Raw genomic sequence first — 115,343 nt, 5'->3', positions numbered from 1 at the left:
TTTATGATTGTTGCGGCGATTTTATTATTAGGCCCACTGATCGCGATTCATGAGTTTGGTCATTATTGGGTCGCACGTAAATTAGGTGTTAAAGTTTTAGTCTATTCTATTGGCTTTGGACCCACTTTGCTTAAATGGCAATCGAAAAAATCAGGTATACAATACCAGCTTTCTGCATTGCCGCTTGGTGGTTATGTCAAAATGTTAGATGAGCGTGAAGGTAATGTTGCTGAGCAAGATTTACCTTATGCGTTTAATCGTCAGTCACCTTGGAAACGTATTGCAATTGTTGCTGCTGGACCGCTGATTAATCTTATTTTTGCTGTTTTATTGTTTTGGATTTTGTTTTTACCAGCTCAGGAACAATTAAATACACGTATTGGTAAGATTGTACCAAATACACCTGCTGCTCAAGTCAATTTACATGTTGGCGATAAAGTAGTCATGGTTGATGGTCAAACGACAACAACATGGGAAAAATTAAACTATGCTTTAGTCAATCGTGTTGGAGAGACAGGTCAGGTTTCAATTGTTGTTGAGCGTACTGGAACTGAAAAACAGTTTAGCTTACCGATTAAAGATTTTCTAAAAGATCAGAGCCAATCGCCTTTGGATGAGTTAGGGTTTTTACCTTATCGTCCTGTGATTCCAGCAATCGTAAAAGAACTGAGTACTGATGGCGCTGCAATACGTCAAGGTATGAAAGTCGGAGATAAAATTGTTGCGATTAATAACGTTGCAATGAAAGATTGGTTTGATGTCGTTGATGTTGTACAAAATTCACCTGAAAAACTCTTAAATATTGATGTGCTACGTCAAGGCAAACTGGTTCATTTACAAGTGATGCCTCAAGGCCAACGTGACAATATGGGTAATATGAGTGGTGTTCTTGGAGTAAAAAGTGATGCAGGTAAAATCACAATTCCGAATGAATATAAACAAACCATTCAGTATTCACCTGTAGAAGCTTTCGGGGTTGCTGTTGAAAAAACAACACAATTGTCAGGTATGATTTTTAGTTCGATTACTAAAATGGTACGTGGACTGATTGGATTGGATAACTTATCAGGTCCTATTACGATTGCTAAAGTTGCAGGACAGAGTGCTGAAATGGGGTGGCAAACCTTTATTTCTTTTATGGCATTGATGAGTGTTAGTTTAGGAATTTAGGACTTACGCACTATTATTTATAGATTCTCTGTGGTAGCAGATGATTTTTATCGAGAATAAAGTCATCAATGAAGTTTTTGATCATTGGTCTAAATAATTTCTTCTGCCAACGATATATATTTTCAAAGATCCGCTCAAAATGGTTCTTTTGTATCTCAACGTAGGCCATCAAGGCTGAAAAAATATGATTCAAAATCAGTTTAGATCGTCTTACTTGAAACTTTTCAATATGACAAACCTGTTTAATCACCCGGTGATATTGCTCTATTTTCCAATGACTTGAATGTAATTCATGAAATCCCTCAAAGGACAATAAATCATCTTCATCTTGATGCACAATATAAAACCTCTGCTGTTCTTTTAACTGAGTCTTAAATAATTGTACAAAGCCAAAATCTTTGAGCCAGACTACTTGACCCTGATGGAAATCTGGCAATAAACGCAGTTGAAACCATTGTCCTTTTTCTGGGGAAACCTTACGGTTACAGTCGATACCAAACATAAATCGAATACCATATTTTCTTATGGTTTTTAGATTTCCAGTCGATGAATACCAACTATCACCTGTAATAAATTGAATCTTTGCACCCCAACTGAGTACTTCACTTAACATATCCATAAAGTAATCATTCTTGGTTTTACTTTCAGATTTGTCATAAATTCGGAAATTAATTGGAATATTTTGACCATTTTGATCTGTCGCATACAAGGTAATCAGATTAATACCCTTGACGGATCGGTGGTGTTTGCCTGACCAAAAATAGCTAACTAAGTCCATATGTTGACTATATGGTTTATCTAAAACAGTATCATCAATACTGACTATAAGTTTGTTATTATCAATATGTTGAATTGATTCTTGATATAGGTCGTGAGGTGTGTAATCTTCACGCTCTAGAAAGCGATTTACACTATCATGCGAGATATTATAAGTCTCGGCAAGTTGTGTGCAGCTAATAGAGTTCGGTTCTGTCATGAGAAAGCCCATATAAATGGGTAGAGTACAAGTTGCTGTAGAAGCATGTTTAATTCGTCTGATCACAGATACTTTATAAAGTATTTTAGTACTTTTTTGAATCCGTCAATGCGTAAGTCCTAGAATTTTAAATTTATTACCAATTCCGATGCTTGATGGCGGTCATTTAGTTTATTACTTTATTGAAGCAATACGTGGTAAACCTGTTTCTGAACAAATACAGATGTTTGGTCTAAAAGTTGGTATGGTACTGCTCGGTAGCATGATGCTTTTGGCTTTATTTAACGACTTCATGCGTTTATAAAAAACGCAAACGGAATTTAACTTACTGGAAAATATATGGGCATGCGTCACACACATTTATTAATGCCTTTGGCACTGGTTAGTGCGATGGCAGTGGTACAACAAGCATACGCAGCAGATGAGTTTCTTGCACAAGATATACGAATTGATGGCCTCGTGCGTTTAACACCTGCAAGTATCTATTCTATGTTACCAATAAATAGTGGCGATAGAGTAAGTGATCCAATGATTGCTGAGGCGATCCGTAGTTTATATGCTTCAGGTTTATTTGATGACATTAAAGCTTATAAAGAAAAAGACGTATTAGTGTTTAAAGTTGTAGAGCGTCCAATCATTTCAAAATTGGAATTCAAAGGCAATAAACTTATCCCTAAAGAAGCCTTAGAACAGGGCTTAAAAAAGATGGGTATTGCTGAAGGCGAAGTGTTCAAGAAATCTGCATTACAGATTATTGAGACTGAGCTTGAACAACAATATACTCAGCAAGGTCGTTATGATGCAGATGTAACGATTGATACTGTTGCTAGACCAAATAACCGTGTTGAGCTCAAGCTTAATTTTAATGAAGGTACTGCTGCAAAAGTATTTGATATTAATATCATTGGTAATACTGTATTTAGTGATAGTGATATTAAGCAAGCTTTTGCAGTTAAAGAAAGCGGTTGGGCTTCTATTGTTACACGTAATGATCGCTATGCACGTGAAAAAATGGCAGCAAGTTTAGAAGCGTTACGAGCTCTATATCTGAATAAAGGTTATATCAACTTTAATATTATCAATTCACAACTCAACATTAGCGAAGATAAAAAGCACATCTTTATTGAGGTTTCAGTTGATGAAGGTAGTCAATTTAAGTTTGGTGAAACCAAATTCTTAGGCGATGCACTCTATAAACCTGAAGAATTAAAAGCACTAAAATTATATAAAGATGGTGAAACTTATTCACAAGAAAAAGTAAATGCCGTTAAGCAGTTGCTACTTCGCAAATATGGTAATGCAGGTTATTACTATGCAGAAGTGAATGTTGTACCTGAAATTAATAATCAAACAGGGATTGTGAATCTCAATTATTATATTAACCCTGGTCAGCAAGTCACTGTTCGTCGTATTAACTTTACTGGAAATAGTAAAACAGCTGATGAAGTATTACGTCGTGAAATGCGCCAAATGGAAGGTGCTTTAGCAAGTAATGAAAAAATTGACTTATCCAAAGTGCGTCTGGAACGTACAGGTTTCTTTAAAACTGTTGATGTAAAACCTGTTCGTGTACCTAATTCACCAGACCAAGTTGATTTAAATATTAATGTCGAAGAGCAACACTCTGGTACAACGACACTTGCGGTTGGTTATTCTCAAAATGGTGGTATTACTTTCCAAGCAGGTTTAAGCCAAACCAACTTTATGGGTACTGGAAACCGTGTTGCGATTGATTTATCTCGTTCTGAAACACAAGACTATTATAACTTAAGTGTGACGGACCCATATTTTACTATTGATGGCGTGAGTCGTGGTTATAACGTTTATTATCGAAAAACGAAGTTAAGTGAGAACTATAATGTTAATAACTATGTTACTGATAGTGTCGGTGGTAGTTTAAGTTTCGGATACCCAATTGATGAAAATCAGAGTATTAGTGCGTCTTTAGGTATCGATCAAACTAAAGTAAGAACAGGTCCAAGTGTATCTACTTATATTCGTGATTATTTATTGGCGAATGGTGGTAAAGCAACTGCACAGAGCACTTATTGTCCTGAAGACCAATTAGATAAAGATTTAGATGGTAACTATACAGGTAAATGTAAACCAGGTGGTGAGATTACTTATAATAGTGCTTTCGAGGGTAGTTTCCTAACTTATACTTTGAATTTAGGTTGGTCTTATAACACCTTGAACAGACCACTTTTCCCGACGTCAGGTATGTCGCACCGTGTTGGTCTAGAAGTAGGCCTTCCAGGTAGTGATGTTGACTATCAAAAAATGACTTATGATGCTCAGGCATTCAAATCATTACCTATGGGTTTTGTGCTTAGAGGTTATGGTAAATTAGGTTATGGTAATGACCTACCATTCTATAAAAACTTCTATGCGGGTGGTTATGGATCAGTCCGTGGCTATGATAACAGTTCATTAGGTCCTAAATATCCAAGTGTTATTTTCCAGGAAATGGGTAAAGATGACTTATCAAAAGAGGAAGTGGGTGGTAACGCACTAGTTCAATTTGGAACAGAATTGGCGCTTCCTTTACCATTCAAAGGAGATTGGACACGTCAAGTTCGACCTGTACTTTTTGCCGAGGGTGCTCAGGTATTCGATACGCAATGTAATGTACCAAAAGGTAATATATTAGTAGGTGCTAGTACTGTTGATATCAAACAATATTGTAATGATAACTACAAGTTCGATTTTGGCAATATGCGTTATAGTGTTGGTGCAGGTTTCACATGGATTACGATGATTGGTCCATTATCATTAAGTTATGCTTATCCACTTAATGATAAGAGTGGTGATAATACCAAATCTATTCAATTCGAAATTGGTCGTACTTTCTAAGTACGGCCTTTAAGCTCTTAAAATATAAAAGGACGAAATAATGAAAAAATTAACGATGTTGATGTTAGGCTTAGGTTTAACGGTTTCTGCTATGACGAATGCTGCTGGTATAGGTGTTGTTGATCTAGCTCGCGTAGTTGAAAGTAGCACATATCTTAAACAACAAAATGCTGCTCTTGGCCAATCAGTTAAACCAACATCGACACGATTAGAGCAATTAGGTAAAGAATTGGAAACTATGCAGCAAAAAGCGCAAACTGATGGTCCTAAGATGAATCAAGCAGATATTCAAAAAATGACTGCGCAGTATCAAGCTAAGTTAAATGAGTTCAATACAACTCAACAGGGTTTACAGACTAAAGTACAGTCTACATTACAGTCAATGAACACTGCATTTGAAGGAAAAGTGAAGCAAGTCGCTGAGCAATTAAGAAAAGAAAATAATTTAGATCTTATTTTGAATAAAAATTCAACAATTGCCTCTGACGCTCAGTATGATTTAACTGATAAAATGATCCAAAAGGTTAACGCACTGAAATAATCAATGAATAGACGTATTTATCGTTTAGAAGAAATAGCTCATCTTGTAAAAGGTGAGCTTTTTGGTGATAAAGATTTTAAAATTTCTAATTTGTCTAGTTTGGAACAGGCACAAAATCATCACATTTGTTTTGTAAATGGTGAAAAATATTTAGCACAAGCTGAAGCAAGCGAAGCAGGTGTTTATATTGTGACAACTGCATTAAAACAACAATTATCATCGAAGCAAAATTTTATCGTTGTAGAAAATCCTTATCTCGCTTTTGCAACTCTTACACATTTATTTGAGAAGAAAGTTTCTCAAAGAGGTATCGAAAGTACTGCTCAAATTCATCCTTCTGCGATCGTGGCTGATAATGCTTATATAGGACACTATGCTGTCATTGGTGAGCATTGTGTTATTGGACATAATACAATTATCCAAGCACATGCTTTTATTGATGATGATGTTGAAATTGGTAACGACTGTTTCATTGATGCGCATGTCACGATTACTGGCGGTGCAAAGTTAAAAGATCGGGTTCGTATTCATGCGAATACGGTGATTGGATCAGAAGGTTTTGGTTTTGCACCTTATCAAGGAAAATGGCACCGTATTGCTCAACTCGGTTCGGTAAGAATCGGAAATGATGTCCGTATTGGTTCAAATTGTAGTATTGATCGTGGCGCATTAGATGACACAATTTTAGCAGATGGCGTCATTATTGATAACCTTGTGCAAATTGCTCACAATGTTCAAATTGATCAACATACAGCCATCGCTGCAAATACGGCAATCGCTGGAAGTGTCCGAATTGGCAAAAACTGTATTATTGGTGGTGGCAGTGCAGTTGCAGGGCATTTAAATATTGCGAATAATGTGACGCTTACTGGAATGTCAATGGTCACAAAAAGTATTTCTGAAGCGGGAACCTTTTCTTCGGGAATTGGACTATTTGAAAATAGTCACTGGAAAAGAACTGTTGTACGCCTTAGACAATTAGCAGATGTGCCATTGACCCAAATCACTAAAAGGCTTGATCATATGCAAGCTCAATTAGAGTCCCTTGAATCAACCTTTAAGTTACGTAAATAATTTATTATGACTGAGTCTACATCTCCAGCATTTACAATGCCTGAATTACCCATGGATATTCTTACGATTCGTGAATATTTACCGCATCGTTATCCTTTTTTACTTGTTGATAGAGTTACAGAAATAACTGAGAATAGTATTGTCGGCTATAAAAATGTCTCTATTAATGAAGAGTTTTTGCAAGGGCATTTCCCGACATACCCGATTATGCCAGGTGTGTTGATTATTGAAGCTCTTGCACAGGTCTCAGGAATATTAGGCTTTGTTTTGACAAATCAAAAGCCAAAAGAAGGATCTTTGTTCTTATTTGCTGGCGCAGAAAAAGTAAGATTTAAGAAACAAGTTGTTGCTGGTGACCAGCTTGTCTTAAAATCAGAACTAGTGATGCAAAAGCGTGGCATTTACAAGTACAATTGTAAGGCTAGTGTCGACGGTATTGTCGCTGCAACAGCAGAAATCATGATTTCCCACCAAAAAATTGAGCAGACATGAGTAGTCAAAAACTAATTCACCCAACCGCAATTATTGACCCATCTGCAGAAATTGCATCTGATGTACAAATTGGACCTTATTGTATTGTTGGTCCGAATGTAACAATTGATGCTGGGACTAAATTACGTTCACATGTGGTAATTGGCGGTTTTACGAAAATTGGAAAAAATAATGATATTTTTCAGTTTTCGAGTGTCGGTGAAATTTGCCAAGATTTAAAGTACCAAGGTGAAGAGACATGGCTAGAGATTGGGGATAATAACTTTATTCGTGAACATTGTACTTTGCATAGAGGTACGGTTCAGGATAACGCAATAACAAAAATTGGCAGTCATAACTTATTCATGGTGAATACCCATATTGCGCATGACTGTGTAATTGGTGATCACAATATTTTTGCCAATAATGTAGGCGTTGCAGGTCATGTCCATGTCGGCAATCATGTTATTGTAGGCGGTAATGCGGGTATTCATCAGTTCTGTCGTATTGATTCATATAGCATGATTGGTGGAGCAGCTTTAATTCTTAAGGACGTTCCTGCTTACGTGATGGCATCTGGTAATCCTGCACATGCATATGGTATGAATATTGAAGGCATGCGACGCAAAGGTTGGACTCGAGACACGATTCAGGGTTTAAGAGAAGCATATAAGCTGATTTATAAGGCTGGTTTAACCACTGAGCAAGCGATTGAGCAGATTCGTAGCGACATACTGACGAAGACGCCTGAAGCACAATTGTTTATTGATTCACTCGAAAAGTCTACACGCGGTATTGTCCGTTAAAATTTACAGAAATAAAAAAGACACCTCGGTGTCTTTTTTTATATTCTAATTTTCTGCTTCGATGAATTGCTGTCGATACTGCTTAGGTGATACTTCAAAAGTTCGTTTGAATGCTTGGCTAAAGGCTGTTTCAGAAGAATAGCCCACTTTATTTGCAATCAGATGAATGGAGTAATTACTTTTACGTAAATATTGGCTTGCTAAGCGCATACGATGTTGTTGTAGATAAGCCAAGGGAGATTCTCCGATCACCTCATGAAATAAACTTGCAAATTTTGAACGCGACATGCAGCATTGTTCTGCAAGGGTTTCAACTGTCCATGCATCTTCAGGATGGTTATGAATTGCAGCAAGGCTATTGCTGAGCTCAGGATGATTTAAAGCGCTTAGCCATCCATGTTGATTTGAGATCTGTTGAATATGATCTCTGATACATTTGATCAATAAAATATTTACAAGATGATCAATAATAATATCTCTGCCAGCCTGAATATTTTGTGTCTCTAATGCTAAAAAGTGTAAACCAATTTGTAACCATTCAGGTGCTGTATTTTCTCCGTGTTGAATATGAATGATTGAAGGTAACGCTTGAATAAAAGGGCGCGCCATGATGGTGTCAATCTGACAACGAACACTTAAAATAAGATTTTTCTCTGACGAATCTGTACCGAATTCAATAGCATCTTCTTTATGTCCATCAAACAATTTTGAAATATCGACTGCATTCACAAGCTTTGTGATGGAGTTATCGGCACCCGTATGTGCTGTTCCAGAAGGAATTAGGACAATTTCACCAGCATGAGCAGTTAAACTATTTTGTGAATCAATTTGAATGAAAACTGAACCAACTAAAACAATGTATACGATAAGTGCTGTTTGATCCTGACAGATAAAACTCCATTCTCCCTGAGTTTTCAAGTAGATATATTCGGTGTGATTTAAATGTATATCAGCAAATATTTTACTTAAAGCATCCATATGATTTTTAAATTATGTATTGATTGTAAATTATAGAGAGCTACTGTAATAACTCAATATGTGTTTTTAGGACAAAAACAGGGGTGATGATGCCAAAGACTTTGACATAGGTTTTTTGGACGCTTGCAACTGTCATGAAATTCATAATTCATCAAAATATACATATATACAAAGACATGGATAAGATGATGAATGCACCAGTAAATGTTGAGCAAGAACTTACGCCAGTAAGCATTTCAAAATCGAAAACTGAATTGGATCGTAAACGTTATTTATGGGCAATTAGCCCAGCTTTACCTGCAATTGGAATTGGCATTTTAGCAGGTTATCAATTTGCACCTCGTCCACTGAAAAAAATCTTTGCATTAGGCGGGCCAATTGTTTTGCACATCGTTATTCCAGCAATTGACACATTGATTGGAAAAGATGCAAATAATCCAACTGATGAAGATATTAAACTACTTGAAAAAGATCCGTATTATTCACGCTTAGTGAAAAGCTTTCTTCCATTACAATATGCAGCTAATTTTTACGCATGTTATTTATCTAGCCGTAAAGAAACTTCATTTATCGATAAAATCCTATTGGGTATTTCAATGGGGGCAGTGAATGGTATTGCAATCAATACTGCACATGAGCTTAGCCATAAACATAATCGTATAGATCATATTCTTTCTCATCTTGCTCTTGTACCAACAGGATATAACCATTTCCGTGTAGAACATCCGTATGGACACCATAAACGCGCTGCGACACCTGAAGATCCAGCATCTTCCCAGATGGGTGAAACATTCTATGAGTTTTGGCCACGTACAGTCATTGGTTCTTTCAAATCTGCTATTGAAATTGAAACCAATCGTTTAAAACGTAAAGGTAAAAAATTCTGGTCAACTGAAAATGAATTATTGCAAGGCTGGGGAATGAGTGCTGCTTTTCATGGTTCAATGATCGGATTATTCGGTAAAGGTGTCATTCCTTATTTAGCCACTCAGGCATTCTATGGGATTAGTCTGTTCGAGATTATTAACTATATTGAACACTATGGTTTGAAACGCCAGAAAGATAAGAATGGTAAATATGAACGTACGATGCCAGAGCATAGCTGGAACAATAACAATATTGTGACCAACTTATTCTTGTATCAATTACAGCGTCATTCAGATCATCATGCTTATCCAACACGTCCATTCCAAGCACTGCGCCATTTTGATGAAGCACCAGAATTACCTAGTGGTTATGCAAGTATGCTGTTGCCTGCATTAATTCCACCACTATGGTCAAAAATGATGGATAAGCGTGTATTTGATCATTACAAGGGTGACCTGAATAAGGCCAATATCTATCCAAAACGCCGAGCAAAAATCTTTAAGAAATTTGGTGTCGTGGATCAATCTTTAGTTGAAACTTCAGTTGAAGCCGTGGCAGCCGAATAACTTAAAACTTTCCCAAAGCAGAAGCATTGATGATTCATGGTCAGTGCTTTTTTCTTGTATTAAAAATTTAAAAAACAAAAGTTTTTGCATCATGTTGCTGTATATCTATAAAGAGTACTTAAAAATAATTGTGTAATTACAGCATGAGGCGATGATGACAAAACATTATGATTATATTGCGATTGGTGGTGGTAGTGGTGGAATTGCATCAGTTAACCGTGCTGCGATGTATGGGAAGAAATGCGCCTTGATTGAAAAGGCTGAAATTGGTGGAACCTGCGTCAATGTCGGCTGTGTGCCTAAAAAAGTTATGTGGTATGCGGCACATATTGCTGAATCAATTCAAAAATATGGTCCTGATTATGGCTTTAACAGTAAAGTTGAATCTTTCGATTGGCAGACACTGGTCAAAAATCGTCAAGCTTATATAGAACGTATTCATCAGTCCTATCAAAATAGCCTAAGCAAAAATAAAGTTGATTTAATCCATGGTGCAGCTCATTTTATTGATAAAAATACTATCGAAGTCAACGGTGAGAAATTCACAGCAGATCATATCCTGATTGCAACGGGGACACAGCCATCATTGCCTGATATTGATGGTGTTGAATATGGCATTGATTCGAATGGTTTCTTTGAACTAACGGCTTTACCTAAAACAGTTGCAGTGATTGGTTCGGGTTATATTGCAGTTGAATTGGCTGGGGTACTTAATTCTTTAGGTTCACAAGTTGGATTATTTATCCGTAAAGATCTACCTGTTCGACGTTTTGACTCTTTCTTAAGTGAAACTTTGGTTGAAGTGATGCAAACAGATGGAATTACTATACATACACAAGCTGTTCCTAAAAAAATCACCAAGAATGCCGATGGCTCTGTCGTATTACATTTAGAAAGTGGCGAAAGTCATACGGTCGATTGCTTGATTTGGGCAACAGGCCGTGAGCCAAATACGGCGAGCTTGAATTTAGAAAAAGCCAATATACAGCTCGATGATCGAGGATATATTCAAGTCGATAAATTGCAGAATACATCCCAAACAGGCATTTATGCGGTGGGAGATATCACAGGGAAAATGGAGCTTACACCTGTCGCAGTTGCAGCAGGTCGTAAATTGTCTGAGCGATTATTCAATCATAAGCCAGATGAGCATTTAGATTACGATAATATTCCAACGGTTGTTTTCAGTCATCCTCCGATTGGAACAGTAGGGATAACTGAGCAAGAAGCGATTGATAAATATGGTCAGCAAGTTGTGAAAGTTTATAATTCATCATTTACTGCGATGTATAGCGCCATTACGCAACATCGTCAACCGACCAAAATGAGGCTAGTCTGTGTGGGTGAAAATGAAAAAATTGTCGGTATTCACGGTATCGGTTTTGGCATGGATGAGATTCTGCAAGGTTTTGCGGTTGCTTTAAAAATGGGAGCGACGAAAAAAGATTTTGATAATACCGTTGCGATTCATCCAACATCTGCGGAAGAGTTTGTGACGATGCGATAGCGCGCGCTATATGGAAATAAAAAGGACGTAAATAACGTCCTTTTTAAATTTTTTGTTTAAAATGGGTATTTATTTCAATTCACTCGAAGATTTACCCAATTCACGACGAGCAATAATGAGCTGTTGAATCTGTTGTGTACCTTCAAAAATATCAAGGATTTTTGAGTCACGTGCCCATTTTTCTAATAACTCATCTTCACCATAGCCCACGCTTGCAGCTAATTCGACGCATTTGAGCGTAATTTCATTACCAACACGTCCAGCTTTGGCTTTGGCAATCGAAGCTTCTTTAGAGTTGGGCTTTTTATTGTCAGCCATCCATGTGGCTTTAATCATAAGTAGGCGAGCAGCTTCCCACTCAGCTTCCATACGGTAAATCTGTGCGGCTAAATTTGAGGTTTGTAAATATGGTGTTTTGTAGTCAGGATCAAGCTGGTCTTTGAAAATTTCCTTGATACGCTCCAATGAAGCTTTGGCACAACCAACCGCCATAGCTGCAACAAGTGGACGAGTGTTATCAAAAGTTTCCATAACACCAGCAAAACCTTTAGCAACATCAATTTCTGGATTACCCAATAAATTTGCAGCAGGTACACGGCAGTCCGTAAAGCTAATCACCGCCGTATCTGAGGCTTTAATCCCGAGCTTGTGTTCCAGACGTTCAACTTTCATACCTACTGTACCTTTAGGTACAACGAAAGATTTAATCGCAGCACGACCCAGCTTTTTATCTAGGGTTGCCCAAACTACAACTGAGTCAGCACGTTCACCAGAAGTGACAAAGATTTTTTCTCCATTTAAGATGTAATCATCACCATCTTTGGTTGCTGTTGTACGAATAGCCGCTGAGTCTGAACCACAACCAGGTTCAGTAATCGCCATAGCAGCCCAAGTCCCTTTGAAACGTTCAAGTTGTTCATCATTGGCAACTGCTGCAATGGCAGAGTTGCCTAAGCCTTGACGTGGCATACTGAGCAGTAAGCCTGTATCACCATAACACATTTCAATAATACCAAGTGCCGCAGACATGTTACCGCCATTCACAATGGCATCTGGGTTCGCTGTCCCTCGTTTACTCGCATTGGCAGCACCCACACCTTCGCCACTTTCATTCATACCATCCAATAGGGCAGCGAGCATATCGAGTTCTTTTGGATAGGCATGTTCAGCTTTATCATATTTGCGTGAGATTGGACGCAAAACATTGATTGCAGTTTCATGCGCCTGATCAACCAACATTTTAAATTTTTTCGGATTTTGTAAGTTCATTATTATTCTCCAAAATTACGCATGTAAGCCAGAATGTAAGATAGCGGTTGCGCGTAGATCACGATACCAACGTTCAACAGGATGCTCTTTAGTAAAACCATGACCACCTAAGATTTGAACACCATCTGTACCGATTTTCATTGATTTTTCGGCACAAAGTAATCGTGCCAGATAGGCTTCACGATGGAAGGGTTTACCCGTTTCAGCCAAGCTTGCCGCATTTAAAACCAACATACGCATAGCATCAATTTCAATGGCCATATCCGCAATCATGAAAGCAACACTTTGACGATGCGAGATGGGTTCGCCAAAAGCAGTACGTTCATTTGCATATTTAATACAGTAAGCTTTGATTGCTTCTCCTGTACCAATCGCCATGGCGCACCACATTAAGTTTCCAAGGTCGATAAATGCAGTGTAATCAAAATCAGTATCGCCTAAACGTAAGGCAGGGGTCTGGTTGAATTGTAACGTTGCTGTTTCTGCCGCCTTTAAACCCATTGCTGGATTAGCTTTGATTGCGATCGTTTCATTTGACTGTACAACAAAAATATCAGGTTGACCGTTGAACTCAGCACTGACAAGGAATACATCCGCAGTATCACCCAAAATTACCAACGTCTTTTCACCTGTAATGGTCATTTGTCCATTTTGTTCAGTTGCTTTGGTTTTTAACTGATATGGATTAAATGCAGGAGTCGCTTCTTGAAATGCAAATGTTGCCGTAACGTCGGTATCTTCTGCAAATACAGGTAGGTACATGGACTGCACTTGGGTAGAGCCCCAACGAGTAATTGCATTAATAACGCTAAATGTGCTGAGCAGACCTGCTGTTAAACTGAAATCACCTTTTGCCAAACTTTCTGCGATTAGTATATTACTCACAATATTTTGTTCTGCTGCCACACCACCTAATGCTTCAGGAAGTGCATAATAATTTAAACCGAGGTCAACCAAATGCTGCCAAAGTTGTTCTGGGAATTGAGCTTGATGATCAGCGTCATGCGCTAAAGCATATAAAACTTCTTCAGCGAATTGAGACATTGCATCAACCGTCATTTGCTGTTCTTCAGTCAGGCTGAGATCAAACAAATTTTTATTAACTTGATTCGGGAGGCGTTGCTTATCAATTGCTTGTGGTTTAAACGCTTTTTGTGTTTTATTCAGTACTTTAAAACCTGTTTTTGATCCTTGATATAATGATTTCTCTACAAATTTTCTTAATTTGAGTTGATCTAATACTTCGCTTCCTGCGATTTTAGTAATCAAAGATAGCCCAAAGCCTTGAGCTTTATTCATCATATTCGACATGATTTTATCCTAGAGGATGGTTGTAAAATTATGCTGACATGCTCTAGTCAAAAAAACTATGTCTTGTTTGACGTGCTAAATTAAGAAAGATAAAGAGTAAAATAATTCGTATATAGATTTTATATTATTGTTTTTAAATGAATAAAAAAAATATCAGAAAAATAAATTTTAAAAAAAATGACCAAACTGACAAATCAGATTGGTCAAAATGACTTTAGATATGGTGCTTATGCAAACTGACGAATCATTTTTCGTACATTGGTCTTTGCTTCGATCACGGTCATAAACGTATATGCACCAATAAACTTACGGCTAATAAACATAAATTCTTTTGGCGGAACCGAGAAATAGCGCGATGCCATAGACTGTGCTGCCTGTTGCATGACACGACTATGGAGTTGGCTTTTTTTCCAATCGTAGCGATCTTGCTCATCCATTACACCTGTTGGCATGTCAGGATTGTTAGCTGGACAGCTAAATGCTTCTGTGGCGATAAGGAACACATCTGCCATACCTGGTTTGATACTTTCAGGCATTGCATCAAAGAACTCGTAGCCTGTCATCGCTTTAACCATTTCATCTTTGTTATGGTTATAACCAGCATGGATCAGGTTACGTGCAACAGTGAGCAAATTCTCATCGAACTGACGAATTGCACCAAAGTCGAGGAGAACGATTTTGTCCTTTACATCATCGCCGTTACCCAAACGAACAAGATAATTACCGAAGTTCGGATCGGTTTGCATTTCGCCCCATTCAAACAGCTCACGTACTGCAATTTCCAAAGAAGCTTCGCCTAATTGGTTACGACGTTCTTGGGGGAGGGAGAGCATGACAGGGCTATTTACAGGCACGCCACGTTCAAAGGTCATGCACAGCACTTTTTTAGCGCAAAATTCATCGACAATTTCAGGAACGATATAACGAGGATCATCTTTCAGACGTGCAGCAAAGCGGCGAGTTGTTGCGGCTTCGATGTCATAGTCGACTTCTCGATGCATCATTTCACGAACTTCATCAAACCACTGATCAAATTCACGAGTTTGTGGCACCATACGTGTGAGTTTAAGCATGTTCTTAAATAGATTCATATCAGAATCAATTGCTTCCGCTACACCAGGGTATTGAATTTTAAGAACCAGTTCTAAACCATCTGATTTACGTGTCGCACGATGAACTTGAGCAAGTGAGGCTGTACCGATTGGTTCATGATCAATCGTGAGTTCATCTAATTTTGAACCTAACTGTTCTTGCAAATGCGCTTTGATTGCAGGCCAAGCTAGTGCCACAGTTTGATTGTTCAGTGTATTTAATGCTTGTGTAATTTCTTCAGGTAAGAAATGTTCGCCGTATAAAGCCATCATTTGACCAATCTTTACGATTGATCCTTTTAGTTTTCCTATTTCAGAAACTAAATAATGAGCTTGTTCAGCCATGGCTTTTTTACGCTTTTTCTCTTTTTCTTCTTCACTAGAAAAAATTGAAGTAGCACTAGCAGTCGCCCAACGTGTTCCAGCGAGTAAAGAGGCTTTTGCAATAGATAAGCGACGATCTACAGAGGAGGTTTTTAGATTCTTAAGCTTATCGTTCTGATCTGACATGAAAGAAAAATCCTATGCTGAAATCGGAGGGTTGAAAGCCGAGACTTAAATTGTAGCGGATATTACAGCTTTTGAACGTATTAAAATAGTTCAATCTCTTGAATTATCAGTCTAAATTTGTGAATTAGGTCAATAAATCAGAATAGCCTAAGTGAAATTTAACTTTCAAATTTGGCTTTCGTATACAGATGTCCTAAATCCTAAACTGAATTTTTAGAGTAGATTTTCTCATTAAAGCAGCACGATTAGTATGAATATGAGCAATCAACATACGCTTTACATGACTATGATGAAAGCCTAAAGCATGAGCTTTCACAATAATGATACTGGGTAATGTAAAGAAAAAATACTTGGTGTCGTCTAAAGTCGCATTTTTAAAAATACCTTCTTCAATCAAAGTATTCCGAAGAAAAATTTTCTCTTCTTGCACAGTAGGAGATGACTCATCATCCCAATAATTGTGACGCATTGCCATCAAATTATTATGTTTATAACTCATCGTTGCTTGAGCTCATTCTGTTTACTATTAGCAAATATATGTGGTTAATTGAGTGTTTATCAAGAATAGATTTATCTCAAAAATAGCCTAAGTAAATTTAATCCTTAATTTTTAAATGCTACACTTATATTACTTTAATCACTAAAGCAAAGAACTGAAAAAAAATGACTCCAGCTTGTAAGTTATTAGAAAAAAATAAAATAGCATTCACAATTCATGAATATGAACATGATGTAAATGCAAAAAGTTTTGGTTTAGAAGCTGCTGAAAAACTCAATTTACGTGTAGAAGAAGTCTTCAAAACATTAATGGTCACAGATGAAAAAAATTATTTTATTGCGATCTTACCTGTAAACCATCAACTCAATTTAAAAAAAGTTGCAGCAGCGGTGGGATGTAAGAAATTACAAATGGCAAATCCTAAAGATGCTGAACGTTTGACTGGTTATTTAGTTGGTGGAATTAGTCCATTAGGGCAGAAGAAACGTCTAAAAACCGTCATTGATGCGACGGCGCAGACATTTAATAAAATATATGTCAGTGGTGGGAAAAGAGGGCTGGATATTGGTTTAGATCCTAATGATCTAGCAAAGTTATTAAATGCAACTTTCTCTGATCTATTGGATAGTTAGAGACTTTATCAGACATCTATAGCTTATGCTTTAATACTTCAATCTACTAAAACAATAAAATTTCAGATTTTCATTAGAATATATAATAATGAGAATTATTATCTTTTGTATCTATAATCTTCTATTTCTTTATTTTATCTATATTAATCAATGTCTTGAATAATAAACTGCTAGGGAAATATTGTAATTGCTATTATAAATGATAATTATTATCATTACTTTAATCTTATATGCAGTCGTTGCTGTATTTGAGAAGTGTTTTGAGCTCAAACATTCGAAAAAAAACTAACTCTCTCTTTATAGAGGATACCGACAGATGCAATCACTTGCCAATCGGTTGGCGATACAACATTTCGTCAACGCATATACGCAAGAAACTGGCAAAGGTCACTTGCTTAATAAAACACAGCAAAGTCCGCAACAACAAGCGTTTAGTCAAGGTTTGACGCTGTTATCTATTCCGATTAATTCAATTCATGCTCAATGTGATTTCCCATTATCTTATGTCAGCCGTGTTGGTAGACATCGGTTAGCTAATCTTCCTCAAATCGTAATTTCAGGTCAGCCAAAATCATTCAGTCCAGTTGCAATCGTTGGGTTATTACTTGAAGAACTAGTTTCTGAATCATCTTTACCTTTGGATGCTGCTTCTTTACTAGAAAAGTGGATTCAAAGTCGAGATGCGCTACAACAGTTTTTACAAAATCGTGAATATGAATTTGATGATTTAGTAAATGCAGGGCAAAGCTTTATTGAAACAGAGCAAGCTTTGATTTTAGGGCATAGTATGCATCCCGCGCCAAAAAGTAGGACAGGCTTTGTTCATGAAGATTGGTTAAACTTTTCTCCTGAAAATAAAGGTAAGACTCAACTTCATTATTGGCTAGTGCACCAAGATTATATTGCAGAAGGTAGTGCGACTGATGAACCTATTTCAGCGCAATTAAAAACTGCGTTACAGTGGTATTTATCTGAAAGTGATCTCAATTTATTAAAGACACATGCGGAATATAAGTTACTTCCTTTACATCCATGGCAAGCGCGTTATTTACAGGGCAAAGCTTGGTTTGAACGATTAAAGCAAACAGGGCAACTGATTGATTTGGGCTTGCGTGGTTGGCAATTCTCTCCAACCACTTCCATACGCACATTAGCGAGCTTCAATGCACCTTGGATGATGAAGCCGTCACTTTCAGTGATGATTACCAATTCTATTCGAGTGAATTTGGCCAAAGAATGTCATCGTGGTGAATTGACACATCGTCTGTGGCATAGTGAGTTTGGGCAAAATATTCTTAAACAGTGTCCAAGTTTAAAAGCAGTCAATGATCCAGCTTGGATCGCTTTAAAAATCGATGATGAAGTGATCAATGAAAGTATTTGTATTTTCCGAGATCAACCATTCCATCCACAACAACAAGTCACTTGTATCGCATCTTTGTGCCAAGATCATCCGATCAAGCCTTTAAATCGTTTTAATGCCTTATTTGCAAAAATTGCGAAAGCCCATCCTGATGCTGAAGTTTCAGAGATTGCTTCAGATTGGTTTAATCGGTTCCTCGAAGTCAGTTTGCAGCCTTTGATGTATCTATACCATCGTTATGGTATGGCATTTGAGTCACATCAACAAAATGTATTATTAGAACTCGAAAACCATTTTCCTAAAACTTTATGGTTACGTGATAACCAAGGTTTTTATTATATTGAAGAATTTGCCACTGAAATTCTGCAAGCACTTCCTGAACTGAAAGAAAAAGCCTTTGCGGTAGGTCCGAAAGCTTTTGTTGATGAACGTTTTAGTTATTATTTCTTTGGCAATACTTTGTTCGGGATTATTAATGCCATCGGTGCAACAGGCTATATCACTGAAGATGAATTGTTAGCGCATCTAACTGGATTTTTAGAAGAGCAATTACAGCAATATCCTGAGAGTACCTTAATACAAGGACTACTGTTCAATTCAACGCTGCCTTATAAAGGCAACTTGCTGACACGTTTGCATGAATTAGACGAGTTGATCGCACCTGTAGAAAATCAATCTGTTTACGTGCAACTGCCAAATCCACTGCGTATTTCACAGAAGGATGTCAGTTATGCTTGATTTTATTGGAATTGGTCTAGGACCTTTTAATTTAAGTCTTGCTAGTTTGCTACAAAACAAAAGCTCACTCGATTACGTATTTTTTGAGCAAAAGGCGCAATTTGATTGGCATGCAGGTATGCAACTACCTAATACGGTATTACAAGTGCCATTTATGGCAGATTTAGTCTCGATGGTTGATCCAACCAGTCCATTTAGTTTTTTGAATTATCTGCGTCATCAGCAACGTTTGTATAAGTTTTACTTTTTAGAGCAGCCACATATTCCACGTTGTGAATACAACCACTATTGCCAATGGGTTGCAGAACAACTTGATTGTATCGAATACCAGTCGCAGGTTCTAAAGATTGAACCTCAAACGATAGGTTTTAAAGTAGTCGTTGAATCAAACGGTGTTCAGCAAAGTTATTTATGCCGTCATTTAGTGATTGGAAGTGGTAATGTGCCATATTTGCCTGAATGTTTGGTAAAGATTCAGAAAGTCCGTCCACAACAATGTCTGCATTCAGCACAGTATATGACGCATGCCGATACAGATTTACATGGCGATGTGGTCGTACTTGGTTCTGGACAATCTGCAGCTGAAGTGTTTATCGACTTATTTGATGAACAGCAAGATACTGTTAATCATCAGTTTGATTTGCATTGGTTTACTCGTTCTCAAGGTTTCTTCCCGATGGAGTATGCGCCATTAGGTTTGGAACATTTTAGTCCAGATTATGCACAGCATTTTTATGATTTGACTGCGCAGCAAAAGGAACAGCAGTTAAAGCAACAAGCCTTGTTATACAAGGGAATTAGTGCAAAAACCATTCGGGAAATTTATCAAAGACTTTATCACCGTAGCATTGCAGGCCAAAGCATACAGACACATTTGCATAGTCAATGTGATTTGAAAGATGCAGAAGCATTGGATACACAAAAAATCCGATTGCATTTCGAACATCGTGCTACAGCTCAGTCTTTTCATCTCGACTGTGATTTTCTTGTAGCCGCAACGGGTTATTTCACACCTGATTTTGGTTTTATGCAGTCACTCAAGCCATACATCGAACTTGATCATAAACAGCGTTGGCAGATTACAGAAGACTATCGAGTTGTACACAGGTTGAATGGCCATATCTTTGTTCAAAATCAAGAAATGCATAGTCATGGTGTCGGCACGCCTGATTTAGGTCTTGGTGCTTATCGTGCAGCAACGATCATTAATCAACTGCTTGCTGAGCCTCTTTATGAATTAGGCAATCAAGCGCAAACCTTCCAACACTTTAATCTCTCTCAAAATCCAAAAATTTGTATGGCAGATGACAAAGCACAATCAAACGAGTGCCTTTGCGAAAATTCTCCCAATAAAAACCATTCAATTTTCAAGAAAACAGAACAGAACGTGATGACGGCGCATCCTAATCGTCGTGGTGCAAACACACGTACACAAACTGCTTCTGTACATTCAACATATGAGAAACTGATATGAACTTTGCAACTTTAAAAATTAATCAGCAGCAATGGCGTGCCGCAGGACAACGTCTTATTGAAATGGCGATTGCAGAGTTTCTATACGAAGAAATTATTGAAGTTAAATCATTGTCAGCAGGTCGTTATCGTTTAGATTTAGGCAATCGTCAGTATGAGTTTCAAGGAAATCAATATCTACTCGGACACTGGAATATTCAGGAAGCTTCGGTACGTGATGTGACTCATAGTCAGGAAAATGATCAACCTGCTTGGAACTTACATGAGTTCATTGTCGCAATGTCTGACAGTTCTAATGTTAAGCCATTTACCAAAGCGTATTTGATCAAAGAAATGAATAATACTTGGCTGGCAGAAGCACATTTGTTCAATGAAACACGTTTGCCAAGTATAGCGGTTTTGACAGAGCCACATTACAAAGTTGAAGGCATGCTACGTGGTCATCCTTGGCTCATCATGAGTAAAGGGCGTATGGGTTTTGGTTATGATGATTATTTAAGCGCTGCACCAGAGCTTTCACCTGAAGTTAAAGTGTTGTGGTTAGCCGTTCATCGTGATTTAGCAGAGTATCGAAGTACTGAAGATTGGAGTGCCTGCGGTTTATATCAACATGAATTTGATGCCAATGAACTACAGCAGTTCATCAATATTCTCCAAGAAAAAAACCTAGATCCTCAAAATTACTTTTTGATTCCCGTACATGCTTGGCAATGGCATCAATGGCTTGTTCCGACTTATGCCAATGAGATTGTGGATCAGAAAATTATTGAACTGAATATCAGTCAAGATAGTTATGTGCCAATGCAGTCCATTCGCACATTATGTAATACATCAAATCTACAACGTCATTACATTAAACTGCCAGTCAGTATTTTTAATACTGCTGTTTATCGTGGATTACCCTCAAAACGTAATCTTGCTGCTCCAGCAGTGACCGCATGGTTAAAACAGATTCATCAACAAGATCAAGACTTACAAAATACAGGTGTGATTTTCTTGGGTGAGGTTGCAACTTTAACCATTCACCAGCCATGTTTTGACCGCATTGACGGCGCACCATACCAATTTAAAGAACTGTTCGGTTGTTTGTGGCGTGAAAGTGTTGATCGTTATGTTGATTCATCACAACAAGTTCTCTCGCAAGCAGCTTTATTACATCGTGATATTTCTGGTCAATCGATCCTGAGCGTGCTGATCAAAGCATCAGGATTAAGTCCTTTAGCTTGGTTAGCTCAATTTGCTCAAGTGTGCATGAGTCCATTGTTACTTTGCTTGTATCGCTATGGTTTGGCATTTTCACCACACGGTGAAAACACGATGTTGGTACATGAAAATGGTGTGCCGAAAGCCATGGTATTAAAAGACTTCATTGACGACATCAATTTAGTGGATGAGGATTTTCCTGAGTTAACTCAATTACCATCTGAATCAGACTTATTACTCCGTCATGAAGCGACTGATCTAAGCCATTTTATTTTCACAGGTCTGTTCATGGTGCATTACCGCTATATCTGTGATGTGTTCTTGCAAGACTATCCTGAATATTCTGAGCTTGATTTTTGGCAGACCATTTCCAACACGATTGTTGAGTTTAACCAAAGACATCCAGAATTGGCTGAACGTGCTGATAAATTCGCCATGCTGCGTCCAAGTTACACCAAAATTTGTCTAAACCGTGTACGTCTATTTACCACAAGTTATAACGATGAAGCAGAACGTCCTGTGCCTGTCTTCCTTGATCCTATTGCAAATCCAGTTAGCCCAGAAACATTGAAAACATGGGCAGAACAACCACGCCAAGCGAAAGCGGGCTAATTTTATTCGTCATTTTATAGGTTCGATATGAAAACAATCTCTCAGGAATTGCCAGATTATTTTGAATACTTTGAAGATGGTACACAGTACTACTTACGCCAAGTGCAATATCCACAGGATATTCCTTTATTACATCAATGGATGCATGAGCCACATGTAATTCCTCAGTGGCAGTTAAATAAATCGGAACTAGAGTTACAAGTTTACTTCGACAAAATGTTAGCAGATGACCATCACCGCTTATTAATCGTCGGAATTGATGGCAAAGATGTGGGCTATACCGAAATTTATGAAGGTAAACGAGATCGTTTAGGTCGTTATTACGATGGTGATGAGAATGATCTCGGTTGGCATCTCCTGTTTGGTGACAAATCCGTGTTTGGCAAAGGCTTCTTGCGACCAACCATTCGGTTACTCAGTTTTTACATTTTTGAACATTCGAAAGCTAAAAAAATTGTGGGTGAGCCAGATCATACCGTTAAACCATATGCAGCAGTAGTGGCAGAGCTTTGTTATGAAAGCCAACGTTTAATACCGATGCCTGAAAAAACAGCGATGTTGTACTACTGCTTCAGAGAAACTTTCTATAACAAGTTTGGGGAATATTACCAAACCTCACAACAACAGCTAGCAGATCAGCCAGCCAAACTCCTGAGTGTTACATGAGCTTATATATCAATGAAATGCATATCTTAGACATGCGCTTTGCGGCGAATGTCTCTGTTGCAGAATTTGAACAATGGTTAGCACGGATTCAGCACTATTTCGAACATAAGCAAAATTTCGTGTTGATCATGCAAACCGATGTAAATACTGAATTTCCTGAAGAATATAGAGCAATCCAAGGCAAATGGTATAAGCAATATAAACAAGATTTTTACCAATATTGCTTGGGTTTTGCTCGTATTGCTCAAGATGAAGAAGATCGTATTCGATTGGATACACCAGCTCTGCACAAAGCTTGGCATGTTCCATATTTTGTAAGCGTAGATAAAGCTGAAGCCACACAATGGGCTTTGCAGAGGTATTTATGAATCAAAATTCATTAAATATTCAGAAAGTCTCAGCCTTGAGCCTGAGTGTCGTGGTGGTTTTATATCTCGCGCATGCCTTACCACTGTATTTTTATAATGTGGCCTTACCTGCAATTCTGCGTCATCAAGGCGTAGATTTACGTTGGATTGGCATGCTGTCGCTGCTGTATATCCCATGGGCCTTTAAGTTTTTTTGGGCACCACTAATCGATCGTTTTTATTTCAAAAAACTCGGTAAACGTAAAACTTGGCTTTTGTTTACACAAATAGCTTTGGTGTTGGGGGTCGTTGCTTTGGCACTTACCCAATTCGATTACGGTCTTGGTGTATTTGTTATTGTCGGTTTATGGATTTCAACTTTTGCTGCAACTCAAGATATCGCAATTGATGGCTATACGGTCGAAACCTTTTCAGAATCTGAGTATCGACTAGGCAGTATGGCGCAAAGTATAGGTGTTGCGCTTGGCAGTATGGTTGGTGGAGCAGCAACTTTATGGCTGTATGAGCTTTATGGTTGGCAAACTGCACTGATTTCCTTAGCCGCTATGACAGCACTGACCATGCTTGCAGTGTTTCAAATTAAAGAAAAAACCAATACTGCAAAAATTGCCAAGCAAGCACCGAGTCTGATCCGAGCCTTTAAGCGTCCTGAGATGTTATGGGCTCTGGCTTTGATTGTCTGTTATCGCATAGTGGAAGCACCCGCAATGGCCATGCTGAATCCGATGCTGATTGATCAAAAATGGTCATTGGCAGAGATAGGTGTACTGATGTCTGTGATTGGCGCAGGCATTGGGTTATTGGCGGCAGTGACAGCTGCTTTCCTACTAAAAAAAATAGCAGCAACACAATTACTGATTTGGGCTGGTTGGGCACGCAGTTTGGTGTATGCCTTACTGGGCATCGCGGTCTTACTCAGCTGGTTTAATCAGTGGCACATGTTATTGGGGCTATTTGTTGTAGTTATTTTGGCGATTCGTTATATCGCGATGACCGCTTTATATGCCCAATTTATGCATACCAGTTCTAAGGAACAAGCTGGAACAGACTTTACCATTTTGGTCTGTTTTGAACTTCTGGTTTATTTCATTGGCGGTGCAATGTCTGGTTTCTTGGCCAAAGCATTTGGTTATGGAAATTTCTACCTCATTCTCGCAGCAGCATCTGTGTTGAGCGTCTTGCTCAGCCAAGTGTTAATCCACAAAGCAAAACAAACGGAACAACTCACCTAGGGGTCATTTATGAAAGTACGTTCACTTTCGACATCATTAACGCTGTTAAGCTTAGCAATCAGTACTCAGCTATATGCTCAAACAGTTGAAACAGATGCATCTGTTCAAACGACTGCTGCTGTAACAAGTCAGAAACCAACCCAACTTGCACCTATTGTACTGACAGCATCGCGTTCAGCACAAAGTATTGCTGAAATTGCTGGAACGGTTCAGGCCATTGAGCAAAAACAGATTGAGCAACAATCTGCTGCGGGACGAAAACTGGCAGATATTTTAGCTCAATTAGTACCGTCTTTAAGCCCAAGTAGTGGTACAACAACCAACTACGGTCAAACCATGCGCGGCCGTCAGGTACTGATATTAATTGATGGCGTAGCACAAACTGGTTCTCGTGATGCATCTCGTCAATTAAATAGTATTAGTCCTGACTCAATTGAGCGTGTTGAAGTCGTTTCGGGCGCAAGTAGTATTTATGGATCAGGGGCCACTGGTGGGATTATTAATATCATCACTAAAAAAGGGTCGACCGATGGGGTTCATTTTGAATCCAAACTCGGTGTAACCTCTGGCGATAACTTTAAAAGTGATGCTTTAGCCTATGAAGCATATCAATCAGTTGCCTTTAACCAAGGAGACTGGAATGGTTTTCTTGGGGCTGGTTATACCAAACGTGGTGAAATTCAAGACAGTCATGGTAATAGAATCGGGCCAGAAGTTGCACAGACTGACCGTCAAGATACGGAAACTGTTGATGTCAATGGGCGTTTAAGCTGGCAATTTACAGATAAACAGAAGTTAAGTGTGGGTGCTCAATATTACAATGATAAACAAGACTCAGATTATGGTCCTGATTATGGTCCTGATTATGCAGTTTTCAAAAAAGGTAGTGCACCAAGTTTAAATGCGTTAAAAGGTTTTGAAATTGACGATCAACCCTTTACCAAGCGCTATGCGGTCAATGCTCAGTATCAAAATACAGATTTATTAGGTCAGGAACTTAATGTTGAGGCTTATTACCGTAACGAGAAAGCAAGATTTTACCCGACCGTACTTAGTAACTTTATCCCAGCCGGTTATTATTTAGCTTATCAGTCAGAATCTGATATTGATGTGGCAGGTGTCCGTGCTGCAATGACATCTAAGCTTAATCTTGATGATCGTGATTTAAAACTGACTTATGGTATTGATTATGATCATGAGAAAGATAAACAAATTGCTGATTTGTATAGCATGACTAATAATGGACTGAAATATAATAATACTGGTCGTAGTTATGACTTCGGCCCAGATGCCACCATCAAAAATTTAGGTGCATTTGTTCAGGGAAATTATGACTTAACAGATGCATTAAATGTACAGGCAGGCATTCGATATCAACGTATTGAAAGTGATACTACAGCATTTAAACCCACTGTCGCAGCTATTCAAGGGGATATCACAGGTCAAGCTGTAGGTACCGTCGGAGCCGGTTCAGTTAAACATGACAAAACATTGTTTAATTTAGGGGCTGTTTATAAATTAAATGATCAGCAACAAGTATTTGCGAACTTCTCACAAGGTTTTAGTTTGCCTGATATTCAACGTGTATTACGTGATGTTTCAGCAGGTTATGTTGTGCGCTCAGGTAATGTTGATCCGATTACGGTCAACAACTATGAACTTGGCTGGAGATTCCAAAATGATCTAGGAGCAAATTTAGGTTTAACCACGTTCTACAATACATCAGATAAAGTGGTTCAATTTAAGGCAGATCGTTCTGTAACCGTTGCAGATACAGATCAGCGAATTTTTGGCGTTGAAGCAAATGCAAGTATGCCTGTTTTAGATCAGTTTAGTGTTGGTGGAACAATTGCCTATACGCGTGGGCAATTCAAGGATGCAGGTGGTTATTGGCGTGAACTGAATGCCTTACAAGTTTCACCTGTTAAAGGTACATTATTTGGTGAATGGAACGATGACAAAGGTAATGGTTTAAGGGTTCAGATGTTAGCTGTGAAGGGAACGGATAAAGCATATGAAGATTCTCTAAAGGCGAAATATGATACCAATGTTCGCCCAAATGCAGCGACGAAGATCAAAGGCTATGCCGTTATGGATGTGATTGCCAATGCGAAAGCTGGCCCAGGAACGGTAGGCTTTGGTGTTTATAACGTTTGGAATACAGAATATAAAACTGTATTTAGTCAAGCAGCTGAAGCTGTATATAGTCCTATCTCTAGCCTGCCTGCACAAGGCCGTACTTATGGTTTGAGCTATACCCTCAAATACTAATCTAATCAAAAAGGCATCTGTTTAGATGCCTTTTCTGTTGATGATTTTCATGATGAACAATAATTTAAAGTTTTTAGCGCTGGCTGCTTTGATCAATGGAACTTGTTTTTCCATGATTCTCCCTTTACTTGCTCCATTGACACGACAATTACATTTATCTGAATTCCAAGGTGGTGTGATTGTTTCAGCAGGGGCAATCTGTATGGCAATTGCCTCGATCTGGATTGCAAAAAGGAAAAGTCAGCTATCTCCCAACCAACTCGTCATTTATGGCTTTTGGGGAATGACCTTTACTTGGGCTATTTTTACCTTGATTCTGTATTTTGGAACACATGCGATTTTACCCACGTTATCCATTTTTATCTTACTGGTATTGAGTCGTGCTTCTACAGGCATTTTTATGGCTTTGCCACAAATTGGTCTGCAAAGCTATGTGATGACACATGCAAGTGAAGCCGCTGATCGTAGCAAACAAATGGCTATGTTTGGTGCGATGAATAGTTTTGGGATGATTATCGGCCCGTTTGCAACCTCAGTTTTATTGTTTGGTGGTTTGCTTTTCCCGATGTGGATTGCTGTGGTTTTACTTTGCTTAGTCAGTATTGCACTCGGCATCCTGTTTAGTAAAAGTCCGCAAGTTCAGGCTGAGTCATTCAATCCGCAACAAGATAAAGAAAATCCACGAGCGAATGAGCCAATTCTGAAGCGAAGTCTGATCTGGTTAACTCTAGGTTTTGTCACTTACGTTGCAATTGTGACTTTAAATATGACGGCAGGATTTTATATTCAAGATAAGTTTTATCTTAGTAGCCAACAGAGTGCAGTTTATTTTTCTCAATGCATGTTGGTTGTTGGCATTTGCCTCGTACTGACCCAACTTTTAATCGTGAAAGTGTTTAAACTCAAATTAAATAGTTTGGTGATTATTGGTTTGGTCACCATGTGTTTTGGTCTATTACTTTCACTCTACGCACCTACAATTTTTGTATTTCAGGCCAGTTATATTTTTTATGGTATTTCTGTGGCGTGCTTATTACCTGCATTTACTACAGGCGCTGCCCAAGCGGTATCTCAGCAATCACAGGTTAAAATGGCAAGTTTTTGTACGGCGATACAGGCATTAGGTTTAATTGTTGGCCCCTTACTCAGTACATTTTTGTACCGTTTTAATACCCATTTCCCATTCTATTTATTACTGTTCTTAACCCTATCGATTGGCCTTTATTTTAGTTGGATGTTGATTCGAAAAGAAGCTGAAACTGCATTGCTACTTGATGAATAAAAGGGGTTTTGGTTAAAAATAACTCATCTTTTTTCTCATAATGCAAGTATTCCGACTGTTTTAGTCATATATTGCTGTTATAAGTTGTCTTTATGTTTATTTTTTAATCAGATTTATTTCATTTGTTTACTATCTGAATTTTAAGCCTATTTTTTAGTTACTCTATAAAAAGTATAACAAAACAGAGGAGTAACAATGCTGATTTTTCATGATTATCCTGTTCAAGGAGCACTTTTTGACATGGATGGAACAATGTTTGATACCGAGCGTTTACGCTTCCAGACATTGAAACAGGCATCAAAAGAGCTGATTGGACAGGAATTTTCAGATGAATATTTGATGCAGTGTCTAGGGTTAAGTGCCAAAGCATCTGAGCAGCTGGCACAAAAGTTTTATGGTACAGATGTTCCTTATACTGCTATCTGTAACCGTGCGGATGAGGTTGAATTAGAATCTGTACGTAAAAATGGTGTACCGATTAAAAAAGGGCTAATTCAAGTTTTAGAACGTTTAAGAAAATCTGGCCTAAGAATGGCCGTTGCGACCTCAAGTCGTCGAGCAATTACAGAAGAATATCTAATTAATGCCAATGTCTACAAATTTTTTGACCTATTGGTCTGTGGTGATGAAGTTGAAAAAGGTAAACCGCATCCAGAAATCTTTTTAAAAGCGGCACAGAAACTCAATCTACAACCGCAACAATGTTTAATGTTTGAAGACTCGGAGAATGGTATTTGTTCAGCCTATGATGCAGGCGGAATCACGATTTTATTTAAAGACATTAAAGAACCCAATGATCATATGCTCTCTAAAGCAAATTTTTACTATCAGGACATGTATGAGTGCCTGAAAGCTTTGGATCAATATATCCCTGAAATGGGTATGCCACAATTACAAGAATTATTTCCGCAAAGTGTCAATCAATTGACTGTTGGGATTCATGGCTTTGGTGCTATTGGTGGGGGATATGTGGCACAGATTTTGTCCTATTGGGATGGTTACACACGCCCAAAACGCGTTCTGGCATCAACCCGAAATCGATTATATTTAGAATCAGTGAACAGTTTTGGTAGCTATAGTATTCGATATGATCAGTCTTGTTATGATGAGCGTATTGATAATCTGACTGTGATTGATGCTGACAATGAACAGCAGATGTTAGAAATGTATATGCAATCTAGCCTGATTGCACTGTGTTTACCAGAACAAGCGATTGAGTCCGAGGCGAAAACGATTGCGAAGGGACTATTCGCCCGTTTTATGTCAGCAGATGCGGACAATAATGAGCCCATTACCTTTTTGATTATTCTCAATAAAGTGTGTGCAAAGTATTTGGTCTTAAAACATATCCGTGAAGCCTTACTTTCCATGACGAATGAAGATATTGCAGAACATATTTTAAGTGAACATTATTTTTGCGATACCGTGGTCAATCGAATGGTGTCAAAACTGACGGATCAGGCCTTATTTCGTCAGCTCAATATTAAGCATAATCTGTTCAAACAATATCAAAATGATCTCAATCCAGAAACGATTGAACTTTCAGAGGAAACCGCTCTGACTGTAAAGCAAGAACAGCAGATTACCCATTGTTTAGAAGACATGCGTGGGCAGTTTCAAACAGGGCAATTCTTACAAAATATGGATCTGATCCTATTCCATAGTGAAATGGATATGCCGATTTATGTGGAAAATCGCAGCCCATTGTTGAGCAAAATGCGTCAAATGATTTTGGTGGATCAGATTTCTGAGATTCAAATCCTTAAAAATCGTTTGTGGAATGGCTGTCATGCGATGCTTGCTTGGTATGCCAGTTTAAATGGGTATGAGACGATTGGTATTGCGATGGCTGATTTAGCAGTTCGACAATATGCTGAAAGACTGGTTGATGAGGTTAAATTAGGTTTAGCTAATTTAATCCCAAATCAAAAAAAGCAATTGGATCGAATGGCTGAGAGTTTTTTAAACTCATGTCGATCTGCTTATAAATATCCATGTGAACGTGTAGCTCGTGATCCGCTTAGTAAACTCAATTTGAATGAGCGTGTTTTAGGTAGTTTAGAATCTCATGTACAGCAACAACTTCCTTATCAGAAGTTAATGCAAGGTGCAATTTATGGCTATGCCTATGCACTAAAAATGCTTGGGCTGGACGAGATTAAGATTGTAAAGCATATCCAGAGCAATATCGAACATATGGACATTACTGAAAATCAGAAGAAAGCCTTGTTAAACCAGCTCTATCAAGGGGTTCAGACAGAGCTCAAGGACGAAGTATTCCTGTCACAACAATCTGAGGAATTGAAACCTCTAACCGCTTAGGCATTATTGATTATAGTGTAAAGCAGCTTAACTTCGATCTAGGTTTATGTTTGAATAACATAACTTTAAACAGAATGCTAAAGTTGTGTTATTACAAGCAGACACCCAGCTGATTGCGACCGAAATACGTGATTATCCCGAATGGCACAAGGGCCGTTCAGATTATGGGCTTTGGTATATTGAGATTGATCAACCTGAATTGATTCAATATTTAGATGAAATTCAAACACAGTTTTCTGATCTATTACTTGCTACACAGCAACGCCAATATCACATTACTTTATTTGTTTGTGGTTTCTTACAACCTTCAGCTCATCAGTACGATGACGATTTTCAGATTCAACAATTACAGCAGCAGATCAAGCTGATTGAAGCATTACAGCTCAAACCTTTTGAGCTTGAAATCATACAGATCGATAGCTTTAGTAGTGCTTTGTTTCTACAGATTAAAGATCATCAGGGCGTACTAGAACTAATTCGTCAACAATTTGCTCAAGTATCTGGGGAAATTGCAGCACTCGAATATTGTCCACATATTACTTTAGGCTTGTATCGTGAAGCTTGGCTGAGTGATATTGTACTTGAGCGGATGCAACAACTTTCGGTAAAAACTATAAATATTGAGGTCAAAAAACTGACTTTTGGTTATTATAAAGCACAGATTTTACAAGGATTCCTATATTCTTATCGGCAAATTGAACTAGGTTAGACATGTTGCAACTAATTTTAGGTGGGGCGCGCTCAGGTAAAAGTCGTTTGGCAGAACAAACAGCCAAAGAGACAGGTTTATCGGTCATTTATATTGCAACGGCGCAGGCCTTAGATACTGAAATGCAGCAGCGTATTGCGCATCATCAACAACAACGTCCTGATGATTGGCAATTGTGTGAAGAACCTATTTTTCTTGCGGATCAACTGTTGCAATTAGATCAAGATAATCAAGTGATCTTGGTGGATTGTTTGACCTTATGGCTCACCAATTTATTGTTATCCGATCATGCTGAATTACAACAGCAGCAAACAGACAAATTTTTAAACCTATTACCCCAACTCAAATCACATATTATTTTAGTGAGTAACGAAACTGGACTGGGTGTCGTTCCTATGGGTGAAATTAGTCGTCGATTTGTGGATGAAGCGGGACGTTTACATCAAGCTTTAGGGCAATTAGCAAATAAAGTAGTGTTCTGTGTGGCAGGTTTTCCAATGATTTTAAAAGATGAGAAATAATATGACTGAACAAGCGCAATGGTTTTTAGCCGAAGTACAGCAACCTGATCTAGATGTAAAACAACAAGCTGAGCAACGTCAACTTCAATTGACCAAACCAACAGGCGCATTAGGTGATTTAGAGCAAATTGCGATTAATTTATCTGCTTTACAAAGAACAGTTTTCCCTAAAATTAACAAACCTTGGATTACTATTTTTGCTGGTGATCATGGTGTTGTAGCAGAAAATGTTTCAGCCTATCCTCAAGCAGTAACTCGTCAAATGTTGCAAAACTTTGCTTCGGGTGGTGCAGCAATTAGTGTAATTGCTAAACATCATCATGCCCATTTACAAGTGATTGATTGTGGGACAGTAGGCGATAGTTACAATTATTTTGGAGTTGAATGCCATACTATTCGTGCTGGCACTGCTAATTTTGCAGAGCAAGCTGCAATGACCAATCGAGAGTGTTTAGCAGCGTTAGAGCTAGGTAAAAATAGCGCTGATCTTGCTAAAGCGAAAGATGCGGATATTTTTATTGCAGGTGAAATGGGAATTGGCAATACATGTTCAGCTTCAGCACTTGCTTGTTTGTTGCTGTGTGAATCAGCCCAGCAACTGACAGGTTTAGGAACAGGAATTAATATTGAGCAATTACAACATAAAATAAAAGTGATTGATCAAGCAGTAAAGCTTCATAGAGCAAATGTGGCCAATGATGCATTAAAAATTCTGGCTGCTGTAGGTGGTTTGGAAATCGCTGCAATCACAGGGGCTTATTTACGATGTGCACAAATTGGTTTACCAATTATCGTCGATGGCTTTATTAGTTCGGTCGCAGCTTTATGTGCAGTACGTATTCAACCACAAAGCCGTGAGTGGATGCTTTTTGGACATCAATCAGCGGAATATGGTCATCAGCGTGTTCTAAAAGAATTGGATGCCCAACCAATCTTAGCAATGAATTTACGTTTAGGGGAAGGCAGTGGTGCTGGTGCGGCATTATCTATGATTCAGCTTGCCTGTGTCTTACATAATCAAATGGCAACATTTGCTGAAGCTGCTATAACAGGAGATAAAGTTGCAGATTGATTTACTGCGACATGGTGAAACGACTTTAAGCCATACGCTACGTGGGCATTTGGATGATGACTTGACTGAACAGGGTTGGTTGCAAATGCAATCAACCATTCAGCAGTACATCACTACTCCAATGGATTGGGATGTGATTATCAGTTCACCTTTGCGGCGCTGTCATTGCTTTGCAGAGCATCTGGCAAATCAACTTGGATTGCCAATGCGGGTCAATGAGCATATCAAAGAAATGCATTTTGGCGATTGGGAAGGTATAGCGACTCAAACTATTTATGAAACAGCACCTGAGCTATTGGCTAATTTCTGGCAATTTCCAACGCAATATCATGCTCCAAAAGGAGAGTCTTTGCTTCAATTCAAGCAACGAGTCATAGATGGTTTTGATGAAATTTACGAGCAAATGCAACGACAGGATTGGAACAAGGCTTTAGTAGTCACACATGGTGGAGTGATCAAATTACTTACCTGTTTAGCACGTCAGCAAAATCTAGATGATTTATTAAAAATGCCTGCTGAACTGGGCAAGCTCTATCAACTTGAATGCTCTAAAAGATTAGATGAGATGTATTTTGAAGAAAAACATTGATAAATAAGTAATAAGAGATTTTTCGATCATCACACACTGCCATAAAATTGTAATCGGACTGTCATTGTCACTGCCTATGATACATGGCATTTGTTAAACGATAAGCAAATTCATTATGAATATATTATTGAAAAGCAGTGTGTTATGCATGAGCATTTTATTGGCGGCAATGTAATAACGACGATCACTCAGAATCAAAAAAATCCCAGAAAATAACGCAGTATCAAAATATTATCAGACTAAAACGCCATACCAACCACAACAAGATCTAAAAAAATATGAAGCAATTCCACAGGATTTCAAACCTGTTTTTACAGAGTTAGTCGCACGTCATGGTTCTCGAGGATTATCGAGCATTAAATATGATTTGGCACTTTATAATTTATGGAAACAAGCCAAGGCTGAGAATGCTTTAACAGCTTTAGGTGAAAAACTAGGTGCTGATTTAGAAAATACGATGAAAGCAAATATTCTGCTTGGTTACGGCATAGATGGGATGCGCCAGTATGGATATCGCAATGAAACGATGCTTGGTATTCAAGAACATCGAGGTATCGCAGACCGTCTTTTACAGCGTCTATCTGATCTATTTAAAACAGCAGCGACACAACCTGAATCTATCTTAGTTCAAAGCTCAGGTGTAGATCGTGCGGTTGACAGTGCCAAGTTTTTTACTGCTGAATTGATTCAACAACAACCCCAATTGAAGAATCAAGTTACACCTGTTTCATATACCAGTTTAACCAGTACGAGTATCCCATCTATTGAGGATGGTGGTGTAGATCGTTTTAAACTTTATTTCCATAGCTTGAATAAAGATCAAGATTTAGCTAAACCATTATCAACTCAGCAACAAGCAATTTATGATGCAAGTCAAGCCTATCAAAAATTTAAAGTCGAAGCTGATTTACTTAACAAGCTTAAGGAAATTGAAAAAGATACTCGTGCAGAACAAATTGCGCTGAGTGTGCTTAACCCAATTTTTAAACCTGAATTTATCAAAAAGTTAGGTACAACGGGCTATACCTTTAGTAATAGCGGCGCTTATACCGTGACATCGCCAAAAGGTGAAACCATTACAGAAAAAGGTAAAGGGAAAAATACCATTGCAAGTGCTGTGGATGCAGCAGCTTATCTTTATGAATTGTATTCAATTTCTGGTGGTATGCAGCTTGAATTAAAAGATGTAAATTTTGATCAATATATGCCTGTAGATGCAGCAAAATTCTATGCTGAATTTAACGATGCAAATGATTTTTATGAGAAAGGGCCAAGCTTTCAAGAATCAAATGCTGTCACCAGTAACATTGCTCAAGGTCTAAAACAAGATTTGTTTAAGCAAGTAGATGCAATTGTCGATAAACAACAGTCCCACCGCGCTGTGTTACGCTTCGCACATGCAGAAATCATTATTCCACTGGCGACCAGTTTGGAGTTACATGACATGATGCAGCCTTTGCCTTTACGTCAAACCTATAACTACAGCAATAGTACGTGGAGAGGTGAAGTAGTATCGCCAATGGCTGCGAATTTACAGTGGGATATTTACCAAAATGCTCAAGGCACAACTTTGGTAAAAATGCTCTACAATGAAAAAGAGACCTTGTTTAAATCATCATGTAAATATGCACAATATAGTACCAACAGTTTCTATTATGATTATTTGAAGCTCAAACAATGTTATCAAATTCAATAATCTAAGAATTAGTTTTTCAAATTGGGAATAGCCTTGCTATTCCCAATTTTATTTCCTCATAATTGCTAAATTATGAATCGAATATGATTGAGCTTATATGACGCCTTTTTGGATTGCCTTGCAATTTTTGACAGTTTTGCCGATTAACTTAAAAACGATGCCCAGTGCAAAACAAAATGGTCAGGCGATTTTATTTTATCCATTTGTAGGCTTATTGATCGGACTCATTCTGTTTAGTGTATCTCTGATTTTAGTTAAGCTGCCAATTTTATTGATTGCCAGCATCATTTTAGTGTTATGGATATGGCTCACAGGTGGACTTCATCTTGATGGTTTAGCAGATACAGCTGATGCTTGGGTCGGTGGTTTTGGTGATCCTGAACGTACACTCAAGATTATGAAAGACCCAACCTGCGGTCCAATCGGTGTACTGAGTCTTGTTGTGGTTTGTTTACTCAAATTTGCTGCGCTGTATGTGCTGCTTGAGCAGCATCTCAATACTTTTTTGATTTTAGTTCCAGTACTTGGGCGTAGTGTTCCATTATTTTTATTTCTAACCACAGCTTATGTTCGTGATAAAGGGCTAGGACGTTCAATTACTGATTTTATTCCAAAGAAACTTGCGTGGACTGTTTTTGTCATTACAATTACATTACTTTGTGTGTTTAAATGGTTGGGATTGGTGACTTTTATCTGCTTTATTGCTGTGTTGTTTTTTTTAAGAGCCTTATTTATCAAAAGAATTGGTGGGATTACTGGTGATACTGTTGGCGCTGCAATTGAGCTGGTTGAGACAGGTTTAATACTAAGTTTTGTGATGGCTTCATTTTATATTTGATGGGTTTAATTTTAAAAAATTGATCCTCCTTAGACTAAGAAGGATCAACAAAGAACTTAGAACGATTTTCGAATTGCTAATGTGCAACCTAAGATCACCAATAAAGCGATGAGTCCAGCAATACTACCTAACAAGATATCTCTGAGCGTTTTATCTAGTGGTAGCCATGTCCACTTATGTAGATATGCAAAACTAAAACCTTCTAAAGCATCTTGTTGAGTGACTTGCGCTGCAATCACACCGCTACTTGGCTCAATATACAGCCTGAGTTGATCACTTAAATTGCTTTCAACTTTAACTACGGGTAAACGTTTGTTGATAAAACCATATTCACCACTAAAACTGGTGACCCATGAGCTTTGTGTAAAGTGATCCACTGGTAAATGTAGATAGTCGGCAGCCAACTGCTTACTTTGCTCAAGCGTATTTAATTTTGTCGCGGTATTCGCATCAATCAATTCAATTGCAGGGGCAGCACTTTGAGGATGATGATTATGATCATGTTCTTTGGCTACGGTCATGCTGCCTTGTAGCTGTGGTTTACCTGTCAATTGAACCATCCAACCTGCTTGAGCGTGATCTTGAGCAAAGGAGATCGGTACAAGATTAAGGCGTTGTATGGGGTGTTGAACAGCCGTTTTCCATGCGACAGCACTTAAATCCTGTGTATAAAATATTGGTTGAATGTTCACAATCTCAGATTTTTTATGCCAAATATGATAGAAACCACTGAATACCCATAGCAAGATAAATATACTTAGATTGATGCCCAAATAGCGATGTAAAAAGCGAATTGGCTTGTGAGCTAAACGATGGTTCTGGCGATTACGAATCCTAAAAAACAATCCAATACCCATACAAGTCAGTACCAAAATGCCAATCAAAGCAATTTGCATCAGTATACTTTGTCCTGTCCACGGTTGATCACCCCAAGTCCATGTATGACCTAAACGAAATATTTTCGCCATCCACATTTTTTGGTCATTGGAGAGTGTGGCTAATCGAGATTGTGATGGATCGACATAAGCTCTTAAACCATTATCAAAACTTACACGCCAAACAGGCAATAAACGATTCACACTTGGATAATCATCACTAAACTCAGTGATCAGTTCGGTCGAAACGATCTGTTGTTTGGCTAAACCTGTATACCAAATTGCAAGACGTTTTGCATCTTGTTGCTCTCCATCTGTGATGAGTTGACCCGATCGACTATCAACGTATTCCGCAATGTTTTGATTTGGTTGTAAAACTCGATAAGCCACAAATTCAGGTTGTAGCTGAATGGTTTGTAATCCTGAAAATTCTTCAATTTTATGCTGCTGTAAAACCCAAGGTGCAGGCAAAGCATTTGTTAAATTCAGTTGCTGAGGTGGAGGCATTCTTTTGACGGGTTGAGGTTGTGTTGCACTCATGATTGGATGCAACACACCTGTTAAAGACCACATCAAAATCAGAATGCCAAGCATCATTCCAAAGCTACGATGAAATTTCAGTAACTTCTTGAGTAGATTGGCATTCATTGTTTATTTTCCAAAATGATAACGTAAACCTAATAAATAGGTTCGTGGTGCTGCAGGCGTATAACTAGCTTGATTACTGCTATATGAAGTGCTGTCAGCATAATGGACATCAGCTACATTCAGAATTTGCCCATAAATCTCATAAGCATTTTTACGATAATTTGCACGTAAATTTAGAATGGTATGCCCATCATATTTTTCAGTATTAGCATCATCGATCCAATATGAACCGACATAAACACCTTCAGCCGAAAGTAATAATGCTGGAATAGGTTTGATTTGATATTCAATTGTGCCAAAACTTTTTGGAGAGTTTGGCATTGTATTGCCACTATAGTTGAGTATTGATGAGGGCTGAAAATCTTTATATTCGTGTTTGGCGATACTTCCAGATAACTTTAAACGTTGATCATACTGTTCAGTAATATTCCAAGTTCCACCAATTTCGATACCTTGATGTAAGGTTTTGCCTGCATTTCTTGGTTCACGGGTATTATCAGGTTTTGTATAACTTAGAACTTCATCCTTACCTTGTAAACGATATAAGGTAATTTCTCCATCCAATCGGTCATCTAAAACTTTGAAACGTAAACCCGCATCAATATTATTAAATGTAGCTTCTTTTAAGTTTGGTGTGACCAGATTTGCGCCATATAAACTACTAACCTCTGGTGGTACAAAACCTTGTGACCAATTGCTATACAGATCTAATTCAGGTGAGATATTCCATACAAAACCAAGTTGAGGGCTTGCCTTGTGAAAACTACGTTTTTCGTCTGGCGCACCTGTAACTTTAGAGGGAACAAGCTTGTTATCAAAGTCATAACCGATCCAATCATAGCGTGCACCACTAACCAAATTTAGATTCGGCAAAGCTTGCCAATTTGCTTGTGTGTACAATGCTTGGTTATTGACATCAACTTTGAAATCACGTAACAACTGACGTTGTTTGAAACCCGCATAAACTAGCGTGCTTGGATCACGAAAGACTTGAATATCATTGGTTTGAGCTTGGTTCGGTGAATGATCTGCCATCGCCCCAATGATCAATTTAACCTGATCCAAATTAATGGAATGCTGTAAATTTAAGCCATAAGATTGAAAAGCGTTATAGGTGGTTTGCCCGCTATAAGTTCCTGTAGGCTTTTTATCTTTCACATCAGTGCGAATATTGTAGCTCGGATTTTGATCGGTTGTATTGTCGCGATAATATACAGTCAATTGACTTTGTTGTTGATCATCCCATTGATGGTTAATCTGTGATGAAATGCGGGTTGAGTCTACTTCTCGATATGTAAATGTTTGATAGCTATAACCTGGACGTTTGCTAAAATCATTTGCATTTAGGCTACCCGTCATATCGGTTTTTAAATAGTTGTAGCTGAAAATATTTTTGATTTGAGTGGCATCTGATATACGCCAATCATGTCTTAAGGTCACACTTTGCTTATTACTTTCAGCATGATCTTGCCAGCTATCACCACGATCACTGGCATAGGCAGACAGTCTTAAACCATGTTCACCATACTCAGTATCAAACGTATTGGATGCGCCTAAGTCTAAACGGCGATAACCTTCAGAGCTTGCACTCAAACCTAAATCAGCAGTTGGAGTTAAACTCGGTGCTTTGGTGAGGAAATTAATCGTACCGCCAATTGCATTATTTCCATACAAGCTACTTGCTGGGCCACGCAAAATTTCAATGCTATCAATTCCAACTAAATTTACTTCATATAAAGCATTGTGGTTAAACACACCGACAGGACGGATTGAAATACCATCTTCTAGATATTGATAAACAGCAGAAGTGGTGATGGGTTGACGAATTGACATCATATGTTGTTCGTTGCCCAAGTCATTCATTAACACACCTGGGGTTTGATTAACTAACTGACCAATGAATGTGGCATGTTTATCATCTATATCTTGGCTACTAATTTTGCTAATCGCAGCAGGAGTACTATTTATAGATTCACCTTCACGGCTTGCCGTGACTACGATTGTAGCTAGGGTTTTTGTTTCATTTTCAGAAGCTGTTTCAGCTAGAGTGATTGAGCTGTAGGTAATCGATAGACATGCTGTCGTTAATACTGACAAACGGAATTGAGTATTCATATTTAACTCTATAAAAGCAATAAACGAGGCTGTACCGCAGTGAGACACTGGATACGGAATGTTAAAAAAGCATTTTTATAGAGCGAGCGGTGGTGCTTGTTTAATTGGAAAAATATAGAAGATACGTGGAATTTGCAGATCTTCTGACCACGTATAACATAGGCATCGTACACGACTAAACCAAGCCAGTACAAAGATTAAAATAAATGCAATTAAAGGAATAATTGCAACAGCATCTAAACCATGTGTACATAAAGGACAATGCTTCATGATTTGTCTAGCAAGAGCAAAAACCTCTTTGGCATAGTCACTCAGTTGATCATGCGCAGTCCATTGTAAATGCTGTTGATGATGCATTTCATGCATAGCGTGATGGTGACTTGAATGAGATTCAGACAACATCAAACTATTTTTAATATCTGTGACTTGGCAATGTGTAGGCATTGCATAGAGTGCAGGTACGACGCCAGTATGTACCATCGTTGGTAAGAAGATATGCCAGAGTAAACAAAGCAAAGTAATCGCACCGAATGAGGCACGCCACTTTAGCAAGTGTTGACGAAAACTGGACTTCATATCAGCAATACGTCGTAGGGGAAATGTGGCAGCAGTATAATTAAAAAAATGTTACAGTTCAAAACAAATTCAATATCTAAGAACACAAATATATGGCAGATTACCGTATAAATTTTCCAGTTTTTTCGATGACGAAGAATGGGTGTTTGAATCTAAAGGATGGATTATTTTAGTATTAACGTATAGAAATAAGAATTATGAATTAGTTTTCTACGACCCTGTTCGTTTGATGCAAACACTAAATGATGATTTAAATTCGAGCCAATATCTTTACAAGAAAATTTAATTGTAATCCCAAACGTAAATAGGGCAAATATTGAAAAAGTAGTTTTAGATCTAGTGAGTCATGAAACTTTAATGGAAAATTTAAAAATAAAAACAGGCTCATGAGAGCCTGCTTTACATCTACTTAAAGATTAACGATTTGGTAAAACATCTTTAAGTGCTTCATGCATTTCTAACAATGCTTTTTCTGTTGTATCCCAATCGATACAACCATCAGTCACAGATTGACCATATACTAGATCACATAGGTTTTCAGGAATATCCTGACGACCACCTTTAAGGTGACTCTCAACCATGATTCCCACGATTGACTTATTCCCATCCAGAATTTGCTCTGTGATGTTTTTGAGAACCAATGGTTGTAAGTATGGGTCTTTGTTTGAGTTGGCATGACTGGTATCAATCATAATCTTGTTGCTGACTTTGGCTTTTGCCAAAGCTGCTTCTGCTTCCGCAACAGAAGAAGCATCGTAGTTTGGCTTGCCATTACCACCACGTAATACCACATGAGCATAAGGATTGCCTTTGGTATTGATAATTGCCACCTGACCATTTTCATTTAGACCCAGGAAGCTGTGGCCATGTTTAACGGATTGCATTGCATTGGTTGCAACAGTCAAGCCGCCATCTGTACCGTTTTTAAACCCAACAGGAGATGATAAACCAGAAGACATTTCACGATGTGTTTGGCTTTCTGTAGTACGTGCGCCAATCGCAGACCAAGAAATCAAATCTTGATAATATTGTGGAGAATTTGGATCAAGTGCTTCGGTCGCACATGGCAAGCCTTTTTCATTTAATTCAAGCAAAAGACCACGACCAATATGTAAACCTTTTTCAATATTGAAAGAGTCATTCATATCTGGATCGTTGATTAGACCTTTCCAACCGACTGTCGTACGTGGTTTTTCAAAATATACACGCATCACAAGGTATAAAGTATCTTTTACTTTTTCACTTAATTCTTTTAAGCGATCAGCATATTCGTTTGCAGCTTTAACATCATGGATTGAACAAGGTCCAATCACCACAAACAAACGTTTGTCATTGCCGTCTAAAATATTACGTACAGTTGCACGTCCTTGTAACACAGTTTGAGATGCAGCTTCAGATAAAGGAAGATCAGCTTTCAGTTCCGCAGGGGTAATTAAGGTTTGAATGCTTTTAATATTAACGTCGTCGATATCTGGCTGAGAAACTGGATTTGACTGTAGAGTATTCATTGCTGTCACAAATTCAATCGAAAGAAGAGGTTATTTTGTCTACGAATATAGCATGAAAAGCCGATTGATTAACTATCCATTCGCAAAAATTGCGGAAAACAATCGGCTTTTTTCAGAATTAAACCATACTAGATGAATGGCTTGTTTGTTGAACAACAGCAACTTTATGTGTTTCAACTGGTTTAGGTTTTGCCTTAACTGGATTAATCATAAAGTTAACACCAAGGGCAAATAATGTAATACCTAAGATTCTACGAATAAGTCTTTCTGGCATACGCGAACTAATTAAAGTTCCAACAATGATTGCAGGAATAGAACCAACAAGTAACCACATTAATAAATGAAAGTCGACATTACCTGAAGACATATGACTCAAACCAGCAACAGCGGTTAATAAGACAGCATGTACGACATCTGAACCAATAATACGGATCATCGGTAAGTTAGGAAACATAATTACGAGCGCCATAATCCCGAAAGCACCAGCGCCTACAGAAGACAGGGTGACGAAAATACCTAAAACCATGCCCATGATGACGATATATAAGCGTTTATGCTGGAGAGCATGCTGCTCACTTTCCATATTTGCTTGTTCACGATTACGGAAACGATCAAAGAACTTTTCAACTTGGCTACGAAATACAATAGAGATACCTGTCAAGGTCAACATAAAGCCTAAGACCATGGTCAGCACAGCTTTATAATGCGTTGATTGACTTAAATAATGTTCTAAAATCCAAGAGGTGGCAAAAGATGCAGGAATACTTCCAAGTGCAAGCCAAAGTACAATTGGCCATACAATATTTAGTTTTTTAGCATGTACCATTGAACCGCAAAATTTAGAAATAGAGGCATATAGCAGGTCTGTACCGATTGCAATATGAGGTTCAATTTTGAATAAACTAATCAAAATGGGGGTCATTAATGAGCCACCACCAACACCAGTGATTCCTACACAGAAACCAACCAAAACCCCAGCTAGAATAAATTCAACAGGACCAAACATAATCAATATGCCTAAATATGCAAAAACCAGCATATCTTATGCTTTTTTTAGATAACTCGTTGTGATGAATAGTGATTTACTTATGCAAAAAAAAGCTAAAGAATGTCGATGACGGTATAAAAACTGACTGAATTACTCAGCCATGTTTCATTAATTTGCACTTATGAGTTCGTAGAGTAAATCTTAGTTTGATCAAAATGAACCGTACCGGGTTTGTCGGAGACCAAGCTTTCTGAGAAAATGTCCCGATGAAAAAAGTAAAATATACCCCTGAAATCAGAGAAAGAGCGGTTCAATTATTGATTGAATCCGAGAAAGATTATCCATCGAATTGGGCTGCGATCACCGCTATTGCTCCCAAGATAGGTTGTACTCCTGAAACTCTACGTGTTTGGTATCAAAAATATTTAGATAAACAAAACCCAATTAAAGTACAGTAACTTTCAGATCAAGAACGTATTAAACAACTCGAACGTGAAAATAAAGAACTGCAACGTGCTAACGAAATTCTACGTAAAGCAGCCGCTTTTTTCGCCCAGGCGGAGCTCGACCGCCCACACAAATAATGGTAGATTTCATCCATAACAATAAGGCGTTATATGGTGTTGAGGCGATTTGCAGGATTTTACCGATCGCGGCTTCTACCTATTATCGAACACTAGATTTCGTTGAAAACCCAGAACATCGAGCAAAGCGAGATCTACATGACTTGCATCATGCTGAACAAATTAAACGAATTTGGAAGGAAAGTTCAGGTCGATATGGTGTGCGTAAAGTTTGGCAAAAATTGAAACGTGAAGGCTATGTTATTGCTCGCTGTACAGTTGCTCGATTGATGCAAAAACTAGGTATACAAGGTGTTTGGCGTGGTAAGAATAAACAAACTACCCGTAGCCGAGAGGATCAAAAACGAGCAGATGACTTGGTGAAACGCAATTTTAGTGCTGATCATCCTGCCCCTTGCGAAGCAATGCTTCTCAGGTCGCTGACTTCACGTATATTCAAACAAATTCAGGCTGGGTTTATACTGCATTTATTATTGATGTCTTCTCACGAGCAATTGTTGGATGGAAAGTATCGACACGGATGAATACAGATATGGTGCTCGATGCACTGGAGCAAGCATTGCATGATCGAGGCATGCCAAAGAACGTGATTCATCATAGTGACAGAGGTGTGCAATATCTTTCCATTCGTTATACCAATCGTTTAGAAGCAGCAAATTTACGAGCATCAGTCGGTACGACCGGTGATTCATACGATAATGCTTTGGCTGAAACGGTGAATGGCTTATACAAAACAGAGGTGATCGAATATTTAAAAGCGGATTGGCAAGGTTTAGCGGATGTACAACTTGCGACACTAAGCTGGGTAGATTGGTTCAATAAAAAGCGTGTACATAGTGCACTAGGTTATGTGTCACCTTTTGATTTTGAAGCAATGTACTATGATAAAATTAACCCATTAGGTCAGGTGGCCTAACTTAAATAAAAAGTCTCCGACAAACCCGGTACGGTTCAAAATGACGTAAAATAATTAATTGAAAAGTAGAGTGATTTAAACATTCTCTATTTTGCTAAAATTTTATTTTTGTTAGGTTTTAATTCATTAACCCATAACACAAGTAGAAATGTAATCGGTGTCGCAAATAGCCACCAACTTACAAATCCTATAGCGTTTCCATATTCAAGACAGAGTAGGCTTCCTGCAATCAAAAAGCAGAGGTAAGCAAAAAATTTGAAGAGAGTTTTATAGCGAATGAGATATAGTTGCTTCGTTTTGCTGATTTGCTTAGGACTACATTTATATAAGAAGGTCATTCCAATCAGTATCAAAATTAGACTCAAAAAAATCATGCCTTCACCTTATTTTTCGCTAATTTTGTTTTAATTTTTTGTATGGACTTTTCCTGAATAGGTTGAATATATCTAAAAATAAAAATAGCGAATAAAGCGCAAATGAGTAAGAATAAATCAACACGTAGAAATAACCAATAACTTGAAAGGTCTGAAATTAATCGATGATTATTGAGATACACTAAGTTATATATCGATATTGGTTGTTTGCGAGATCGTTCTGATCTCCGTGAAATATTGAAATGGCTTTTCAGGATATAATTGTTTCATACCCCACGGTAAATATAAGTAAAAGAAAATAGCTAAACCAGTAAAAGTAATCGTCAAGAAAAAGGGAAGAGCAAGTACAGAGCAAACATTATGAAAATCGAGCCAAGAGCGTTGTGATTTAAAAGTTCTCAACGTAAAGAAATCCGTAAATATTTTTTTATGGGTAATAATGCCCGAAACCAATGCAATCAACATAATAAAAGCTGCGATACAAACGATTAGGCGTCCAATGAGCACAGGTAATCCGTACAGTTGAAAGTGGAAATTATAAAAAAAGTCACCACCTTGTGTTGCAGAAAGTTTAAGTTCTTGACCAGTATTCGCATCCAAGTCTCGGCTTTCATAACCACCTATGCTTTTTTCCCAATAAATTTTATTGACAGGTTCTTCTTTGTTCGCAACTTTGATATACCAAGATTTCGCATCAGCTGCATTTTTTTCTAAATATTCTGTTGCTGTTTGAATAGCCGTTACTTGATTAATTTGATACTGCGATAGTTGTGGCTGCATCCATAAATTAATCTGATGACGATAATAGGCACTCGTTCCCATGAGAAAAATGGCAAATAAAAGCCATCCAAAAATTAAACCTGTCCATGCATGTAGCCATGCCATAGATTGGCGTACACTTTTGTTTTGCATTATTAACTTAAACCTACAGATAAGCCGAATAAAGTACCTGCCAAAATTAAGCTAATCCAAGTGAGTTTTAACAAAGAATTCGTGCAGAAACTAACAATGATGAATAGTAAATAAAAAATTATAGAAATAAAGGCAGCCAAATAAATGGCTTCAGCTCTAGTGAATGAATGAAGAAATAATGCAGTCAGACATAAGCTCAAATACATCATGCAGACGTAACCAACAACAAAGCTCAAGGTAAAGCGGTAAAAAATACTTAGGCGATAGATGAGCGTAAGTGATGTTGATTTTGCCATAAATGATTTTTAGCTAGCCAATAGGAGAATAAATATCAAATGAAAACGATTATTGTTAATATAAATAAATTGAAAATAAACTCGCAATCATTTAACTATCGTTAATCAAGATAATTTTAAAGTAATGAATGGAATTTTAGATTAAACATTATATTCACCAATCTTGAACAATTTGGATAGCTTATTATGATTCGATGTAAAATCATTTTGTTAGAATCATTCAAATATTTCAGTGGGGCATTGGTCTTGTTAAAGCAAAAACTAAAAATTGGTATCGTGGTGGGAGAAGTTTCTGGAGATACTCTAGGAGTGAAACTCATGCGAAGTTTTCGCGAACAAGGAATTGATGCTGAATTTGAAGGTATTGGTGGTTCACAAATGATTGCTGAGGGTTTCCATAGTTATTATCCAATGGAAATTTTATCAGTAATGGGCATTGTGGAGGTTTTGAAAGATATAAAGAAGTTATTTGCTGTACGTGATGGTCTAGTTGAACGTTGGACTGAACATCCAGTGGATATTTTTATTGGAATTGATGCACCTGATTTCAATTTACGTCTTTCTAAAACAATAAAAGAAAAGAATTTACCAATTAAAACAGTTCAATACGTAAGTCCATCTGTTTGGGCATGGCGTCAAGGGCGGGTACATGGTATCAAACGTAGTATAGATTTAGTGTTGTGTTTATTCCCATTTGAAAAAACATTTTATGAAAATTACGATGTTCCAGCAGCTTTTGTTGGGCATCCACTAGCCAAACAATTACCTTTAAAAAATCCAATTGTAGAAGCAAAACATCAGCTTGGCTTATCTGCACATGAAATGCACGTTGCTTTATTACCAGGAAGTCGAAGAGGTGAAATTGACAGACTATTGCCTTTGTTAATTGGGGCTGCGGAAATACTACATAAAAAATATCCTGAACTAGAGTTTCTGATTCCAGCAATTAATGATGCTCGAAGACAACAAATTGAACATGGTATTCAAAATTTAGATGTAACTTTAAAATCAAAAATTTATATTTTAGAAAATACCGATGCTGAATCTAAAATAGGTCGTATGGTCATGAATGCGAGTGATATTGTCGCACTAGCATCAGGAACTGCGACGCTTGAAGCAATGTTATTACATCGCCCAATGGTGACTTTTTATAAGTTACATTGGTTAACTTATATGATTGCTAAGTTTCTCGTTAAGATTCCATACTACTCTTTACCTAATATCATTGCAGGTAAAAAAGTCATCCAAGAATTAATTCAAGCTGATGCAACACCAGAACACCTTGCTTCTGAAATTGAAAAATTAATGGATAATGAAACAGCACATATTCAGATGATGCAACATTTAAGTATGCACAAACAATTAATCTCAGGAGATACTGAAAATCCTGTTGATGCAATTCTGAATTGTTTAAAAACAAATTAAGTTAAAAAAGGTGGCATTTCAAATGCCACCTTATCATTTACGCTCGTAGAATCATTTCATAGCCTGTGTATTTACGAATATTGATGACACCAATATCGAGTAATAAATATTGCCCCTTAATACCATGTAAAACACCACGAATTTTGGGTGTTTTATCCAAATTTAAGGACTTAATTTTTTCTGGATATTGTTCAACTGGATAAATAAATTCTTTAGGCAATTCATGTTCTAAAAATTCAAGTTCTTCATTGAATTCTAAGTTTTGGCTAAACTCATCTCGAATCGTTTGAATTTTTGGTGCAAATTCTTCCAAAATCTGGTCACGTTGCTCAATTAAATTCAATGGTTCAGCTTCACCTTTAAGGAGCTTACGCCAATCCGTCTTATCGGCAATTTGTGTACCAAATAAAGTTTCTAAATGACCAGATAAGCGGCGTGAACCAACTTTTAAAATGGGTAAAGCTTGGGTTGCACCTTGATCTAACCATCGAGTCGGCATATTAACGATACGAGTAATTCCAATTTTTAGTGCACTTGAATTGGCTAGATACACAATATGGGGTTGGAAACAAACCTTGTGTGCAAATTCATCTTCACGACAAGTTCCAAGATGATAATGGCAAGTCTCAGGTTTCATAATACAAAGATCACATTCAGCTTTGGTCTTGAAGCACTTGAAACAGTGACCTTGTGAATATGATTTTGGAGTCTTTGCACCACACGAAGTACAAAAAATATTTCCAGTCCATTCAATTTCTAATTCTTGACCTAGTACGAAGGGTAGATCAGTTTCTGAACGATCTAATATAAATTTATATTCAACATTTGCCTTGCTGGTTGGTTGATCAGTTACACTATGCGTTTTGAGCGCTGCGTGCATTTTGTGACAAATGCCTTGTAGTTCCATCAATAAACTCTCATCTTTCTCAATCAAGGGTTGCAGTTATGGCTGAACAAAATGTCATCACTTCTATGCTAGACGATTTATCTAAAGAACAGCCCATTCATACTGCACTTTGTATCGGTCAGCAAATTGATCAAAATGCTGAAATTCAATGGCATCATTTTAACGTAACTGACTTTTTAAATCTGCCATTTACACAACGTTATGATTTAGGTTTTGTATTATTTGATACAGAGCAAATGCAAAACATCACTGAAACACATAAAGCGCAGCTTTTAGTGAAGTTACGCGACTTAATGGCTAAAAGGATTGTTGTTGTTAGTAAACGAAACGATGAAAAGCTATTGCGTTCACTAGGTTTTACTCAACTTATTGATAAGACTACTCATGATAGTGATTTTGCTCTATGGCAATTCAATATTTTAACTTACAAACATGTTCCTGATTGGTTTAACTCTAAATTTTGGGCAAATCCAGAAAATTGGAATAAGTTTCGTTGGTGATTTTTTAGAGTTTACTGCGGTTCTGAATAAGCCGCAGTTATAAAATAATAATAAGCTGATGAAATGTTCTTGCAAATTTTAACACTTTAACTTTGTTTTCATACTGAAAAGCAGCGTATGCTTTTCGAATAAATAATTCTAACTGGAATATAAAAACCATGACAGATTTGACAAATATCGTAGAGATTTTAGCGAAACAGGCCTTAGGCGGTCAGCAACAATCTTCACAAAATAGTGGTTTGGGTGGAATTCTTGGCTCTGTTTTAGGGCAACTTAGTGGTCAACAACAAAACAATCAAAATCAGCCGCAAAGTGGTTTAGGTGGAATCCTAGGTTCAGTTTTTGGTCAGTTAGGTAGTACGAATAACAATACATCTCAGACAAATAGTAATACTAGTGGTAACACAGCACAAACATTACTTATAGCCGTATTGCCGTTGGTTCTTGCTTGGATTCAAAAACAGGGGGGCTTACAAGGGGCATTAGATAAACTAAAAAGTACAGGTTTATCCAATCAGGTAAAGAGTTGGGTCGATCCTCAACAAATAAATGCTCAAGATGTTCCAACCCAAAATATTCAAAGCTTATTTGATGATCAAGATATCGAACAGGTTGCCCAACAAGCACAAGCGCCAAAGCAAGAAATTTACAGTGCGATTTCGTCTGTATTACCTCAAGTGATTGATTCTTTGACTCCGCAAGGAAGTAATACCAATCCCCAAGAAGCAAATCAAGATATTCAACAAGTATTGAATTTGGTGGGTGGTTTTTTAAAAAGATAAGCATATAAAAATAAAAGGGCGAAACGCCCTTTTATTTAACACTTGAAATAAACTTCTGATTAGAAGTTATATTCCATACCTAAACCAATAACAGTTTTCTTGTTATTGTCTTTCTGCCAGTCAATTTTTTGTTGAGCAACAACACCGTAGAAACGAGCTTGTTTATTGATATTGTAATCAGCACCTACACCATATAAATCATTTTTACGATCTTCAAGACCATCAACTTCTGTTTTCGCAGAGATATATTGTGCTTTTAACTTCACTGGTGTAGAAGGAATGATATATGCAGCAGTTACACCGAAAGCGTTTTCTTTTAAGCCTTTGTATCCTACAAGTGTATCATCTGTAGGTTTCGCAGTTTGCCATAAACCACCGAATACTAAACCTTCAGCACCTACTTGAGATAAATCAAGTGAGCCAGTTACACGCACTGCATCTGTATATACACCAGATAAGCCATAAGCATTATACTTTGATGCAACTGCAAAGTTACCTGCAACAGCTGCATTTAAACCAATATCTTTATTTTCGTAAGTTAGAGATGTTGAAACACCATCACCAAATCCATTACGACTACCTTTTTGACCACTTGCAGAGTTATCTAGAGGTATTGTTTGACCGTTTTTATCCTTAGTAGTTTCATTCTGTTCACCTTGTTGGAACATAATGTTAAATGCTAATCCACCCAACAATTTTTTATCAGTCTCAAAACCAATAACATTCTTTAAGCGATCTTCACCAGCTAAAACTGCTGTCATGTCAAGTTCATTGTGATCGTTAAAAATATCTTGGTTATTATTAGCTGCAGTTTTGAAGTAAGAATCGTGTTGACCAACTTTTAATGTTGCAACACCAGCAGATTTAATACCGACAAAACGGTTACGGTTTTTAAAAGCATCACCATCGCCATCTGCCCCAATTTCCCATTCGGCTAAATAAACTGCTGATAAGTTATCAGTCAATTTTTCTTCACCTTTCACACCCAAACGTGAAGCGTTTGAATTTACTTTTGTTACGCTTTCATCTTTAAAGCCGTTGTTGTCAATATTTTCCAAAGTCACACTGAGCTTACCATACAATGTTGGTGCTGCTTGCGCTGCATTCATGGCTAAAGTTGCTACAGTAGCAGCAAGAAGCAATTTTTTCATTGAGATTTCTCCAGAACACTTTTTGTAAATGGCAGTTGCCTTAGTTACTGTTATAAGCTTGCTTGTGTACATAAAGTTACACAGCTCACTGACTTGTATGCAGTATCGGCAAACTTTGTGACAGATAAGTGAAAGAAAAATGACAGTTTAATGACGATTCATATTTAGTAATAATTATATTTGTTATTGATTTTTATATATTTAATAAATAAAAATGGGGCGAAAAGCCCCATCGTATAGATAATTTTTTACTTACAGCACTGCTTTAATCTTTTCAGCAAAGGCTTTAATCTTTTCTTGATCACCCATTTGTGCTGCATGACGACCAAGTTCATGAACTGAGCTAGGAATCAAATGGAAGTGCACATGTGGAACTGTTTGCCCAGCAGCAACTCCTGAAAGTTGCATTAGTACGATCCCTTTAGCATCTAAAGCGGTTTCAATTGCTTTAGCTATCTTTTGAACAATTTGAATCGTATAGGCTGCTGCATCAGCAGGTAAATCCATCAAAGTAACAGCAGGTGTTTTAGGAATAACTAAAGCATGACCATCTGCTTGAGGCATAATATCCATAAAAGCGAGGACCTGATCATCTTCATAGATTTTGATTGCAGGTAGTTCGCCTCTTAAGATTCTTGCAAAAATATTTTGGTCATCGTACGCCATGATTAGTCCTTTAATATAATGAGATGAGAAGTTTTGCTTTTCAGACAAGAATAGAAAATAAACTGCTAAGACTTAAAAATAAGGCTTTTATTTGCAATTTAATTCTTTTTGACGCTCTTTAATTTCATCTAAGCGTTGTTGCTCTCTGTCAGAAAATTTAGGCTTTGTTGTATGGCAGTTTTCATTACCATATTTAGCCTTGGCATCTGCATCTTTAAAACAAAATCCTTTCGATGCATAGATGAGATTATAGTCATCTTGCAATTTTTTACATTCTTGTTCTGGTGTAGCTGCTTGAAGGTTAAAACCTGTAAGGCTTATCAATCCAGCAAAAACTGCAACAGCAAACTTATTCATGAGGTATTCCTCTAGTTAAAAGGCATGAACTCAAATAAATTAAGAAAATATGTCTATTTTCACGATTTGACTTAAGTTCAACTACTAATATACGATTTATGAATGAAATTTCAATGGAACTGTATTATTGGAGTGTAATTTTTATCACCTTGAGCTTTTTACTTTAGTATAATTTTTGTCCACTCTTCATACATTTTGACAGCAGAAGAAAAGTCACTATTCGCTTCGGCAGTTAAACTTGCAGCCTGAATCAAGCTTTGGGTTAAGGCAAGTATAGGCGCTGGAAGCTTTGCATCATGTACTAAGTCTAAGGCAATCCCTGTATCTTTTGCGAGCAAAGGTAATGAAAAAGTTACAGGGAATTCACGGCTGAGAACGCGTTGTGGAAAAACAGTTTCTGTAACCATGCTTTTGCCACTAGAAGCATTAATACAATTCAAAGCTGCATCTAGGTTTACACCATGCGCTTTGAGTGTACTAAATCCCTCTGCAACCGACCATAAATTGACAGCCAGTAACATGTTATTAATTGCTTTAACGGCAAATCCTGTACCCGAATCACCTACGTGTTGAATGAGCTTTCCGACTGCTGCCATCGCAGGATAAGCACATTCAAAAGCATTAATGTCACCACCCACCATAACCGTAAGTGTTGCATTTTCTGCACCAATGGTTTGTCCGCTAACAGGTGCATCGAGAAAATCGATATTTTGTATTTTTAATCGCTCTGCTAGACGGCGCGCTGCCTCAGGAACACCACTGGTGCAATCAATCCAGATTGCACCTGATTTAATATTCACACCATCAATTAATGTTTCAACGTCATCACTAGTCGGTAAACACGAAAAGATAACATCTGCCTGAACCGCTTCAGCAAGTTCAACCGCCAAAGTGCCAAATTCTGTTGCATGTTGCTTAGCTTTATCAAAGTTACGATTCCAAACGTAAACTTTTTCGAAATACTTGGGTAAATGCGCAGCCATGCGATAGCCCATAGCACCTAAACCGATGAATGCAACAGATTGAGTCATAGTTTACCTTTTTATTGGAGTTGAACGTTCTGATAACCAAGTTGTCAGTGTTGGCCAGAACTCAATAGAACTGTTTTGACTGGACATTAAACCTAAGTGCCCGCCAGGTATCAAAGTAAACGTGACATCCTGACTGCTTGTCAACTGGGTGAGTGGAAAAGCGGCATCAGATGTAACCAGTTGGTCACCTTTACCAGCACCTACCAAGAGCGAACAATTGATATTCTTCAGTTTTATCGTCTCATTCTTGAGTTTGATTGCGCCATGCTTCAATGGATTTTGTAGCCATACATTAAACAACATGTCTTGGTTGATACCACCTGGATAGTCAATCATGTTATTCAGGAAATGGCTCAGTGTGGCATCTTCCTGAACCAGCTTGAGATTATCCAGATTTTTGAGTAACTGGATATTGCTATCAATCCAGCCTTTTGGGTCGAGTAGTTTAAATCCCAAAGAGTTTAACAAGCCAGGTGAATGAATCATCAACTTAGGTAAACGGTTATAGATATAATCTTTGATGGTTGGGTTACGCGTCGTAATATATGCCAGTGTTTTATATAATTTTCCGATATAACCCGATGCATAACTATCAATCGGGCTACCTAAAACAATTAAATTTTTAACCGCATTTGGCTTGTGTCGAGCAGTGTAAAGTGTGACAAAAATTCCAGCCATACTCCAGCCATGTAGAGAAATTTTTTCAGATTTAGAATGCTTTTGAATCGCCTCAATACAACGTGGAATAAATTTATCGATAAATGACAAGAAATTAACCTGATAGTTTTTATAAGTGAGTTTGCCCCAGTCAATCAGGTACACATCAAAACCACTGTCCTGAAAATGTTTAACGAGAGAGCGATAAGGATAGAGGTCATAAATATCCATATTAATCGCAAGCGGCGCAACAAAGACTAGTGGCTCTTTATAACGTTTGTTTTCTGAAGCGTAAAAACGGACACGGGTTTGTTTAAACTCGGCAATCACTTGATAGGGGGTTGATTGAGACAGCACCAGCCGATCTGCATCGAAGACACGCATAGCCAGATGTTTAAAATTTATTTTTTGCTGTTCTACAAGTGATTTCATCTTTGAAAGTCTCATCATGAGTCAAGATTGCACGAAGTCTAAGCGATAATTTCATCTTATGCCTTGACCTTAAATACGTTAGGCGCTCAAAATGTTGGCATATTTAAACACCTGATCATAAGGCATACAAAACGATGAATCCAAGCGATGATTTAGAATACCAACTTGAAACACTGGCTATTCGCACAGGGCATGATCGTACCTTTGAAGGGGAACATAGTGAACCTATCTTTTTAACATCTTCGTTTGTTTGCGAAAGTGCCGCAGATGCTGCTGCAAAATTCTCTGGGCAAATCGCAGGAAATACATACTCACGTTATACCAACCCAACAGTGCAAGCCTTTGAAAAACGTCTGGCAGTTCTGGATGGCGCAGAGCGTGCAGTTGCAACCAGTTCAGGGATGGCAGCAGTACATGCGATGTGTATGGCGTATTTAAAAGCGGGCGATCATGTGATTTGTTCTCGCGCCGTTTTTGGTTCAATCATTGCCTTATTTGAAAAGTACGTTGCTAAATTTGCTGTAGAAGTGACTTTTGTCGATTTGGATGATCTTCAAGGCTGGAAACAAGCGATTCGTCCAAATACACGTATTCTCTTTATTGAAACACCCTCGAATCCTTTGGCACAGGTTGGTGATATGCAAGCAATTGCAGATATTGCTCATGCCAATGGTGCATTATTTGCTGTAGATAACTGTTTTTGTACACCGGTATTGCAACAACCTATCAAGTTTGGTGCTGATTTAGTACTTTATTCAGCAACAAAATATATTGATGGTCAGGGGCGTGCATTAGGTGGTGCAGTTGTTGGCAAAAACGATTTACTTGAAGAAGTTAATGGTGTAATCCGTACTTTGGGTAATTCAATGAGCCCATTTAATGCATGGATTTTCCTCAAGGGCTTGGAAACGCTCAGTATCCGTATGAAAGCGCACTGTGAAAATGCACAAATACTTGCTGAGTGGTTACACCAACATGAAAAGGTTGAAAAAGTGTATTACGCTGGTTTAACAGATCATCCCGGACATGAATTAGCCAAAAAACAGCAGAAGGGTTTTGGTGGTGTGGTTTCATTTGTTGTAAGAGGTGAGCGTCAAGGCGCATGGACGGTGATTGACAATACGCGTTTCCTATCGATTACCAGTAATCTGGGCGATGTAAAATCAACAATTACCCATCCAGCAACCACCTCGCATGGTAGAATGTCTGCCGAAGCCAAACAAGCCGCAGGGATTGAAGAAGGATTGATCCGTGTATCTGTTGGCTTGGAAGATATTAATGATATTATTCGCGACCTATCACGCGGTTTAGATTTAATTTAACGAGAGAAACTTATGAACATTAATATGCTCATGCAGCAAGCTCAGCGCATGCAAAAGGATATGGAATCCAATATTAAAAAAGCCAAAGAAGAGCTTGCAAAAACAGAAGTTCACGCTGAGGCGGGCGGTGGTTTGGTTAAAGTAACTATGACTTGCCGTAATGTCGTTAAGCGTATCGAAATTAGCCCAGACTTATTACAAGATGAAGCTGATATGATTGAAGATCTGATTGCTGCTGCGATGAATGATGCAGCACGTCAAGCCGAAGCTATTTCTGAAGAAAAACTTCAAGGTGCGAATTCAGGTATGGGCTTACCACCAGGTTTATCTGGTTTATTCTAAGCCAAAAGTCTCTAAGTCTTTTGGTGAGGCTTAGAGAACCTTTTTTATAAATAATAGAGTTGATCTGTGTTTAGTGAACGATTTGAACAGCTAGTTCAAGCATTGCGTATTTTACCAAGCGTTGGTCCAAAATCTGCACAGCGGATGGCATTGCATTTGTTGATGAAAAATCGTGAAGGTGCTTTTGCATTATCTTATGCATTACATGAGGCTTCGAGCCATATTCACGAATGCCATATTTGTCATTCATTAACTGAAAATGAAATTTGTGATATTTGTGCGTCTGCAGAAAGAGATGAGCAATTGCTTTGTGTGGTTGAATCTCCAGCTGATGTCATGGCAATCGAACAAAGTGGAAGCTTTAGAGGAAAATATCATGTACTTGGTGGTCATTTGTCTCCATTGGATGGAATAGGTCCTGAAGAAATTGGTATTCCATATTTGATTCAACGATTAAGCCAAGGACAGATTGAAGAAGTAATTTTAGCAACTAATGCCACCGTGGAAGGTCAAGCGACAGCACATTACTTAGTTGAAGCAACGAAACATTTGCCAATTCACATGACCAGAATCGCACAAGGCGTGCCACAAGGTGGTGAATTAGAATATGTCGATAGTCATACGTTAAGTCAAGCGGTACATAATCGTATGAAGATGAAATAATTTTATATTTATTGTAAATTCATGCTATTAATTTAAACAAACAATTCACTTTTACATTTTGTCTAACATTATTTTAGGTATATTTGCTTTAATTTATGGCAGTATAAGCAAACGAAAAGGATTTTCGTTTTTGATGAATAGAATAGGAGTAATTTCATGTTTTTCATGTGGAATAGTGATTAAATTTTTCTTTGTAGATTTAATTTAGTTTCGTTTCAGCAAAAACTGTATTTTTACAGTCGTATTGCTATTGTTTTTATTATTTTACTTGAGCAAATATGTTTCAGTTCATTCAACAGCAAAAAGACCTTGCTGTTCTCCTCAGTCAAATGGAACAATGTTCTACCTACGCACTTGATACTGAGTTTATTAAGGTTGATACCTTATATCCAAAACTTGGGGTATGCCAGATTAATTGTAATGGTCAAATTGCTTTACTAGATGGAGTAGCACTTGATTTAGAGCAGTTTTGGCAGAAGGTTTTTACTGCACAGCAGAATATCTTTCATGCTTGTGGCGAAGATATTGATTTAATTTATCATTATGCAGATCAAAAACCATTAAAAAATGTATTTGATACGCAGATCGCAATGGCATTTCTTGGTCATGGGCTTCAGGTAAGCTATCAAAATGCATTAAAAACCTGCCTAAATATTGATATTGATAAGGATCAAACTCGCTCAGATTGGTTGGCACGTCCTTTAAGCCAAGAGCAAATTAATTATGCCGCAAATGATGTCTTATATTTGACAAAGCTCGCTGATACATTAAAACATGATTTACAGCGTAAAGGGCTTTATCAATATGTTTTGGAAGATTGTCAGAATTTAACGAAAGAAATTGCGATAGAAACTCCATTGACAGAGCTATATACCGATATTGGTAATTATCGCCATTCACGTCGTGAGTTAATGCAATTACAGCAGCTCAGTATTTGGCGTGAGCAAATTACCAAAGCCATGAATCAACCACGTAGTTTTGTTCTCAAAAATACAACAATGCTAGATTTAGTGGAAAAAAATCCACGTAATAATTTCCAACTTGCCCAAGTTAAAGATATTCGCCCAAACATTGTACGTGAACATGGCAAAACCATATTAGATTTATTAAAGTTTTTACCACCTGAAGATGAATGGCCATTAAGAATGGCAAGACCAGTGAAGAATAATTCTAAAGAAGTTGCGCCTCAAATTGATGCTTTAATCGATGGAGTCGTGTTTGAAACTGGCATTCCTAAAGAAGTTTTACTACGTAAGAAATGGCTGAATGCAATTTATGAATATGTTGTATTCCATTTAGAAGAGCAAGAATTGCCGAGTTATTTGTTAGGCTGGCGCTACGATATCTTAACCAAGCCATTGGTGGCATTACTGCGACAAGATATTGAATATTTGGCGGCGCAAATGAAGTTAGCTAGATAAAATAGTTCAGCTGTGAAATACGACTGTTGCGTTAACATTCGTTAATGTACCTAGTTTTTTTTTCATGTATGCTGTTTAAAGTCTGTTGGAATCTAAATGGCCAATAGTCTCTAAGATTGATAAGAGTTGTGAGTAAACATGCACTGCGATATTTATAGATCAAGCAAAAAAGACGAAATGTATATGTACATTGCTCGTCCAAATTATTCTGCAGATCAGGAATCAGAAAATCCATTTGAGTCTGTTCCTGAGAGTGTTTTACAAGCTTTTGGAAAAGCTACTTTTGTAATGCATTTGGAACTTCATGGTGAGCGCAAACTTGCACGTGTCAACGTATTGCATGTCTTAGACTCATTACAGACCAAAGGCTTTTTTATTCAAATGCCGCCAGAAGGACTTATTAATCCAAATGCGGTAGAACCAGAGGGTTTGCGTGGTGCTTGAAACGATAACTGCAATGTGGTCTCACATTCTATCTGTACTGGATCAATTCCCTGAAGAGAATGTTGCGATTATTGTGTATGTTACAGGTGCAATGATTGCATTATGGTGTTGGTATCGTTTGATGTCACGTATGCCTAATCCAATAGGAGGGATTCTTTGGATTATTGTTTTTGCAATCCTTGCTACACCAACAATCTCTGAAGGTCCTAATTCAGAATTAGCACCTGCTATTTTTGGTTTGATTTTTGGTGTGCTCACAAAAGAGCATGATTTAATCTGGTCAAATTTATCTTTGATTCTCTTTGTCATTGGTACAGGATTATTGATCGGCTTCTGCTGGTCAAAATACAGTGCAAATAAACTTGCACGTTCGGTTTAGATATTCACATAAAGTTAAAGAAAAATAAGGTTTTCAAATGTCTGCTGATACACAACACTTCACTGGTACAGATCAATATATTGCAACTGACAGCCTGAAACTTGCGGTAAAAGCCGCGCGTGCTTTACAAAAACCATTATTGGTGAAAGGTGAGCCAGGTACAGGTAAAACATTACTTGCAGAACAAGTTGCAGAAAGTTTAGGTCTAAAACTAATTACTTGGCATATCAAATCAACAACCAAAGCTCAGCAAGGTTTGTATGAATATGACGCAGTTTCTCGCTTGCGTGATAGCCAGTTAGGTGATAACCGAGTCTATGACATTAAAAACTATATTAAACCGGGTAAATTGTGGGAAGCATTTACGAGTGAAGAACGTTGTGTATTGTTAATTGATGAAATTGACAAAGCAGATATCGAGTTCCCGAATGACTTATTGCATGAACTCGACAAAATGTCGTTTTATGTTTACGAGACTGGTGAAACCATTACCGCAACACAACGCCCAATTGTGATTATTACTTCGAATAATGAAAAAGAATTACCAGATGCATTCTTGCGTCGCTGCTTCTTTCATTATATCGAATTTCCTGATGAAGCAACGATGCGTGAAATTATTGCAGTGCATTTTCCAAATATTTCGAATACTTTGGTCAGTGAAGCATTGCAAATATTCTTTAAATTACGTGAAGTCACGAATTTAAAAAAACCACCATCAACATCAGAGTTAATTGACTGGTTAAGCTTGCTTATGGCAGATGATATGCCTGAAGACGTATTGCGCAATCATGATAAATCTAAAGCAATCCCACCATTGTATGGTGCGCTTATTAAAAATGAACAAGATGTACAATTACTTGAACGTTTAGCTTTTATGTCACGCCGCTAAGAGTGTAATCACATGTTTGTGCGATTGTTTTACACCTTACGTAAATATGGTGTACCTGTTACAACTCGTGAGTTGATTGATCTCAACCAAGCGGTTGCATCAGGTCTAGTATTTGCAGATCAGGAAGAATTCTATCAGTTGGCTAAAACAGTTTTAGTCAAAGATGAACGTTTCTTTGATAAATTCGATCGTGCCATGAAAGATTATTTTGATGGCATTGAAACTTTTGATCTAGATGAACTACTTAAACAAGTTCACAAGTTACCTAAAGACTGGTTTGACCTAGAACTCTTAGAAAAACATCTGACACCAGAGCAACGTGCTGAACTACAAAAAGCAGGTTCTTTAGAAGAACTGATGAAAATGTTGGAAGAACGTTTACGTGAACAGCATAAAAAACATCAGGGTGGCAATCGTATGATTGGCACTGGCGGAACTTCACCTTTTGGTGCTTTTGGCGATCATCCAGAAGGTGTCCGAATAGGTGGGCCAGGGCGTAAACGTTCAGCGGTAAAAGTATGGGAGCAGCGTAAATACCAAAATCTTGATGATGATCAAGTTTTGGGAACACGTCAGATGCAAATTGCATTACGCCGATTACGTAAGTTTGCGCGTCAAGGCGCGGCTGAAGAGCTTGATGTTGATGGGACTATTCGTGAAACCGCTAAGCAGGGTATTTTGGATGTGCAATTGGTTCCTGAACGGCGTAATCGTATTAAAGTGCTGATGCTGTTTGATGTTGGTGGTTCAATGGATGCCTATATCGCTGAGTGTGAAAAATTATTTAGTGCGGCGAAGTCTGAGTTCAAAACCTTAGAATATTTCTATTTCCATAATTGTCTCTATGATTATGTTTGGAAAGACAACCATCGCCGTAGTTCAACTCGTATGAATACATGGGATTTATTCCATACTTACGGTCGCGACTATCGTGTAATTGTTGTTGGCGATGCCAGTATGGCACCATACGAACTCAAGTCGGCAGGTGGTTCAGTTGAATACATGAATGATGAGTCGGGCGAGGTATGGCTTAGACGTTTACGTCAGCATTTTGACAAAACCGCTTGGTTAAACCCTGAAATGGAAGGTTACTGGCATTACACCCAGACCATTAACTGGATCAAAGAAATTTTTGAAAATCATATGTACCCAATGACACTAAAAGGCATTGAAGATATGACGCGTTATTTGTCACGTTAAAAATTCATATGAATACTTTATAATGACCGCTTCTGTATAGAGGCGGTTTTTTTTCTGTTAAATAGATGCTAATCCCGTTAGAATAAAGCGTTTTTGCAATTAGCACTTTTGGAGACGCCTAAGTGGAGCGACCTACAATCAGCCCTGAACATTTACAAGAAGCGGCTGAAAATTTAGTAACCATTCGAGATTTTATTCGTTTTGGTGTAACCGCACTTCGTCAATATGATGCACACTTAGGTCAAGGTACTGAAGATTATTTTGCGGAAAGCTCTGCACTTGTTTTGCAAACACTTTCCCTAGAATGGAAAGCTGATGCAGAAATATTAGATGCAAAATTACTACCAACTGAAAAAGCAGAATTTTTAAGTCTATTAGAACGTCGCATCAATGATCGTATTCCAACCTCATATTTATTAAATTTGGCATATTTCTGTAATAAACCTTATTATGTAGATGAACGTGTACTCATTCCGCGTTCGCCAATTGCTGAATTGATTGAACAACGATTTGCACCATATTGTTTGAATGAAAATGGTCAAATGCTCGAAGCATTGAATAATTTACCAGAAAACACGAATCCGAAAACGCCACAACGTATTTTAGACATGTGTACGGGTTCTGGCTGTATTGCAATCGCTTTAGCTTATGCATTCCCAGATTCTGAAGTGGATGCAACAGACATTTCCAAAGAAGCTTTGGAAGTCGCATCAATTAATGCTGAACACCATGATAAGCAATATCAAGTCGCATTACTTGAGTCTGATTTGTTTGCAAAAATTCCTGCTGAAAATCAATATGATTTAATCGTAAGTAATCCTCCATATGTAGACGCAGAGGATATGGCAGATTTACCAGAAGAATTCTTACACGAGCCGGAGCTTGCACTTGCTGCTGGTCAAGATGGTTTGGATTTGGTTCGTAAAATGTTAGCGCAAGCTGCTGACTATTTGACAGAAGATGGTTTAATCGTCATTGAAGTCGGTAATTCAGAATGGGCGATGCGTCAAAACTTTAATACTGTTGATTTCCATTGGCTTACATTCCAAAAAGGTGGTTCTGGTATTTTTGCATTAACTGCGGAACAATGCCGCCGTTATAAAGATATATTCCAGCAATCTATTCAAAATTAAGGGGCTGAAAATGGCAGGCAATAGTATTGGTCAACTTTTTCGGGTAACCACCTGTGGTGAATCACATGGTGCTGGCTTGATGGCAATTGTAGATGGCGTACCACCGGGACTAGAACTTTGCGAAGCAGACTTACAAAAAGATTTGGATCGCCGCAAGCCGGGTACTTCTAAGTTTGCAACGCAACGTAAAGAGCCTGATCAAGTTGAAATTATTTCTGGTGTTTTTGAAGGCAAAACTACGGGTACATCAATTGGTTTATTGATTCGTAATACAGATCAAAAATCAAAAGACTACGGTAATATTGCCCAAACATTCCGTCCTGGTCATGCTGATTATACCTATACTCAAAAATATGGTTTCCGTGATTATCGTGGTGGTGGTCGCTCAAGTGCACGTGAGACAGCAATGCGTGTTGCGGCAGGTGCGATTGCTAAAAAGTATTTGGCAGAAAAATTTGGTATTGATATCCGCGGGCATGTAACACAGATCGGGAATGAAATTGCAGAAAAGTTAGATTGGGCTGAAGTGCTAAATAATCCATTTTTCTGTGGTGATGTTGATGCTGTTCCTCGCTTCGAGCAATTAGTCACAGCATTGCGTGAGCAAGGCACTAGTTGTGGTGCAAAATTGGAAATTATTGCTGAAAAGGTTCCAGTGGGTTGGGGTGAGCCTGTTTTTGATCGTCTGGATGCGGATATTGCTCACGCTATGATGAGTATCAATGCGGTTAAAGGTGTTGAGATTGGGGATGGTTTTGCAGTTGCTGGACAGTTTGGTCACGAAACTCGTGATGAATTAACCACAGATGGTTTCCTTGCAAATCATGCTGGTGGAATACTTGGTGGTATTTCAAGTGGTCAAACGATTCGTGTCGCGATTGCTTTAAAACCAACCGCAAGTATTACCACTCCTGGTAAAACCATTACAATTGATCGAGAAAACACAGATGTGTTAACCAAGGGTCGTCATGATCCTTGTGTGGGCGTTCGAGCGACTCCAATTGCTGAAGCAATGTTAGCAATTGTTCTAATGGATCATTTTTTAAGACATCGTGCTCAAAATGCTGATGTTGTAGTTCCATTCCAACCAATCGAGCCATAATTTTAATTTTTCACATACTTGCGACACTTTGCGCGCAAGTATGTTTTTTAATAATAAAAAATTCATCTTATAAAGTCTCAGAAATTACATTTTCACTCGTTGCAACATGATATTGATTTCTACCATTATTTTTTGCTACATACAAAGCATGATCTGCTTGAGAAATAAACTCTGATAGGCTGTCATTAAGATGAGGAGTTGTTGTTGCAACACCCACACTGATCGTTACATATTTAGAGACATTACTTCTAGGATGTGCAATCCCTATATTTTGCATTAATTGCATTAAACGTTGAACTTGTATCAGTGCTTGATCTTTATCCGTCATGGAAAATAAAAGTAAGAACTCTTCACCGCCATAACGTGCCGCAAGATCTCCACTTCGCGATGAGATTGAACCCAGCAAAATGGCAATTCGTCTAAGACATTGATCCCCCTGAATATGGCCTAATGTATCATTGTATAGTTTAAAAAAATCGATATCGATCATCATGATTGTGATAGGAACTTCATGACGGATTGAGCGTTTCCACTCATTTTCAAGAACTTCATCGAGGTATCTACGGTTCGCTAAACCAGTTAAAGCATCTTGTTGAGATAAAATTGAAAGTTGTTGCGCCTGACGCATAAGCTCTAATCGATTTAGTTCGATCATACAGTCTTGTAGATAATTCTCTCTATGTTGCCGATCTATTGCATAAGCTAAAGCCATTCCTAGAAAGCTACTAAAAGTATAAGTTCGATTTAAGTAAGTCCAATCAATTGATCCATTAAGCCAAACACTAATGGCAATACCAATTAAACCACCAGACCAACCAGCAAACATCGCTGTATAAAATCGCATACCAACGAAGCCATATATAATGACCACGGCATACATCATGGCAGCATGAAAAAGAACGTTATTCTGGCCATGTTCAAATACATTAATTAACGTGAAAGTAAGAGCGACGGCACCTGTAGAGCCTAAGCAAACATAGTAATCAAACCATCTATTCATTGATGGAATGAAAGCAAGTAACCATGCAAAAACAATTATCATGCCCACCCAACCGTAGTACGCGATCCATGCAGTGCGTAGCTCTGTAGGTAGAACTTGATAAGTACCAAAACTTAAATATAAATAGAAGAATAGAATGATTGGTGCACGGTAACGGAATTCATGTGCAGCTTCATTTTTATACTGATCTTTATAAATGACTTCTAATTCTTTAGGAAACCAAACTAAATTTAGTCCGCGAGAAATTAACAAGTCAATCTGTTCTTGCCCGAGTAAGTTGGATGCTTTTAACTTCATCTTATCTCTCATCGCCCCCAATGTTCTTATAAATGTAAATAGGGATTGTTAACTACGTTACACTGTATTAAATAAAATGTGTATTGGATTATATAAAATTAATCATTTTTTATGATAATCAGATTTTATTGCCAGTATTCTATATTTTTCGGGTGTAATATGAATGTATTAGCAACTAATATAATGATTAAACTTAATAAAATGCTGAACAGATAAAAAATTTTACAAATTAAATAACGATCATTGTATATTAATTGTATTACGATTAAATCTAGCTATAAAAATAAGCAGCAATCGTGGAAAATAATTGAAATAAGTCATACGAAATAGGACGGATCGAAATGACTGTTATGAAGCAATATGGAACAAAACTAGAAATAACACCTCACTCAGAATGGGCACAACAATTTTGGGATGAACTTGTTCCTGCAAAAGAACGAGTAAGCAAGCACCCTTTATTTTTAAATATGGCAAGCGGTAGCCTAAATTTAGAATGCTTTCGGTCAGCATTATTAAATTTTTATCCTTTGGTTGCTCATTTTCCATCATATATGGCAGGTGCTTTAGCTAAAGCGACGGCTTTTTCTTTAGATGGTGTAACTGAGACTAGAGATTGGTTAATTCAAAATATCAAAGTTGAAGAAAGACATTTACATTGGTATCAAGATTGGGCGAAGGGTTTTGGCATAACGACTGAAATGTTGAATGAAGTTAGACCACCAGTAGCAATAAATGCAATCAATCATTTTTTATGGGATGTAAATTTTAGGGGAAGTTTAGCGGAGAGTATTGCTGCAACAAATTTAGCAATAGAGTGGGCGACAGGCGATTGGACCATTCATGTTTATAAAGGAATACAAGCTTATACAGAAACACCAGAAGTAAATATTAATAAAAGATCATTGGCATGGTTAAGAGCTCATGCACACTATGATGATCTACATCCTTATGAGGCGATGGAGCTGATTAAGAGATTATGCGATAAAGATCCAGTTTCTCAGAGAAAAGCTTTTTTAGCAGCGAAAGAAGGCTTGGCTTATTATGAGCTGGCTTTAGATGAGTGTTACAAGTTACAAAATAATAATTAAAAATACCGAATAAACTGCTATTTAGTTGGGGTACTAAGTAGCAGTTTTTATTTAATTTTTTAAACTGGATTCATTTTATCGTAGAAATTCTTTAATTTAGAGAACTCCAGTGGTGCATTAAGTTGTCTAGATTAACTATGTATTCTTCAAAACGAATAAGAATTTTTTCTCGTTCTTCATCTGTGATATATGGGACATGGTAGGCAATAAAAGTTTGGTGCTGATCAATATCATTTAATATTTAATAAAGAACTTCTAAAGCAGAATTACAGCAATTTTTGTCGTTGAACCAAATCGCTAAGCATCTTGGTTTAACTGATAGAACTTTACAACGTCAACTTGCAAATGAAAAAAAACATTTCAAATCTTACTTAGTGAAAGCCGTCAGGCAAAAGCAAAAGCTCTTTTAAAAGAAAATAAATTTATCCATTCAAGAGATTTCAAATCTTTTAGGCTATGCAGATATTTCTCATTTTCACGTGCTTTTAAAAAGTGGACAAATATGACGCCAAGTAACTATAGAATACCAAAATAAAGAAAATAGACTATCTAACTAATGTTATAATATGTTATTCCTAAGTAGAAATGTCCTACCTAATAACCAAATAGAAATGTCCTATATGGACAATTCCAAGTCAAGCACAGGATTTAGATTTCGTTCTTTGATTGCTATTTTCTGTGCACGTCTGCTTGGCATCTTTTGAGAACGATTGCGTTTGTTTTGTTGTTCCAGTTCTTCATGCTGTTGTTGGATATGATTCAGAACAGCACCCAACCGTTTATTCTCAACAATCTCTCGCTGATTCAGCTGACTTAATTTATCGAAGAGGCTGTAATTGATCTTTCGGCCATCATGCATGAGGGCTACAGTACCATCCGGGTATTCCAGGAACTCAAGATACTTACCGATCAACCTTTGATTTTCTTCGGTGTTTTCCAGGAGATATACGCATTTATCATAAGTAATCGTCAGGCTATTCGTGACTCTGCGGGGTTCACGCCAAGTAAAAATATCATCTAATTCTTCGGCTGTTTCAGTGATAGGCCGATGTAGATCCTTAGGATTAAAAGCCATCTTGGCGAACTTCTGATTGAACTGCTCAATGAAGCAGGGTAGCCAGGCATTAGCTTGCTCAATCGAGCTGATACCTTCCAGACGCATCTCCTTGATCAGACGGTCCTGAAGGGTTCTGTTGGCACGTTCCACACGGCCTTTGGCCTGTGGTGAATTGGCGAAGATGATATCGATATTCAGGGTACTGAGTACGCGTCCAAACTGGGTAATCTTGGTGTCTTTCTTGCTGCTTTGATTCACCCTGAAGACTGAATGTTTGTCGCTGTAAAATGCCAACGGCTTACCATGCTGCTCAACATACAAGCGTGTTGAAATCATATAATCAAAGGCTGATTCTGATTCACAGAAGCGTAAATGCTGCAATTTTCCTGTAGCATCATCGATAAACACCAGCAGACAGCATTTAGCAGCGCGTCCTTCAAACCAGTCATGATATGAGCCATCAATTTGGATCAGTTCACCAAAGCAATCCCGGTTGTAACGAGGCTGATACGGGCGTTTCAGGCGCTTGGATCGAGGAATCCATAAGTCAGCTGCAATCATCCAGGAACGCAGGGTTTCTACTGAAAGATCGAATCCATGTACGGTGGTGAGCTTTTCATGCGCTAAAGTGGGTCCGAAACCATGGAGTTGGTCAGAAACAATATTGAGGCACTTGAGTCTGAGTTCTTCAGGAAGTTTGGAATTGCTGATTTGGCCACGACCGGCATGGGCTAATGCAGCGGGACCTTGAGCTTTGTATTTCTGCAGTAAGCGTCTGATCTGACGTTCTGAAATATGAAGTAGCTGAGCAGCCTGGGATTGAGTTATGCGTTGATCACAGATTTCTTGCAAGACCGACAATCGTTTAAGTTCTTTATCCGACATAGACACCAACATATCAAACCGTCCGCTAACGAAATTGCAAAAGTGCATATTCTAAAAGCGGACATTTTTACTTTGGAGAAACCGGACATTTCTATTTTGGAGTTACAATAATAATTGCGTATAATGTATATTATGTTAAATAGAATATCTAAGACTGTGGCCTACACAATACTGTTTGTTGTCATAGCTTAGTAATGTGATGATCTAAGATTATACATCACGTTACTGAGCCATTGATCTCATTCTGATGGTTTCATAATCTTTCTCACAATGTGCTCATGAGTTGGTACAAGTCCTGCTTTCAACCCAAGTGGTTTAAAGACCTTATCTAAAACAGATTGAGTAAGTTTTCCTTTGTCTTGCTCAATATCAGTTAATGTCCTGCGACTTATGCCGACTAAATTTGCATATTGTTCCTGAGACATACTCAGAATGTTTTTTCGTAAATACGTCAATAATTGTCCTAATGTTATTTCATTCAATAAGTACTGCATATATAGATCAATAAGAACTTGCTGACGATCTTGAGTCTGATTTTTTATATTCATAATAGTTCTCATCTTTCTAATTTAGCTTCAACATAGTCGAATGAAAGCGCTGGCATACTCGTAAGCTAATTCACTAGCGCTTGCTGAGCCTAGTTTCGGTTCTAATAGCGTAAGTTCAGCAATATCAAACCAACTTTGATCAAGTAACGCCTGTATTGTTAATTTCTTCATTGATATGAATGAGCAATTATTTTCTCAAAAGTACTCTATTTTTTTATATTTGTGAAGATATTTGCGCAAAATTCTTTTTTATGTAAGTTTTTGAGCATAAATTTGCTCATAACGATTTATGGAAAGTATCATTCTCAGTATCTATTTAAAACACTTTATTTCATTGTTATAAGGTATGAAAAGATAAATGTTTGAAAAATACGATTCAACCTATCGTTGTTAACGTGATCGAACTGTGTATCATTAAACATAATTTCTTTTTGATAAACTTCTTTTTATGAAGAATGCATTTTCTGACCACAAGCAAATTAGCATGGTTTCTAGTTTCTCCGAACTTGTCGGTTCTAATTTTCAAGCAGATAGAAATGCGATTTGTTGGTATAGAAACCTGAATGGAGATTTTCAAGAAATCGTAAAACAGCTTGAACTAAAGGAAAATATCACTGAGGTTTCGGTTGATGATTTATTGGCTTTGCAACTTTCCGAACAAGGTCATTTAGCAAGAGAAATCATCTTAAAAGATATGCAGCTATTAAGTGATTTCGGAGCTTCACCTACCCTTAACTTAATTCAAAATTACGAACGTGATGATGAGTTAAATTTTATTTCAACTGATGTGTATTCATTTCATGTTGATCGTTCCCCTATCCCAACTGATACTTTTTTATGTACTTATTACGGCGCAGCAAGTGAAATTTTGCCAAGCGATCAAGTTAAGCAAAAAGTTTTGATTCCCGAAATCAGAGAGAAACTGAAAGAATTACATCATGGCTCAGAAGCTGAGTTTGAAAGTTTTCTACAAGATTATTTCTTCGATTTACATTACCAGCCGCTTCCTGATGCAAGACCTTTAAACTTAGGTTTAGGACATCTTTGGCGTCTAGCAGTTGATCACCCAATGCAGCACGTTTTACCTTGTGTTCATAGGGCACCTATTGAAAATGAAGGCGAATATAGACTACTCTTAATTTGTTAATTATTTATATTTCAAATGGTTAAAAAATAAATCTATTAAACTCTAGTACATAAAAGCCCATACATGATGGGCTTTTATTAGCCAGAAAGAGATTCACTTAATTCTAAAATATCCCTTTAAACAGGAAAAAACATCCGACAAACAACAGTAGTACAGCAAAGCATTTTTTTAACATTTGAGGTGATAAAGCATGTGCCACTTTGGCACCTAGCTTTGCAGTGAAAAAGCTCATCGCACTGATACCCAGAAATGCATAAATATGAACAAAACCAATGCTATTCGGAACATTTATTTGTTCTTTCATACCAAATAACATAAACCCTAGCGCACCTGCGATTGCGATAGGTAAGCCACATGCAGCAGATGTTCCAACTGCTTTTTGCATGACTACACCGTGATGATTTAAATAAGGTACGGTTAGACTACCTCCACCAATACCAAAAATTGCTGATGCTATGCCTATTCCTGTACCTGCGAACACCTGTTTAGTCGTTGATGGAAGGACTTTATTCTGATCTATTACTTTTTTGGCTCCAATAAACATTTGGTATGCAACCCAAATCACAAAAACACCAATAATCAGTTGCAAGTGTTCCCTTGATAGTAATCCTGCAATACCCGCACCAAAAAATGACCCAATGACTAAACCAGGAGTCAGATTTTTGAATACAGTCCAAATGACTGCACCATTTTTATTATGCGCCATTAATGAGCTGATAGACGTCACAATAATCGTGGCTAATGAAGTACCCAAAGCAAGATGCATCACAACTTCAGGATCATAGCCCATTTGTGTAAAGACAACATATAAAAGCGGTACAATGATCAGCCCACCACCTACACCAAAAAGTCCAGCAGCGAATCCCGCTAATGCACCTATAGCTAAAAAAATGATTAATTCCACGACATACTTACTTGATTGAAGGTTAATATTAGATGAATAGCGAATGTTGGTTTAAGCAACTTCAGTCTCACCTACTTGGTGATAAGCACGATTAAAATACACCAGACTATGTTCATGCTGACTTTTTTGAATAGCAACTGTACGGCAAATAAAAATAGTATGTGTTCCTACTTCCTGAATTTGTTCAATCTGACAATCAAAACTAACAAGAGCGTCCTCTAAAACAGGTGCACCTGTTTTTAATTTAGTCCAAGTTCCATGTTTAAACCGCTCTTCAGACGTCAACTTAGAGGAAAACACATTAGAAATATGCTGATGTTGCGCGCCTAGAACATTCACAGTTAAAGTTTCATTTTCAATAAAATGTGCATGTGACCTAGAGGCTGTATTCATACACACCAATAATGTCGGAGGTGTATCCGTAACGCTACATACAGCAGATGCGGTAAATCCATGACGACCAGATGCTCCCGCTGTAGTCACCACATTCACTGCACTTGTCAGTAAAGACATCGCATTTCTAAAGTCATTTGCTTCAATCATCATCTGATTCCTAAATTGAACTGTAGCTTTTCTTTAGATTAAGACCTAAGACACACTTGCGTCACATTTGCACATCTAAATCATTTCAAACCGAATGGGCTGCTAACTAAATTAATAAGTAGCCCATTCGATATTTCCTAATTGCTAAATACTAAACGGCGAGCTCTTTTCGGATAATTTCTGCACCTGCACTTAAGGCATTCAGCTTACCGCGTGCTACTTGACGAGATAAAGGCGCCATTCCACAGTTAGTAGATGGATAAAGTTTGTCAGCATCAACAAATTGCAAAGCTTTTCTTAAGGTATCGGCAACTTCTTCAGGTGTTTCGATATTATTAGTAGCAACATCGATCGCACCTACCATCACTTTTTTACCGCGAATTAGTTCAATTAGATCCATTGGTACGCGAGAGTTTTGGCATTCTAGCGAAACGATATCAATTTTAGATTGTTGAAGCTTAGGAAAGGCTTCTTCATATTGACGCCACTCTGAACCCAACGTCTTTTTCCAATCTGTATTGGCTTTGATGCCATAGCCATAGCAGATATGGACGGCTGTTTCACATTTAAGACCTTCAAGTGCTCTTTCCAAGGTTGCAACACCCCAATCATTCACTTCATCAAAGAATACATTAAATGCAGGTTCATCAAATTGGATAATGTCGACACCCGCAGCTTCTAATTCAAGTGCTTCCTGATTAAGAATCTTGGCAAATTCCCAAGCCAGTTTTTCACGGCTTTTATAATGACCATCATATAACGTATCAATCATAGTCATTGGACCTGGAAGCGCCCATTTGATTGGTTGTGTTGTTTGGCTACGTAAAAACTTGGCATCTTCCACGAAAACTGGCTTTTGGCGAGAGACTGCACCGACTACAGATGGAACACTTGCATCATAACGATTACGGATACGAACTGTTTCACGCTTCTCAAAATCTACACCATCAAGATGCTCGATAAATGTGGTGACAAAATGTTGGCGAGTTTGCTCACCATCGCTCACAATATCAATTCCCGCATGGATCTGTTCTTGTAGAGATAAACGCAGAGCATCTTGCTTCGCTTCGATTAATGCCTCACCCTCTAATTTCCAAGGTGACCAAAGTTTTTCAGGTTCTGCAAGCCATGAAGGTTTCGGTAAGCTGCCAGCCGTTGATGTTGGTAATAAAATTGCCATTTTAAATCTTCTATCTCTATTTTAGGTAAATTAAGCAGCGTTACTTTGTACGGTGTAGTTAGCAGCCCATTGTTCAAGGATGTTTTGATAAGGTTTGATAAAGTTTTCTTCCGTCCATTTACCTTGTTTTACTGCCAATTGACCACGCTCTACACGGTCGTAAACGATTCGTGTTAATGAGTAATCTGGGTACTCTAAACTTGCTTGATACACTTGTGCTGCTGAAGAATTTGCATTGTAAATTTCAGGACGGTAGATCTTTTGGAAAGTTTCCATCGTGCTAATTGCGCTAATCAGTTCAAAATCGGTGTAATCACGTAATAAATCACCCGCAAAATAGAATGCTAAAGGCGCAACACTTCCTTTCGGCATGAAGAAGCGAACCTGTAAGCCCATTTTATGGAAATATTCATCTGTACGTGAATATTGATCTTGCTTATATTCAACACCTAAAACTGGATGCTCATTAACAGTACGCTGATAAGTCCTCGCTGTTGAAACACTTAAACAAATGACAGGTTGTTGATTAAATTCAGCCTTAAAAGTATCTGAATTAACTAAATATTGATAAAGCTTACCGTGTAAATCACCGAAACCTTCGGGTGCATACGAAGTTGAGTTCTCTTTATTATGTTCTTTCAGTACCACACTAAAATCATAATCACGTACATAAGACGAGAAACTATTGCCAATCATGCCTTCAATACGTTGATTGGTATGGTGATCGGTAATGGTGCTTTTCAGCATTTCAATGATTGGAAAAGTTTTACCATTACCTTCAATATCTAAATCTGCAGAAATAATATCAATTTCAAGTGAATAACGGTCACCATTCGGATTATCAGTTTGTGCTAAAGCATTGAAACGATTATTAATCATTCGAAGTGTATTACGAAGATTCTGCTCTCGACTTTCACCGCGTGCTAAGTTGGCAAAATTAGTCGTTAGACGTGTGCTATCCGCTGGTTGATAGTTTTCATCAAAACGAATGCGTTTAATTGAACATGCAAACTCTTTACTCATGATGATTGGTATCCTAATTTTTGCGATAAACCGTAAACTTCTTTATGTTGTAATTTATACTCGAATCATCACATGAATAAAAATGATTTAATCTAACAAAAAGATGAATAAAATTCATTGTTGTGTGTTTTTATGGGTTTCAGTGCTCTAACCTGAACGAGCTTCATCATGAGCTGAAAAACTCTCAGGATATTGATTGAATTATTGCTATAAGGGAGTGTTTGTAATTTGGAATTATTCTTTAGATGATGACATACAATGTTTCGTTTCTATTTTTTGTTTACAACGATATAAAAACTTGAATTTTATTAATCCAATAGCAGAATCTCGTAAAAAAGACGATCTAATTTTAAGTCAGATCGTCTTTATTCATATCAGTGAATTGGATTTAAAAATTCACCGTCCAAGAAAATTGTGCAGTGCGTGGAGCGCCTAGGAATAAATAATCATCACCAAAGAAGCTACCGACATCTCGCCAATATTTTTTATTAAATAGATTATCAACATTGAATCTTAACGTGTTTTCATAGCCATTAGCTTTAAAGTTATAAGCTGCACCAGTATTAAAAACTGTGTAGCTTGGAACTTTTACGCTGCCTATTTTATTGGCATATTTACTGCTACTGTATTGTATGCCAGCGAGTAAACGTAATCCTTCAACTTGGGGAACTTGGTATGAGATATAACTCGCCAAACGTACAGTTGGTACATTTTGAGTTTGATGACCATCATATTCAGATGATTGTATATCTTTTAAGCGTGAACGGGTCAATGCTAAAGTCGATGTCATATCTAGGTTTTGACCAATACGCCCTTGTAGACCAAGTTCTAAGCCGAGGTTATGTTGTTCACCATCTTTTACGAAATCATTTGAAGTATTGGTATGTTGATTATCTTGTTTTAAATCAAATAATGCAGCTGAAAAAAATAAATCTTGCCACTGCTGCTTAAATCCCAATTCATATTGCGCTGAATGTTTAGGTGCTAATGTCACAGAAGGATTGTTTGCAAACCACGGCGCTTGTCCGCCGTCACTTAATCCTTTGGCATAAGAAGCATAGATATGAGTCTTTTCCCAAGGCTGATACATCACAGCAAATTGAGGTAAAAAGCGATTAAAGTTAGTGTCACGAATATTATTACCAGATGCATTATAAGCATCTTCATTTAAATGCAGTAGTTTTCCGCCTGCTAGAATTGACCATGCTGTATTAAATTCAACTTGATCAATTAAATTTAATGCTGTTTGCTGACTGTTTAAAGATTTGTAGTGATTGCCGAAAACTGCGCCTGATGGAGCAAAGTCCACAGTATCAGTGTAAATATTCCCTGTACCGACAGCTTGGTTAATCGCATCGTATTGCGCATGTCGTTTATAAGTTTGTGATAATTCTAAACTCAACTTATGTTGCCATGATCCTGTACTAAATTGACCATTTAAGCCTGCTTTAAATTGATTGGTCAGGTAACTGTCATCAGGACTGCGGAAGTCATAAATATCATAGTTACCATTTTGATCAAAGGTATAGGCAAACGCTGAATAATCATCCACCACAACACGACTTTGAGAAGCACTTAGATTTGCTGACCAATCTTTATTGATTTGGTAATTATATTTTAAGCCTGTGTTTAAACTTTGGTTAATGACAGGTTGGCTCCAACTTTGATAGCCAAGTAAACGATCCCACTCTACGCCAGTAGGTACGGTTTTACCATCAAGCAACTGATAACCAGGTACTGAACGCTGACGTTGACGCTGTGATTCGATATCAAGTTCTAATTTTGAACGATCTGATATATTCCAGTCTAATGCTAAAGAACCAAATAAGCGTTTACCATTGGCATGTTCTACATACGGATGGATTTCCTCATGCGCCAAATTTATTCGATAACCCAATTGCTGCTCATCTAAAAATCCACCAAAGTCCGCTGCGATACGATTACCGCCATGACTATCTGCATCAACGGTTATTGAACGGATTTCTTTAGGACGTTTGCTTACATAATTAACCACACCCGCAGGTGTTGACATACCACTTTGAATGGCACTTATACCCTTTAAAATCTCGACTTGTTCTTTGTTTTCAAGTGCGACATTTTGCTCACCGCGAAGTAAGTTACCATTGAGCAAGTAGCTTGAACCAAGGTTCAGTGCGAAACCACGCATCATAAAGTTTGAGTAATAGCCAATTGGGGCGTAACCATCACCTACCGCAGCATCGTTTTTCACAACATCCGTTAATGTTTTCGCATGTTGATCAGCAATTCGCTCAGCCGTCACGGCATGAATAGATGCAGGAATCTCAGCAATATTTTGTTGAGTAAAACCAGATAAATTCACCTTTGGTTGAAAATATACGCTTTCTGCTGCTTGGGCGTTTACTGTGATTGTTTCTAATTGGGATACCTTATTTTCATCTTCAGCATGTACCAATACTGAGCTTAGCCCTAGGCATGAAAATGAACCAACTGCCAGTAATGCTTTGTGTAAACGAGAAAATGTAAATGGATATGTTTTCACAGTAATTGCCTAACCCCGAAAGATAATCTTATAGTCTAAATTTTCGGGCATGAGTATTCACAATTTTCTATGATTGAACAAGTATGTTTTCCACCATCTATCTAATATTTTTAAATGTTCTGTATACCGTATGTAGAGACAGAGCATATGATCAAAATGTTTTTAATCGGCATTATTTAAAAAATCCCACATCACGCCGTGCCCACCCGTGTAATAAATTACATCGTAGTCTTTCCAACAGTGGACTAACGATATAAAAGTGCATGATCAACATGCACTTTTTAAAGGTTCAACGTTTAGCTTGTATTTATACAGCTACTCCAACAGCCTTTGCACGCGCTTGATGCAATTTCTTATAGCTATCAATCAAACGTAAATGGCGATCAAGCCCTTCAAGTTTCATACTTGTTGGTGTGAGACCATAGAAACGAACATTCCCTTCAACAGATCCGATAACTGCATCCATACGTTCGTTACCAAACATACGACGGAAATTCGCTTCATAGTCTTCTAATTCCATCTCATCATCGAGCAATACTTCAAGTACTACGTTCATGCATTGATAGAATAGTCCACGTTCAACGGTATTGGTATTGTATTGTAAGAAGGTTTCAACCAGTTCTTTGGCTTCTTCAAACTGTTCTAATGCAATATAGATCAATAGTTTTAGCTCAAGAATAGTCAACTGTCCCCATACGGTATTGTCATCAAACTCAATTCCAATCAAGGTCGCGATTTCAGTATAGTCATCTAATTCACATTCTTCTAAACGTTCGACCAAAGCTTCAAGTTGAGTCTGATCCAAACGATGCAGATTTAAAATGTCTTCACGGAATGCCAACGCTTTATTGGTGTTATCCCAAATTAAATCTTCGACCAAATAAATTTCAGAATAATCTGGAACTAAGATACGACATGCTGTTGCACCTAAATGCTCATAGACAGCCATATATACTTCTTTGCCCATTTCTTCCAAAATGCCAAACAATTCAGCCGCTTCTTCTTCATTTGAATTTTCACCATCATTGGTGAAATCCCACTCGACAAAGTCATAGTCTGATTTTGCACTAAAGAAACGCCATGAAACTAAGCCACTTGAGTCAATAAAGTGTTCAACAAAATTATTTGGTTCAGTGACTGCTTCACTTTGGAAGGTTGGTTGAGGTAGGTCATTTAAACCTTCAAAACTACGCCCTTGTAAGAGTTCGGTTAGGCTACGTTCCAACGCAATTTCAAAGCTTGGATGTGCGCCGAATGAGGCAAATACGCCTCCCGTACGTGGATTCATCAGTGTCACACACATCACTGGGAAATCACCGCCCAAAGAAGCATCTTTCACTAAAACAGGAAAACCTTGTTCTTCTAAACCTTGGATGCCCGCCACAATACTTGGGTATTTTGCTAATACTTCTTGAGGTACATCAGGTAAAGCAATTTCACCTTCTAAAATTTCACGTTTGACAGCACGCTCAAAAATCTCAGATAAACATTGAACTTGTGCTTCAGCCAAAGTATTACCTGCACTCATTCCATTACTTAGGTACAAGTTTTCAATCAGATTCGATGGGAAATACACAATCTCCTTATCTGACTGACGCACAAATGGTAACGAACAAATACCACGCTCTGTATTGCCTGAGTTGGTATCATATAAATGCGTACCCAGTAATTCATTATCTGGGTTGTAAATTTCAAGGCAATATTCATCCAAAATTTCTTTTGGTAATTTACCTTTCGGACCCGGTTTGAACCACTTTTCGTCTGGATAATGTACAAATTCTGCATTGGCAATTTCTTCACCCCAGAACTGATCATTATAGAAAAAGTTACAGTTCAAACGTTCAATGAACTCACCTAAAGCTGATGCTAAAGCACTTTCTTTGGTAGAGCCTTTACCATTAGTAAAGCACATTGGTGATTGTGCATCACGGATATGTAAAGACCAGACATTTGGAACAATATTACGCCAAGATGCAATTTCGATCTTCATCCCTAGATTCGCCAAAATACTAGACATGTTGGCAATGGTTTCTTCTAGTGGTAAATCTTTCCCTGCGATATAAGTGCTGCTTTCTGAAGTCAGACTTGGCATCAACAGTGCTTGCGCATCCGCATCAATACTTTCGACTTCTTCAATGATAAATTCAGGACCCGTTTGAATTACTTTTTTAACGGTACAACGATCAATTGAACGTAAGATGCCTTGACGGTCTTTTTCAGAAATATCAGCGGGTAATTCAACTTGAATTTTGAAAATTTGTTTATAACGGTTTTCTGGATCAACAATATTGTTTTGTGACAAACGAATATTATCAGTCGGAATATCACGAGCTGCACAATATACTTTAACGAAGTAAGCTGCACATAATGCTGATGATGCTAAAAAGTAGTCAAATGGACCTGGTGCAGAACCATCACCTTTGTAACGAATGGGTTGGTCAGCGATAACTGTAAAATCATCGAACTTGGCTTCTTGTCGAAGATTGTCGAGATAATTAACCTTGATTTCCATGCTGGCACCTAAATATTCTTATGTGTCAGCACTGACACATAAAATTTCAAATATTGATCAATAACCCGAATCGCGGATAAGAAATTGATTTAAAAAGAGTAGCTAGAGTCATTCATTCATCTGAACAAAAAACGGACTCTAGTCATAATGGGCGCTATTATAGAAGTATTTTATGTAATTGATAACTTTTGTCTGTTTTTCTAGCCTATTTATGAACAATTAAATCCGCCTTACTTCCAAGTGAATAGCCACCAAAATTCTAGACACACATAACCATCTTTTGATGGGCCTTTTCATAATCTAATGAAGAACGCTGAAGTATTCAAAAATATATTTATAAAAATCTAACGACTCTTATGGAAGGTTATTATTTAAAACCTAATAAAACTGACTCGAATCCAACATCTGTAAAGTAATTTTTTTCACTTCATCACGACTTTGCATAATATGTGCTTCAATCGCCTGAATGGCTTCATCTACTTTACGATTAAAAATATAACCCAATATTTTCTGATGCTCCTGATAAGTCGCTTCAACACGATAATCTTTAGAGAAGTCTAAACGCCGAATAATACGGATTCGCTCGCTCAAGTCACGATGAATCCTTGCCATTTCATTATTGCCAGAGGCGCGAACCAAAGCGCAATGGAAATCTTCATCTTGTTGTGACAGTTGTTTAATTTCTTTTAGATATTGATGAGGTTCAATCAACCATAAATCTTTTAATACGGATAACTCAACCGAGTTTTGATGATCAATCTGACAAAGTTTACGAATCGAATCTTTTTCTAATACGATCCTCACATCATAAAGTTCTTCATAATATCGAAAATTGAGCGGTCGGATTTGCCAACCGCTACGAAAACTCACATCAACATAACCCTCTTGTTGCAAACGATACAGCGCTTGTCGGATTGGGGTACGACTTACATCATAAGCCTTTGCAACTTCAGATTCAGTGAAACGTTCACCCGGCATCAGTTTGAAATCAAAGATATCATTCTTAATGCGTTGGTAAACCAGCTCAGACAAATTGTCTGAGCTTTTTGTTGTTTTTATTTTGGTTTCTTTCATGCAACCTTGCCTTATTCCATATAAACCAGTGGTTCACCACTATGTACGGTTTGCCCTGCTCTACAAATAATAGCTTTTACAATGCCATCTTCTTCTGCATAAACTGGAAGTTCCATTTTCATTGCTTCAATAATAGCAACAGTTTCACCTTTTTTAACCTCTTGACCATGTTCAACAAAAATTTTCCAGATATTACCTGTCATCGATGCATTTAATGATGCTAAATGACTGTAATCAGCATGGTTATTTTCTTGAATCTGTTCTTCAGGTTGAGCTGCAAACTCCTCTTTCCAGCGATCCACTTCAGTTGTGAATGCTTGTTGTTGCTTAGCTTTAAACTCGGCAATACTTTCAGCTTCATTCTCTAAGAATTTTACATAATCCGCATAATCGAATTCTGTTTCTTCAATCTTGATCTCAGCACGACCATTTTCAAAGTCAGCGCGCCATTGATTCAGTTCTTCTTCTGTCACCTCAAAATATTTAATTTGATCAAAGAATTGTAAGAACCATTGTTTATCACCAAATTGTTTGTTTTTCTTAAACTTGTTCCAAATTGGTAAAGTACGCCCTATCAATTGATAGCCGCCCGGTGAATCCATGCCGTAGATACACATGTACATGCCACCAATACCCACTGTTCCCTCTGCGGTAAAGGTACGTGCAGGATTATATTTAGAACTGAGTAAACGATGGCGTGGATCGATTGGTACAGCACATGGTGCAGTTAAATACACATCACCCAAGCCAAGAATTAAATAGTTCGCATCAAAAATAATATCTTTGACTTCATTCCGATCTGCCAAGCCATTAATGCGTTGGATAAAATCAACATTATTTGGCAACCACGGTGCTTTAGAGCAAACACTTTCTTGATAGCGTTCTACAGCTCCTAAAGTCGCACTGTCTTCAAATGCCATCGGCAAATGTACGATACGAGATGGGATTTTTAATTGGCTCAAATCGCCCATCTCTTCTTCGAGTTGAAGTAATTGAGCAATCAATTGTGATTGTGGAATTACTAAGCCATCGTATTTAATCTGTAGTGAACGAACACCCGGTGACAGTTCCAATACGCCTGCAATTTTTGCATCACGGATCATTTGAATCAGTTGATGCACCCGTAAGCGCAAAGCCAAATCTAAAACATTTTCGCCGTATTCTAAGAGAATATAACTATCACCTGCTTGGCGATACACTGTTTTTGGCGACAATTCAGTTGGTTCTCGTTGTGCCAAAATCGTACTGACAACCTCTTGAATTGGCTCAATTGTTTCTACAACTTTGCTTGCTTCCGCAAAGTTTTGGATATTTTCAATTTGCTGACGTTCAAGTTCATTGGCTTGTTCAACGCTAATCGGATAAAAACGAATTTTATCATCGGCTTTAAGTTGCCCCACTTTCCAAAGCTCTGCTTTGGCAATCGTCACAGGACAAACGAAACCGCCTAAACTTGGACCATCTTTTGCCAGAATCACAGGGAAATCGCCTGTGAAGTTAATTGCACCGATCGCATATTCACAGTCATGGACATTTGATGGATGTAAACCTGCTTCACCACCATTTTCTCGTGCCCAGCTTGGCGTTGGTCCTGATAAACGCACACCTAAACGATTTGAGTTAAAGTGAACTGTCCACTCTGATGCAAAAAACTCTTCCACATATTCTGGTTTAAAGAAATCCGGTGCGCCGTGCGGGCCATATAACACCGCAATTTCCCATTCATTACTATATTCAGGAATCAATTCAGCCGACAACGCTTGAGGTTCGTCATGTGCAAGTGGCAATTCTGCACCAGCAAATGCTGGATCAACCATTTTAATCATGTCGCCGACACGTAAGGTACGACCTGCATGACCACCAAAATTACCAAGCGCAAAAGTAGAACGACTGCCTAAATATACAGGGACATCCAAACCATTTCGAACCGCTAAATATGTACGGCAACCTGATTCTACTTGACCGATTTTTAGAATTTGTCCTGCTTTAACTTCTACAGGCTTCCAAAAATCAATTTCCTGATCATCTAACAACGCAGTACAGCTTGCTCCCGCCAAAGCAATAATCGTATTTGTGTGAAACTTTAATGTTGGTCCAACTAAGGTAAACTCAAAGCCGGCAGCTTTAGCATCATTTCCAACAATACGATTAGCAAGCTGAAATGCATAGTCATCCATGGGACCTGATGGCGGAACACCAATATCCCAATAGCCTGTACGACCCGGATAATCTTGAATTGAACTTAAAGTCCCAGCTTGAACCACTTCAATCACGTTTGGCGTGTAATTGAAATCATCCAACATTCTTGTCCAAATTTGCATAGATTCAAAACGCTGATCTGAAACGATGGCACGTGCGTAATCTAAGTTTGTGCTGATGCCATTCAATCGAGTTTCAGCCAATACATGCTTTAATTTTTCAATAGCACTAGCACGATCGTCAGCATGCACAATAATCTTGGCAATCATTGGGTCGAAGTATTGGGAAATCTCTGTGCCTGTTTTGACCCAAGTATCAACACGTGTACCTTCAGGAAAGGCAACCTCTGTCAGTACACCGGGACTAGGCTGGAAATTTTTAACAGGATCTTCAGCATAAACACGAACCTCAATCGCCGCGCCTTTAGGCTGAATATTGTTGAGATATGCCCAATCAAGTTCATCACCAGCAGCAACTTTGAGCATGCATTCAATTAAGTCTAGACCCGTAACCATCTCAGTGACTGGATGCTCAACCTGTAAGCGTGTATTCACTTCTAGAAAATAAAACTCATCTCGATTGGCATCGTAAATAAACTCTACTGTTCCTGCACTACGATAATTAACAGATTTACCCAATTCTACCGCTGCTTGATGCAGTTTTTTACGTGTCGCCTCAGGTAAGTTTGCCGCTGGAGTTTCCTCGACCACTTTTTGATTACGACGTTGCAAAGAGCAATCACGCTCACCAAATGCAACGACTTGCCCTTTTCCATCCCCAAAGATTTGTACTTCAACATGACGAGCTTTATCAATAAAGCATTCAATAAATACGCCTGCATCCTTAAAAAACTGCTCGCCCAAACGTTTTACACTTTCATAAGCATCGGTCAAGGCTTGTGGCGTATCACAACGAGTCAAACCAATACCACCACCGCCAGCAGTACTTTTCAACATAATTGGATAGCCAATACGATCTGCGGCAGTCAGTGCTTCATCTAAACTATCCAACAATCCAGTTCCTGGTGTCATTGGTACATTGGCAGCAGCAGCTAATTCACGAGCACGATGCTTTAGACCAAATTCTAGAATTTGCTCAGCCGTTGGTCCCATGAAAGCAATATTATTTTCTTCGCAAGCACGAGCAAAATCTGCACTTTCAGAAAGAAAGCCATAACCTGGAAAGATTGCTTCTGCGCCAGTTTGTTTAGCTGCCTGAATTAATTTTTCAATACTCAAATAAGTATCGGCTGGTTTTAAACCATCTAATCCAATCGCAATATCAGCATCTTCGACATGTTGCGCATAACGATCACTATCCGAATACACAGCAACACTGGTTATACCTAATTTTTTAAGTGTGCGAATCGCTCGAACAGCAATTTCACCACGGTTTGCAATAAGTACAGTTTTAAACATGATGATTTCCTCCCAATTAATTCGCTGTGTTTGCTGCTTGGCTGTTACGATGCTGGATATAAGCTCTCCATCCACCAAAATGACTAATATTCTCTGCATCATTTATGCCATAAGGCTCACAGATAAAACCTTTCACCCAGCGCCCATCTTCTAATTCGACATTGCCCATCCCTAAAGGTGTTGGAATCTCTGCCACAAATTCACCAAATCGAGCAGTAGGAACATCCCACAATTCAACAATAATGCTTTGTCCATCTTGCTGACGTGCTAAGCCAGGTTTCGGCGGAACTGTTCCATTCAAAGCATAAAGCGCATAGTTTTTAGAAGTTGTTGTGGTTTCAATATGCACAGCATCACGTGTGGTTAATTGGAAATTTAATGGCATACCTGTTAGATGAGCACCAACGACTGCAACACGAATATGATGTTGCGAAATAGGCGTAGCAGAACTTAAAGGCAGAGCTTTATCCAATGCCCCTAATTTCAGTGCAAGATAGTTTTGCCAAGCTTTACCAAAATGAACCAATGCCTCATCATGCCAAGCAGGTGCAATTAGAGTGATCCCAAATGGTAAATGGTCAGCCCTAAATCCTGCTGGTAAAGCTAAAGCACTCAAATCTGCCAAGTTGGTAAAGTTAGTGTAGGTTCCTAAATGAGCGTTATATTCAATCGGATTTTGTTGAAGCTGCTCAATGGAATAAATTGTAGGTGCGGTTGGAACAATTAAGGCATCAAAATCAGCTAATCTTTGTTGGATTTTACGAGCTAAATCTTGTTTTAAATATTCTGCATTGTAGGCATCCACCGCTGAATATTTTTCGCCGTTTTTAATAATTTCTAATACCGTTGGATCAAATGCATCAGGATTGGTTTTCAGTAAATATTCAACGGCTGCGGTACGCTCTGCCACCCATGAACCTTGATATAGTTGCACCGCCAATTGCTCAAAATCTGCAAAATCAATTTTAGTGATTTCAGCATTTAATGATTCAAGGAGTTGGACAGTATGCTGAAATGCTTTTTCTGATTGCTCATCCCCAAAGAAATTTAGTTTTTCTGGAATGGCAAATTTTAATTTGCTAGAGAAATGTGCTGGAACATTCTTTGGATGCTTACGTGAATAGCTGTCCAATGGATCATATGCTTCTAAAACATTTGCAACCAAGTCTGCATCTACAACGGTTAAGGCAAAGATCGAAATACAATCTAGACTTTTACAAGCAGGCAATAAACCACGATTTGAAAACCGCCCTTTGGTTGGTTTTAGCCCAACAATATTATTAAATGCCGCTGGCACTCGACCAGAACCTGCGGTATCAGTGCCTAATGCAAATGGGACAAATCCACGAGCAACCACACTTGCTGAACCAGAACTTGAGCCACCACTGACATATTCAGGTTTAAAACTGTTTGGTACTGCACCAAAAGGTGAACGCGTTCCCACCAAACCCGTTGCAAACTGATCAAGATTAGTTTTACCAATGACAATCGCTCCCGCTTGTTTTAACAGACGTACTGTTTCAGCATCTTCTGCTGCAACAGTAGTTAAAGCTTTACAAGCTGCGGTAGTTACAAACCCTGCAACATCAATATTATCTTTCACTGCAAACGGAACGCCGTAGAGTGGAAATTGTTTTTCTAAACTTTCAGCTTCTTTGCTTAATTCATTGAGAACTTGAATTTGCTGTTCAATCTGTTCTAACGTCGCAATTGAAATCCATGCATTATCTTGAGGATCAATTAATGCAACTAAATCTTTTAAAGTATTGAGTCGGATCTCATTTTTCGAATAAGCTGTTTGCCACTCTGAAATTGTCCAACCTAAAGTTTTTATTTCATGCATTTTATGAATCCCATCTTGTATACAAGTTTGAATTTTAAAATGCAGAATCCATGCCAATTTATTTTAAACATATAAATCAGATGTTTATATTATTTTATAGATATACTATTTTTTCTAATTTTCATCTTGGTGCTTAAAAGGCTTTGTTTTAATGCAAATGCTCCATGATTTAGCAAATAGCATTTTTGTTTATCAAAAGTTGCTCAAATTCATATTTAATAGGACTTACGCAGTATTATTTATAGATTCTCTGTTGTAACAGATGATTTTTATCGAGAATAAAGTCATCAATGAAGTCTTTGATGATTGGTCTAAATAATTTCTTCTGCCAACGATATACATTTTCAAAGATCCGCTCAAACTGATTCTTTTGTATCTCGACGTAGGCCATCAAAGCTGAAAAAATATGATTCAAAATCAGTTTAGATCGTCTTACTTGAAACTTTTCAATATGACAAACCTGTTTAATCACTCGGTGATAAGTTGACAAAACAACTAATCATGCGAAAAGGTTTTTTTAGTTAACAGATGTTCACACATGCCTCGAATTGTTTCTGTACCACTCAGTTTAGAACAGCGAGAACGACTCATTTTTCTGTCCAAACATGCAAAACATTGGCGTGAAAGACAACGTGCCCCAACTATTCTCTAGCTTTCCGAAGGTAAAAGTGTTGCGGAAGTTGCCATTCTACAAGAACGTATCCCAAAAACCATAAGGCTACAACGCCGACGTTGGAAATTGTATGAGTTTGGATCGATTAAAGATAGTCATCGCTCAGGTCGGCCCGATACATTGATCTCAGACTATCAGGCGAAAATCCTAGATTGGCGACATCATTCATTCATTTCCCCTGCTTTTATAATTAAACCAAACCTATTTGTTGAAAGAACTGTTTGTAAACATCGGCTTTTTTTTCGAGCGCCAATGGATAGGCCCGTGATGATGAAGGCAAGCGATATAAGTTTAGCTCACGATTGTCATAATTCACCTGTACCGATTGACCGATCATGGGCTTGACTGGCTGATCTGGAAAATACTGCATCAGCGTATCTGTGGCCTTGTCTCCCGTTGTCATAATGGTATGGCACATCGGAATTTGCTCAAGCAAAGCTGACAAATCGGTTGGAGTCACAATTTCCAGGAACTTGTCTGAGGCATTGCCCTGCAAGCGTTTAATTTGATAGGCCGTATCAAATATCCCAATTCCAGCTTGAGACAAAAACTCACGGATTTGACTTTCCTTAAAATTTTTATTAGGTAAATCTAAAAAGTGGTTTTTATCACTGAAAAAAATCAGACCAAATATTCTCCACATATCGTTTTGATAGTTTGGATAGTAGAAGTTCATCTTCCACCGATTCTGAGGTGGTGGAAAACTCCCCAGCATCAGCAGTTTTGCATTGCCAGGCAAAAATGGAGTGAGTGGATGTGTTTCTATTTCTATCATCGTGCCGCTAAAAAATACCTGTTCACTAATAATTTAAGCAGCTCAGGATGCAAATTACCACGATAAACATCACCTTTCTATTCTTAGTGTTGATTATCATATCTGTATCAAATTCGCCCCACTTCAAAATAAGAAATTAAATTCTTGTCAAATTGCTTGAGTTGTCACGATTTCCCCACGAACCACTTACCCACACTTTACCATTGTCTAAACATTAAATCCTGTTTTTAAGTTATTGTTTAAGTAGGGATATTTTTATTAGAGAAAATTATGATAACTTTTTCTGGGATGAATTGTTACAGTAGAACGCTTTCTAAAAATTTTGACAAAAACATATCAAAGGAATAAACGGTTATGGGGATTCTGGATTGATCACACTGTCCTTGCCAATTGCCTTAGCAATTGTTATGGCTAGAATAAAGAAGTTTTGACTAGTTAATTTTCAAATTCAATTTTAAAAACAGCGCATTAATGGATGCGCTGTTTTTATTTCTTCATTGCTAATAAATAAGACATTGATATTTAATAATTGATTTAAATTTATGAGATAGTTTTATTCTCTAAATTTTTAAAATTACTTAGGCTATTTATATAGTTAAGCGAAAAGAATCCTTATTACCAAAAACAAGGTTTCCTAAGATAAGTCTAGGATTTGAAATAATTTAGCGGTAATTTCAGATAACGTATTCCATTCGATTCTGGTTCAGGAAAACGTCCTGCATCCATATTGATTTGAATAGACGGTAGAATTAGTTTTGGCATTGTTAATTTTGCATCACGCACCTGACGCATCCGCACAAAATCCTGCTTGGTGGTTGTGGCATTTAAATGAATATTGCCCTGCTTTTGTGCTTGAATACTGGTTTCATACACAAACTCAGTTCTTCCATCAGGCTTATAGTCATGGCAAAGAAAAACGCGAGTCTGTTCAGGTAACTTATAAAGCTGCTGCACAGAGTCATATAAAATTTCCGCACTACCCTTTGGAAAGTCACAACGCGCTGTCCCATAATCAGGCATAAACAATGTATCACCGACAAAAACAGCATCACCAATCACATAACTCAGACAAGCTGGCGTATGGCCTGGAGTTGGAATATTGTAGGCATCCATCTCACCAATCTTAAAATGTTGGTGATCCTTAAACAGGTAATCAAAAGTTTGATGGGTATTAAAATATTTAAGATCAATATGATAGATTGCACTAAAAATTTCCTGCACAATTGCAATCTTTTCACTCATGGCAATTTTGCCACCTACCCTGCTTTTTAAATATTGTGAGGCAGTTAGATGATCTGCATGGACATGAGTTTCTAAAATCCACTCCACCTTGAGCTGGTTTTCTTCAATGTATTGAAGAATTTCATCTGCACCCTGAGTTGATATTGAAGCAGATGCCGCATCATAATTCAATACACTGTCAATGATTGCACAAACCTTTGTACCTGGGTCAGTAACCACATAGCTGAATATATTGGTATCCTGATCAAAGAATGCCTTGACTTGAGGTTGCATAAGTTTGTCTCCTATCGTTCGGACCATAAACGATGTACAGACATACCGAACACCATCGCGATAATAAAATACCATACTTGAGAATAACCCAATCCAATCAATGTAATTGCAGGTGCGGGACAGATTCCGGCAATGCCCCAACCAACTCCAAAAAGACTCGACCCAACTATTAATTTTTTATCAATTTGGGTACTGATTGGTAATGATATTTCTTCACCAAAAATCGTTTTCGGATTTCGAATCGCTTTTTGAAATGGAAGAATCGCCACAATGATTGCACCTATCATCACGAACATCAAACTGATATCCCATTTTCCAAAAATATCAAGAAAACCTAAAACTTTTTCAGGATTAGACATTCCTGAAACCAGCAAGCCTAGCGCAAACAAGCTACCAAATACAAAAGCAAGTACATTCTTCATAGCGCAACTCCAAAGATATGACGAATAACATATACAGTTATTATTCCAGCTAACATGAATGTAACTGTAGCAATCATGGAGCGTATAGATAGGCGACTGATCCCGCAGATCCCATGCCCACTTGTACAACCTGAACCCAAACGAGTACCAAAACCAACCAATAAACCAGCAATAATCAATCCAATTGGAGATGATTTAATAACAATCTCAGGTGTTATAAATATCTGATAAATAAATGGTGTGATGAGTAGCCCCAATAAGAACCACATAGCTGAGCTTCGAACAAATAGCTTGGGTTGTAATAATTGAGACAGTAACCCACTGATACCCGTAATGCGACCATTCACATATAAATAGCCAACGACTGCAAGCCCTAAAATTCCACCACCGATTAAAGCAGAAATAATGCTAGACATAATTGATCCGCAAAAACATTATATATTTTTATATTATATTATTAAGTATAATAATTAAAGCTCTTTATTGTTACAGAATTTCTATTCAAATTCAGCCAATACCCTCCCAACAAATCAAATAGGAAAATCATTTACAAGATAATTTAACTTGCGTAATTCTGCTTTTTCACCATTTGAAGATTTAGATCTGAAATCTGCATTAAAATATGCCTCGATATGCCAGAGTAACAAATAATCTTTAATTTTGCTTTTCCCAGACCATTCGAATTCTAGAGCTAATTTGCCGCATTAAAATATACAATAGCCTGTTTTTCTTGGGTTTAAGGACATATTGATATATTTTTTAATGATACCAATTTCAGCTCTCAGTGATTATTCCAATAAAAGATGATTTTTCACAATATCACAGTCGAAGACTGGCTTGCTTGAACGCATTGCGGAATGCTTCTACAGCAAGATTAGGAGGATAATCTTCTTCTTACATACTCATTTTCATTATTATAAAAGCTGTCATTTAAGACTCCTCCGCATGGTTCATTCTTATACTTGAAACAAATTTATCTATTTTAGACTCTCGTGGACATTAGCGTACTAAATCTTCGATACCAATCAATTTAGGAAGCTTATCAATCAGTTTATTTAATTCTATATTTGCTGGTGAAATACAACCAGTATAGTGACTTAATTTCGTTGTTGTTCCATCTGGTCTAATCCAAACAAAATATGCACTCGGTTGATCAGTTGCCGTTTGCTGACAGCCAGTTGTTTTAACGTTTGTACCTGTTTCTGGACGATAAGTTTTCAACTCCTGTTGTAATTTTTTATATACCGAAGGATCTATTGTTAAGGTCTGAGTACCCGTCACTTTAGTATATTGCTTACCATTGAAATTCACTGTTCCAGAAGGTGAGATTTCTACCGAATAAATTGGACAAGCACCAAAACAAGGACTTGATGAATAACGTATCGTTTCCTGTACAGTGTTTGAAGTTTCTGATGGTGTAGATGCACATCCTACTAAAGAAAAAGTAAAAAGACTTAAGATTAATAATTTTTTCATTTGTTAATCCATTATAAATTATGTTTTTTTAATCTAACAAATCATCATTTTATTGTCATTCAGAATGATGTAAAAGTATAAAATAAAATTTACTTAGGCTATTTGAATCTAAAAATTAAAGCCGAATTTGTGATTGAAGAATTAACTGTGCAAGTTCTAAATCATCAGGATAAGTAATTTTAATATTGTCTGAACGGCCTTGCACCACTTGTACAGGGTAATTGATATATTCTAAAGCACTTGCTTCATCAGTAATTGTCATGTGATCTATCAATGCTTTTTCAAGCGCATTTTTTAGTATTCTTAATTTTGCGATCTGTGGTGTTTGAGCTTGCCACAACAACTCGCGACTTACAGTTTTTTCAATCTGATGTTCTACACCCACTTGTTTTAAAGTATCACGTACTGGAATGGCCAAAATTGCACTTTGATTATTTTGTATTGCAGAATTAACCAATTGCTCTAAATTAGCGCGCGTAACACAAGGACGGGCTGCATCATGCACCAACACCCAATCATTTTCATCCGCGATATCAGATAAGTAAATTAATGCATTGAGCACAGAATTTACTCGTTCGACTCCACCTAAACAAAAATGTAATTTCTCTTTATGATCAAAAGAAAGTGTTCTAGCAAAATTATCATTCTCACCAATTGCAAGTACACAACCCGCTAAATCCAATGTATTTAATCGATTAACTGTATGCTCAAGCACAGTACGATTTTGAATATATTGATATTGTTTTAATTCAGTTTTTGAAAAACGACTGCCTGAACCTGCGGCTGGAACAACAGCCCACAGCTTAGTCTGGGTTTTCATTGGTTGCTGTATCTATTTTTGCATTTGGATCGATATAAATTGGTTTGTAATGGGTACTGATGGTACTCATTTGCACAAAAGTTTCATTTGGCTTGATTAAACCTAAATCTAAGCGTGCATGTTCTTCAATCGCTTCCGTTCCATTTTTTAAGTCGAAAACTTCGGCTGCTAAAATACGATTGCGCTCTTTAAGCTCCGTATTTACTTCTGCTTGTTGCTTAATCTGTTGAGTCAAGGCTTGATGAGGAAAATACCCTCCCTCACCTAGCCAAAATTGATACTGTAAACTTGCCACCAAAAAGATGACAAGTAAAAGAATCAATTTACTGGAGGTCGATCGAAACATCTCTATCATGAAAAATTCCCTACATCCTTCTTACAAGGAAGATCACCTGTAAATTCTATATGATTATGAATTTGCAGAGTTTCTGTCTTTTGTAAAGAAAGATGATCAGAAGTATTCAACATAGATAAATTGACCTTAGTTTAGACCTTTGAATTCAGCTTTACCGCGGTAAGCTGCATTCGTTAATTCTTCGATACGAAGCAATTGGTTATATTTCGCTACGCGGTCAGAACGGCAAAGTGAACCCGTCTTGATTTGACCCGCTGCTGTACCTACTGCCAAGTCAGCAATCGTTGAATCTTCAGTTTCACCTGAACGGTGTGAAATTACAGTGCTATAACCATTTGCTTTTGCAAGGTAGATTGCATCTAGAGTTTCAGTCAACGTACCGATCTGGTTATATTTGATCAGAATAGAGTTACCGACTTTCTCATTAATGCCGCGTTGTAAAATCTTAGGATTAGTTACGAATAAATCGTCGCCAACCAATTGGATTTTGTCACCAAGGATTGATGTTAAGTAGCTCCAACCTTCCCAATCAGACTCATCAAGACCATCTTCAATCGAGATGATTGGGTATTGATTTACAAGACCAGCTAAATAATCAGAGAATTGGTTGCTTGTGAATGCTTTATTGCCTTCACCTGCAAGAATATATTGACCATTTTTGTAAAATTCTGAAGATGCACAATCAAGTGCCAACATGATGTCAGAACCCGCTTTGTAACCCGTTTGACCAATCGCTTCAAGAATAACAGTGATTGCTTCTTCATTTGAACGCAAGTTCGGAGCAAAACCACCTTCATCACCTACAGCAGTGTTTAAACCTTTTTTGTTTAAAACTGATTTTAGAGAATGGAAGATTTCAGCACCTGCACGTAATGCTTCAGAGAATGAAGTGAAACCAACTGGCTCAATCATGAACTCTTGAATATCAACGTTATTGTCGGCATGTGAACCACCATTAATGATGTTCATCATTGGTACAGGCATGCTCAAAGTTGTTTGACCACGCAAGTCTGCGATGTATTGGAAAAGAGGAATTTTCTTTTCAGTAGCAGCAGCGCGAGCAGCAGCCAAAGAAACAGCTAGAGTTGCGTTAGCACCTAATTTTTCTTTGTTTTCAGTACCATCAAGCTCGATCATCGTGTTATCGATGTCTTTTTGTTCAAATACTGATTTACCCACTAAAGCATCACGGATTAAAGTGTTTACGTTATTAACCGCATTTTTAACACCTTTACCTAAATAGCGTGCTTTGTCGCCATCACGAAGTTCTAAAGCTTCACGAGAACCAGTCGAAGCACCAGATGGTGCACATGCACGACCCACAACCCCAGATTCTAAAATAACGTCTGCTTCGATGGTTGGGTTACCACGAGAGTCCAAAATTTCACGTGCGCGGATGTCAACGATTTGGCTCATGAACAATTCCTCTGTTGAATGAAAATAAGATGTAAACAATTACATCAATGGGTATCTAACTTTTTGAATCCTTTAACTAAAGTATCCAATTCTTTTAATTGCGCCAAGAATGGCTCAAGCTGAGATAAACGCAAAGCACACGGTCCATCACATTTTGCGATTTCAGGTTCTGGATGTGCTTCCAAGAACAGACCCGCTAAACCTGTTGCCATACCTGCACGCGCTAAAGTCGTGATTTGAGCACGGCGACCACCCGCAGAATCAGCACGACCGCCAGGCGTTTGCAATGCGTGGGTGACATCAAAAAATACAGGTACATTCATTTCTTTCATGATGTCAAAGCCAAGCATATCTACAACCAAGTTGTTATAACCAAATGCTGAACCACGTTCACAAAGAATGAGTTTGTCATTTCCTGCTTCCAAACACTTATGCAAAATATGGCGCATTTCGTGTGGTGCTAAGAATTGTGCTTTTTTGATATTGATAATGGCTTGAGTTTTTGCCATTGCTTCAACAAGATCAGTCTGGCGACTTAAGAAAGCTGGGAGTTGGATAATGTCCGCAACTTCAGCAACAGGCGCTGCTTGGTAAGGTTCATGAACGTCCGTAATAATTGGCACATTAAAATGTTTTTTAATGTCCGCAAGCCATTCAATCCCTTTTTCTAAACCAGGACCGCGAAAAGAATTCAAACTTGAACGGTTTGCTTTATCAAAGCTTGCCTTAAATACATAAGGAATATCTAAGCGTTTGCAAATATCGACATAAGTTTCAGCAATTTCAAATGCTAAATCTTTTGACTCTAGTACGTTCATTCCGCCAAATAATACAAATGGCAAATGATTTGCCATTTGTATATCGCCTAAACGTACAACTTCTTGTGGTTTTAATTGTGACATTCAAACTTTCCCAGTTTATTTAAAACTTAGTACTTACTTTTGATGCTGTTTTTTTGCAGCTTCAATAAAGCTAGCAAATAATGGATGACCATCACGTGGCGAGCTTGTAAATTCTGGGTGGAATTGTACAGCAATAAACCAAGGATGTTCAGGAATTTCTACAGTTTCAACCAAATGTTGTACTGATGAATAACCTGAAATTTTCATGCCTGCTTCTTCAAGCGCTGGAATAAAACGATCATTCATTTCATAGCGATGACGGTGACGCTCTGTAATTTCAGCTTTACCATAGACTGCACGTGTTTTTGTGCCTTCAACTAGTTCAGACTTTTGTGCACCCAAACGCATCGTACCGCCAAGATCCGACTCAAGACTGCGTTGTTGTAATTCACCACGTTCATCTAACCATTCAGTAATTAAACCAATGAGTGGATACTTAGTTGAGCGATTGAATTCAGTTGAACTCGCTTCAGGCATACCTGCAACATTGCGTGCATACTCAATCACAGCCAACTGCATACCTAAACAAATCCCTAGGAATGGAATCTTGTTTTCACGTGCATATTGAATAGCTTTCATCTTGCCTTCAGTACCACGCTCACCGAAACCACCTGGTACTAAAATCGCATCAGCAGTACTCAAAATACTCATATCTTGCTGTTCAAGGTCTTCCGCATTCACGTAGTCAATCTGAACTTTAACGCGATTTTGAATACCTGCATGTAAAAGTGCTTCATTTACAGATTTATAAGCATCTGGTAATTCAACATATTTACCGACCATCGCAACACGAACAGTGTATTCAGGGTTCAATAATGCTTCTACAACATTATCCCAATCTTCAAGATTTGCTTCTGGAAGGTCGTTGTAACCAAAACGTTCACAAATTAAATCGTCAACATTTTGTTCGTAGAATGTACGTGGAATTTGATAAATTGTTTTTGCATCTTTACAGACGACAACGGCACGCGCTTCAACATTAGTGAACAATGCAATTTTACGTTTAGTATCAACATCAACATCATATTCAGTACGGCAGATTAAGATATCTGGCTGAATACCTATCGAAAGAAGTTCTTTAACTGAATGTTGAGTTGGCTTAGTTTTAAGTTCAGCAGCAGATTTGATATATGGTAATAATGTCAAGTGCATCAACATGGTACGTTTATGACCAAGCTCTACCATCAACTGACGTACTGATTCCATAAAAGGAAGTGATTCGATATCACCAACAGTACCACCAATCTCAACGATTGCAACGTCGTAGCCTTCACCTGCGCGAAGTACACGTTCTTTAATATTATCTGTAATATGTGGAATAACTTGAACCGTACCACCTAAGTAATCACCACGACGTTCTTTATTCAAAACATCCTGATAGACACGACCACTGGTAAAGTTATTCAGTTTGGTCATTTTCGCACGACGCAGGAAACGTTCGTAATAGCCCAAATCTAAGTCAGTTTCAGCACCATCCTCTGTGACGAAAACTTCACCGTGCTGAAATGGGCTCATGGTACCTGGATCGACATTAATGTATGGATCCATTTTTACCATAGTGACTTTCAAGCCACGAGCTTCCAAAAGTGCGGCAACAGAAGCAGCAGAAATACCTTTACCTAGTGATGAAACCACACCACCAGTGACAAAAATAAAATGGGTCATTGAGTTTCTCGTACAATCGAGCCGAAATCGGCCTACAATGTTGGGCAATTTTACTGTACTCTGCCCCTATAAAGCAAAGTCAAACCGCATCAATTCAAAGAACTATAAACAACTGACTATTCTATCAGCATTTTCGATAAAAATTTATGGGGTTTGTGGATATTTCATGCATAAATTACGTTTAATGTTTAAAAACAATTTTAGATCAGAATTAAATTCATTTGAAGATTTTGACCATATTACAATTTCAACAGATACACTGATGCAAGCATTTATAAAATATCAACAAGCTCAATAAATCCTAGGGATTTTTTCATTTAATTTTACTGCTATAATCACTGGCATCTTTCATTCAATATGTAGCTTTAACAATGGCGAATAAAAAACTTTTAATCTGTGCTGCACTTGCAACTGGTCTATTACTTACTGCTTGTGTCAAAAAAGAAGAGCCAAAAAATGAAGAACCATCAGAACAAACTTCTGAAACACAAACGACTCAAGCAGCATCTCAACCACAACAAAACCAAGAATTTCAGCCTTTGGAAAGCGTAGATAAACCAGCAACGCCAGCTCCAGTGATTGAGATGAGTCGAGAAGAAACGCCAAATACAACTACAGAAATTCGTCGTGAAACTCGCCCAGCTCAAACAGCAGAAGAGACAACAACTGCACAAGCTGAACAACCAAAACCTGCGCAAACTGAGCAGAAACCAGCAAAAGTTGAACAACCTAAAGCCGTCAAACCCGCTCCAGCACAAACTGAAGACGATGCGGTTGCTGCAGCGATTGCGGCAGCAACACCTGCATTAAATAATTAATTTATTTAACCTCTCAAAAAAGCCATGAGCCGTTGTAAAGCGACTCGTGGCTTTTTTTATCGTCTAGAAATTAGGAGTAGTGTTTAAAAAAGTCTGCCATCAGTCGTGATGCCCACGATTTCACTTCCAAACTTTCGTAAAAACCACAGTGACTTCCTTTTTTTGTTGTAACTACAGCAATATTTTCCATTTGCTGAATAACTTCTTTATAAGGTTCTAAGTTTTTAATTGAACAAACAGGATCATCTTCTATCTAAGCACGAGTAAATGTTTGTCGTACCAATGTCGCGACCTGTTGCCCCCAAATAGCATAGATTTCTTTACTTGGATGAAAGCCATCACTTGCCATAGATAAATTCATCGCCTGAAAATTTTTAATATCGTATTCAATAAATCTAAATTGTGGCTGTGAGGCTAACCACTGTTTTAATGTATGATTCATTTGCTCTGCATATTGCCCAAATAACCATGCTAATGGATTGGGTAATGCAGGAAAATGCTGCATTGGCGGGACTCCAGACATAATAATCAATTTTGGCTGAAAATGATTTTGTATTTGAGTAAATAATTGTTTTTGTTGTTTTATCCAAGTTTTAGCAGAAATTAATTTAGTCACATCATTGACACCAACTGAAGTGACGACTACATCATATTTTTTGGGTTCTAATTGTTGGATCGCTTGATAAACTTGTTTTGTTGTATCACCAGTTTTTGCATGCAATTTCCAGTCCAACAAATATTCTCTTTTTAATTCTGAAATAATCGCACCAGATAAAGCATCTTGCTGGGTCTCAACACCAACCCCAGCTGCTGCCGAATCACCTAAAATAAGTAAAGAAAGTGGCTGTCCTTGTCCAATAAGACCATCACGGTCACCACTCGCTTCTAAAAGTCGTGGTGTGTTTTTACGAACCTTCACACCTTGTATTACAACTACAGGTAATAATGCAAAAGTTGAAAGTTTTAACCACATATTAATAATCTCAATATTGCTTAGGCTATTTTACTGAGATGTGTTTGGCTGATATTGTGCGAAGCGTGCACCCATTTTTTCTGCCAATGCGGCCAAACCACTCATCGGGCGAATCATGACTTCAAAATCAATGATTTTTCCCTGTGCATTAAAACGAACCATATCAATACCTTTAAGCGATTTTCCACTCACATTAGCACTGAACTCCAACACGACATTTTCACCATCTTCAGTGTAGAACTCACGGTGATAAGTAAAGTTTTCAAACACCTGAATCACATTCGTTAAAATGAAGAAAACTACATGTTTTCCCTCATAAGGCTTAAAAGCAACAGGTGAACGAAATACCACATCGTCAGCTAATAACTCATTTAAATTTGAAAGGTCACCTGTTTTGATCATCTGATGCCATTTTTCTAACGCTTGCTTAGTTGTTTCGATTGTCATTGTAATTTCCTTATATTCTAAGCTAATGAAGTTTGAGACATTCTCCTAACATAGAGAATGTCTCATCTTTTATTTATAGAACTGCTGCTAACTCAGCACCTTGACGAATCGCACGTTTAGCATCTAATTCACCCGCTTCCTTCGCACCACCGATCAAGTGAACATTCTTACCATCTGCTTTAAGTTGATCGAACATTGCTGTATACGATTCTTGACCAGCACAAATCACAACATTATCCACGTCAAGCACAGTAGTTTGACCATCAACAGTGATATGTAGTCCTTGATCATCCACTTTGTCGTAACTTGCACCAGCAATCATTTTCACATCGCGATGTTTTAAGCCTGTACGATGAATCCAACCAGTCGTTTTACCTAATCCAGCACCAACAGCTGCTGTTTTACGTTGTAATAAGTAAATCTCACGTTCAGATTTCTCTAGCTCAGGTTGCTTTAAACCACCTACATGGGCATAGCTCGTATCAATACCCCACTCCGCATAGAATTTTTCAGGGTTCAAACTACCGCTATCACCTTCATGGGTTAAATATTCCGCTGTATCAAAACCAATACCACCAGCACCAATAATCGCAACACGCTTACCGACTGGAACACGCTCTTTTAATACTTGGATGTAGCTCAATACTTTTGGATGATCAATACCTTCAAATTGTAATTGACGCGGTGTTACCCCTGTTGCAACAACAATCTCATCATAATTCGCTTGGCTGAGTTCTTCATAAGTCACTGTATGATTGAGTACCAGCTCAATATTCGGCTGTAACTCAATCTGACGTTTGAAATAGCGTAAAGTTTCGTAAAATTCTTCTTTACCAGGAATGGTTTTCGCAATATTAAACTGACCACCAATCTGATTATTTGAATCAAACACTTTAACTTTATGGCCACGACTCGCTGCATATGTTGCAAAACTTAGACCCGCTGGACCTGCGCCAATTACTGCAATATTTTTTATTGTATTTGTTTCTTTAAAAATCAGCTCAGTTTCATAACATGCACGTGGATTGACTAAGCATGTAGCAATTTTCATCGAGAAAATATGATCTAAGCATGCTTGGTTACAACCAATACAGGTATTGATTTCGTCACTACGACCTTCACTCGCTTTCAATACAAAATCTGGATCAGCCAACATTGGGCGAGCCATCGAAATCATATCTGCATGACCTGAAGCCAGTACATGTTCAGCCATTTCAGGTGTGTTGATACGGTTCGATGTGATTAACGGAATTGAAACTGAGCCTTTTAGCTTTTCAGTTACCCAGGTAAATGCAGCACGTGGTACTTTCGTTGCAATCGTTGGAATACGTGCTTCGTGCCAACCAATCCCTGTATTGATAATGGTTGCACCTGCTTTTTCAATTTCTTTAGCAAGTTGTACAACTTCTTCTAAACTTGAACCACCTTCGACTAAATCAAGCATCGATAAACGATAAATAATAATAAAGTTTTCGCCAACTAAGTCACGAGTACGTTTAACGATTTCAATAGGAAAGCGGATACGATTTTCATAACTACCGCCCCATTCGTCATCACGGTGATTGGTACGAGCAGCAATGAATTCATTGATCAAGTAACCTTCTGAGCCCATGATTTCAACGCCATCATAACCTGCATATTGTGCAAGCTTGGCACAGTTTGCAAAATCATCAATCGTTTGCTGAACTTCTGCTGAACTTAATGCTTTTGGTTTAATCGGATTGATTGGTGCTTGAATCGCTGATGGCGCAACAATATTTGCTTGATAAGAATAGCGCCCTGTATGCAAAATTTGCATTGCGATTTTTCCACCAGCCTCATGTACAGCTTGGGTAATCACTTTATGTTTTTCTGCTTCTTCGATGGTATCTAATTTTGTACCATGCGCAAATACAACACCATCATCATTTGGAGAAACACCGCCAGTTACAATCAGACTTACACCACCTTTGGCACGTTCCGCATAAAATGCAGCCATACGTTCATAGCCTTGAGGCGCTTCCTCTAAACCAATATGCATTGATCCCATCAGTACACGGTTCTTTAATGTGGTAAAACCCAAGTCAAGTGGTTGTAATAAATGTGGATAAGCTGACATGTTTTCTCCTTTGGCTAGCAATCTGCTTGCTAATGCAACTTGTTGCATAAAGTTATAAACAAGATTTGATTTTTATGCAACATATTGCATAATTCTGATGAGTCATTTTTTATTACGGATCATCATGTCACTTGCCCATGTTTTATTGACGAGCTTATTAGAGAAACCAAGTACAGGTTTTGATTTAGCTCGTCGTTTTGACCGTTCAATGGGCTTCTTTTGGAACGCGACTCATCAGCAAATTTACCGCGAACTTAATGGAATGCTGAAAAAAGGATGGATTTCTACATTAGAAGAACAAGCTGCCAATAGCCGTAAAAAAACTTATCAAGTTGAACAACTAGGCAGAATAGAACTTGCTGCATGGATTCAACAACAAAGCGAGCCTGCTCAACTTCGTGATGACCTCATGGTTAGATTAAGAGCAGAAGCACAGCTTGGCGGCAATAATATTTTGCCTGAACTTGAACGACATCTAGAACTTCATAAAGAAAAACTTAGTCTTTATCAAACAATCCATGACAAAGACTTTAAAAATAATGAACCCACTAATCGTGTCTTATTTATTCATAAAATGATTCTGGAACTCGGTATCATTAAAGAAATCGAATGGATAAGATGGTTAGAACAAATGATTCCTCAGCTTCAAAAGTTCGAACAAACAAACGAAATTGGAGAAAAATAATGCTGTTTTATACCATGCCTGACCAAGAAAAATTATTTGTACGTCGTGTGGGTGAAGGTGAACCTGTACTCGTACTTTCAGGACTAGGTATGCAAAGCTGGCAATGGCTTCCTTTTTTATTTGCGAGTCGCAAAAAATACGAATTTATTATTCCAGATTGGCGTGGTTTTGGTGGTTCAAAAGATTGTGCTATACCAAATACCGATGCCATTTCGAGTCATTGGAATGATATAGATGCACTTATTAAACAATTAAAATTAGACCAATTTATCCTGATCGGTTATTCCATGGGTGCAACCACAGCCATGCATGGTATGAAACATGCTGATTTAGGGTCAAAACTCAAAGCCTATTTACATATCGATCAAACGCCAAAGATTTCGGTCGATGAAACTTGGCAGTATGGGTTATTTGGTCAGAAACATTTGCAATTTAAAAACTTACTCCTTGATATTCAAACTTTATTATTGGAATACAAAGACGCTGTAATACTGGAAGATTTACCCAAAGAAATACGTTTTAAGCTAGTCAGTTTATGGGCTGGATTCATTGAGTTTCAAAGCAGCAACAATTACAGCCCTAAAATTTTCAAACTCGCATTACATCGCCCATTCTTACAAAAGTATTTACTCCCAATTCAACTTCTAGATTACTTGCTTTGGTATGTAGAGAACTATTTAAATCACGATGAAGATTATCGTGAAGCAATCAGTCATGTTGATTGTCCAACAACCTTCTTTATTGGTCGTGAATCTACGCTTTACCCTGAAACAGGACAAACACTGATTGCGAACTCATTAAGCAATGCAACAGCCGTTTACTTTGAGCGTTCAGGGCATACACCACTAATTACTGAACCTAGAAAATTTAGTCAGGAAATTGGCAATTTTTTACGAGAAACATAATTTACTTAGGCTATTTTTCACCTAAAAATAGCCAGCTTATTTATAAACTGGCTATTAAACTAATTTAATGACTTCTCATCTGCTCGGCCACATCCAGCAATAATTGTTCAGTTTTATCCCAACCTAAACAGCCATCTGTCACAGACTGGCCATAAGTCATATTGCAAGAAATTTTTTGATTGCCATCCACTAAATGACTTTCAAGCATTACACCACGAACTTTCGACTCAGTACGTTCTGCAATGATTTGCTTTAAAACATTCGGTTGTTGTAATGGGTCTTTGCCACTATTGCCATGACTACAATCAATCACTAATGCAGGTAAATGCTTATGTTTGAAATGCATCGCTTGAATCGAAGCCAAATCATAGTTGGTACCCTGATTTGAACCACGTAAAATTAAATGTGGTAAAGGATTTCCATTGCTATGCAAAATTGCAGGTAAACCTTGTTGGGTCATACCTAAGAATTGATGACCATGCAGTGCAGACTGAATCGCATCCAAAGCAATTTGGATTGAACCATCTGTACCATTTTTGAAGCCGATACTGTAAGGCATATGGCTAGAAATTTCACGATGAATCTGTGATTCACTGGTACGTGCACCAATTGCACCCCAAGCCAGTAAATCATCAAAATAACCTGTTGCCATTGGGCTTAAAATTTCGCTAGCAATCGGCAAGCCTTTTTCGATGAGTTGTAAGTAAAGTGCACGAGACTTTTCTAAACCAAGTTGTAAATCTGATGATCCATCTAAATTTGGATCATATAAGAAACCTTTCCAACCCACGGTAGTACGCGGTTTTTCAATATATGCACGCATCACCAAGAATATTTGATCTTTTACTTGTTCTTGTAGTTGTTGGAGGCGATCAGCATATTCGAGTACCGCGATAGGATCATGAATCGAACAAGGACCCGTGATCACCATTAAGCGATGATCATGCCCAGATAAAATATTCTGAATCGTTTGGCGATGTTTTGAAATTTGCTGCGCTAAAGTTGCAGACAAGGGATACTGTGCTTTGAGTTGTGATGGCAAGCTAAGTATTAATTCTTTTGAATGAGTGTGTGGTTGTGTCAAAGCAGTATTTAAAGCATTCATTTTCAATTCCTTTGGACTGACCTTCTTCGCAGTCCTATCATTTATTTGAGCAAGTGTGATCTAAGTGATGTTGATTTTTTTGCAAAGTAAAACCAAGAAATCTTGCTAAAATATGAATAATTGAATGTATACATGGTATTTCTCCTAAAATCATGATTGTTAAAGCATAAAAAAACCTGATCGGTGTTGCCGATCAGGTATTAACTGGTTGGGCAACCCTTTTTTGCTGCCCGAAACGCATCAGGCAACTACATATATTGCCAAAAATAAAAGTATGCGTTTGTGTTTACAGTATGCTTTAACATGTTTATTTCAAATATCTAAAAAACTGTTCCTAACACTTAAATTACGCACTATTTCAGCATTTGACAAGTGTTTTTGAAAAATATTTTGTAGCATTTAACGTACCAAACCATGTGGTTGTAAAATAATTAAGCTTGCACCACACAAAACAATCATTCCTCCTAATATATCCCATCGAGTTAATAACACCTGATCAACATAACGTAACCACATCAATGCCGTGAAAATATAGATACCACCATAAGCCGCATAAATACGCCCTGACGCAGCAGGATGCAAAGCCAGTAACCAAACAAAGACGGCTAAGCTTAACGCCGTAGGAACCCATAACCAATGCGACTTTCCTTGATTCAAAATTAAATAAGGAAAATAACAACCTAAGATTTCAGCGATTGCTGTGACGAAAAATAACCCAAATACTTTAAGTACTTGGGTTATAGAGAAAGAGAGTTCAAACATTAAGCAGGTTCAGCACTCGGGTTAATATGATCTTCAAATACTTCCAATTTTAAACCAATGTCTTTGCCATTTTCTGTTTTCACAGAAACCGCAACGTTACCACCATGCTCAGCAAGCTCACCAAATAAAATCATCTCAGCAAGTGGCTTTTTCAGATGCTCTTGAATCAGACGTTGCATTGGACGAGCACCCATCAGACGGTCATAACCATTAGCTGACAACCAATCACGAGCGCTTTGATCAACATCAAGTACCACTTGTTTCTCATCAAGCTGCGCTTGCAACTCAGTCAAGAATTTATCTACAACTGAGTCGATAATCGTAGTCGGAAGTGCTTTAAATTGAATAACACCATCCAAACGGTTACGGAATTCTGGCGAGAACGCACGTTTCATTGCATCCTGATTGTCCGCACTATGATCTTGTTCAGTGAAACCAATACTTGCGCGAACAATACTTTCTGCACCGATGTTAGTCGTAAGAACAATGATCACATTTCTAAAATCAGACTTACGGCCATTGTTATCTGTTAAAGCACCATGATCCATGACTTGTAACAACAAATTGAATACATCTGGATGTGCTTTTTCAATCTCATCAAGCAAGAGTACACAATGCGGATTTTTATGAATCGCATCTGTCAGCAAACCACCTTGATCATATCCAACATAGCCTGGAGGCGCACCGATCAAGCGAGAAACTGCATGGCGCTCCATATATTCAGACATATCGAAACGAACCAACTCGACACCGAGCAATTTCGCCAGTTGTTTCGTAACCTCGGTTTTACCCACACCTGTTGGACCTGCAAAGACAAAACTTCCCACTGGTTTATCTGGTGCTTTCAAACCTGCACGAGATAATTTGATCGCTGATGCAAGTGCTGTAATCGCTTCATCTTGACCAAATACAACACGTTTAAGATCACGTTCCAAATTCTCAAGTACAGTCTTGTCATCTTTAGATACTGTTTTCGGTGGAATACGCGCAATCTTAGAAACGATGTCTTCGATATTTTCAACCGAGATGGTTGTACCATCGACTTCAGCTTTCAAACGGCGTTGTGCACCAGCCTCATCAATCACATCGATCGCTTTATCTGGTAAAAAACGATCATTGATAAATTTAGCTGACAACTCAACAGCAGCAACAAGAGCTTTATCATCGTATTCAACATGATGGAAATCTTCGAACTTGCTTTTCAAGCCACGTAAAATTTCAATCGTTTCACCAATACTTGGTTCATTCACATCGATCTTTTGGAAACGACGAGACAAGGCATGATCTTTCTCGAATACCTGACGATACTCTTGGAAAGTTGTTGAACCAATACAACGCAAAGTACCATTCGCTAATGCAGGCTTAATTAAATTCGATGCATCCATAGTGCTGCCCATACTCGAGCCTGCACCAATGATCATATGAATTTCGTCAATGAATAAAATCGCATTTGGATTCTTTTTCAAAGCATTCAACAACTGTTTTAAACGTTTTTCAAAGTCACCACGATATTTAGTCCCTGCAACCAAAGCACCAATGTCTAAGCTATAAACTTCAGCATTCGCAAGTGGTTTCGGTGCCTTGCCATTTACAATCAGCCAAGCTAAACCTTCCGCAATTGATGTTTTACCTACACCCGGATCACCAACAAGCAACGGATTATTTTTACGACGTCGACATAAAATTTGTGCTGCACGCTCAATTTCTTTTTCACGTCCAATTAAAGGATCAGTTTTGCCCTTTTGTGCTTCGATATTTAAGTTAAGCGTGTATTGCTCAAGTGGCCCAGCATTTGCTGAAGCTGCACTTTCACCTTCAATATCTTCAACTTCTTCTTCAACTTGAATCTCATCTTTACGAGTGCCATGAGATAGGTATTGAGTCAAAGTTAAACGGTTAATTTGATGACGTTTAAGTAAATAAACCGCGAACGAATCTCGTTCTGAATACATTGCAACTAGAACATCTGCACCTTCAACCGTACGGTCACCACCACTCGATTGAACATGGAAAATTGCACGTTGCAAAATTCGATCAAAGCTCTCAGTTGGATGAGGCGCCTGTTCACTATTATCACCAAGTTTTGGGCTATGTTGCTCTACATATTCCTCTAATTCTTTACGCAATGTAACGATATCAGCACCACATGCTTTTAACGCATTGACTGCTGAATCATTATCAAGTAAAGCAAGCAACAAGTGTTCAACAGTCAGAAACTCATGTCTCTTTTGACGAGCCATGCTAACAGCCAAACGTAACGATACTTCTAATTGACGACTGAGCATGCAACCCCCTTATATTTTGTGCTTCATCTAAAAGGATAATATTAGAATAAGCTGGTATTAACTTGGTTTGTCTGAGGCTTTAAAGCGTTATCTAGTATACGTTTACAATAACACTTTACTTCATAATCTACAGTTAGCATTACTTGAGTATCTTGGTCAAGATTCAAAACAAAGTATTGTTGTAAAATTTCGATTACAAAGAGAATAAGACTTGCCTAGTCGCTCAAAAAGACAGCAAATCTATTCTTTATTTATGAAAGCGTATTCAACCTATGAGAAATTTTAATATGCTATGATCTTAGTTAAAACCTAACAAATCATGTATAGGTTGAATATAAAGATTGTCAGTATATTGATTCATATTTTTAGCACAAAACAATATATGTCTTAATTTACCGCTTAAATCACATATCGAAAGATAGCCTTGTTTTCTAAAGACCCATTCGCGAGATATGGTTACTGAAAGTGATATTCAGCAGCTTTTTTACGCTTTCACTCTTAGCTCATGAGCCATATATGACGCAAGTGCATTGCTTTTTTAACACTGTTACTCGCAACAAAGTTGCTCGTTTTGCGCTCGGAACAAAGCTTTGCTTTTTTAACGCTTTCACTCCCAACACAGTTGCTCGTCTTGCGCAGCTAAAAAGCTTCGCTTTTTTTAACGCTGCTCAGGTTCGATCTGACACAATAATGGATGGCCTTGAGATCGTGCAAAGTTATTCACTTGATTCGCTTTTGTTTCTGCAATATCACGTGGATAAATACCTGCTGTTCCTTTGCCTTCATAATGAACTGTCAACATCACCTGACTTGCTTGATCAAGATTCATTCCAAAATAGCTTTGTAGTACCTCAATAACAAAATCCATCGGTGTGTAATCATCATTCAGTAAAACAACAGCGTATAATGGCGGTTTTTTTAATTCAGGTGGTGCTGTCTGAACAATGACTTCACCATCATGATCCTCTTGCGAGTCACTTAAACGTGGATTTAAGTGCCAATCGACATATTCAGATTGATGAAAGGCATTTTTCACTTCACTTAAATTCATTTGACGTTTATATCTTCGCATATCCAGTTCTTACTAAATTTTATTGGGCATTTGCTTCAGCTTGAGGAATTTCTGATACAAAAGCAGAACTCACATCAACAGGTTGACCACGTTGCCAACTAAAGCGTTTAATCACTGGTGTAGCTGAACCAGATAAGCGAACTTCAATAAACTGAGGTGTGAAACCTTTAGGCATGGTCCAGCGCCCAGTCAACCGTTCAAAATCATCGAAATTAAAATTGGCATCTTCTAATGGCACAACCAAAACTTCAGTATCTTTAATTAATCTTAACTCAACACTACCAACAGCTCGACGTTTATTTGGGCTTACTTGAACCAAGTCCAGTTGATATTCAAAAGCATTTTCGGGTAAAGATTTAATCGCTAAATTTTGTACAGTTAAGCTAACACCACCACGTTGTCTTAAAATTTCACGATAAATGGCGTTCATACTTTCAAACTGAGTTTTATCAGCATTAGCTTGATTAATACCTTTAAATAAATCATCGGCATTACTAACCGCCATATCACGTTCTTGAACAGCAGCATTTAAACTCTTACTAACAGAATCCAAAGTGGTTTTTTGCTTTTGTACAACATCAACAAGTTGTTGAGCATCTGCATCATAACCAACAACAGTCAAACCTTGACGATGCCCAACAGTATATCCCAACATAAAACTACTACCAATCAGTAATGTAGCAGCAATCACTAAGGGCAAATTCGTCTTGAGGAATTTATTTTTTTTAACGGAACTTTCTGGTGAAGTAGTCGGTTCAGCGTTTTCCATCATCATCTCTATCGTTATGATTTACATCAAAGCACACATTTAAATCCAAATTTAAATGTGTGTGAAGTAAAAAAGCGTTTTTTATGGTAATAAACCAATACCTTCTAAACCAGCAGCTTCATCAAAATTGAACATTAAATTCATATTTTGAATCGCTTGACCTGCTGCACCTTTCACTAAATTGTCTTGCGCAACTAATACGATCAATTTATTTGGTTGAGGTTGATATAAAGCAATACGTAGCTCATTTGCACCGCGCACACTACGTGTTTCAGGCGAACTATTTGCTGGCATTACATCAACAAAACGTTCATTTTCATAGAAACGCTCATACAATGCTTGTAGATCTATATTCTGAGCTTGCTCAGTTAAATCGACATAAATTGTACTCAACATACCACGAATCATCGGTACAAGATGTGGAACAAAAATAAGATGATTAAATTGTCCCTTTTGACCCGAAATGTTTTCTAAAGCTTCAACAATTTCTGGATGATGACGATGTCCAGCGACACCATAAGCTTTAAAATTATCAGCATTTTCACTGTAAATCATGCCTAAACTAGCTTTGCGACCTGCGCCCGATACACCAGACTTTGCATCGATGATAATACTTTGCGGATTGATCAATTTTTCTGAAGCTTTTAGTAAAGGAGCTAAACCCAACTGTACTGTTGTTGGGTAGCAACCAGGATTACCAATCACTTGAGCTGTTCTAATTTTTTCACGATTTAGTTCAGTTAAACCATACACTGAATCGACTAATACATCTGGACAGCTATGTTGCATGCAGTACCATTTTTCAAATTCAGATAGATTTTGCAATCGAAAATCTGCAGCAAGATCAATTACTTTAACATTAGAAGCTATCAACTCTTCCGCATGTTGCATTGCAACTCCATGTGGCGTTGCAAAAAAAACAACATCACACTGCTTTAATGCATCTAGGTCAAGATCGGAGAACGCTAAATCTGTATGCCCTCTTAAGCTTGGAAACATATCTGCAACACGTTTTCCTGCTTCAGTTCGAGATGTTAAAACACGTACTTGGGCTTGTGGATGCCTTAATAAAAGACGTAATAATTCGACGCCTGTATATCCAGTTCCACCGACGATGCCAACAAAAATCACGTGCTCTACCTCAAACTATAAATAGTGGTTGTAGTATGGCAGTTTGACGCCATTTCCACAATCCATAACCCTATAAGTTATATAGCATTTCTAAGTTACAACTTGAGGGATTGATTTTGTATCTAGCTAAAGTTAGTAAAAATATAAAAATTTCTAAAAACAAAAATGTAAATTTAACAACTTATTTTTCACTTAACTGGTCGCTATAACATTAAAAACAGTGTAAAAGTTCTGTCAAATTGTTTTATATAAATTCAATTTTACCACTGGTCAAGAAATACTATTGAATCATCTAAGTATTCGCATAGAATAAAAACCATGCGGTAATAATAAATTTCATGGATGCTAAATTTTGGAGAGCTGGAATGCCTTCTTTGAGATCAAAACAAAGATTAAATCAATACATCAGTTTAGGCGTAAGCAGTATTTTTTTGCTTAGTCCAGCTTTTCTAGTAGGCTGTGGAAGCGGTGAAAGCGAGGCAAAATATGTCCCACCCACTCCAGAAGTTGTGATTCCAAAGCCTAAAAACTTCGATATTAAAGTTCCAGTAGAAATGCGTGATGTTATAGTCAAAGTATATGATAATTTTGATGATTCTTTAGTCATAGAACAAAATGTTAGTACTACTTCAAATCTCAGTATTACCTTACCGAAAGTACTTAATACGGATCATTTGTATAGAATTGAAATATCTACTACACCTAATTCATTAATTTATGATTTTCTCAATGGCCAATATAAAAACTTCTCTTTAACTTTTAATGCTTTAGTAGAAGTTAATACTAGCAATTTAACGCAACCAATCTATATAACCCCAAGCTCTGAAGCAATTTATCAACGTGCTATCGTAAGATCTGGTCAACTCCCTACAGACATCATTAACTCCAAACAAGTTAGTGCATTACAGCTACAATTTGCGACTAATGATGTCAACAGTGCCTTATTAAATGGCTTTTCAAATGTTGATTTACCAAACTTATCATCAAGCACAATACTTACTATTTTTAAATCAAATAACCTAACTGTTGCTACCATCAATAAATATATTAATACCTATTTAAACTTTGGCTACATTCAACAATGGTCAAGCTCCAACCCTGAAAATGCATTTGTTGAATTTACCAAGAACTTAGCAATCGATTTAAAAGATGGTTATTTAGATGGGAAAAAAATACATGGAGATCCTAGTCCACTTGTTTCATTAATTGACCCAGCCCCTGAAAATACAGATCCAAATAAAAACACTTTAATTAACATAGCAGAAAATCAAAAAAATATTAGAGATCAATATGCTGGATTATTAAAAAGTGCAGTACTAAAACTCGCCACAAAGTATGAGCAACAAACATCTAATCCACTTGGATATATACAACTCGAACAAAAAATATACTCAGGTACCGATCCAAAAATGCAAGCTACAGATGTTTTCAGAGTAGCGGGGGCTGGTGACTATAGAAGAGCTGTAGGCTTTGCCGTTAATAGTTCAACATCAAAATGTCTAGATTCAAATTATTTATGCCAATCTGGTGTAACCGGAATTAATACTGTCTTTAATCCCAATTTACCTTCTATCGAATATTTAATTGGCAGTTACGAAGATAAAATTAACGATTGCAAACTAAATATCAGAGCTAACGGCGTTTTAGAACTACAAAAAGGTACTCAAATCTTCACTTCTAAGCTTGATGGGGATAGTACTGATAATTTAATGCTCATCAATAATACAGGTCAAGATTACCTACTCAATAGTAGTTCTACTGACATCGACTTTACTTTACAAAAGTACAAGTTTATTCAAATAAAATTAAATGGAAATCAAGTATTAACTGCTAGTGCAGGTCTAGATACTCGCAAGGCACCTGATCAACTACAAACAACCCAACTTGAATGTAGTTTTATTTGATTTAGTACCACCACGCAGGCAATTGAATACTTTTTAATTGCCTGCGATTTTCGATATAACTTTCATCATACTTCGCCACTTCACCCCAAAACGCTGCACTATGATCAAAATACTTCGTATGTGCTAATTCATGTATACACACTGATCGTACATTATGCATCGGCATTAATACTAATCCCGCGTTAAGCATAATGTCATGTTTTGAACTACAACTTCCCCAACGTGTCTTTGGCTTTCTCACCGTGCATTCGCCATATTGTAAGCCCGTCTGCTCACTTATTAAGTTTAAATATTCTGGTAAAAACTGTTTCGCATATGCTAATACAGCAGCTTTTAAAGCTAATTCAGGGCTTTCATTTCGAATAAATAAAATATGTTGTTCCCAGTTAAATTTAAAAATATGACGTTGCTGTTGCTGAATAATTTGAAATGGTTGCAAATGATAAAATAAAACAAGTTGTTCAGGAAAATTTATAGTCTGATTAAATTGTTCTTGTTGTTTATTCCATGTCTCTAATAACCATTGTTCAGACTGTTGCAGAAATTGCTGAATCTGCCGCTTTGTAGAAAAGATAGGGGCTGTTAAACGAATACCTGTAGGTTCAACACGCAAACGCAAATTTCTCGCTCTTGCATGTCGAACTACTTTAATTTCAGGCAATTGTGTTTCAAGCGAAACTGATTGCATTACTGTGCCGTACGTTCTTCAATACCATTATTGGTTGCAACAATCGCAATACTAGCTGCATTCAAAGCAAAAATTCCATTGGTTACCACACCTGGAATATTGTTGATCGTTTTCTCTAAATCAAGTGCGTTCAAAATATTTAAATTAAAAACATCTAAGATAACGTTACCATTATCAGTAACAACACCTTCGCGATAAACAGGATCACCACCTAAAGCTACGATTTTACGTGCAACTGCAGAACGCGCCATTGGAATGACTTCGATAGGAAGTGGAAAATCACGACCTAATTGCTCTACCCACTTTGAGTCGTCAACAATACATACAAATTTCTTAGCAATTGAAGCAACGATTTTTTCACGAGTTAATGCAGCACCGCCTCCTTTAATCATATGCATATGACGGTCAATTTCATCTGCACCATCGACATAGGCATCCAAACCACCTACCGAGTTCATATCAACCACTTCGATACCTAATTTTTTAAGACGTTCAGCTGTTGCATTAGAACTTGCTACGGCTGCTTCCAATTGCAACTCTGGTAATAGATCAATTAAAAAATTAACAGTACTTCCAGTTCCTACGCCCAAAATGCCGCCTTTAGGCAAATGTTTCAATGCTGCTTTTGCCGCAGCTTGTTTTTTTTCATCTTGGGTTGCATATAGACTCATGACTTCACTCAACTATTTTGACATTTGCTGCAAGAAAACAGCGCAAATGCACAGGGGTTTGCTACAATGATTGCCTATTTTAAACTGTTATAGGGAAGATGAACATGCTGTCTCGTGTGGTACGACAAATTTTACAAGCAACGGTTTATGACGTTGCGATTGAAACACCGCTTGAAGCAGCTCCACGAATTAGTCAAAAAATTAACAATAACATTCGATTTAAACGTGAAGATTTACAACCTGTATTCTCTTTCAAGCTACGCGGTGCTTACAACAGGATTAGCCAACTTCCTAAAGATCAACTCGATCGAGGTGTGATTTGCGCATCAGCAGGTAACCATGCACAAGGTGTTGCACTGTCTGGAAAAAAATTAGGCATTCCAGCCATTATTGTCATGCCAAGCACGACCCCTGACATCAAAGTACAAGCGGTTAAAAACTTAGGTGGACAGGTTGTTTTACACGGCGATAGTTTTGATGTTGCCAATAAATATGCCAAACAACGTGCAGAAGATGAAGGATTAGTTTTTATCCCACCTTATGACGATGAACTCGTGATTGCTGGTCAAGGAACGATTGCCAATGAATTATTGCGCCAATGGCGTGATGTTGAATATGTTTTCGTTGCTGTCGGTGGTGGCGGGCTCATTGCGGGTGTTGCAGCCTATCTTGGTGAAGTTGCGCCACATGTCAAAGTCATTGGTGTTGAATATGAAGAATCTGCGTGCCTAAAAGCTGCTCTTGAATCCAATGAACGCGTGATTCTGCCACATGTGGGTTTATTTGCGGATGGTACAGCCGTTGCTCAAATTGGTGAATTGCCTTTTGAAATGATCCGCCTATCTAAGTCAGATAATTCTGGTCCAATTGTTGATCCAACAATTGTTACGGTCAATACCGATGAAATCTGTGCCGCAATCAAAGATACCTATGATGAAAATCGCAGTATCGTTGAACCATCAGGGGCGATGGCCTTAGCTGGGATCAAAAAATACGTTACCGAACATCAGCTCACTGGAAAGAACATGGTTTCAATTGTTTGCGGTGCAAACATGAACTTTGATCGTCTCCGTTATATTGCTGAACGTACTGAATTGGGTGAACGTAAAGAAGCAATCTATGCCGTCACCATTCCTGAGCAAAAAGGCGCATTTCTTAATTTCTGCCGTGCTCTACAAGGTCGTAATATTACTGAGTTTAACTATCGTGCCAGTGATGATAGCCAAGCTCAAGTATTTGTTGGGATTAGCTTAAAAGGTGGCGAAGTTGAACGTCACGAAATCCATGAATTACTCAAGCAACAATATGATGTCGATGATTTATCCGATGATGAAGTTGCAAAACTGCATATTCGTTACTTAATTGGTGGTCATGCCAATCTTGAAAATGAACGCTTGTTCCGTGTTGAATTTCCAGAGCGCCCAGGTGCCCTACTGACTTTCTTGGAGCGTCTAGGTCCAACGCATAACATCACCCTATTCCATTATCGTAATCATGGTGCAGCCGAAGGTCGTGTTTTAGTCGGTTTACAAGCAACTGATGCAAAACAAAATCCAGATGGGCTGATTGAAACCTTAGAGCAAATCACATATCCATATGCCGAAATTAGCGATAATATTGGATATAAACGCTTCCTTAAATAAATCACCTTATCATTTAAAGCCGACATCATGTCGGCTTTATTTTTACCCAGTGATCTTGATCTTTTATATGTGATCGCAAACAAAATCATTACAAACAGATCAATTAATCCACCTTAAAATGAAGAAAAAGACATTTTTATCATTTAGTTAAGGATTGTTATGGCACAGTTTGCAGTCATTGGTTTAGGTAGTTTTGGAGCAACTGTTGCCTTAGAACTGACTAAACTCAATCATGATGTGATTGGGATCGACACCATTAAACGAAATGTAGAGAGCTTAGCTGATCGCATTACCCATGCTGTGATTGCAGATGCAACCGATGAACATGTATTAGAAGAACTGAATATCCAAAATTGTGATGCCGTCGTGGTCGCGATTGGTGAAGATATTGAAGCCAGTATTCTTTGTGTTTTAAATCTAAAAAATTTAGGGGTGGATAAAATCCTCGTTAAAGCCAAAACTAAAGCCCACCACACTATCCTCTCCCATTTAAACGTCAGTAAAATTATTCACCCTGAAGAAGATATGGGTGTGCGGGTTGCTCAAGCGTTAAATTATCCCATGGTTAGCCGTTATATGGCTTTGGATGATGATCGTTATATTGTCAAAGTTCCAGTACAAGCAAAGCTGAATCATGTGAATTTATCGGGCATCCTAAAACAAGAACCCAATATCAAACTTTTATTACTTAAACGTGATCAACAAATTCTATATGAAACAGATGTGAATTTTACTCTACAGGCTGGAGACGTACTTATTTTAGAAGGCTCGCTCAGCCATCTCCGAAAGCTTTCAGGATGTTTTGTATAAAATGACGATAAAAATAAATACTCAAAAAATTTTTAACTTAAGTCCACCCTCCTTATTAGCGATTGGGTTTCTAAGTTTTATTATCATTGGAACACTATTACTCAAACTCCCTATCGCCAATAAAGGCAATTTGAGCTGGATGGATGCCTTATTTACAGCAACATCGGCTGTAACCATTACAGGTTTATCTGTAGTGAATTTAAATGAGTCTTTTAATCATCTCGGGCAAGTTATTATTCTTTTATTAATCCAAACAGGTGGTTTGGGTTTTATGACTTTTGCTATTTTGGCAGCCTTAAGTCTAGCGCCTAAACTCGGGCTCAAACAACAAATGATGGCACAAGATAGCTTAGGTCAAACCAGCTTATCTAAGGTTACCTTTGTGGCAAAAGGTGTGGTGATTTATACACTTTTTTTTGAACTGATTGGCGCTATTATCTTAAGTACTTCTTTTATACCTATTTATGGCTTTGACCGTGGATTATATTATTCAATTTTCTACAGTATTTCTGCATTCAACAATGCGGGTTTTTCGCTATTCAATAACAGCTTAATAAATTTCCAAGGTCATTATCTTATCTGTTTAACCATTAGTACGCTATATACGTTAGGTGGAATTGGTTTTCTTGTTTTAATTGACGTTAAACAAAATAAACGTTGGAATAAACTTACACCGAATAGCAAGCTAATCCTCAGTGCAATCGCAACACTAAATATTGTGGCTTTTATTTTGATTTGGCTTTTAGAAGCCAACAATCCACTTACTTTAGGTTCAATGAATATTGGTGAACAAGCCATGAATGCTTGGTTCCAAGCGACAGTACCTCGTTCATCGGGATTCAATACTATTGATACAGGGTCGATGGAACACAGTACAACACTGCTCACGATGCTATTGATGTTTATTGGTGGCGGTTCACTGAGTACCGCAGGTGGTATTAAAGTTGGTACTTTTGTAATATTGCTGTTGTGTGTGATTTCATTTCTACGGCGTAATGAAGAAATTCGTATTTTCAATCATTCAGTTTCGCAGGAAACCACCTATAAAGCGCTTGCCATGACAGCAATTACAGGTATGTTAGTGTTTATCGGCTGTTTCACAATTTTCTTACTTGAACCTAAACTGGATGTTTTAGATCTTATGTTTGAGGTTGTTTCGGCTGCATGCACTGTTGGGTTATCTCGTGGTGTTACAGGTGAATTGCATGACGGTAGCTTATTTGTTTTGAGCTTATTGATGTACACAGGTCGACTTGGGCCATTAACACTCGCCTACCTGATTGCTACACCAAAGAAAAGTCGTTTGAAACATGCAAATGCCAATATTCAGATTGGGTAGTTGATTGTTTTTTAAAAGATATTGATCCGCTCAATTATATCATTTATATTCATCGTTTCCGTATAAAGATAGACATAACTATGGCAATTCGCAATTTTAACAGTAAATCATAACTTACATACTAGATAAAAATTATCTATTCATACTGAACGTATTACTTCTGTTACCACAAGCTTACATTTTAAGCTTGTTCTCTTATTTTGTGCCATTTTTACCTTATTTATAGGATTCCTTTTATGAACCAAGAAGAAGTATATGCTGTATTTCAGCAAATTCATTTTTTTAATACTCAATTTCACGACAGCAAAGATCAACCACATTTAAAAGATTTTCACGAATTAATGCGAACCAGTAAAGATCGTTGTCAGTTGATGCTGCTCAAATTTGCTTCACCTGAATTAGTCTGGCTGAAAAAAGATACAAATGCTTTGGGGAATGAATATTTGATTGGTGCTGTGGGTCTAGCCGATACAGCAGCCGCACATATTCCCTTACATACATTGCAAGATGGTTTGTCTAAAGAACAGTTACGAGCTTGGAATATTATTTAATTTTTAACTTAGGGAAATATCCTGATGGAACAACAAATTAGTTTAACCGCATTTATAAAAGATTTTCTTTGGAACAACTTTTGGCATATTAATGGCATTGCATGGCTACTCATTATTTTATTTATTCTTTTTTCATTTTTTTGGGTTAAAAGTATCATTAACAAAGAGTTATCAACTCCATCTAAATTTGCTCCTAGTGTGATGACAGCAGCAGGCTTATTAGGCACATTTATCGGTTTGACTTTCGGGTTAAAAGATTTAGATTTACAAGACCCTAAAGCAATGCAAGATTTAATTGATGGCTTAAAATTAGTTTTTGTTTATTCTTTAGTTGGTGTCTTCTCTGCAATTTTATTCATGTTATTGAATATGATTCCAACAGCAATGCAAAATCGAAAAAATAAAATACGTTCAGATCAAATCAAGCAAGATGCTAAAGCACATAATCAGCATATCATCAGCTTACAAAAGAATCAGACTGATGCCTTAAACCATTTGATTGAACTACAAGGACAACAACTCGATAATCAAAAATTAATGCAGCAAGATATTGCCAAGTTACAATTTGATAATAACAATGAGGAATTAGGACGAATCATTACACAAGGTATTGTAAATGGTTTATCTCCTTTACTCATGGAAATTAAAACAGCCGTTGCCGACCAAGGTACGGAAGCGATTAAAAAAGTTTTGGAAGATCTAAAAACTGAAATTCTCATTCCAATGAAAGGTGCTTTAGATAATACCAATACTGCTTT

The 115,343-nt window shown here is 37.7% G+C and carries 99 protein-coding genes, 12 pseudogenes and 1 other annotated feature (2 of these 112 only partly in view); of the genes and pseudogenes, 53 read left to right on the top strand and 58 right to left on the bottom strand.

What is annotated here, in order from left to right:
* Positions 1-1,167, top strand: a pseudogene (rseP, locus tag CDG55_RS08930) (RIP metalloprotease RseP) (its annotated part extends 12 nt beyond the left edge of the window); the annotation flags it as partial.
* A 16-nt stretch (positions 1,168-1,183) separates the two neighbouring features.
* Here rseP and CDG55_RS08925 read toward each other — a convergent pair.
* A complete protein-coding gene (locus tag CDG55_RS08925; protein ID WP_080632264.1) occupies positions 1,184-2,212 on the bottom strand; it encodes a transposase in 1,029 nt (342 codons plus the stop codon).
* Positions 2,213-2,258: 46 nt separating this feature from the next.
* Between CDG55_RS08925 and CDG55_RS08920 the strand changes: the two are divergent.
* From CDG55_RS08920 to lpxA, 6 genes and pseudogenes are all read left to right on the top strand, one after another.
* Positions 2,259-2,450 (top strand): annotated as a pseudogene (locus CDG55_RS08920) (site-2 protease family protein); the annotation flags it as partial.
* A 35-nt stretch (positions 2,451-2,485) separates the two neighbouring features.
* Complete coding sequence (gene bamA / locus CDG55_RS08915; protein ID WP_087537064.1) at positions 2,486-4,999, top strand: outer membrane protein assembly factor BamA; 2,514 nt, start codon at positions 2,486-2,488, stop codon at positions 4,997-4,999.
* Between the two features lie 40 nt (positions 5,000-5,039).
* On the top strand, positions 5,040-5,540 hold the full coding sequence (locus CDG55_RS08910) for an OmpH family outer membrane protein (protein ID WP_087537065.1): 501 nt from the start codon (positions 5,040-5,042) through the stop codon (positions 5,538-5,540).
* A gap of 3 nt (positions 5,541-5,543) precedes the next feature.
* Positions 5,544-6,614 (top strand): UDP-3-O-(3-hydroxymyristoyl)glucosamine N-acyltransferase, encoded by a 1,071-nt coding sequence (gene lpxD / locus CDG55_RS08905; protein WP_087537066.1) that lies wholly within the window; start codon positions 5,544-5,546, stop codon positions 6,612-6,614.
* Between the two features lie 6 nt (positions 6,615-6,620).
* Positions 6,621-7,106 carry a 3-hydroxyacyl-ACP dehydratase FabZ gene (fabZ, locus tag CDG55_RS08900; protein WP_005160297.1) on the top strand — a complete coding sequence of 162 codons (486 nt, stop codon included), beginning with the start codon at positions 6,621-6,623 and terminating at the stop codon, positions 7,104-7,106.
* Positions 7,103-7,891 carry an acyl-ACP--UDP-N-acetylglucosamine O-acyltransferase gene (lpxA, locus tag CDG55_RS08895; protein ID WP_087537067.1) on the top strand — a complete coding sequence of 263 codons (789 nt, stop codon included), beginning with the start codon at positions 7,103-7,105 and terminating at the stop codon, positions 7,889-7,891. The genes fabZ and lpxA overlap by 4 nt, the downstream gene beginning before the upstream one ends.
* A 45-nt stretch (positions 7,892-7,936) precedes the next feature.
* Here the strand turns inward: lpxA and CDG55_RS08890 are convergent, their stop codons facing one another.
* Positions 7,937-8,869 carry an AraC family transcriptional regulator gene (locus tag CDG55_RS08890; RefSeq protein WP_087537068.1) on the bottom strand — a complete coding sequence of 311 codons (933 nt, stop codon included), beginning with the start codon at positions 8,867-8,869 and terminating at the stop codon, positions 7,937-7,939.
* A gap of 188 nt (positions 8,870-9,057) precedes the next feature.
* On the opposite strand from CDG55_RS08890, the gene CDG55_RS08885 reads away from it, so the two are divergent.
* Positions 9,058-10,302: an alkane 1-monooxygenase gene (locus CDG55_RS08885; RefSeq protein WP_087537069.1), complete on the top strand. Its 1,245-nt coding sequence runs from the start codon at positions 9,058-9,060 to the stop codon at positions 10,300-10,302.
* Between the two features lie 154 nt (positions 10,303-10,456).
* Positions 10,457-11,809 (top strand): glutathione-disulfide reductase, encoded by a 1,353-nt coding sequence (gorA, locus tag CDG55_RS08880; RefSeq protein WP_087537070.1) that lies wholly within the window; start codon positions 10,457-10,459, stop codon positions 11,807-11,809.
* 69 nt (positions 11,810-11,878) lie between these two features.
* Here gorA and CDG55_RS08875 read toward each other — a convergent pair whose 3' ends face one another.
* The 4 genes from CDG55_RS08875 to CDG55_RS08860 all read right to left on the bottom strand — a co-directional run bounded on the left by CDG55_RS08875 (position 11,879) and on the right by CDG55_RS08860 (position 16,489).
* Complete coding sequence (locus CDG55_RS08875; RefSeq protein ID WP_087537071.1) at positions 11,879-13,078, bottom strand: acyl-CoA dehydrogenase family protein; 1,200 nt, start codon at positions 13,076-13,078, stop codon at positions 11,879-11,881.
* 15 nt (positions 13,079-13,093) lie between these two features.
* Entirely contained in the window at positions 13,094-14,380 is a 1,287-nt protein-coding gene (locus CDG55_RS08870) for an acyl-CoA dehydrogenase family protein (protein ID WP_171287550.1), read from the bottom strand.
* Positions 14,381-14,616: 236 nt separating this feature from the next.
* Complete coding sequence (locus CDG55_RS08865) at positions 14,617-15,990, bottom strand: ABC1 kinase family protein (protein ID WP_087537073.1); 1,374 nt, start codon at positions 15,988-15,990, stop codon at positions 14,617-14,619.
* Between the two features lie 193 nt (positions 15,991-16,183).
* Positions 16,184-16,489, bottom strand: coding sequence for a hypothetical protein (locus tag CDG55_RS08860; protein WP_087537074.1), 306 nt, complete (start codon positions 16,487-16,489; stop codon positions 16,184-16,186).
* 164 nt (positions 16,490-16,653) lie between these two features.
* Between CDG55_RS08860 and ybaK the strand changes: the two genes are divergently transcribed.
* The 16 genes and pseudogenes from ybaK (at position 16,654) to CDG55_RS08780 (ending at position 36,076) form a co-directional block, all read left to right on the top strand.
* A complete protein-coding gene (ybaK, locus tag CDG55_RS08855) occupies positions 16,654-17,121 on the top strand; it encodes a Cys-tRNA(Pro) deacylase (protein WP_087537075.1) in 468 nt (155 codons plus the stop codon).
* Between the two features lie 316 nt (positions 17,122-17,437).
* The gene (gene acbA / locus CDG55_RS08850) at positions 17,438-19,222 is read left to right on the top strand and encodes an acinetoferrin biosynthesis protein AcbA (protein WP_087537076.1); all 1,785 of its coding nucleotides are present in this window, start codon (positions 17,438-17,440) and stop codon (positions 19,220-19,222) included.
* The gene (gene acbB, locus CDG55_RS08845) at positions 19,215-20,696 is read left to right on the top strand and encodes an acinetoferrin biosynthesis monooxygenase AcbB (RefSeq protein WP_087537077.1); all 1,482 of its coding nucleotides are present in this window, start codon (positions 19,215-19,217) and stop codon (positions 20,694-20,696) included. The genes acbA and acbB overlap by 8 nt, the downstream gene beginning before the upstream one ends.
* Positions 20,693-22,510, top strand: a complete 1,818-nt coding sequence (gene acbC, locus CDG55_RS08840; protein WP_087537078.1) for an acinetoferrin biosynthesis protein AcbC — start codon at positions 20,693-20,695, stop codon at positions 22,508-22,510. The genes acbB and acbC overlap by 4 nt, the downstream gene beginning before the upstream one ends.
* Before the next feature lie 27 nt (positions 22,511-22,537).
* Entirely contained in the window at positions 22,538-23,176 is a 639-nt protein-coding gene (acbD, locus tag CDG55_RS08835) for an acinetoferrin biosynthesis acetyltransferase AcbD (protein ID WP_087537079.1), read from the top strand.
* Entirely contained in the window at positions 23,173-23,544 is a 372-nt protein-coding gene (locus CDG55_RS08830) for a hypothetical protein (RefSeq protein WP_004961737.1), read from the top strand. The genes acbD and CDG55_RS08830 overlap by 4 nt, the downstream gene beginning before the upstream one ends.
* A complete protein-coding gene (locus CDG55_RS08825; RefSeq protein ID WP_087537080.1) occupies positions 23,541-24,776 on the top strand; it encodes an MFS transporter in 1,236 nt (411 codons plus the stop codon). The genes CDG55_RS08830 and CDG55_RS08825 overlap by 4 nt, the downstream gene beginning before the upstream one ends.
* 9 nt (positions 24,777-24,785) lie before the next feature.
* Entirely contained in the window at positions 24,786-27,047 is a 2,262-nt protein-coding gene (locus CDG55_RS08820; RefSeq protein WP_087537081.1) for a TonB-dependent receptor, read from the top strand.
* A 25-nt stretch (positions 27,048-27,072) separates the two neighbouring features.
* Complete coding sequence (locus CDG55_RS08815) at positions 27,073-28,329, top strand: MFS transporter (protein ID WP_087537082.1); 1,257 nt, start codon at positions 27,073-27,075, stop codon at positions 28,327-28,329.
* 195 nt (positions 28,330-28,524) lie between these two features.
* Complete coding sequence (gene mtlD, locus CDG55_RS08810; protein ID WP_087537083.1) at positions 28,525-30,651, top strand: bifunctional mannitol-1-phosphate dehydrogenase/phosphatase; 2,127 nt, start codon at positions 28,525-28,527, stop codon at positions 30,649-30,651.
* Positions 30,652-30,736: 85 nt separating this feature from the next.
* On the top strand, positions 30,737-31,360 hold the full coding sequence (locus tag CDG55_RS08805; RefSeq protein WP_087537084.1) for a 2'-5' RNA ligase family protein: 624 nt from the start codon (positions 30,737-30,739) through the stop codon (positions 31,358-31,360).
* A gap of 2 nt (positions 31,361-31,362) precedes the next feature.
* Positions 31,363-31,881 carry a bifunctional adenosylcobinamide kinase/adenosylcobinamide-phosphate guanylyltransferase gene (gene cobU / locus CDG55_RS08800; RefSeq protein WP_005160251.1) on the top strand — a complete coding sequence of 173 codons (519 nt, stop codon included), beginning with the start codon at positions 31,363-31,365 and terminating at the stop codon, positions 31,879-31,881.
* 1 nt (position 31,882) lies between these two features.
* Positions 31,883-32,953 carry a nicotinate-nucleotide--dimethylbenzimidazole phosphoribosyltransferase gene (cobT, locus tag CDG55_RS08795; RefSeq protein WP_087537085.1) on the top strand — a complete coding sequence of 357 codons (1,071 nt, stop codon included), beginning with the start codon at positions 31,883-31,885 and terminating at the stop codon, positions 32,951-32,953.
* Positions 32,943-33,542: a histidine phosphatase family protein gene (locus CDG55_RS08790; RefSeq protein ID WP_087537086.1), complete on the top strand. Its 600-nt coding sequence runs from the start codon at positions 32,943-32,945 to the stop codon at positions 33,540-33,542. Before cobT ends, CDG55_RS08790 begins: the two co-directional genes overlap by 11 nt.
* A 115-nt stretch (positions 33,543-33,657) precedes the next feature.
* Positions 33,658-35,238 (top strand): annotated as a pseudogene (locus tag CDG55_RS08785) (histidine-type phosphatase).
* 97 nt (positions 35,239-35,335) lie between these two features.
* The gene (locus CDG55_RS08780; RefSeq protein ID WP_087537087.1) at positions 35,336-36,076 is read left to right on the top strand and encodes an adenosylcobinamide-GDP ribazoletransferase; all 741 of its coding nucleotides are present in this window, start codon (positions 35,336-35,338) and stop codon (positions 36,074-36,076) included.
* Between the two features lie 56 nt (positions 36,077-36,132).
* On the opposite strand, the gene CDG55_RS08775 is transcribed toward CDG55_RS08780, so the two are convergent.
* The 5 genes from CDG55_RS08775 to CDG55_RS08755 form a co-directional block, all read right to left on the bottom strand.
* Positions 36,133-37,599 (bottom strand): PepSY domain-containing protein, encoded by a 1,467-nt coding sequence (locus CDG55_RS08775; RefSeq protein WP_087537088.1) that lies wholly within the window; start codon positions 37,597-37,599, stop codon positions 36,133-36,135.
* Between the two features lie 3 nt (positions 37,600-37,602).
* Positions 37,603-39,714, bottom strand: coding sequence for a TonB-dependent receptor (locus tag CDG55_RS08770; protein WP_087537089.1), 2,112 nt, complete (start codon positions 39,712-39,714; stop codon positions 37,603-37,605).
* 75 nt (positions 39,715-39,789) lie between these two features.
* Positions 39,790-40,290 (bottom strand): hypothetical protein, encoded by a 501-nt coding sequence (locus CDG55_RS08765; protein WP_087537090.1) that lies wholly within the window; start codon positions 40,288-40,290, stop codon positions 39,790-39,792.
* A gap of 416 nt (positions 40,291-40,706) precedes the next feature.
* Positions 40,707-41,798, bottom strand: coding sequence for a 3-deoxy-7-phosphoheptulonate synthase (locus CDG55_RS08760; protein ID WP_005160221.1), 1,092 nt, complete (start codon positions 41,796-41,798; stop codon positions 40,707-40,709).
* Between the two features lie 118 nt (positions 41,799-41,916).
* A complete protein-coding gene (locus tag CDG55_RS08755; RefSeq protein ID WP_087537110.1) occupies positions 41,917-42,804 on the bottom strand; it encodes a sulfite exporter TauE/SafE family protein in 888 nt (295 codons plus the stop codon).
* A gap of 248 nt (positions 42,805-43,052) precedes the next feature.
* On the opposite strand from CDG55_RS08755, the pseudogene CDG55_RS08745 reads away from it, so the two are divergent.
* Positions 43,053-44,286 (top strand): annotated as a pseudogene (locus CDG55_RS08745) (IS3 family transposase).
* Positions 43,328-43,444 (top strand) — a sequence feature (AL1L pseudoknot). It overlaps the preceding pseudogene by 117 nt.
* Positions 44,287-44,372: 86 nt before the next feature.
* Here the strand turns inward: CDG55_RS08745 and CDG55_RS15500 are convergent.
* From CDG55_RS15500 to CDG55_RS15495, 3 genes and pseudogenes are all read right to left on the bottom strand, one after another.
* The gene (locus CDG55_RS15500) at positions 44,373-44,660 is read right to left on the bottom strand and encodes a DUF1634 domain-containing protein (RefSeq protein ID WP_087537091.1); all 288 of its coding nucleotides are present in this window, start codon (positions 44,658-44,660) and stop codon (positions 44,373-44,375) included.
* A pseudogene (locus CDG55_RS08735) lies at positions 44,657-45,572 on the bottom strand (PepSY-associated TM helix domain-containing protein). The gene CDG55_RS15500 and the pseudogene CDG55_RS08735 overlap by 4 nt, the downstream one beginning before the upstream one ends.
* A gap of 2 nt (positions 45,573-45,574) precedes the next feature.
* Complete coding sequence (locus tag CDG55_RS15495) at positions 45,575-45,868, bottom strand: hypothetical protein (protein WP_087537092.1); 294 nt, start codon at positions 45,866-45,868, stop codon at positions 45,575-45,577.
* A gap of 246 nt (positions 45,869-46,114) precedes the next feature.
* Between CDG55_RS15495 and lpxB the strand changes: the two genes are divergently transcribed.
* Complete coding sequence (gene lpxB, locus CDG55_RS08725) at positions 46,115-47,293, top strand: lipid-A-disaccharide synthase (protein WP_162620864.1); 1,179 nt, start codon at positions 46,115-46,117, stop codon at positions 47,291-47,293.
* Between the two features lie 37 nt (positions 47,294-47,330).
* Here lpxB and CDG55_RS08720 read toward each other — a convergent pair whose 3' ends face one another.
* A complete protein-coding gene (locus tag CDG55_RS08720) occupies positions 47,331-48,200 on the bottom strand; it encodes a DUF2797 domain-containing protein (protein WP_087537094.1) in 870 nt (289 codons plus the stop codon).
* Between the two features lie 38 nt (positions 48,201-48,238).
* On the opposite strand from CDG55_RS08720, the gene CDG55_RS08715 reads away from it, so the two are divergent.
* Positions 48,239-48,700, top strand: coding sequence for a DUF6231 family protein (locus CDG55_RS08715; RefSeq protein ID WP_004662088.1), 462 nt, complete (start codon positions 48,239-48,241; stop codon positions 48,698-48,700).
* A gap of 158 nt (positions 48,701-48,858) precedes the next feature.
* Complete coding sequence (locus tag CDG55_RS08710) at positions 48,859-49,482, top strand: YidB family protein (RefSeq protein ID WP_087537095.1); 624 nt, start codon at positions 48,859-48,861, stop codon at positions 49,480-49,482.
* 59 nt (positions 49,483-49,541) lie between these two features.
* Here the strand turns inward: CDG55_RS08710 and CDG55_RS08705 are convergent, their stop codons facing one another.
* From CDG55_RS08705 to CDG55_RS08685, 5 genes are all read right to left on the bottom strand, one after another.
* Positions 49,542-50,633 carry a porin gene (locus CDG55_RS08705; protein WP_087537096.1) on the bottom strand — a complete coding sequence of 364 codons (1,092 nt, stop codon included), beginning with the start codon at positions 50,631-50,633 and terminating at the stop codon, positions 49,542-49,544.
* A gap of 252 nt (positions 50,634-50,885) precedes the next feature.
* A complete protein-coding gene (locus tag CDG55_RS08700; RefSeq protein WP_087537097.1) occupies positions 50,886-51,299 on the bottom strand; it encodes an HIT family protein in 414 nt (137 codons plus the stop codon).
* Between the two features lie 87 nt (positions 51,300-51,386).
* A complete protein-coding gene (locus CDG55_RS08695) occupies positions 51,387-51,656 on the bottom strand; it encodes a YARHG domain-containing protein (protein WP_005160201.1) in 270 nt (89 codons plus the stop codon).
* Between the two features lie 158 nt (positions 51,657-51,814).
* Positions 51,815-52,687 (bottom strand): NAD(P)-dependent oxidoreductase, encoded by an 873-nt coding sequence (locus CDG55_RS08690; RefSeq protein ID WP_087537098.1) that lies wholly within the window; start codon positions 52,685-52,687, stop codon positions 51,815-51,817.
* Between the two features lie 3 nt (positions 52,688-52,690).
* Positions 52,691-53,776 carry an alpha/beta fold hydrolase gene (locus tag CDG55_RS08685; RefSeq protein WP_087537099.1) on the bottom strand — a complete coding sequence of 362 codons (1,086 nt, stop codon included), beginning with the start codon at positions 53,774-53,776 and terminating at the stop codon, positions 52,691-52,693.
* 134 nt (positions 53,777-53,910) lie between these two features.
* Between CDG55_RS08685 and CDG55_RS08680 the strand changes: the two genes are divergently transcribed.
* The 10 genes from CDG55_RS08680 to aroC all read left to right on the top strand — a co-directional run bounded on the left by CDG55_RS08680 (position 53,911) and on the right by aroC (position 62,671).
* The gene (locus CDG55_RS08680) at positions 53,911-55,098 is read left to right on the top strand and encodes an O-succinylhomoserine sulfhydrylase (protein WP_087537100.1); all 1,188 of its coding nucleotides are present in this window, start codon (positions 53,911-53,913) and stop codon (positions 55,096-55,098) included.
* 12 nt (positions 55,099-55,110) lie between these two features.
* Positions 55,111-55,440, top strand: a complete 330-nt coding sequence (locus CDG55_RS08675; RefSeq protein WP_087537101.1) for a YbaB/EbfC family nucleoid-associated protein — start codon at positions 55,111-55,113, stop codon at positions 55,438-55,440.
* Positions 55,441-55,506: 66 nt separating this feature from the next.
* Positions 55,507-56,103 (top strand): recombination mediator RecR, encoded by a 597-nt coding sequence (gene recR / locus CDG55_RS08670; protein ID WP_087537102.1) that lies wholly within the window; start codon positions 55,507-55,509, stop codon positions 56,101-56,103.
* A 278-nt stretch (positions 56,104-56,381) separates the two neighbouring features.
* Positions 56,382-57,524, top strand: coding sequence for a ribonuclease D (locus CDG55_RS08665; protein ID WP_087537103.1), 1,143 nt, complete (start codon positions 56,382-56,384; stop codon positions 57,522-57,524).
* A 183-nt stretch (positions 57,525-57,707) separates the two neighbouring features.
* The gene (locus CDG55_RS08660) at positions 57,708-57,968 is read left to right on the top strand and encodes a YcgL domain-containing protein (protein ID WP_241307477.1); all 261 of its coding nucleotides are present in this window, start codon (positions 57,708-57,710) and stop codon (positions 57,966-57,968) included.
* A complete protein-coding gene (locus CDG55_RS08655) occupies positions 57,961-58,347 on the top strand; it encodes a hypothetical protein (RefSeq protein WP_087537104.1) in 387 nt (128 codons plus the stop codon). The genes CDG55_RS08660 and CDG55_RS08655 overlap by 8 nt, the downstream gene beginning before the upstream one ends.
* Positions 58,348-58,384: 37 nt before the next feature.
* Complete coding sequence (locus CDG55_RS08650) at positions 58,385-59,236, top strand: AAA family ATPase (protein WP_087537105.1); 852 nt, start codon at positions 58,385-58,387, stop codon at positions 59,234-59,236.
* A gap of 12 nt (positions 59,237-59,248) precedes the next feature.
* The gene (locus CDG55_RS08645; RefSeq protein WP_005160186.1) at positions 59,249-60,436 is read left to right on the top strand and encodes a vWA domain-containing protein; all 1,188 of its coding nucleotides are present in this window, start codon (positions 59,249-59,251) and stop codon (positions 60,434-60,436) included.
* A 122-nt stretch (positions 60,437-60,558) separates the two neighbouring features.
* Positions 60,559-61,569 (top strand): 50S ribosomal protein L3 N(5)-glutamine methyltransferase, encoded by a 1,011-nt coding sequence (gene prmB, locus CDG55_RS08640; RefSeq protein ID WP_087537106.1) that lies wholly within the window; start codon positions 60,559-60,561, stop codon positions 61,567-61,569.
* Between the two features lie 10 nt (positions 61,570-61,579).
* Positions 61,580-62,671: a chorismate synthase gene (aroC, locus tag CDG55_RS08635; protein ID WP_087537107.1), complete on the top strand. Its 1,092-nt coding sequence runs from the start codon at positions 61,580-61,582 to the stop codon at positions 62,669-62,671.
* A gap of 67 nt (positions 62,672-62,738) precedes the next feature.
* Here aroC and CDG55_RS08630 read toward each other — a convergent pair whose 3' ends face one another.
* Positions 62,739-63,968 carry a GGDEF domain-containing protein gene (locus CDG55_RS08630; protein ID WP_087537108.1) on the bottom strand — a complete coding sequence of 410 codons (1,230 nt, stop codon included), beginning with the start codon at positions 63,966-63,968 and terminating at the stop codon, positions 62,739-62,741.
* Positions 63,969-64,309: 341 nt separating this feature from the next.
* On the opposite strand from CDG55_RS08630, the gene CDG55_RS08625 reads away from it, so the two are divergent.
* The gene (locus tag CDG55_RS08625; protein WP_087537109.1) at positions 64,310-65,056 is read left to right on the top strand and encodes a TenA family transcriptional regulator; all 747 of its coding nucleotides are present in this window, start codon (positions 64,310-64,312) and stop codon (positions 65,054-65,056) included.
* 59 nt (positions 65,057-65,115) lie between these two features.
* Here the strand turns inward: CDG55_RS08625 and CDG55_RS15490 are convergent.
* Positions 65,116-65,267 (bottom strand): annotated as a pseudogene (locus CDG55_RS15490) (flavodoxin family protein); the annotation flags it as partial.
* Between the two features lie 64 nt (positions 65,268-65,331).
* Here CDG55_RS15490 and CDG55_RS15645 point away from each other — a divergent pair.
* Positions 65,332-65,591, top strand: a pseudogene (locus tag CDG55_RS15645) (helix-turn-helix transcriptional regulator); the annotation flags it as partial.
* An 81-nt stretch (positions 65,592-65,672) separates the two neighbouring features.
* On the opposite strand, the gene CDG55_RS08610 reads toward CDG55_RS15645, so the two are convergent.
* Positions 65,673-66,998 (bottom strand): ISNCY family transposase, encoded by a 1,326-nt coding sequence (locus tag CDG55_RS08610; RefSeq protein ID WP_001280601.1) that lies wholly within the window; start codon positions 66,996-66,998, stop codon positions 65,673-65,675.
* Positions 66,999-67,237: 239 nt separating this feature from the next.
* Positions 67,238-67,546, bottom strand: coding sequence for a helix-turn-helix domain-containing protein (locus CDG55_RS08605; RefSeq protein WP_087535780.1), 309 nt, complete (start codon positions 67,544-67,546; stop codon positions 67,238-67,240).
* A gap of 448 nt (positions 67,547-67,994) precedes the next feature.
* On the opposite strand from CDG55_RS08605, the gene CDG55_RS08600 reads away from it, so the two are divergent.
* Entirely contained in the window at positions 67,995-68,693 is a 699-nt protein-coding gene (locus CDG55_RS08600; RefSeq protein ID WP_087535781.1) for a DUF1826 domain-containing protein, read from the top strand.
* 103 nt (positions 68,694-68,796) lie between these two features.
* Here CDG55_RS08600 and CDG55_RS08595 read toward each other — a convergent pair whose 3' ends face one another.
* The 11 genes and pseudogenes from CDG55_RS08595 to CDG55_RS08545 all read right to left on the bottom strand — a co-directional run.
* Positions 68,797-69,597 carry a sulfite exporter TauE/SafE family protein gene (locus CDG55_RS08595; RefSeq protein ID WP_087535782.1) on the bottom strand — a complete coding sequence of 267 codons (801 nt, stop codon included), beginning with the start codon at positions 69,595-69,597 and terminating at the stop codon, positions 68,797-68,799.
* A gap of 51 nt (positions 69,598-69,648) precedes the next feature.
* A complete protein-coding gene (locus CDG55_RS08590; protein WP_005160147.1) occupies positions 69,649-70,140 on the bottom strand; it encodes a flavin reductase in 492 nt (163 codons plus the stop codon).
* Positions 70,141-70,291: 151 nt separating this feature from the next.
* Positions 70,292-71,320 (bottom strand): methionine synthase, encoded by a 1,029-nt coding sequence (locus tag CDG55_RS08585; RefSeq protein ID WP_087535783.1) that lies wholly within the window; start codon positions 71,318-71,320, stop codon positions 70,292-70,294.
* 30 nt (positions 71,321-71,350) lie between these two features.
* Positions 71,351-72,343: a DUF1852 domain-containing protein gene (locus tag CDG55_RS08580; protein WP_087535784.1), complete on the bottom strand. Its 993-nt coding sequence runs from the start codon at positions 72,341-72,343 to the stop codon at positions 71,351-71,353.
* A gap of 388 nt (positions 72,344-72,731) precedes the next feature.
* Positions 72,732-74,864 (bottom strand): TonB-dependent siderophore receptor, encoded by a 2,133-nt coding sequence (locus CDG55_RS08575; protein ID WP_087535785.1) that lies wholly within the window; start codon positions 74,862-74,864, stop codon positions 72,732-72,734.
* 165 nt (positions 74,865-75,029) lie between these two features.
* Positions 75,030-75,101: pseudogene (locus tag CDG55_RS08570) on the bottom strand (type 1 glutamine amidotransferase domain-containing protein); the annotation flags it as partial.
* Between the two features lie 70 nt (positions 75,102-75,171).
* A complete protein-coding gene (locus CDG55_RS08565) occupies positions 75,172-77,376 on the bottom strand; it encodes an OsmC domain/YcaO domain-containing protein (protein WP_087535786.1) in 2,205 nt (734 codons plus the stop codon).
* A 378-nt stretch (positions 77,377-77,754) separates the two neighbouring features.
* A complete protein-coding gene (locus CDG55_RS08560) occupies positions 77,755-78,450 on the bottom strand; it encodes a GntR family transcriptional regulator (RefSeq protein ID WP_005160135.1) in 696 nt (231 codons plus the stop codon).
* A gap of 11 nt (positions 78,451-78,461) precedes the next feature.
* The gene (gene uca / locus CDG55_RS08555; protein WP_087535787.1) at positions 78,462-82,067 is read right to left on the bottom strand and encodes an urea carboxylase; all 3,606 of its coding nucleotides are present in this window, start codon (positions 82,065-82,067) and stop codon (positions 78,462-78,464) included.
* 16 nt (positions 82,068-82,083) lie between these two features.
* Positions 82,084-83,910 (bottom strand): allophanate hydrolase, encoded by a 1,827-nt coding sequence (gene atzF, locus CDG55_RS08550; RefSeq protein ID WP_087535788.1) that lies wholly within the window; start codon positions 83,908-83,910, stop codon positions 82,084-82,086.
* Between the two features lie 235 nt (positions 83,911-84,145).
* Positions 84,146-84,400: pseudogene (locus CDG55_RS08545) on the bottom strand (IS701 family transposase); the annotation flags it as partial.
* Between the two features lie 48 nt (positions 84,401-84,448).
* Here CDG55_RS08545 and CDG55_RS15485 point away from each other — a divergent pair.
* A pseudogene (locus CDG55_RS15485) lies at positions 84,449-84,739 on the top strand (helix-turn-helix domain-containing protein); the annotation flags it as partial.
* 34 nt (positions 84,740-84,773) lie between these two features.
* On the opposite strand, the gene CDG55_RS08535 reads toward CDG55_RS15485, so the two are convergent.
* The 10 genes from CDG55_RS08535 to CDG55_RS08490 all read right to left on the bottom strand — a co-directional run bounded on the left by CDG55_RS08535 (position 84,774) and on the right by CDG55_RS08490 (position 93,929).
* The gene (locus tag CDG55_RS08535) at positions 84,774-85,358 is read right to left on the bottom strand and encodes a uracil-DNA glycosylase family protein (protein WP_087535789.1); all 585 of its coding nucleotides are present in this window, start codon (positions 85,356-85,358) and stop codon (positions 84,774-84,776) included.
* Between the two features lie 645 nt (positions 85,359-86,003).
* Complete coding sequence (locus CDG55_RS08530) at positions 86,004-86,873, bottom strand: MBL fold metallo-hydrolase (protein WP_228252553.1); 870 nt, start codon at positions 86,871-86,873, stop codon at positions 86,004-86,006.
* 11 nt (positions 86,874-86,884) lie between these two features.
* Positions 86,885-87,295: a DUF6691 family protein gene (locus tag CDG55_RS08525; protein ID WP_087535791.1), complete on the bottom strand. Its 411-nt coding sequence runs from the start codon at positions 87,293-87,295 to the stop codon at positions 86,885-86,887.
* Positions 87,292-87,711: a YeeE/YedE family protein gene (locus tag CDG55_RS08520; protein WP_087535792.1), complete on the bottom strand. Its 420-nt coding sequence runs from the start codon at positions 87,709-87,711 to the stop codon at positions 87,292-87,294. Before CDG55_RS08520 ends, CDG55_RS08525 begins: the two co-directional genes overlap by 4 nt.
* A gap of 583 nt (positions 87,712-88,294) precedes the next feature.
* A complete protein-coding gene (locus CDG55_RS08515; protein ID WP_087535793.1) occupies positions 88,295-88,771 on the bottom strand; it encodes a DUF6438 domain-containing protein in 477 nt (158 codons plus the stop codon).
* 115 nt (positions 88,772-88,886) lie between these two features.
* Positions 88,887-89,591: a 2-C-methyl-D-erythritol 4-phosphate cytidylyltransferase gene (gene ispD / locus CDG55_RS08510; protein ID WP_087535794.1), complete on the bottom strand. Its 705-nt coding sequence runs from the start codon at positions 89,589-89,591 to the stop codon at positions 88,887-88,889.
* On the bottom strand, positions 89,575-89,946 hold the full coding sequence (gene ftsB / locus CDG55_RS08505) for a cell division protein FtsB (protein WP_087535795.1): 372 nt from the start codon (positions 89,944-89,946) through the stop codon (positions 89,575-89,577). Before ftsB ends, ispD begins: the two co-directional genes overlap by 17 nt.
* A 126-nt stretch (positions 89,947-90,072) precedes the next feature.
* Positions 90,073-91,362: a phosphopyruvate hydratase gene (gene eno / locus CDG55_RS08500; protein WP_005160092.1), complete on the bottom strand. Its 1,290-nt coding sequence runs from the start codon at positions 91,360-91,362 to the stop codon at positions 90,073-90,075.
* A gap of 44 nt (positions 91,363-91,406) precedes the next feature.
* Positions 91,407-92,264 (bottom strand): 3-deoxy-8-phosphooctulonate synthase, encoded by an 858-nt coding sequence (gene kdsA, locus CDG55_RS08495; protein ID WP_087535796.1) that lies wholly within the window; start codon positions 92,262-92,264, stop codon positions 91,407-91,409.
* Positions 92,265-92,297: 33 nt separating this feature from the next.
* Complete coding sequence (locus tag CDG55_RS08490; RefSeq protein WP_087535797.1) at positions 92,298-93,929, bottom strand: CTP synthase; 1,632 nt, start codon at positions 93,927-93,929, stop codon at positions 92,298-92,300.
* Between the two features lie 166 nt (positions 93,930-94,095).
* Here CDG55_RS08490 and CDG55_RS15590 point away from each other — a divergent pair, with 166 nt between their 5' ends.
* Positions 94,096-94,227 carry a hypothetical protein gene (locus CDG55_RS15590; RefSeq protein ID WP_265736127.1) on the top strand — a complete coding sequence of 44 codons (132 nt, stop codon included), beginning with the start codon at positions 94,096-94,098 and terminating at the stop codon, positions 94,225-94,227.
* 73 nt (positions 94,228-94,300) lie between these two features.
* Positions 94,301-94,747 (top strand): hypothetical protein, encoded by a 447-nt coding sequence (locus CDG55_RS08485; RefSeq protein WP_005160086.1) that lies wholly within the window; start codon positions 94,301-94,303, stop codon positions 94,745-94,747.
* A 70-nt stretch (positions 94,748-94,817) separates the two neighbouring features.
* Here the strand turns inward: CDG55_RS08485 and CDG55_RS08480 are convergent.
* From CDG55_RS08480 to CDG55_RS08465, 4 genes and pseudogenes are all read right to left on the bottom strand, one after another.
* Positions 94,818-94,997 (bottom strand): annotated as a pseudogene (locus CDG55_RS08480) (alpha/beta hydrolase); the annotation flags it as partial.
* A gap of 3 nt (positions 94,998-95,000) precedes the next feature.
* Positions 95,001-95,720 (bottom strand): SGNH/GDSL hydrolase family protein, encoded by a 720-nt coding sequence (locus CDG55_RS08475; RefSeq protein WP_087535798.1) that lies wholly within the window; start codon positions 95,718-95,720, stop codon positions 95,001-95,003.
* Between the two features lie 30 nt (positions 95,721-95,750).
* Positions 95,751-96,167, bottom strand: coding sequence for a nuclear transport factor 2 family protein (locus tag CDG55_RS08470; protein ID WP_087535799.1), 417 nt, complete (start codon positions 96,165-96,167; stop codon positions 95,751-95,753).
* Between the two features lie 73 nt (positions 96,168-96,240).
* The gene (locus CDG55_RS08465) at positions 96,241-98,265 is read right to left on the bottom strand and encodes an NADPH-dependent 2,4-dienoyl-CoA reductase (RefSeq protein WP_213066139.1); all 2,025 of its coding nucleotides are present in this window, start codon (positions 98,263-98,265) and stop codon (positions 96,241-96,243) included.
* A gap of 124 nt (positions 98,266-98,389) precedes the next feature.
* Between CDG55_RS08465 and CDG55_RS08460 the strand changes: the two genes are divergently transcribed.
* A complete protein-coding gene (locus tag CDG55_RS08460) occupies positions 98,390-98,950 on the top strand; it encodes a PadR family transcriptional regulator (protein ID WP_087535801.1) in 561 nt (186 codons plus the stop codon).
* Positions 98,950-99,855 (top strand): alpha/beta fold hydrolase, encoded by a 906-nt coding sequence (locus CDG55_RS08455; protein WP_087535802.1) that lies wholly within the window; start codon positions 98,950-98,952, stop codon positions 99,853-99,855. Before CDG55_RS08460 ends, CDG55_RS08455 begins: the two co-directional genes overlap by 1 nt.
* Before the next feature lie 64 nt (positions 99,856-99,919).
* Here CDG55_RS08455 and CDG55_RS08450 read toward each other — a convergent pair whose 3' ends face one another.
* The 7 genes and pseudogenes from CDG55_RS08450 to argC form a co-directional block, all read right to left on the bottom strand.
* The gene (locus CDG55_RS08450; RefSeq protein WP_087535803.1) at positions 99,920-100,960 is read right to left on the bottom strand and encodes a 3-deoxy-7-phosphoheptulonate synthase; all 1,041 of its coding nucleotides are present in this window, start codon (positions 100,958-100,960) and stop codon (positions 99,920-99,922) included.
* Positions 100,961-101,359: 399 nt separating this feature from the next.
* Positions 101,360-101,722 (bottom strand): YnfA family protein, encoded by a 363-nt coding sequence (locus CDG55_RS08445; RefSeq protein ID WP_087535804.1) that lies wholly within the window; start codon positions 101,720-101,722, stop codon positions 101,360-101,362.
* Complete coding sequence (clpA, locus tag CDG55_RS08440; protein ID WP_087535805.1) at positions 101,722-104,007, bottom strand: ATP-dependent Clp protease ATP-binding subunit ClpA; 2,286 nt, start codon at positions 104,005-104,007, stop codon at positions 101,722-101,724. Before clpA ends, CDG55_RS08445 begins: the two co-directional genes overlap by 1 nt.
* Positions 104,008-104,048: 41 nt before the next feature.
* Positions 104,049-104,207, bottom strand: a pseudogene (locus CDG55_RS15640) (ATP-dependent Clp protease adaptor ClpS); the annotation flags it as partial.
* A 458-nt stretch (positions 104,208-104,665) separates the two neighbouring features.
* Positions 104,666-105,079 carry an ATP-dependent Clp protease adapter ClpS gene (gene clpS / locus CDG55_RS08430; RefSeq protein ID WP_162620834.1) on the bottom strand — a complete coding sequence of 138 codons (414 nt, stop codon included), beginning with the start codon at positions 105,077-105,079 and terminating at the stop codon, positions 104,666-104,668.
* A 19-nt stretch (positions 105,080-105,098) separates the two neighbouring features.
* Positions 105,099-105,848, bottom strand: a complete 750-nt coding sequence (locus CDG55_RS08425) for a DUF6776 family protein (RefSeq protein ID WP_087535806.1) — start codon at positions 105,846-105,848, stop codon at positions 105,099-105,101.
* Positions 105,849-105,929: 81 nt separating this feature from the next.
* Positions 105,930-106,979 carry an N-acetyl-gamma-glutamyl-phosphate reductase gene (argC, locus tag CDG55_RS08420; protein ID WP_087535807.1) on the bottom strand — a complete coding sequence of 350 codons (1,050 nt, stop codon included), beginning with the start codon at positions 106,977-106,979 and terminating at the stop codon, positions 105,930-105,932.
* A gap of 365 nt (positions 106,980-107,344) precedes the next feature.
* Between argC and CDG55_RS08415 the strand changes: the two genes are divergently transcribed.
* Positions 107,345-108,883 (top strand): hypothetical protein, encoded by a 1,539-nt coding sequence (locus CDG55_RS08415; RefSeq protein ID WP_087535808.1) that lies wholly within the window; start codon positions 107,345-107,347, stop codon positions 108,881-108,883.
* A 1-nt stretch (position 108,884) separates the two neighbouring features.
* Here CDG55_RS08415 and CDG55_RS08410 read toward each other — a convergent pair whose 3' ends face one another.
* Together CDG55_RS08410 and rpiA are read right to left on the bottom strand one after the other, a co-directional pair.
* A complete protein-coding gene (locus CDG55_RS08410; protein ID WP_087535809.1) occupies positions 108,885-109,571 on the bottom strand; it encodes a M48 family metallopeptidase in 687 nt (228 codons plus the stop codon).
* Positions 109,571-110,242: a ribose-5-phosphate isomerase RpiA gene (gene rpiA, locus CDG55_RS08405; protein WP_087535810.1), complete on the bottom strand. Its 672-nt coding sequence runs from the start codon at positions 110,240-110,242 to the stop codon at positions 109,571-109,573. The genes CDG55_RS08410 and rpiA overlap by 1 nt, the downstream gene beginning before the upstream one ends.
* 98 nt (positions 110,243-110,340) lie before the next feature.
* Here rpiA and ilvA point away from each other — a divergent pair, with 98 nt between their 5' ends.
* The 5 genes from ilvA to CDG55_RS08380 all read left to right on the top strand — a co-directional run.
* Entirely contained in the window at positions 110,341-111,885 is a 1,545-nt protein-coding gene (gene ilvA / locus CDG55_RS08400; protein ID WP_171287515.1) for a threonine ammonia-lyase, biosynthetic, read from the top strand.
* Positions 111,886-112,044: 159 nt separating this feature from the next.
* Positions 112,045-112,695, top strand: a complete 651-nt coding sequence (locus CDG55_RS08395; RefSeq protein WP_005160048.1) for a potassium channel family protein — start codon at positions 112,045-112,047, stop codon at positions 112,693-112,695.
* A 1-nt stretch (position 112,696) separates the two neighbouring features.
* A complete protein-coding gene (locus CDG55_RS08390; protein WP_087535812.1) occupies positions 112,697-114,034 on the top strand; it encodes a TrkH family potassium uptake protein in 1,338 nt (445 codons plus the stop codon).
* Positions 114,035-114,270: 236 nt separating this feature from the next.
* Complete coding sequence (locus tag CDG55_RS08385; protein WP_087535813.1) at positions 114,271-114,585, top strand: hypothetical protein; 315 nt, start codon at positions 114,271-114,273, stop codon at positions 114,583-114,585.
* A 24-nt stretch (positions 114,586-114,609) separates the two neighbouring features.
* Positions 114,610-115,343, top strand: the 5' end (the start) of a protein-coding gene (locus tag CDG55_RS08380; RefSeq protein ID WP_087535814.1) for a hypothetical protein. Its footprint extends 1,267 nt past the window's final position; 734 of the gene's 2,001 nt are visible here — the first part of the coding sequence; it begins with the start codon at positions 114,610-114,612; its stop codon lies off the right edge, out of view.

This window comes from Acinetobacter sp. WCHA45, assembly GCF_002165255.2.
Lineage (GTDB): Bacteria > Pseudomonadota > Gammaproteobacteria > Pseudomonadales > Moraxellaceae > Acinetobacter.
Note: the sequence above shows the minus strand (reverse complement) of the source record. Positions and strands in the feature narration are given on the sequence as shown.

Coding starts and splice junctions, on each gene's coding strand:
- bamA (WP_087537064.1), top strand. CDS start 2,486: ATGGGCATGCGTCACACACATTTATTAATGCCTTTGGCACTGGTTAGT.
- CDG55_RS08910 (WP_087537065.1), top strand. CDS start 5,040: ATGAAAAAATTAACGATGTTGATGTTAGGCTTAGGTTTAACGGTTTCT.
- lpxD (WP_087537066.1), top strand. CDS start 5,544: ATGAATAGACGTATTTATCGTTTAGAAGAAATAGCTCATCTTGTAAAA.
- fabZ (WP_005160297.1), top strand. CDS start 6,621: ATGACTGAGTCTACATCTCCAGCATTTACAATGCCTGAATTACCCATG.
- lpxA (WP_087537067.1), top strand. CDS start 7,103: ATGAGTAGTCAAAAACTAATTCACCCAACCGCAATTATTGACCCATCT.
- CDG55_RS08890 (WP_087537068.1), bottom strand. CDS start 8,869: ATGGATGCTTTAAGTAAAATATTTGCTGATATACATTTAAATCACACC.
- CDG55_RS08885 (WP_087537069.1), top strand. CDS start 9,058: ATGAATGCACCAGTAAATGTTGAGCAAGAACTTACGCCAGTAAGCATT.
- gorA (WP_087537070.1), top strand. CDS start 10,457: ATGACAAAACATTATGATTATATTGCGATTGGTGGTGGTAGTGGTGGA.
- CDG55_RS08875 (WP_087537071.1), bottom strand. CDS start 13,078: ATGAACTTACAAAATCCGAAAAAATTTAAAATGTTGGTTGATCAGGCG.
- CDG55_RS08870 (WP_171287550.1), bottom strand. CDS start 14,380: ATGATGAATAAAGCTCAAGGCTTTGGGCTATCTTTGATTACTAAAATC.
- CDG55_RS08865 (WP_087537073.1), bottom strand. CDS start 15,990: ATGTCAGATCAGAACGATAAGCTTAAGAATCTAAAAACCTCCTCTGTA.
- CDG55_RS08860 (WP_087537074.1), bottom strand. CDS start 16,489: ATGAGTTATAAACATAATAATTTGATGGCAATGCGTCACAATTATTGG.
- ybaK (WP_087537075.1), top strand. CDS start 16,654: ATGACTCCAGCTTGTAAGTTATTAGAAAAAAATAAAATAGCATTCACA.
- acbA (WP_087537076.1), top strand. CDS start 17,438: ATGCAATCACTTGCCAATCGGTTGGCGATACAACATTTCGTCAACGCA.
- acbB (WP_087537077.1), top strand. CDS start 19,215: ATGCTTGATTTTATTGGAATTGGTCTAGGACCTTTTAATTTAAGTCTT.
- acbC (WP_087537078.1), top strand. CDS start 20,693: ATGAACTTTGCAACTTTAAAAATTAATCAGCAGCAATGGCGTGCCGCA.
- acbD (WP_087537079.1), top strand. CDS start 22,538: ATGAAAACAATCTCTCAGGAATTGCCAGATTATTTTGAATACTTTGAA.
- CDG55_RS08830 (WP_004961737.1), top strand. CDS start 23,173: ATGAGCTTATATATCAATGAAATGCATATCTTAGACATGCGCTTTGCG.
- CDG55_RS08825 (WP_087537080.1), top strand. CDS start 23,541: ATGAATCAAAATTCATTAAATATTCAGAAAGTCTCAGCCTTGAGCCTG.
- CDG55_RS08820 (WP_087537081.1), top strand. CDS start 24,786: ATGAAAGTACGTTCACTTTCGACATCATTAACGCTGTTAAGCTTAGCA.
- CDG55_RS08815 (WP_087537082.1), top strand. CDS start 27,073: ATGCCTTTTCTGTTGATGATTTTCATGATGAACAATAATTTAAAGTTT.
- mtlD (WP_087537083.1), top strand. CDS start 28,525: ATGCTGATTTTTCATGATTATCCTGTTCAAGGAGCACTTTTTGACATG.
- cobU (WP_005160251.1), top strand. CDS start 31,363: ATGTTGCAACTAATTTTAGGTGGGGCGCGCTCAGGTAAAAGTCGTTTG.
- cobT (WP_087537085.1), top strand. CDS start 31,883: ATGACTGAACAAGCGCAATGGTTTTTAGCCGAAGTACAGCAACCTGAT.
- CDG55_RS08780 (WP_087537087.1), top strand. CDS start 35,336: ATGACGCCTTTTTGGATTGCCTTGCAATTTTTGACAGTTTTGCCGATT.
- CDG55_RS08775 (WP_087537088.1), bottom strand. CDS start 37,599: ATGAATGCCAATCTACTCAAGAAGTTACTGAAATTTCATCGTAGCTTT.
- CDG55_RS08770 (WP_087537089.1), bottom strand. CDS start 39,714: ATGAATACTCAATTCCGTTTGTCAGTATTAACGACAGCATGTCTATCG.
- CDG55_RS08765 (WP_087537090.1), bottom strand. CDS start 40,290: ATGAAGTCCAGTTTTCGTCAACACTTGCTAAAGTGGCGTGCCTCATTC.
- CDG55_RS08760 (WP_005160221.1), bottom strand. CDS start 41,798: ATGAATACTCTACAGTCAAATCCAGTTTCTCAGCCAGATATCGACGAC.
- CDG55_RS08755 (WP_087537110.1), bottom strand. CDS start 42,804: ATGTTTGGTCCTGTTGAATTTATTCTAGCTGGGGTTTTGGTTGGTTTC.
- CDG55_RS15500 (WP_087537091.1), bottom strand. CDS start 44,660: ATGATTTTTTTGAGTCTAATTTTGATACTGATTGGAATGACCTTCTTA.
- CDG55_RS15495 (WP_087537092.1), bottom strand. CDS start 45,868: ATGGCAAAATCAACATCACTTACGCTCATCTATCGCCTAAGTATTTTT.
- CDG55_RS08720 (WP_087537094.1), bottom strand. CDS start 48,200: ATGGAACTACAAGGCATTTGTCACAAAATGCACGCAGCGCTCAAAACG.
- CDG55_RS08715 (WP_004662088.1), top strand. CDS start 48,239: ATGGCTGAACAAAATGTCATCACTTCTATGCTAGACGATTTATCTAAA.
- CDG55_RS08710 (WP_087537095.1), top strand. CDS start 48,859: ATGACAGATTTGACAAATATCGTAGAGATTTTAGCGAAACAGGCCTTA.
- CDG55_RS08705 (WP_087537096.1), bottom strand. CDS start 50,633: ATGAAAAAATTGCTTCTTGCTGCTACTGTAGCAACTTTAGCCATGAAT.
- CDG55_RS08700 (WP_087537097.1), bottom strand. CDS start 51,299: ATGGCGTACGATGACCAAAATATTTTTGCAAGAATCTTAAGAGGCGAA.
- CDG55_RS08695 (WP_005160201.1), bottom strand. CDS start 51,656: ATGAATAAGTTTGCTGTTGCAGTTTTTGCTGGATTGATAAGCCTTACA.
- CDG55_RS08690 (WP_087537098.1), bottom strand. CDS start 52,687: ATGACTCAATCTGTTGCATTCATCGGTTTAGGTGCTATGGGCTATCGC.
- CDG55_RS08685 (WP_087537099.1), bottom strand. CDS start 53,776: ATGAAATCACTTGTAGAACAGCAAAAAATAAATTTTAAACATCTGGCT.
- CDG55_RS08680 (WP_087537100.1), top strand. CDS start 53,911: ATGAATCCAAGCGATGATTTAGAATACCAACTTGAAACACTGGCTATT.
- CDG55_RS08675 (WP_087537101.1), top strand. CDS start 55,111: ATGAACATTAATATGCTCATGCAGCAAGCTCAGCGCATGCAAAAGGAT.
- CDG55_RS08665 (WP_087537103.1), top strand. CDS start 56,382: ATGTTTCAGTTCATTCAACAGCAAAAAGACCTTGCTGTTCTCCTCAGT.
- CDG55_RS08660 (WP_241307477.1), top strand. CDS start 57,708: ATGTACATTGCTCGTCCAAATTATTCTGCAGATCAGGAATCAGAAAAT.
- CDG55_RS08650 (WP_087537105.1), top strand. CDS start 58,385: ATGTCTGCTGATACACAACACTTCACTGGTACAGATCAATATATTGCA.
- CDG55_RS08645 (WP_005160186.1), top strand. CDS start 59,249: ATGTTTGTGCGATTGTTTTACACCTTACGTAAATATGGTGTACCTGTT.
- aroC (WP_087537107.1), top strand. CDS start 61,580: ATGGCAGGCAATAGTATTGGTCAACTTTTTCGGGTAACCACCTGTGGT.
- CDG55_RS08630 (WP_087537108.1), bottom strand. CDS start 63,968: ATGAAGTTAAAAGCATCCAACTTACTCGGGCAAGAACAGATTGACTTG.
- CDG55_RS08625 (WP_087537109.1), top strand. CDS start 64,310: ATGACTGTTATGAAGCAATATGGAACAAAACTAGAAATAACACCTCAC.
- CDG55_RS08610 (WP_001280601.1), bottom strand. CDS start 66,998: ATGTCGGATAAAGAACTTAAACGATTGTCGGTCTTGCAAGAAATCTGT.
- CDG55_RS08605 (WP_087535780.1), bottom strand. CDS start 67,546: ATGAATATAAAAAATCAGACTCAAGATCGTCAGCAAGTTCTTATTGAT.
- CDG55_RS08600 (WP_087535781.1), top strand. CDS start 67,995: ATGAAGAATGCATTTTCTGACCACAAGCAAATTAGCATGGTTTCTAGT.
- CDG55_RS08590 (WP_005160147.1), bottom strand. CDS start 70,140: ATGATTGAAGCAAATGACTTTAGAAATGCGATGTCTTTACTGACAAGT.
- CDG55_RS08585 (WP_087535783.1), bottom strand. CDS start 71,320: ATGGCAATTTTATTACCAACATCAACGGCTGGCAGCTTACCGAAACCT.
- CDG55_RS08580 (WP_087535784.1), bottom strand. CDS start 72,343: ATGAGTAAAGAGTTTGCATGTTCAATTAAACGCATTCGTTTTGATGAA.
- CDG55_RS08565 (WP_087535786.1), bottom strand. CDS start 77,376: ATGGAAATCAAGGTTAATTATCTCGACAATCTTCGACAAGAAGCCAAG.
- CDG55_RS08560 (WP_005160135.1), bottom strand. CDS start 78,450: ATGAAAGAAACCAAAATAAAAACAACAAAAAGCTCAGACAATTTGTCT.
- uca (WP_087535787.1), bottom strand. CDS start 82,067: ATGTTTAAAACTGTACTTATTGCAAACCGTGGTGAAATTGCTGTTCGA.
- atzF (WP_087535788.1), bottom strand. CDS start 83,910: ATGCATGAAATAAAAACTTTAGGTTGGACAATTTCAGAGTGGCAAACA.
- CDG55_RS08535 (WP_087535789.1), bottom strand. CDS start 85,358: ATGATAGAAATAGAAACACATCCACTCACTCCATTTTTGCCTGGCAAT.
- CDG55_RS08530 (WP_228252553.1), bottom strand. CDS start 86,873: ATGCAACCTCAAGTCAAGGCATTCTTTGATCAGGATACCAATATATTC.
- CDG55_RS08525 (WP_087535791.1), bottom strand. CDS start 87,295: ATGAAGAATGTACTTGCTTTTGTATTTGGTAGCTTGTTTGCGCTAGGC.
- CDG55_RS08520 (WP_087535792.1), bottom strand. CDS start 87,711: ATGTCTAGCATTATTTCTGCTTTAATCGGTGGTGGAATTTTAGGGCTT.
- CDG55_RS08515 (WP_087535793.1), bottom strand. CDS start 88,771: ATGAAAAAATTATTAATCTTAAGTCTTTTTACTTTTTCTTTAGTAGGA.
- ispD (WP_087535794.1), bottom strand. CDS start 89,591: ATGAAAACCCAGACTAAGCTGTGGGCTGTTGTTCCAGCCGCAGGTTCA.
- ftsB (WP_087535795.1), bottom strand. CDS start 89,946: ATGATAGAGATGTTTCGATCGACCTCCAGTAAATTGATTCTTTTACTT.
- eno (WP_005160092.1), bottom strand. CDS start 91,362: ATGAGCCAAATCGTTGACATCCGCGCACGTGAAATTTTGGACTCTCGT.
- kdsA (WP_087535796.1), bottom strand. CDS start 92,264: ATGTCACAATTAAAACCACAAGAAGTTGTACGTTTAGGCGATATACAA.
- CDG55_RS08490 (WP_087535797.1), bottom strand. CDS start 93,929: ATGACCCATTTTATTTTTGTCACTGGTGGTGTGGTTTCATCACTAGGT.
- CDG55_RS15590 (WP_265736127.1), top strand. CDS start 94,096: ATGCATAAATTACGTTTAATGTTTAAAAACAATTTTAGATCAGAATTA.
- CDG55_RS08485 (WP_005160086.1), top strand. CDS start 94,301: ATGGCGAATAAAAAACTTTTAATCTGTGCTGCACTTGCAACTGGTCTA.
- CDG55_RS08475 (WP_087535798.1), bottom strand. CDS start 95,720: ATGTGGTTAAAACTTTCAACTTTTGCATTATTACCTGTAGTTGTAATA.
- CDG55_RS08470 (WP_087535799.1), bottom strand. CDS start 96,167: ATGACAATCGAAACAACTAAGCAAGCGTTAGAAAAATGGCATCAGATG.
- CDG55_RS08465 (WP_213066139.1), bottom strand. CDS start 98,265: ATGTCAGCTTATCCACATTTATTACAACCACTTGACTTGGGTTTTACC.
- CDG55_RS08460 (WP_087535801.1), top strand. CDS start 98,390: ATGTCACTTGCCCATGTTTTATTGACGAGCTTATTAGAGAAACCAAGT.
- CDG55_RS08455 (WP_087535802.1), top strand. CDS start 98,950: ATGCTGTTTTATACCATGCCTGACCAAGAAAAATTATTTGTACGTCGT.
- CDG55_RS08450 (WP_087535803.1), bottom strand. CDS start 100,960: ATGAATGCTTTAAATACTGCTTTGACACAACCACACACTCATTCAAAA.
- CDG55_RS08445 (WP_087535804.1), bottom strand. CDS start 101,722: ATGTTTGAACTCTCTTTCTCTATAACCCAAGTACTTAAAGTATTTGGG.
- clpA (WP_087535805.1), bottom strand. CDS start 104,007: ATGCTCAGTCGTCAATTAGAAGTATCGTTACGTTTGGCTGTTAGCATG.
- clpS (WP_162620834.1), bottom strand. CDS start 105,079: ATGCGAAGATATAAACGTCAAATGAATTTAAGTGAAGTGAAAAATGCC.
- CDG55_RS08425 (WP_087535806.1), bottom strand. CDS start 105,848: ATGGAAAACGCTGAACCGACTACTTCACCAGAAAGTTCCGTTAAAAAA.
- CDG55_RS08415 (WP_087535808.1), top strand. CDS start 107,345: ATGCCTTCTTTGAGATCAAAACAAAGATTAAATCAATACATCAGTTTA.
- CDG55_RS08410 (WP_087535809.1), bottom strand. CDS start 109,571: ATGCAATCAGTTTCGCTTGAAACACAATTGCCTGAAATTAAAGTAGTT.
- rpiA (WP_087535810.1), bottom strand. CDS start 110,242: ATGAGTCTATATGCAACCCAAGATGAAAAAAAACAAGCTGCGGCAAAA.
- ilvA (WP_171287515.1), top strand. CDS start 110,341: ATGAACATGCTGTCTCGTGTGGTACGACAAATTTTACAAGCAACGGTT.
- CDG55_RS08395 (WP_005160048.1), top strand. CDS start 112,045: ATGGCACAGTTTGCAGTCATTGGTTTAGGTAGTTTTGGAGCAACTGTT.
- CDG55_RS08390 (WP_087535812.1), top strand. CDS start 112,697: ATGACGATAAAAATAAATACTCAAAAAATTTTTAACTTAAGTCCACCC.
- CDG55_RS08385 (WP_087535813.1), top strand. CDS start 114,271: ATGAACCAAGAAGAAGTATATGCTGTATTTCAGCAAATTCATTTTTTT.